Here is a 115,343-nt window from a genome sequence, read left to right on the forward strand (position 1 = left end):
CGACGGTGTCGCCGCTCGGCATCGGCGGTTTCGCGGCAGCGCGTGCGCTGTCGACCCGCAACGACGATCCGGCCAGCGCATCCCGTCCGTGGGACAAGGACCGCGACGGCTTCGTGCTGGGCGAGGGTGCCGGCGTGATGGTGCTCGAGGAGTACGAAGCGGCGAAGGCACGCGGTGCGAAGATCTACGCGGAAGTCTCGGGCTTCGGCATGACGGGGGACGCGTACCACATGACCGCGCCGAACATGGACGGCCCGCGCCGCTGCATGGTCGCGGCACTGCGCGACGCCGGCGTGAACGCGGACGAGGTCCAGTACCTGAACGCGCACGGCACGTCGACGCCGCTGGGCGACAAGAATGAGTCCGACGCGGTGAAGGCGGCCTTCGGCGAGCATGCGTACAAGATCGTCGTGAACTCGACGAAGTCGATGACGGGCCACCTGCTGGGCGGCGCGGGCGGCCTCGAATCGGTGTTCACGGTGCTGGCGCTGCACAACAACGTGTCGCCGCCGACCATCAACATCTTCAACCAGGACCCGGAGTGCGATCTCGATTACTGCGCGAACACCGCGCGTGACATGAAGATCGACGTCGCCGTGAAGAACAACTTCGGCTTCGGCGGTACCAACGGCACGCTGGTGTTCAAGCGCGTCTGACGCCGCAATCGCTTGACGAGTCCATTCGATGCTCCGGCCGGGCGTCCGCAGCGCTTTGCGTTGCGGGCCTCGGCCGTGTTGTATCTCGTGCTGGCCGTGTTTGTCGCGTCAGCTACCGCGTCGGCCTACCTGTTCTGGGCGCCGCGCGCGGGCGCTGCCGCCGGCGCAGGCGTGTCGGCCATGACGGCCGCGCTGCTGGCCGTGTGCGCTGCGCGGGCTTGTGCCCGCCGGCTGCCGGCCGAGTTGCAGATCGACGCATTCGGGGAAGTCGCGGCGTTTGGCCGCACCGGGCGCCTGCTGGCCCGCGGCCGCGTGACGGGTCATGCGCACTGGAGCAGCCTGTTGCTGGTGCTGTCGGTCGGGCAGGGTGCCCGGCGGGCCCGGCCGCTGCTGATTCCGGCCGATGCGCTCGACGCCGCATCGTTCAGCGCGCTTTCCGTGCTGGCGAGAACGGCGGGGCGGGCGTGACGGCGGCGCGGTTACCGACCGTAACCAGCGGCCGGCGCGGGAACGCTACAATATCGCTCCGCGTTGCATCCCTAGTTAACGGATTTGTCAGGTGAGTGAAAAAGAAATCGATCAGGCTCTGGTCGAGCGCGTACAGAAGGGCGACAAGGCAGCGTTCGAACTCCTGGTCTCCAAATACCACCGCAAGATCATTCGGCTGATCTCGCGCCTCGTGCGGGATCCCGCCGAGGTCGAGGATGTGGCCCAGGACGCGTTCATCAAGGCGTATCGTGCGCTGCCGCAATTCCGCGGCGAATCGGCGTTCTATACGTGGTTGTACCGAATTGCCGTCAACACGGCGAAGAACTACCTTGCGACGCAAGGCCGCCGGGCGCCGACCTCGACCGAGGCCGACGCGGAGGAAGCGGAAACTTTCTCCGACGCAGACCAACTAAGGGATATCAACACGCCTGAATCGATGTTGATGAGCAAGCAGATTGCCGAGACGGTCAACGCTGCAATGGCTCTGCTGCCCGAAGAACTGCGTCAGGCAATTACGCTGCGCGAGATCGAGGGCCTGAGCTACGAAGAGATCGCGGAAATGATGGGCTGTCCGATCGGGACGGTCCGGTCGCGGATCTTCCGTGCACGCGAGGCAATCGCTGCCAAATTGCGTCCGCTGCTCGATACGCCGGAAGGCAAGCGCTGGTAAGCGCGACAGGCGGAGCGACGCGGGTCGGGGTCTAGTTACGGATAGAGTCGTGAAGTCACGACGGGGTGTGCAAGATGGGGAGCATCATGGGGTCGGTCAATACGCAGTCGCAAGCGTGCTCGCGCGGCGAGCGCCTTTCCGCGCTGGTCGACGGCGAAATGTTCGATGGCCCGGACAACGGGCAGTTTCTGGCTGAGCTCAACCGCGCGGATCGCGCTGCGTGGGCCCATTACCACCTGATCGGCGATGCGCTGCGCTCGGACGAGCTCGCGCTGTCGCCTGCGCTGAGCGTTGCGTTCACCGCGCGCATGTCGGCTGCGCTCGAAAGCGAGCCGCACCTGCTTGCGCCGGCGGCCGCACCCGTCGCACGCAAGCTGCTGTCGCTGCGCCGGCGTGTCGTGCCCGCGTTCGCGATCGCTGCTGCGGCGGCCACGCTGACGTGGATCGTCGTCCCCCAAATGCAGACGGCCGGTGCTCCGGGCGCCGTCCAGGTCGCGTCGGCCGGTGCGCCGCAAGGCGGCAACCTGCAACGCGTGACGGTTGCGCAGGCATCGGCCCAGCCGGGCCTGCAGGACGTGAACATCATCCGCGATGCCAGCCTCGACCAATACCTCGAAGCGCACCAGCAATTCGCGCAGCAGCCCGTCGTCACGGGTTCGATGCCGCTGATCCGCGCTGCCGTGACCACCACGCCAGGCCAATAAACCCGATGCGGACATTGCAGTTGAATCACGCCATCTCCGGATGGAAGCGGCTGCCGGCCCTCCTGCTTTGTGCAGCCGCCCTGTTGTCCGTTCAATCCCTTCCTGCCAGCGCCCAGCAACCGGACGATCCCGTCGCGACCCGCAAGGGTGCCGCCGACTGGCTCGACCGCGTCCAGCAAGCGGCGCAGCAGCAGAGCTACGAAGGCACGTTCGTCTATCAGCGCGGTGGGTATGTGCAGTCATCGCGCATCGCGCACGTTGCGTCCCGCGACGGCGAGTTCGAGCGCATCGAGACGCTCGACGGAAAGCCGCGCAAGCTGCTGCGCCATAACGACGAGCTGTACACGTTCGTGCCCGAGCGCAAGCTGTGCGTCGTCGAGCGCCGTCAGACGCGCGACTCGTTCCCCGCGCTGCTCGGCGCGAGCGGTGAGCACGTGATGTCCGTCTACGACGCGAAGTTGCTCGGCAAGGATCGCGTGGCGGGGATCGACGCGCAGGTCGTCGAGCTCGTGCCGAAGGATGCGTACCGCTTCACGTACAAGCTGTGGGCCGACGCGCGCACGGGGTTGCTGCTGCGCTCGCAGACGCTCGATGCGAACGATCACGTGCTCGAGCAGATCGCGTTCTCGCAACTGCAGACGGGCGGCGCCAGCGGCGACAGGGCCGCGATCGCGGCCGGCATGCGCAACCTGAACGGCTGGACGATCGTACGCCCGCCGGTCGCGACGGTCGACATGGAAGCGCAGGGCTGGCAGCTCGCACCGAGCGTGGCCGGTTTCCAGAAGATTCGTGAAGTGCGCCGGCCGATGGCTGCGCGTGACGCGGGTGAGCCGCCGATCCCGGTCGATCAGGCCGTCTTCACCGACGGTCTCGCGACGATCTCGGTTTTCATCGAGCCGGCCGAAAAGAATATGCGCAAGGAAGGCGCGGGCAGCACCGGTGCAACGAACGTTCTCGTGAAGCGCCGCGGCGACTACTGGATCACCGTGCTCGGCGAAGTGCCGCCGGCTACGTTGCAGCAGTTCGCGTCTGCCATAGAATACAAGGCTTCCAAGTAACGCTACGGCTTCCGACATGATTAAATTCACGCTGCGCAAATGGCTCGCGGCGGCGGCGCTGTCTGCCTGCCTGCCGCTCGTGCCGCATACCGCATTCGCGGTGACGGCTCCCGCTGCCAGCCTGCCCGACTTCGCCGATCTGGTCGAAAAAGTCGGGCCGGCTGTCGTGAACATCCGGACCACCGCCAACGTGCCGACGAGCAGCGGCCCGCGCGGGATGCTCCCGCCGGGCTTCGACAACGGCGACATGTCGGAATTCTTCCGGCGCTTCTTCGGCATTCCGCTGCCGCAGGCGCCCGGCAACGGTAGCGGCAATGGCGGCGGCAATCCGAAGAACGCGCCGACGCCGGACAATCCGCCCGATACCGAACAGAATCGCGGTGTCGGCTCGGGTTTCATCGTGTCTGCCGACGGTTACGTAATGACCAATGCGCACGTCGTCGACGATGCGGACACCATCTACGTGACGCTGACCGACAAGCGCGAATTCAAGGCGAAGCTGATCGGTGTCGACGATCGTACCGACGTCGCGGTCGTCAAGATCCAGGCGTCGAACCTGCCGGTCGTCGCGATCGGCGATTCGACCAAGGTGCGCGTCGGCGAGTGGGTCGTCGCGATCGGTTCGCCGTTCGGCCTCGACAACACGGTGACCGCCGGCATCGTCAGCTCGAAGAGCCGCAATACGGGCGACTACCTGCCTTTCATCCAGACGGACGTCGCCGTGAACCCGGGCAACTCGGGCGGCCCGCTGATCAACATGCAGGGCGAGGTGATCGGGATCAACTCGCAGATCTACAGCCGTACCGGCGGCTTCATGGGCATCTCGTTCGCGATTCCGATCGACGAGGCGATGCGCGTGGCCGACCAGCTGAAGGCGACGGGCAAGGTCACGCGCGGCCGGATCGCGGTGGCGATCGGCGAGGTGACGAAGGACGTGGCCGACTCGATCGGGTTGCCGAAGGCCGAGGGCGCGCTCGTCAGCAGCGTCGAGCCGGGCGGCCCGGCCGATAAGGCCGGCATCCAGCCGGGCGACATCATCCTGAAGTTCAATGGCCGTTCGGTCGATACGGCGTCGGACCTGCCGCGCATGGTCGGCGACACGAAGCCCGGCACGAAGGCGACCGTCAGCGTATGGCGCAAGGGTCAGGCACGCGATCTGCCGATCACGATCGCGGAGACGCCGGCTGAAACGACGGCAAAGGCCGAGCAGCGCAAGAACGCGCCGCAGAAGCCGCGCCAGGCCAATTCGCTCGGTCTGACGGTCAGTGACCTGACGGCGGAGCAGATGAAGACGCTGAAGCTGAAGAACGGCGTGCAGGTCGACGGCGTCGACGGCCCGGCCGCCCGGGCGGGCCTGCAGCGCGGTGACATCGTGCTGCGCGTCGGCGACACCGACATCACGAACGCAAAGCAGTTCGCCGACGTGACCGCGCAGCTCGATCCGCAGAAGGCGGTCGCGGTGCTCGTTCGACGCGGCGACAACACGCAATTCGTGCCCGTGCGGCCGCGCCAGAAGTAACGCGCCGATGTTCACGCTCTACGGTCGCGGCTGGTGCCACCTGTGCGACGACATGCGCGCCGCGCTGGCGCCGGTGGCGGCCGAATTCGGTGTCGAGGTCGATTACATCGACATCGACACCGATGCGACACTTGTGGCCCGCTACGACGAGGATGTGCCCGTGCTGCTGCTGGACGGGGCGGAGGTGTGTCGCCACCGGTTCGACGACGCGCGGGTGCGCGACGTGCTGACGGCCCGGCGCCGAGCCTGACCTGCCGCTGGCGGGCGTCGCTTCGTACCGGACTTGACCCGGCGGGTGCCCCCGGCGGGACACCGCGCGGCCCGGCGTTGGAAATACCGCCCGGCTGAAGGCCTTTTCGGCTAAAATAAGCTGCTTTTTCACCGACTTACACAAGGCGTGCTCCGCAGTCGTCGAGCGCGCCTTTTTCGCTTGATCGGCACTGAATGGATCATATTCGCAATTTCTCGATCATCGCGCACATCGACCATGGCAAGTCGACGCTCGCGGATCGCATCATCCAGGTATGCGGCGGCCTCGCCGACCGTGAAATGGAAGCGCAGGTGCTCGATTCGATGGATATCGAGCGCGAGCGCGGCATCACGATCAAGGCGCAGACAGCCGCGCTGTCCTATCGCGCGCGCGACGGCAAGGTCTACAACCTGAACCTGATCGACACGCCGGGGCACGTCGACTTCTCGTACGAAGTCAGCCGTTCGCTGTCCGCGTGCGAAGGCGCGCTGCTGGTCGTCGATGCGAGCCAGGGCGTCGAGGCGCAGACGGTCGCAAACTGCTATACGGCGATCGAGCTCGGCGTCGAGGTCGTTCCCGTGCTGAACAAGATCGACCTGCCGGCCGCGAACCCCGAGAACGCGATCGAGGAGATCGAGGACGTGATCGGCATCGATGCGACCGACGCAACCCGTTGCAGCGCGAAGACGGGCCTCGGCGTCGAGGACGTGCTCGAAGCGCTGATCGCAAAGGTGCCGCCGCCGAAGGGCGACCCAGCCGCGCCGCTGCAGGCGCTCATCATCGATTCGTGGTTCGACAACTACGTCGGCGTCGTGATGCTGGTGCGCATCGTCAACGGCACGCTGCGCCCGAAGGACAAGATCAAGATGATGGCGACCGGCGCGCAGTATCCGGTCGAGCACGTCGGCGTGTTCACGCCGAAGTCGCGCAATCTCGATTCGCTGTCGGCGGGGCAGGTGGGCTTCATCATCGCGGGCATCAAGGAACTGACGGCCGCGAAGGTCGGCGATACCGTCACGCACGTGACCAAGGCCGCCACCGAGCCGCTGCCGGGCTTCAAGGAAGTGAAGCCGCAGGTGTTCGCGGGGCTGTATCCGGTCGAAGCGAACCAGTACGACGCGCTGCGCGAATCGCTCGAGAAGCTGAAGCTGAACGACGCATCGCTGCAGTACGAGCCGGAAGTGTCGCAGGCGCTCGGGTTCGGTTTCCGCTGCGGCTTCCTCGGGCTGCTGCACATGGAAATCGTGCAGGAGCGGCTCGAACGCGAGTTCGACATGGATCTCATCACGACCGCACCGACGGTCGTCTACGAGGTCGTGCAGAGCGACGGATCGACGATCATGGTCGAGAACCCGGCGAAGATGCCGGAGCCGGGCCGCATCGCCGAAGTCCGCGAGCCGATCGTCACCGTGAACCTGTACATGCCGCAGGATTACGTGGGCTCGGTGATCACGCTGTGCGAGCAGAAGCGCGGCTCGCAGATCAACATGCAGTATCACGGCCGCCAGGTGCAGCTCACGTACGAGATCCCGATGGCCGAGATCGTGCTCGACTTCTTCGATCGCCTGAAGTCGGTGTCGCGCGGCTATGCGTCGATGGACTACGAGTTCAAGGAATACCGTTCGTCGGACGTCGTGAAGGTCGACATGCTGATCAACGGCGACAAGGTCGATGCGCTGTCGATCATCGTGCACCGTTCGCAGTCGCAATATCGCGGCCGCGAAGTTGCGGCGAAGATGCGCGAGATCATCCCGCGCCAGATGTACGACGTGGCGATCCAGGCCGCGATCGGTGCGCACATCGTTGCGCGCGAGAACATCAAGGCGCTGCGCAAGAACGTGCTCGCGAAGTGCTACGGCGGCGACATCACGCGAAAGAAGAAGCTGCTCGAGAAGCAGAAGGAAGGCAAGAAGCGGATGAAGCAGGTGGGTTCGGTCGAGATCCCGCAGGAAGCGTTCCTTGCGATCTTGCGCGTCGAAGACAAATAACAGGACTGATCCTTTTATGAATTTTGCGCTGATTCTTTTTGTGCTCGTCATCTTGACGGGCGTAGCGTGGGTGCTGGACAAGCTGGTGTTCCTGCCGCGGCGACGCAAGGCGGCCGACTCGGCGATCGAGGAGTTCGATCGCCAGCAGTCGCGCATCGACAAGCGTTTCGCGGACGAAAATGCGGTGCAGACGCGTTCGAAGCTGCGCGACGAGAAGCTGCGCCAGCCGTGGTGGCTCGAGTACACGGCGAGCTTCTTCCCGGTGATCCTGGCGGTGTTCGTCGTGCGTTCGTTCGTCGTCGAGCCGTTCAAGATTCCGTCGGGCTCGATGGTGCCGACGCTGCTCGTTGGCGATTTCATCCTCGTCAACAAGTTCGAATACGGGCTGCGCCTGCCGGTCACGAACACGAAGATCACGCAGGGCAGCCCGCTGTCGCGCGGCGACGTCGTCGTGTTCCGCTATCCGAAGGACGAGTCGGTCGACTACATCAAGCGCGTGATCGGCCTGCCGGGCGATACCGTCGCGTACCAGGACAAGCAGCTCACGATCAACGGCCAGCCGGTGCCCGAAACGCCGCTACCCGATTTCTTCGACGACGAGCGCCAGAATTACGCGAAGCAGTTCGAGGAAACGATCGGCAACAAGAAGAACGCAATCCTCAACAACCCGGCCGTGCCGCCGTTCGTGATGGGCGCATACGACTATCCGTTTCGCGACAACTGCACGTACAACAGCCGCGGCGTGATCTGCAAGGTGCCGCCCGGTCACTACTTCATGATGGGCGACAACCGCGACAACAGTGCGGACAGCCGCTACTGGGGTTTCGTGCCGGACCAGAACATCGTCGGCCGCGCGTTCTTCATCTGGATGAACTTCAGCGACCTGAAGCGCATCGGTTCCTTCAACTGATCGCATTCGAATCACTCGCACTACGCGACGCACGGGCCGCGTCGCGTATTGCCGAACTACTTTAAGAACCGGCGGTAACACCGCCTCGTCACGCCTTTTCGCGTCCGGCCGTGCCGTTTCGGCCCGACCGGCGCCCGCGTTATACTCCTGCACATGCCCCTATCCCAGTTGGAAAGCCGGCTGCGCTACGAATTTCGCAATGCGGAATTGTTGCGCCAGGCTTTGACCCATCGTAGTCACAGTGCCACGCACAACGAACGGCTCGAGTTTCTCGGCGATTCCGTTCTGAATTGCGCGGTGGCTGCCCTTTTGTTCCAGCGTTTCAGCAAGCTGGACGAAGGCGATCTGTCGCGCGTACGCGCCAACCTCGTCAAGCAGCAGTCGCTATATGAAATCGCTCAGGCCCTGAATATCTCGGACGGGCTGCGGCTTGGCGAGGGCGAGCTGCGCAGCGGCGGGTTCCGCCGCCCGTCGATCCTCGCGGACGCGTTCGAAGCCATCATCGGGGCCGTGTTCCTCGATGGCGGCTTCGAAGCCGCCCAAGGGGTCATCAAGCGCCTCTATATCCCGATTCTCGACCACATCGATCCGCGCACGCTCGGCAAGGATGCGAAGACGCTGCTGCAGGAGTACCTGCAGGGGCACAAGATCGCACTGCCGACCTACACGGTGGTCGCGACGCATGGTGCGGCGCACAATCAGCAATTCGAAGTCGAATGCACGGTGCCGAAGCTCGACGTGAAGGTGTCGGGCTCCGGTGCGAGCCGGCGCGCGGCCGAGCAGGCCGCCGCGAAGAAGGCACTCGATGAGGTGATGGCGGCCGCACCGATGCTGGCCGCCAAGCCGAAGCGCTCGAAAAACGCGCGCGGGTCGAAGCATGTCGAACCGGAAATCGTGCCGGGCGTGAAGGGCGTGCAGGAAGCGCTCGACCTGCGCTCGCCGGAGCGGAAGGAGCGCGCGGCAGCGCGCGAGGCGAGGGCGGCCGGTGCGGCGCCCGCGGCAAGCGCTGCGACCGGTACCGAGCCGGCTGCGGCGCCGATGGCCGCGATTCGCGCGGCGCATGTCGACGCGGCCGCGGAGAAGGGCGAACGGGCGGCAAAGCCGGCGGCCGACAAGGTAGTCGACAAACCGGCCGAGCGAGCCGACAAGACCGCTGAGAAGCCCGCCGAAGCCGTGCCCGCTGCGCGCGCAGCCGACAAGCCGGCGGGGCAGGCAGCCGATCCGGCAGCGTCGTCCGCCGACAAGTCTTCTGCCGGTACCGACCCCGCTTCGCGTGCGGCCGCGCGCACGCGCGACGCCGCGGCACCGGATTCCGAGACGCCGCCGGGCGGCGCGAGCCTTGCCGCCGCGCAGGCGCGCGTGGCCGATGCCGACCACTGAATTGCCCATCGATCGTGCCGCGCGCCGCGCGGCCGTTTCCGAACCTGTCTCCCAAACGATATGAACACTCCCGCTCCTACCGGTTTCCGTTGCGGCATGATCGCGATCGTGGGCCGCCCGAACGTCGGCAAGTCGACGTTGATGAACGCACTCGTCGGCCAGAAGATCAGCATCACGTCGCGCAAGGCGCAGACGACCCGCCACCGCATCACCGGCATCAATACGTTCGACGACGCGCAATTCGTGTTCGTCGACACGCCGGGATTCCAGACCCGTCACAGCACCGCGCTGAACCGCTCGCTGAACCGCGCGGTCACGTCGACGCTCACGTCGGTCGACGTGATCCTGTTCGTGATCGAGGCCGGCCGCTTCGGGCCCGACGACCAGAAGGTGCTCGACCTGATCCCGCCCGGCATGCCGACGCTGCTGATCGCGAACAAGATCGACCGCGTGACCGACAAGGCGACGCTGTTTCCGTTCATGCAGCAGATGAGCACGCTGCGCGAATTCACCGAGCTCGTGCCGCTGTCGGCACAGCGCCCGGAAGACATCAAGCGCCTGCTGGACACGATCAAGCCGTACCTGCCGGAAGGCGAGCCGATCTACGGCGAGGACGAGCTGACCGACCGCAGCTCGCGTTTCCTCGCGGCCGAAATCCTGCGCGAGAAAGTGTTCCGCTGGACCGGTGACGAACTGCCTTACACGAGCACCGTGCTGATCGACAAGTTCGAAGAGGAAGGGCGCCTGAAGCGTATCTTCGCGACGATCCTCGTCGAGCGCGATTCGCACAAGGCGATGGTGATCGGCAAGAAGGGCGAGAAGCTCAAGCAGATCAGCACCGAGGCGCGGATGGACATGGAGAAGCTGTTCGACGGCCCCGTGTACCTCGAGACCTTCGTGAAGGTGAAGAGCGGCTGGGCCGACAACGAGGCGGGGCTGCGCGCCTATGGGTACGAATGACGCGCTGACGTCGACTGAAGACGCGGTGACGGCCGGCGCGAACGACGCGCCGCTGCCGGCGCCGCCTGAACCGCCGCGCAAGGCGCGGCGCGCGACGTCTCGCACGTCCGATTTCCGTGTCGCCGAGCAGCCGGCGTACGTGCTGCACAGTTACCCGTATCGGGAAACGAGCCTGATCATCGACGTGCTGACGCGTGATCATGGCCGGCTCGCGCTCGTCGCGAAGGGCGCGAAGCGCCCGCACTCCGCGCTGCGCGGCGTACTGCAGACCTTCCAGCCGCTGCTGCTGTCCTGGTCCGGCAAATCCGAAGTGCGCACGCTGACGGGCGCCGAGTGGGTCGGCGGGATGCTGCCGCTCGGCGGCGACGGTTTGCTGTGCGGTTTCTACGCGAACGAACTGCTCGTGAAATTCTGCGCGCGCGAAGATCCTCAGCCGCCGCTCTTCAATCATTACGTGCTGACCCTCACGCGCCTCGCGCACGGCGAGCCCGCGGTGCAGGTGCTGCGCTCGTTCGAGCGCGTGCTGCTGCGCGAGACCGGCTACGCGATGGCGCTGAACCGCACGGTCGCGCGCCGCGCGGTCGAGCCTGACCGTCGTTACGTGTTCGATCCCGAGCGCGGCGTGCGCAATGCGGACGATGAAGTCCCATCGCACTGGCCGGTCATTTCCGGGCAGACGTTGCTCGATATGGAGCAGGACGATTACCATCGAGCCCAGACGGTTGCGCAAAGCAAGACGCTGATGCGCTTCCTGCTGAACACTTATCTCGGCGGTACGCCGCTTGCCACGCGTCAGATCCTGATCGACCTGCAGAACCTATGAGCTTCTTCCTGACAACGCCCACCGCCATCGACCTCGGCGTGAACATCGACCACGTCGCGACGCTGCGCAATGCGCGCGGCACGACCTATCCCGATCCGATCCGCGCGGCGCTCGCCGCAGAAGAAGCGGGTGCGGATGCGATCACGCTGCACCTGCGCGAGGATCGCCGCCACATCGTCGATGCGGACGTGCGCAAGCTGCGCCCGCTGCTGAAGACGCGCATGAACCTCGAATGCGCGGTGACGGCCGAGATGCTCGATATCGCATGCGAAGTGCGCCCGCACGACGCGTGCCTCGTACCCGAGAAGCGCGAGGAACTGACGACCGAAGGCGGTCTCGATGTCGCCGGCCACTTCGAGGCCGTACGTGCGGCATGCAAGCAGCTTGCCGACGTGGGGGTGCGTGTATCGCTGTTCATCGACCCGGACGAGACGCAGATCCGTGCCGCGCACGAAGCGGGCGCGCCGGTGATCGAGCTGCATACGGGACGTTACGCCGAAGCGCACGACGAAGCCGACCAGCAGCGCGAATACGAGCGCATCGTCGCGGGCGTTCAGGCCGGCGCGCAACTCGGTCTGAAGGTCAATGCCGGGCACGGGCTGCACTACACGAACGTGCAGCAGATTGCCGCGATCGACGGCATCGTCGAACTGAACATCGGCCACGCGATCGTCGCGCACGCGATTTTCGCGGGCTGGGACAACGCGGTGCGCGAAATGAAGGCGATCATGGTCGCCGCACGCGTTGCCGCGCTGCATGGCGGCGCGCGTTGAAGATGACGTGCTGCCGCGCGTCGCGCGTCATGCCTGACCCGGCCCGGCCGGTTCGTATCGGCGGGTACTGACATGGCGATCTACGGCATCGGTACCGATATCGCCCAGGTGAGCCGCATCGCGGCCGTGCTCGAACGCACGGGCGGCCGGTTTGCCGAGAAGGTGCTGGGCCCCGACGAGCTGCGCGTGTTCCATGCGCGCCGTGCCCGCTCCGAGGCGCGCGGCATCGCGTTCCTCGCGACGCGCTTTTCCGCGAAGGAAGCGTTCTCGAAGGCGATTGGGCTCGGCATGCACTGGCCGATGACGTGGCGTGCGCTGCAGACCCTCAACCACCCGAGCGGCGAGCCGTACGTGGTCGCGTCGGGCGAGCTGGCCGACTGGCTTGCCGCCCGTGGCATCACGGCGCGCGTGACGGTCAGCGACGAACGCGACTACGCGGTGTCGTTCGTGGTTGCCGAGACGGACGCCGCGCCTGCACTTGTTTCCCGAACCTCCTCCTGACGGAATTCCCGATTCGATGAAAACGACTCCCGGCCCGGTCATGCTCGACGTCGTCGGCACGGCCCTGTCGCGCGACGATGCGCGGCGTCTCGCGCATCCGAATACCGGCGGCGTGATCCTGTTCGCGCGGCACTTCCAGAACCGTGCGCAACTGACCGCGCTGACCGATTCGATTCGCGCGGTGCGCGAAGACATCCTGATCGCCGTCGATCACGAAGGCGGGCGCGTGCAGCGTTTTCGCACCGACGGCTTCACGGTGCTGCCGGCGATGCGCCGCCTCGGCGAGCTGTGGGATCGCGACGTGCTGCTCGCGACGCAGGTCGCCACGGCCGTCGGCTACATTCTGGCCGCCGAGCTGCGTGCATGCGGAATCGACATGAGCTTCACGCCCGTGCTCGACCTCGACTACGGGCACTCGAAAGTGATCGGCGACCGCGCGTTTCATCGCGATCCGCGCGTCGTCACGCTGCTCGCGAAGAGCCTGAACCACGGGCTGTCGCTCGCCGGGATGGCGAACTGCGGCAAGCATTTCCCGGGGCACGGTTTCGCGGAGGCCGACTCGCACGTCGCGCTGCCGACCGACGACCGTACGCTCGACGTGATTCTCAAGCAGGACGTCGCACCGTACGACTGGCTCGGCCTGTCGCTGTCCGCGGTGATTCCCGCGCACGTGATCTACACGCAGGTCGACAAGCGGCCGGCCGGGTTCTCGCGCGTGTGGCTGCAGGACATCCTGCGCGGGCGGCTCGGCTTCACCGGCGCGATCTTCAGTGACGACCTGTCGATGGAAGCCGCGCGCGAAGGCGGCACGCTCACGCAGGCGGCCGACGCCGCGCTCGCGGCCGGTTGCGACATGGTGCTCGTCTGCAACCAGCCGGAGGCTGCTGAGGTCGTGCTGAACGGGCTGAAAGCACGGGCAACGGACGCGTCGGTGCGACGCATCAAGCGGATGCGCGCGCGTGGCAAGGCGCTCAAGTGGGAGAAGCTGATCGCGCAGCCCGAGTATCTGCAGGCGCAGGCGCTGTTGAGCAGCGCACTGGCCTGAGCGGGGAGGAGGCGGTTCGGTCTGCGCCGTTCCGGTCACGGAAACAACGAGCCGCGCAATCGCGCGGCTTTTTTATGGATTGCTGCCGGTACGAACCGAGCAGCCTCAGGAATCAAGCAGGTTGGCGAAGCGAGTCTGGATGCAACTAACGGTCAACGCCTGCCAGTGCCTTCGAGCATCGCCGCCTGCTCAGTTCACCTTCATCCGCTGCAGCTTGTTGTACAGCGTCTTCGGGCTGATGCCGAGCAGCGTTGCCGCTCGGTGGCGCGTGCCGCCGACTGCGTCGAGCGTCGCGCGGATCAGCAGATCCTCGACGTCGGACAGCGGTGTGCCGACCTTGATCTGCACGCTGCTGCCGTTCAGTGCGGCGCCGGCCGAGAAGCTCGGCTCGCCTGCGCGCAGCGTCTCGATGAAATCGCCCGACGCGTCGTACGCAAAGCGCACGCGCTCCTGCAGTTCGCGCACGTTGCCCGGCCATTCGTAGGACAGGCACTCGCGCACGAAACCAGGCGCCGCGCGCTTGTCGGTCGTGCTGCGGCCGGTTGCGCGCGCGTCGCGGTTCAGTTCGTCGATCTGTGCATCCGCGATCGCGAGTGCGTCGCCGTCGCGCTCGCGCAGCGGCGGCATCGTGATCGACGCCGCATCGAGGCGCAACCAGAGATCCTCGCGCAGCGTGCCGTTCGCGACCGCTTCGCGCGCCGGGCGCCGCGTGGTCGCGATCAGCCGGAAATCGCTCGTGATCGAGCTCGTACCGCCGATCCGCATGAAGTTCTGCGAATCAAGCGCATGCAGCAGCGCTTCCTGCAGCACGAGCGGCAGTGCGGTGATTTCGTCGAGGAACAGCGTGCCGCCGCCGGCCTGCTCGAACAGACCCGATTCGCGGCGCTCGGCACCGTCGAACGCGCCGCGCTCATGGCCGAACAGTACGCTGTCGAGCGATGCGCGATGCCGGCCGGCCTGTGCGATCGTCCGGCAGTCGAACGACACGAACGGCCCCTTGCGGCGCCGGCTCAGGTCGTGCAGCGTGCGCGCGGCCAGCTTCTTGCCGGTACCGGCTTCGCCCGCGAACAGGACGGCCGTTTCGGTGCGCGCGTTGTGCTCGATCATGTCGTACACGTGCTGCATCGCGTCGCTGCGGCCGACCAGCGCGCCGAAGCGGCCGAGATGGCGCAGCGAGGCGCGCAACGACTGCACTTCGTCGATCAGTTCGTACGGGCGCGGAATCCGCGCGAGCAGGCTGCGCAGGCGCGGAATGTTGATCGGCTTCAGCAGGTAGTCCCAGATACCGTGACGCAGGCCCTCGATGGCACTTTCGACCGTCGCATTGCCGGTCAGCACGATGACGGGCAGCGAGCCGTTCGGCTGTTGCTGCGGCAGGTGCTGGAGCAGGTCGAACCCGCTGCCGTCCGGCAGGTTCAGGTCGACGAGAACGACATCGGGAATCGAGCGGCCGAGCGCCGTGCGCGCTTCGGCGAGCGACGTGGCCGTGTCGACCGAGAAGCCGTCCGCGGCGAGCAGCGCGGTGAGGCCGGACAGACTGTTGGGATCGTCTTCGACAATCAGGGCGTGTGGCATGGTGGACGCGAGTCGAGTCAAGAGAGGCGGGCTGTCGGCCAACGGGGCCGCAGCCGCATGTCAGATTAAAAACTGATTTTATGCCCCGCTGAACGCGTAACGAGCATTATTTCTCCGGCGCTATAAAACAGTTACCGATGATACAAATTGAATATCTTTACCGGTGGATTTTGTGCTTTACATCAGCCTGACTTCCGTCCGGTTGTTGGCGCCGGACAAACAAAAAGCGCCCCGAAGGGCGCTTTGTTCGATGCGGTATCGCTCGCGATTACGCGCGGCTGCGGTATTCGTTCGTACGCGTATCGATTTCGATCTTGTCGCCGGTGTTGCAGAACAGCGGCACTTGCAGTTCGAAGCCCGTTGCGAGCTTGGCGTTCTTCAGCACCTTGCCCGACGACGTGTCGCCCTTGACGGCCGGCTCCGTGTAGGTGATCTCGCGAACGAGGACCGTCGGCAGTTCGACCGAGATTGCCTTTTCGTTGTAGAACACGACTTCGCAAGCCATGCCGTCTTCGAGGTAGTTCAGCGCTTCGCCCATCATTTCCGCTTCGACTTCGAACTGGTTGTAGTCGGCGTCCATGAACACGTACATCGGATCGGCGAAGTACGAGTACGTCACTTCCTTGCGGTCGAGCACGACGACGTCGAACTTGTCATCAGCCTTGTAGACCGCTTCCTGGCCTGCGTTCGTCAGCAGGTTCTTCATCTTCATCTTGACGACGGCGGAGTTACGGCCCGACTTGTTGTATTCGGCCTTGGCGATGACCCATGCGTCGCTGCCGATCTGCACGACGTTGCCTACGCGGAGTTCCTGTGCGGTTTTCATAAAAAAACTGTCCTGATCAAATCAAATAAATAGGTGCCTGAGCGTTGCGCAACGGGTGAGGCGCCAAGCTTACTTTTCCGGTGGACGCCAAAAGCGAGCGCTTGCCTGGTCAGCCGTCGGATAACCGCTTATTTTAACTGAGATTTTGCGTATTCCGCCAGCTTTCCGGCGAGATCGCCGACGGCCGCGAGCGCATCGGCCCAGCGGGCCGCGTTGGCGTCCAGTGCGGCGCGGTGCTGCCAGAAATCGGCCCAGTCGGGCGTGCCGACGCCGTTCCATGCGTGCCAGAATCGCTCGAGCGCCGCGCGCGGCGCGTCGGCGAGGTCGGCCGACAGGTGCGCGAGCGCGGCGTCGAGCTTCGGCAGGTGCACGTCGTCGGCCTGCGGGTAGATGTGCCACACGAACGGTTTGCGTGCCCACTGCGCGCGGACGAACGAATCCTCGCCGCGCACGAAATTGATGTCGGCCACCCACAGCAAGGGATCGTAGTCGGCCTGGGGGACGAACGCGAGCCCGTGAGCCGCCAGGTTACCGCTGCGCGCATGCGCGCCCGCGCCGAATGACTCGACCCCGAAAAAACGGGCGACGGCCGGCGACACGCGGCCGGCCGGCACGAGTGCGACGACCGGCGACGGGCCGTCGCGCCACTGCGCGAGCAGTGCATCGACGGCCGGATTCTCGTACGCGAACAGGCTGACGACCGTCGTGCCGGCGGCCGGCGGCGCGCCGCCGGTCGCGCGCTGCCACCAGGCGTCGCGTGCCGCCGCGTCGGTTTCGAAGGCCGTGCGGCGCGCATCGAGGTCGTGCTCCTTCAGGACGCCGCCGGTGCCTGCCGACAGGCCGGGGAAGAAAAACGTCTTCAGCAGCGGATAGCGCGGATGCGGCGACGGCCGCAGATGGAAATCGGCGACCCAGTCCTCGGCGCTCAGGTATTCGAGGTTGATCCACACGGGGCGACGCGCCCGGCGCGCCATCGCCGCGAGATACGCGCCGGGCAGCTCGCACGCGAATGCTTCGATCACGACGTCGGCGATCTCCAGCGCGTCGCCGGCTTCCGCATGCCAGTGCTCGATCACGATCGCATCGACCGTCTGCCGCCCCGCGTCGGGATCGACCCCGGGCAGCAGGCGCGCGAAGGTGCGCAGGTCGTCGACGAACAGGCGAACCTGCCAGCCGTGCTCGTGCGCGAGCTGGCGCGCGACGCGCCAGCAGACGCCGATGTCGCCGAAATTGTCGATTACCGTACAGAAGAGGTCGCAGGCGATCGGTTCGCCCGGCGCGAGCGGCGCGGCGGGCAGGGGGGCGGTGGTGCGGGGCATCGAAGCGGGCCGGTGAATGCTCTAAACTGGCGATTCTAATAGACCCGTTCCGCGTTACAAGGCGCCCGGATCACGCATGACATCCCCTGAAGCTTCCGATACCCCGTTCGAACCGAAGAAGATCCTTGCGCAGTTGCCGCACATGCCGGGCGTCTATCGCTATTACGACATGGCGGGGGCCGTGCTCTATGTCGGCAAGGCGCGCGACCTGAAGAAGCGCGTATCGAGCTATTTCACGAAGACGCAGCTGTCGCCGCGCATCGCGATGATGGTCACGCGCATCGCGCGTATCGAGACGACCGTCACGCGCTCGGAGGCCGAGGCGCTGCTGCTCGAGAACAACCTGATCAAGGCGCTCGCGCCGCGCTACAACATCCTGTTTCGCGACGACAAGTCGTATCCGTACCTGAAGCTCACCGCACACCGCTTTCCGCGGATGGCCTACTACCGCGGCTCGGTCGACAAGCAGAACCAGTATTTCGGGCCGTTCCCGAGCGCCTGGGCCGTGCGCGAGAGCATCCAGATCCTGCAGCGCGTGTTCCAGTTGCGCACCTGCGAGGATTCGGTCTTCAACAACCGCACGCGGCCGTGCCTGTTGCACCAGATCGGGCGCTGCACGGCGCCGTGCGTCGGCGCGATCTCCGACGAGGATTACGCGATCGACGTATCGAACGCCGCGCGTTTCCTGCTCGGCCGGCAGTCCGAAGTGATGAAGGAGCTCGAGCAGAAGATGCACGCGTTCGCGGCCGAACTGAAATTCGAGCAGGCGGCGGCCGTGCGCAACCAGATGAGCTCGCTCGCGACAGTGCTGCACCAGCAGGCGATCGAGGTCGGCAGCGACAGCGACGTCGACATCCTGGCTGTCGTCGCGCAGGGCGGGCGCGTGTGCGTGAACCTCGCGATGGTGCGCGGCGGCCGGCATCTCGGCGACAAGGCGTATTTCCCGACGCACGTCGAAAGCGCGCTGACGCTCGCCGAGGGCGGTCTCGGCGACGAGCCCGAGCTGGCGGAGGCGGACGATGCGGCCGCCTCCGCCATGCCCGACCTGCCCGACGAAGAAACCGGCCGCGCGCGCAGCGATGCGGCGGCGTCGGTCGAGGCCGAGGTGCTCGACGCGTTCATCGCGCAGCACTATCTCGGCAATCGCGTGCCGCCGGTGCTGGTCGTGAGCCATGCGCCCGCGAGCCGCGACCTGCTCGAGCTGCTGTCCGAGCAGGCCGGCCACAAGGTGTCGCTGGTGCGGCAGCCGCAGGGGCAGCGGCGTGCGTGGCTGTCGATGGCTGAACAGAATGCGCAGATCGCGCTCATGCGGTTGCTGTCCGAGCAGGGCTCGCAGCAGGCGCGCACGCGTGCGCTCGCGGAAACGCTCAGCTACGAATGCGACGATCTCGCGACGCTGCGGATCGAATGCTTCGACATCAGCCATACGATGGGCGAGGCGACGCAGGCGTCGTGCGTGGTCTACCACCATCACAAGATGCAGTCGGGCGAATACCGCCGCTACAACATCACCGGGATCACGCCGGGCGACGACTACGCGGCGATGCGGCAGGTGCTCACGCGCCGCTACGAGAAGATGGTCGAGCAGGCCGCGCAGGCGGCTGCCGCCGACGACGCGGCCGGCATCGACGGCGAGTCGACGCGCCAGGCCGAGGCGTCGAGCCTGCTGCCGAACATCGTGCTGATCGACGGCGGCAAGGGTCAGGTCGAAATCGCGCGCCAGGTATTCACCGAGCTCGGTCTCGACACGTCGATGCTGGTCGGCGTCGCGAAAGGCGAGGGGCGCAAGGTCGGCCTCGAGACGCTTGTGTTTGCGGACGGCCGCACGCCGCTCGAGCTCGGCAAGGAGAGCGCCGCGCTGATGCTCGTCGCGCAGATCCGCGACGAGGCGCACCGCTTCGCGATCACCGGCATGCGTGCAAAGCGGGCGAAGGCGCGCCAGACGTCGCGGCTCGAGGAACTCGAGGGCGTCGGCGCGAAGCGCCGGCAGCGGCTGCTCGCGCGATTCGGCGGGTTGCGCGGCGTGGTTGCCGCGAGCGTCGAGGAACTCGCGAGCGTCGAGGGCATCTCGCACGCGCTCGCCGAACAGATATACAAGCAGCTTCACTGACGCGGCCGTGCGGCCGGCTGCGTTGCCAGCGTTCTTGTGGCAGGCCGGTCGACACGGCACAATTGCGAATCCTTTACTGTCCCGCATGCCATGCCGTTCAATTTCCCGATTTTCCTGACGTGGGTACGGATCGTGCTGATTCCGCTCGTCGTCGGCGTGTTCTATCTGCCGGACACGGTGATGGGCGGCGCGCACCGCAATCTCGCGGCGGCGGCGATCTTCATACTCGCGGCACTGACCGACTGGTTCGACGGCTATCTCGCCCGCAAGTGGAACCAGACGTCGTCGTTCGGTGCATTTCTCGATCCGGTGGCGGACAAGCTGATGGTGACGGCCGCGCTGCTGATCCTCGTGCAGATTTCACGGGTCGACGCGGCGATCGCACTCGTGATCGTCGGCCGCGAGATCGCGATTTCGGCGCTGCGCGAGTGGATGGCACAGATCGGCGCGTCGAAGAGCGTCGCGGTGAACCAGCTCGGCAAGTTCAAGACCGCATGCCAGATGGTCGCGATTCCGATGCTGCTGTTCTATGGGCCGCTGCCGCTCGGCGTCGTGACGATCGACACGCGTGTGTGGGGCGAATGGCTGATGTATCTCGCCGCGGTGCTGACGATCTGGTCGATGCTGTACTACATGAAGCTTGCGTGGCCGCAAATTCGGGAGCGCGGCGGCGCGTGATGCGTCCGGTCGAGCAGGTTTTTGTAAAAAGGGCTGGAAAAGCCCTTGACACACGAATGTGCCTTCGACATAATCTCGCTTCTCCGCTGCACGACGAAGTAAGTGTGTGACGGGGAAGCAGCAGCGTAGTGATACGCGGGAGTAGCTCAGTTGGTAGAGCGCAACCTTGCCAAGGTTGAGGTCGCGAGTTCGAGACTCGTCTCCCGCTCCAGATTTTTTCTGGCAGCGTGTTGTACGGCAAAGCGCTGCAGATGCAGGACACATGCGGGAGTAGCTCAGTTGGTAGAGCGCAACCTTGCCAAGGTTGAGGTCGCGAGTTCGAGACTCGTCTCCCGCTCCAGATTTTTCTGGCAGCGTGTTGTGCGGCGAAGCGCTGCAGATGCAGGACAATGCGGGAGTAGCTCAGTTGGTAGAGCGCAACCTTGCCAAGGTTGAGGTCGCGAGTTCGAGACTCGTCTCCCGCTCCAAGTAATGGGGAAGCCACGCTTCCCTTTTTATTTGATGGACTTTCGGTCCTCGAATAAAAAATCTGTCGCTTGCCTCACGGCATCCGGACAGTCCGCTTTTGGCGCGATAGCAAAGCGGTTATGCAGCGGCCTGCAAAGCCGTTTAGGCCGGTTCGACTCCGGCTCGCGCCTCCAAGTAAGAAGAGAAAAAGCCCTGAGAAATCAGGGCTTTTCTTTTTTCCGTGACCCGTCTGCAACCCCATGCGTTTCAGCCAGACGCCGTCGCCAGCATCGAGGCGCCGCGGGTCGTAGCGGACATCCGACAGGCGGGGCAGGTCAAATTCCACGTTGGGCATGGCTCGCACTCCTTCAACATGACCGAAACGAATATCGCGTTTCGAATAACCGGTGGATCAGCCACCGGTTATCGGGCATTACCGACAAATCAGATACCAAATCGCCGTTGCCTCAGCCTGAATGTCGCGATGGCGTTTTCGAAATCCTCACGACTGAACGCCGGCCAGCATACGGGCGTGAAATAGAACTCGGAATATGCGCTTTGCCACAGCATGAAGTTGGAGAGCCGCTGTTCGCCGGAAGTCCGGATGATGAGATCGGGGTCGGGTTGCCCCGCCGTATAAAGGCGACTCGCGATCAGTTCGGGACTCAGGCCGGACAGCAATTGGTCGAGTGAACCTACGGCCGCGTGTTCGCTGATCAGCGCCCGGATCGCGTTCAGCAATTCGAGGCGGCCGCTGTACGCGACCGCGATGTAGACGTCGAGCCCCGGGACCTGCGCTGTGCTTCGCACGGCATCGTCGAGGCGTGCCGCGACGGTCGAAGGGCGTGTCGTCAGGTCGCCGATCACGCGCGGCCGCCAGCGGCCGCTACGGGCCAGTTCATCGAATACCTCGACGATCACGGTCGACAGGCCGACCCGTTCCTCTGCGTTGCATGGAAATGACGATTGCTCGTGCTATCGGCGCCGGCGGTCGAACGCGGCGATGCCGCTCAACCATCCACCGGCTGCGCCGGCGTTTCGAGCGTCAACTGATAGAACGCCGCGTCGAGCCACCGGCCGAACTTGAATCCCGCCTGCGTGATTGTGCCCGAGTGCACGAATCCGAGCTTCGTATGCAGTGCGATGCTTCCTGCATTGGCCGCATCGATGCAGCCGACCACCACGTGCACCTGCGCTTCGCGCGCGCGCCGGATCACTTCGCGCAGCAGCACCTCCCCAAGCCCGCGGCCGCGCTGGTCGCGATGCACGTACACGCTGTGTTCGACCGTGTACTTGAAGGCGGGAAACGCGCGGAACGTGCCCCAGCTCGCAAAGCCGAGCAGCGTGCCGGACGTGTCGACGGCGCCGATGACCGGGAAGCCGCCCGAGCGCTTCGCCGCGAACCACGCGACCATCGCTTCCGGCGGACGCGGCTTGTAGTCGTACAGCGCGGTCGAGGTCGCGATCGCGTCGTTCAGGATCTCGAGGATGGCCGGCGCATGCTCGGCCTCGCTGCAATCGATCAGGCGCACGTCGTCGCGCTGTTTCGGGGAATTCATACGGGCTCCAGTGGGCAGTAAGTAGGGCGCGCGCACGGCTGCTGCGATGACGCGCTCGTCAGAGGTTCCGCGCGCCGGCGGCGGCAGATGCATCGCAGATTGCGACGATATAGCGCGCGGTATGCGACGACGGATTGCTGAAAATCAGCGGCTGGTCGAGCCGCAGGGCCAGGCAGTCGCCTTCGTGAAGTTCGTGAAGCGCGTCGCCGAACGTGACGTCGACGCGGCCGCTGATGATCCACACCTGCTGATGCAGCGCGCTTTCGCGTCCGCCGCTGTCGTACGCGACGCGCGCACCGGGCGGGAAATCCACTTCGACGAGCTGGATCGGCGATGGCCAGCCGGCCGGGGAGAGGTTGCGGCGCACATAGCCGGACGCCGGATCTCGCCACTCGGCCTGCTGCGCGCGGCGTGCCAGCGGATGCGCGGGCGTGTCGTGCTGGTCGCCGCTGAACAGCCCGGCCAGCGATACGCCGAGCCCGGCCGCGAGCTTGTCGAGCACGACAGCCGTCGGGCTGGCCGATGCGCGTTCGATGAGCGAAATCATCGAACGGCTGACGCCGGAGCGCGCGGCCAGCGCATCGAGCGTGTAGCCTCGTACGGTGCGCAGGTCGCGTACGCGCCGCGCGATGCGTTCGTTGATGCCGGTGTCGTCGGTAACGGCGGTGACTGATTCTTTCATGGTGGATTCATTTTCCAGTAAATTGGAATTTGATGTCAACGACACTGACGGCGGCCGGCCAGTGGCTCGACGGGATCTGAATGGCTTGCCCGGCAGTCACGCGCAGCTTAATATACGAACTGACTACGTTTTGTTTAATTGGGGATATATGGGCATCATCAAGATTTCCGAGCACATGCACGAGCGGCTGCGCTCGACCAGCACGGCGCTGAGCCGCTCGATCAATGCGCAGGCCGAACACTGGCTGCGCGTCGGGATGCTGGCGGAACTCAATCCGGCGCTGTCCTACGGGGACATCTGTCGGATGCTGATCGAGGCCGAAGCACGGGGCGGTGAGACGGGGCTGGCGGAACCGGTCGAGCACGGCATCGAGCAGGTGGCGTAATGGCGAAGCGAGAAATCCCGATCCGCGGCGCCGCGGAAATCGCCAAGTCGCGCGAGGCCGCGAAGCTCGCATCGCAGGTGCTGACGATGATCACCGAGCACGTGAAGCCGGGCGTCTCCACCGACGACCTCGATGCACGCTGCCGCGAATACATCATCGACGTGCTCGGCGCGATTCCCGCGAACATCGGCTACCACGGTTATCCGAAGACGCTGTGCACGTCGGTCAACCACGTGGTGTGTCACGGCATTCCGACGTCGCGGCCGCTGCGCAACGGCGACATCGTGAACCTCGACATCGCGGTGATCAAGGACGGCTGGTTCGGCGATACGAGCCGCATGTATTTCGTCGGCGAACCGAACGAGCTCGCGCGGCGCCTCGTCGCGACGACCTATGAGGCGATGCACGCGGGCATTCGCGCGGTGCGTCCGGGCGCCACGCTTGGCGACGTCGGCTACGCGATCCAGCAGGTCGCGCATCGCGAAGGATTCAGCGTGGTTCGCGAGTATTGCGGGCACGGCATCGGCGATGTCTATCACGACGAGCCGCAGGTGCTTCACTACGGCCGCCCGGGCACCGGCGTGCCGCTGCGGCCGGGGATGATCTTCACGATCGAGCCGATGCTCAACGCGGGCAAGCGCGACACGCGCATGCTGGCGGACGGCTGGACGGTCGTCACGAAGGACCATTCGCTGTCGGCGCAATGGGAGCACATGGTCGTGGTGACCGAAACGGGTTTCGAGGTGCTGACCGAGGACGCGAAGCCGCAGGCGTTCCCGGCGCTGTCCGGCACGCACGCCGCCTGATACCTGCAATGCGCCGCGAAGGGCGGTGCGGCGGCACAGTGAGACGGGCCCCTTTGCGGGGCCCGTTTCGTTTTCGTTCTCGGTCGTGAGACGCGATTCACATGCGAACGTGGCGGCCGGTTGCCCGATGGATGAACGTGGCCTGGCCGCCGCTTAACCGCGCGCTTTCTGCCATGCGTGTTCGATGAACACGCGGCACAGCGCTTCCATCCCCTGGCGATCTTCTTCGTCGAAGCGCGCGGCGACCGGGCTGTCGACGTCCCACACGCCGATGAGCGTGCCGTCGGCGGCCACCAGCGGCACGACGATTTCCGATTCCGATGCCGCGTCGCACGCGATATGGCCGGGGAAGTCATGCACGTCGCGCACGACCTGCGTCTCGCGCGTCTGAGCGGCCGTGCCGCATACACCCTTGCCGAGCGCGATCCGCACACAGGCGGGCTTGCCCTGGAACGGCCCGACCACGAGCTCCGTCCCGTCGAAGAAGTAGAAACCGGCCCAGTTGAGACGGTCGAGCGAGTGGTAGACCAGCGCGGAGAAGTTGGCCGCGTTCGCGGTCAGGTCGCGTTCGGACTCGACGAGTGCGCGTGCCTGCTCGACGAGCGTCGCGTATTGAGCCGCCTTGGAGGCGTGGGGGGCGTTGGACAGCGTGAACATGGCGGGAAAGCGATCAGAGTTGTGGAATGCGCGATGCGCGTACCGCAGTTTACGGCACGCGCGCGCGGTTTGCAGCGCAACGTTGCACGTGACGCTGCGGGTTCAATCGGGTTCGAGTTCGGCAAACCGTTCCGCCAGAAAATCCAGCAGTGCGCGCACCGCGGGCAGCAACCCCCGGCGCGACGCGAACACGGCATGCACGATCTCGCGGCGCGGCGCCCAGTCGGGCAGCACGGTCACCAGCTCGCCGCGCGCGACCTCTTCGCGCACCATCATCGTCGGCAACTGCACGACGCCGACGCCCGCGGCGGCGGCCGCGCGCAGCGCGAGCATGCCGCCCGTGACGAAGCGCGGCTGGTGATGAATTTCCGCGTGAGCGCCGTCGGGCCCGCGCAGCCGCCACACGTGCGCGGACTGCGGGGCACCGTGATCGAGGCTGGGCAGCTGCGCGAGATCGGCGGGAACAGCCGGTGCGCCATGCTCACGCAGTAGCGCGGGGCTTGCGACGAGGCACTGGCCGCGCTCGGCCAGCACGCGCAGCGCGAGATCGCTGTCCTCGAGCGGCGGCGGGCGCACGCGGATCGCGACGTCGATCCCTTCGCCGACCACGTCGACGCGCCGGTTGGTCGCTTCCAGATGAATCTCGACGCGCGGGCACGCGACCATGAACGCGGCGATCATCGTGCCGACCAGCGAATCGAGCAGCACGATCGGGCAACTGACGCGCACGATGCCACGAGGCTCCTCGTGCAGCAGCGCGATCGCCTCGTCGGCGGCATCGGCCTCGACGAGCATCGCGCGGCAGTGCGCGTAATAGGTCTGGCCGACGTCGGTAACCGTGAAGCGGCGCGTCGAGCGCTGGATCAGCCGCATCCCGAGCCGCGCCTCGAGCAGCGCGATGCGGCGGCTCAGCTTCGATTTCGGCATGTCGAGCGCACGCCCGGCCGGTGCGAAGCCCCCGTGTTCGACGACCTGCACGAAGTAATAGAGATCGTTCAGATCCCGCGCTTTATCGTTCATGAAATGGAACGCTGAGTGCGATTTTGGCAGTCTACCGGATCGATCGTTCCACCACTATATTTCTACCCAGGATGCGAAACACGTGTTTCGCCGCAATTCGGAGAAGGCAATGAAGAAGATCCAGGGTGTGTACAGTGCGCCGCGCGGCCATTGGGTCGGCGACGGTTTCCCGGTGCGTTCGATGTTCAGCTACCAGTCTCACGGTGCGCACCTGAGCCCGTTCCTGCTGCTCGATTACGCCGGCCCGACCACGTTCGAGCCGGGTTCGGCCTCGGCGCCGCGCGGTGTCGGCCAGCATCCGCACCGCGGGTTCGAAACGGTGACGATCGTCTATGACGGCGAGGTCGCGCACCGCGACTCGACCGGCGCGGGCGGCGTGATCGGCCCGGGCGACGTGCAGTGGATGACGGCCGCGAGCGGGATCCTGCATGAGGAAATCCACTCGGAAGGGTTCACGCAGCGGGGCGGCCCGCTCGAGATGGTGCAGCTGTGGGTGAACCTGCCCGCTGCGGACAAGATGGGCGTGCCCGGCTACCAGACGCTGCTGAACGCCGACATCCCCGTGGTCGAACTGCCGGACGGCGCGGGGCGGGCGCGGATCATTGCGGGTGAACTCGACGGGCGGCGCGGCCCGGCTCGCACGCATACGCCGATCGACGTGTGGGACGTGCGGCTCGCGGCCGGCGGCCATGCGCGGTTCCCGGTCGCCGAAGGGCGCACGCTCGCGGTGGTCGTGCTGGGCGGTACCGTGCAGGTGAACGGCGAGACGGTCGCCCGCGAAGCGCAGTTCGTGCAACTTGGCCGCGACGGCAGCGATGTCGAGATCGAAGCGAACGGCGACGCGAAGCTGCTGATCCTGAGCGGCGAACCGATCGACGAACCCGTCGTCGGTTACGGGCCGTTCGTGATGAACTCGCAAGCGGAGATCCGTACCGCAATCGAGGACTTCAACAGCGGCCGCTTCGGCCGGATGCCGGCGTGACGGACAGGCCCCGCGCAATGCGGGGCTTTTTTTGCGAGCGGACAGCGGGTCGCGCAGCGCGTGCGCTTCGAGGCATAATCGGCGATTGCCGTGCGCCGGCCGGCGCGCCCGAATCAGGACCGACCATGAACGCATCCGCTGCATCCCCGAGCGCCGCCGATCTCGACTGGCGCTGGAAATCCTTTGACGCGCTGACGGCGCGCGAAGTCTATTCGATCCTCGAAGCACGCAGCGCGGTGTTCGTCGTCGAGCAGAACTGCGTGTATCGAGACATCGACGACGCGGACCAGGCCGCATGGCACCTTGCCGCCTTCGATCCGGCCGGTCGCCTGGCCGGCTATCTTCGTGTGCTGCTGCCCGATGCGCAGAATGCCAACGTCCGCATCGGCCGCGTGCTGACGACCGCCGCGTTCCGCGGCGCGGGCCTCGGCAACGGCCTGCTGTCGCGCGCGCTCGAGCATATCCGCGCGCAGTGGCCGGATACGCCGGTGAGCCTGCATGCGCAGGCCCACTTGCAGCGTTTTTACGGGGCATTCGGCTTCGCGCCGAGTTCGGACGTGCACGACGAGGACGGCATCCCGCACGTGTGGATGAGCCGCGCACGCGCGTAATGCGCGACGCGCCGCGCAGCGGTCAATGCGCGGCGTGCGCCACCGACGGCCGGTCCGCGCGCTGCGCGGCCCGTTCTTCGACCAGGCGGCCGCGCGCGGACAGCCGCAGCCAGTGCCGCAGCGCGATCAACGCACCGATCACGCTCATCATCGAGCCGGGAATCCACAGCAGCAGGCCACCGATCTGCTGATCGCGCAGCGGGCTCAGCCACGTGAACGCACGGCCGCAGATCGAATAGATCGGATACAGCTCGTGCGGCGTGAAGAAGATCAGCGCGCCGAGCGCGATCTGCGGCGGGATCGCCGCGACGACGATCAGGATCCGGCGGCCCGGCGACAACCGCGCGGGCGGCGCGGGACGCGGATCGACGACGAGCCACCAGAACAGCAGCCCGTCGATCACCATGCTCCAGTTCATCACGCGATAGAGACGCCAGTCGAGCATCGCGATGAAGTGGATCGGCGACAGCAGCCAGAAATAGATCAGCCCGACGAACAGCACGACCGCGACGACGGGATGGAACACCACGTCGAGCGTCGCGCGCACGGGCGCCCACGCGAGCGCGGGGCGCACGAAACGCTGCCGCCAGCGGAACGGGATGCCCGCTCGAATCGCCGCGCCCGGATAGGACAGCGCAATGAAGAACGGCCCGAGGTGGTGCAGTACCAGATGCTGCGCGCGATGCAGGAAGAACTCGTGCTCGAAGAAATAGTCGAGCCGCGTATGCAGCGCGACGTAGAGCGCCGTCAGCCCGAACCAGAACGAAAACTGCCGCAGCGGCGACACCTTCGCCTTCTTCACGCCGCGTGCGAACAGCACGGCGGCGATCAGCACCGCGATCACCACGGTGGGCGACGGTTCCCACGGATCGAGCCAGTACAGGAGGTTCATCGCGCGGGCATCACTTTGCCTGGGCCGGTGACTTCACGGCGAACGGCGCATCGACCGTTTCGCCGTCGGAGAACTTCAGGCGCAGGTGCACGGTGTCGCCCGGCTTGATCGCGTGCTTCGGCTCCTCGAGCATGAAGTGGTAGCCGCCCGGCGCGATGTCGACCTTGCCGCGCGCGGGGATCGTCAGCTTGTCGACCATTTCCATCTTCTGCGTCGAGCCGTTCGAGACGGTCTGGTGCAGCATCGCCATCCCGTAGTCGGGGCTGTCGACGTCGACGAGATCGACCGGCTTGTCGCTCGTGTTCACGAGCGTCACGTAGCCGCCGGCGGGCAGCTTGTTCGGCAGCCAGCGCACCCATGCGTTCTGCGCGGTGATCGCGCCGGCGGCATACGCGTGCGCGCCCGCGCACAGCGCGGCGAGGAGGGCGAGCGTCTTGAGGGTCGTTTTCGTTTTCATGTCGGGATGAATTCAGGTCGTGGAGGCGGTGTCGATGATCCGGCGCACATCGGCGGCGATGGCGTCGGGCGAGTCGCGATCGGTCGCAAGCAGGCGGGCGCGGCCGCTCGCGTCGAAGATGTAGACGGCCGAGCTGTGCGTGACTTCGTAGCCGCCGGACGGATCGCGCTTTTCCATCTGGTACGCGACGCGATAGCGCTTCGCGAGCGATTCGATCTGGCGGTCGGTGCCGGTCAGGCCGCGCGCATGCACGGCGTCGAATGCGGCGACATACGATTGCATGGCCTGCGGCGTGTCGCGCGCGGGGTCGACCGAGACGAACAGGATGCGCACGTTGTTGGCCTGCGGGCCGAGCTTCGCCAGCACTTCCATCAGCCGCGCCATCGTTTCGGGGCAGACATCGGGGCAGTGCGTGTAGCCGAAGTAGACGAACGTGACCTGGCCGTGGAACGCATCGGCGTCAACGGGGTGACCGTCACCGCCCGTCAGCGTGAACGACAGGTCGGGCAGGTGGCCGGTGACGTTGGTCAGGTTCCAGCGCGGCTCGTCGTGTGTGCACGCGGCGAGCGCCACGGCGGCGGCGAGGGCCGCGGCCGTGCGGATGAGGCGGGAGAAGCGCCGGTGCGGCGCAGTGCGGGCAGACGACATCCTGGGGCTCGATCGGACGGAATGGTGGCCGCCGGCGGCGCCATGCGTCGCGCGGCAGGCGGTTGCGACTGTAGCGCAATTCGCGCGCCTGCGTCCTTTCGAAACCCGTACGCGGCGGGCGAGCGGGGCAATATGTCGCAGTTGACGCGGGCGGCGGCGCGCTGCCCGCGAGGCACCGGTTTCGCCCATCTCGATACGCAGGCGCGGTAAGATGCGCACAATTCCATTCGCGCAGCGGCCGCCCGGGGCGTTTGCCGGCCGACCCTCACACTATCGAATCGATGCAATCCGTTCCGGCTTCCCTGTCCCTCACCGATACCGCGTTCTTCTTCGACTTCGACGGCACGCTCGTCGAACTGGCGCCCACGCCCGACAGCATTCATGTTCCGCCGTCGCTGCCGCCGCTGCTCGACGAGCTGCGGCGCCGCTCGCACGGCGCGGTCGCGATCGTGTCCGGGCGCGGTATCGACAACATCGACACGTTCCTGAAGATGCCCGACATGCCGATCGCCGGCCTGCACGGCGCAGAGCGCCGCGATGCGAACGGCGACACGCAGCGCATCGGCTTCAACGACGAACGTCTGCTGCGCATCGAGCGCGAGCTGGCGGCCGTCGTCGACCGTCATCCGGGCATGCTGCTCGAAATCAAGGGCGCGGCCGTCGCGCTGCACTACCGCAACGCGCCCGAGCGCGAGGCGGCTGCGCGCGCGGCCACCGAGCGCCTCGTCGCCGACTACGCCGACGCGTATGTGCTGCAGCCCGGCAAGATGGTGTTCGAGATCAAGCCGAAAGGCGTCGACAAGGGGCGCGCGCTCGCCGCGTTCCTCGACGAGCCGCCGTTTGCCGGCCGCGTGCCGGTGTTCGCGGGCGACGACCTGACCGACGAGAAGGGCTTCGCGGTGGTCAACGCCCGCGGCGGCCTGTCGATCAAGGTCGGCGCGGGTGAGACGTCCGCCCGCATGCGGCTCGATTCGGTCGACGCGCTGCATGACCAGATCGCGTGCTGGCTCGGTGCGGGGCAGCCGGACGCATGAGTCGCCTCATCATTGTTTCAAACCGCGTTGCGCCGATTTCGGAAGGCGAACCGGCGGCGGGCGGTCTCGCGATCGGCGTCTACGATGCGCTGAAGGAGACCGGCGGCATGTGGTTCGGATGGAGCGGCGAGGTCGTCGCGTCCGGCGCGCCGCAGATCCGCGTCGAGGAGCACGGGCCGGTCACGTTCGCGACCATCGGCCTGTCGCGGCGCGACTACGACCAGTATTACCGCGGCTTCTCGAACGCGACGCTGTGGCCCGCGTTTCACTACCGGGCCGACCTGATCCAGTACGACCGTCACGAGTTCGAAGGCTATGGCCGCGTGAACGTGTGGCTCGCCCAGCAGCTCGTGCCGCTGCTCCAGGACGACGATGTGATCTGGGTGCACGACTATCACCTGATCCCGTTCGCGCGCGCCCTGCGCGCGGCCGGCGTGAAGAACCGCATCGGCTTCTTCCTGCACATCCCGTTTCCGGCTGCGCAGGTGCTGGTCAACGTGCCGCCGCATCGCGATCTCGTCGAGTCGCTGTGCGCATTCGACCTGCTCGGCTTCCAGACCGAGCCCGACCTGCGCGCGTTTTGCGACTACGTTGAGTCGGAAGCAGACGGCGTGATCGAGCGCGATGGCCGCCTGGCGACGGTGCGCGCATTCGGCAGGACGCTGCGCGCGGCCGCCTATCCGATCGGCGTGCATCCCGACGAGATCGCGTCGCTCGCGCAGGCCGGCGAGCACGGCAAAGCAGTGCGCACGCTCGCGACCTCGCTGCGTGGTCGCAAGCTGATCATGAGCGTCGACCGGCTCGATTACTCGAAAGGGCTCGTCGAGCGCTTCCGCGCGTTCGAGAAGCTGCTCGAACACGAGCCGTCGCATCGCAATCGCGTGTCGTTCCTGCAGATTGCGCCGTCGACCCGCGCGGAGCTGCGCGCGTACCAGGACATCCGCCTGCAGCTTGAGGGGGAGTCGGGGCGCATCAACGGACGCTTCGCCGAGCTCGACTGGGCGCCGATCCTCTATATCCATCGCCAGTACGACCGCCAGCTGCTCGCTGCGCTGTACCGGCTCGCGCGGGTCGGCTATGTGACGCCGCTGCGCGACGGGATGAACCTCGTCGCGAAGGAATACGTGTCCGCGCAGAATCCGGAGGATCCGGGCGTGCTCGTGCTGTCGCGCTTCGCGGGCGCCGCACGCGAGTTGACGGGGGCGCTGATCGTCAATCCGATCGATATCGACGGGATGGCCGATGCGTTGTCGCAGGCGTTGACGATGCCGCTCGCCGAGCGGCGCGCGCGTTATACGGACATGATCGCGCAGCTTCGCGAGAACAACGTGTCGGTGTGGCGCGACAACTTCCTGCGCGATCTGCAGCACGCGTAACCGGCGGTTCATCGAGCAATGAAAAAGCCGCAGTGCGAGGCGCACTGCGGCTTTTTTGTCGACTGCGGGCCGGTACGTCAGGCCACGCGTTCGCCGGTCGGCGTGCTGCCGTCGGGAGCCGGGTGATGACGGCCGTGCTGTTTCGCGAGCAGGTCGCGGTACAGGCCCGGGCGGTTGCGCAGCACGTCGGGTGTGCCGTCGTCGATCACCTTGCCGTTGTTCATCACGATGATCCGGTCGAAGTTGCGCAGCGTCGACAGGCGGTGCGCGATCGCGATCACCGTGCGGCCGACCATCAGGCGGTCGAGCGCGCTCTGGATCGCTTCCTCGGATGCGCTGTCGAGCGCGGACGTCGCTTCGTCGAGCAGCAGGATCGGCGCATCTTTCAGGATCGCACGGGCGATCGCGATGCGCTGGCGCTGGCCGCCCGACAGCTTGACGCCGCGGTCGCCGACGATCGTGTCATAGCCTTCCGGCATCGCTTCGATGAACTCTGCGCAGCGCGCGTCGCGCGCGGCGGCGAGCACTTCGTCGCGGGTCGCTTCGGGGCGGCCGTACGCGATGTTGTCGTAGATCGTCCGGTGCAGCAGCGAGATGTCCTGCGGCACGAGCGCGATCGCGTGGCGCAGGCTGTCCTGCGTGATCGTCTTCACGTCCTGGCCGTCGACCAGCACGGCGCCGTCCTGCGTGTCGTAGAAGCGCTGCAGCAGCGCGAGCACGGTCGACTTGCCGGCGCCCGACTTGCCGATCAGGCCGACGCGCTGGCCCGGCTCGATATGGAGGTCGAAGTGGTCGAGGATCGCGCGGCGGTGCGGATACGCGAACGTCACGCGCTCGAAGTCGACGCGGCCACCCTTGGCCGACAGCGGCTGTGCGTCGGAGCGGTCCGGCATCCCGTGCGGCTCGAGCAGCGTCTTGACCGCTTCGGACAGGCGCGCGATGTGCTGCGTGACGTCGACGAGTGCGACCGCGAGATCGCGCGTGCCGTGAAGGATCGTGAAGCCGAGCGAGCTGACCAGCACGATGTCGCCCGACGTCGCGCGGCCCTGGTCCCACAGCCACAGCGCCCAGCCGAGCAGGCCGGCGGACAGCATCGCGGTGATCACGGCGTGCAGCAGGCGCAGCTTCTCGAGATAGAGCAGGCTCTGCTGGCGCGCATCCATCTCGGCCTTGACCGTCGCGCCGAAGCGTTTCTGTTCACGCAGCGTCATCCCGAACGCACGCACGAGCCCCATGTTGCCGATCACGTCGACGAGCTCGCCGTCGACCGCCGCCGCCTTCGCCGCGAACGCGTGGTGGCGCGCGGAGCCGCGACCGGCCAGCTTGAACAGCACGACGGAGAGCACCGCGGAGCAGCCGAGCAGGCCGGCCGCCATCATCGGATTGACGACGATGATCATCAGGATCGCGCCCATCACCGCGATGCACGGCGGCAGTACGTTCCACGCCATCGTGTTCTCCGACGTGTAGACGGCGTTCGACGTGGCCGTGATGCGGCTCGCGAGCGTGCCGGGCTGCTTTTCGGCGTAGTAGGTGGGCGAATGGCCGATCAGGTACTGGAACAGGTCGCGCCGCAGGTCGCCGGTGACCGCGACGAACGTGTGCGCGGCGAACCAGCCGCCGACGCGCCACAGCAGGTTGTCGGCGGCGATCAGCCCGACGAGCAGCGCGAATGCGCTCCACAGCGGGCCGGGGTGATGTCGCCCGGTCGCCAGCACGTCGATCAGGTGCTTGATCGCGTATTGCGAGCCGAGCGCGCAGCCGACGGCGGCCAGCACGCTGCAGAGCACGACCAGGTGGGCGACGGGGTGAAGGCGAATGTAGCGGAACAGGAACGCGATCGGCCGGTGCGCGTAGCTCGACAGCTTCGCGTTGTGGGCGTTGCGCTGGGCAGGGGTGAGAGATTCCAAAATATGCGTGCGGTGATTCGGTGATTGAGCGTGGCGGCTGGATCGCAGGCCGGCGTTCGCCCGGACTGAATAATCCGGCATTGTAAACAAGGCCGCGTGTCGCGCTGCGCGAATCTTGCCTTGGCCGGGGGCTCGCGATCGATTTTGAGATAAAATCCGGCATCCCGTCCTGCCTCATGTGCCGGAATCACGCTACCGGCAGTCACGGGGGCAAGGAATGCCAAAAGGGCCTTCCACTCTAGAACGGACACCCAAGTCCGCGGGTTGCAAAGTGTTGCACCTTTGTAACAAAGTAAAGTGTTTGAAATGTTGTGCGCCGTATCGGGATTAACCCTAGATAATCGGCTCCGGGTTCGATTCCAGGTTTTTTTACGAACCCCTGTCAACGGGTCTTCGTTTCAAACGTTCTATGCCTGTCGCGTCGCCGACGCTCCTTGAGCAGCGCGGGTTTGACGCCCCCGGCAGGCTGATTCGTCCGATCTTTGGACGAAATGCATCCAGCCCGGACCGCCGGCAGGTTGCCGACCCATACCTGGTTTTTAGCCGATTTTTTAGGAGTTACGCATGCGAATCGCCCAAATCGCTCCGTTGCACGAAGCGGTGCCCCCGAAACTGTACGGTGGTACCGAGCGAGTGGTGTCCTACCTCACCGAAGCACTTGTCGAGATGGGGCATGACGTCACGCTCTTCGCGAGCGGCGATTCGCAAACCTCCGCGAAGCTCGAAGCCTGCTGGCCGCAGGCGCTGCGCCTCGACCCGACGATCCGCGACGTGATGGCTCCGCACATGCTGCTCCTCGAGCAGGTGCGCCGTCGCGCGGAAGAGTTCGATGTCCTGCACTGCCACATCGACTACTACCCGTTCTCGCTGTTCTCGCGCCAGCCGGTCCCGCATCTGACGACGATGCACGGCCGTCTCGACCTGCCGGAACTGCAGCCGATCTTCAACGCATTCAGCGACGTGCCGGTCGTGTCGATTTCCGACAACCAGCGCATCCCGCTGCCGCAGGCGAACTGGCTGTCGACCGTCTATCACGGCCTGCCGGAAAACCTGCTGACGCCGATCCCGAACGTGAAGCCGAGCTACCTCGCGTTCCTGGGCCGCATCTCGCCGGAGAAGCGCGTCGACACGGCGATCCGCATCGCCGAGCAGGCCGGCCTGCCGATCAAGATCGCCGCGAAGCTCGACAAGGCTGACCGCGCGTACTACGAAGAGAAGATCAAGCCGCTGTTCGCGCTGCCGCACGTCGAGTACATCGGCGAAATCAGCGAGTCCGAAAAGACTGAATTCCTCGGCAACGCGCACGCGCTGCTGTTCCCGATCGACTGGCCGGAGCCCTTCGGCCTCGTGATGATCGAGGCGATGGCTTGCGGTACGCCGGTGATCGCGTTCAAGCGCGGCTCGGTGCCGGAAGTGATCGACAACGGCGTGTCGGGCTTCGTCGTCGAAGACGAGCTGTCGGCTGTTGCCGCACTCAAGCGCCTCGATGCGCTGCCGCGCGAGCAGGTCCGCGCCGCGTTCGAAGCCCGCTTCTCGTCGAAGGTGATGGCGCAGAATTACGTGAAGGGCTACGAGGAACTGCTGCGCCAGAAGCGTCGCACGGTGCTCCGCGAAGTCAACGCAAGCTGATTGCGGGCTGCCGCCGCGCTGCGGCGCGGCTTGCCTTCGACGCCCCGCCCGGGTTCCCGGCGGGGCGTTGTCACATCCGCGGCGCGGATCTGTTGTATTCTCGCCGCGCCCGACGCCGCGAACGGCCCCCGAAGCGACCCGCCATGGCATCCGGCCGTCTGTCCAGACGGTAATGTCCCTATAATGGCCGTGCCGTGAAATCCGGCCCCGCACGAATATCCAGAGGAGAGCAGTCTTGGCGAGAACGAAATCCACGCGCGCAGCGCCGGCCCCCGGCGCCGGTGTGATCTTCGCGTTGCGTGCGATCGGTCTCGTGCTGCTCGCGCGCTGGCTGTTCTCGATGTCCCAGATGGGTTATCGCTCGTCGCTGTCGGCGATGGTGTCGTCGCCCTGGGCATTCGTCTATCTTCTGCTGATCTTCCTGCTGCTCGCGCTGCCGGGCGCCGTCGCGCGCGCCGAACGGCCGTTTCATCCGCTGCCGCAGTGGCTGCGCCAGGCGCTGCGCGTCTTCGCGCTGATCGGTTTCCTGTTCGCGATCTGGTCGATCGGCATGTTCGTCTGGGTGGACGGCTGGCGCCTCGCGCTGCATGCGGTGACGGCGACCAACGGCTGGCTCGTTGCCGCACCGGCGCTTTATGCAGCGATCGTCTGGATCTGTCGCCCGCGGCCGCTGTGGCGGACCAACGTGGCCGCCCGCCGCTTCGCGGTCGGTCGTTATGCGATTTCGCTCGATGTGCTGACGCGCACCGCGATCGTGTGGATGGAAAGCCGCAAGGTCGGCCAGTACGATGCGCGCGAACTGTCGGTGCGCTGGCCCGGCCAGGCGGCGCCTGCGGCAGGCGAGGGGGCATCGGACGCGCAGCCGGCAGTCGTGCCGCCGCGCCGCGGCAGCCTCTTCAACCGACCGAAGGTCGAACTGCTGTGGGATTCGCCGGCGGCCGTCGGCCATAACCGGCAGATCGTCATGCGTGCGCCGCTCGCGACCGAAGGCGACCGCGTCGCGGTGCTCGCGCTCGACGCCGCGCTCAAACAGATCGTCTGACAAGTCCCGCGCACCGCATGCGGGCGACAAGGAGGCGTGATGATCGTCCGCTGGTTGCTGGCTGCCATTCACCTGAGCGCGTTCGGCGTCGCGTTTGCCGCGATCGCGGGGCGTAACCGCGCGTTGCGCCGGCTCATCGCGTCGGCGCAGGCGGCCGACTTGCCCGGTGTATTCAAGGCCGATGCCGCGTGGGGGCTGTCAGCGCTCGTGCTGATCGTGACGGGCCTGGTGCGCGCGTTCGGCGGTTTCGAGAAAGGCTCCGCGTACTACCTGCACGAACCGCTTTTTCACCTGAAGATGACCGCGCTCGTGCTGATCCTGCTGCTCGAGGTCGTGCCGATGCTCGGGCTGATCCGGTGGCGCGTCGCCGCGCGGCGGCAGCAGATGCCCGATCTCGGCCGTGCGCGCACCTATGTGCGGATCGGCCATTGGCAGGCGGTGCTGGTGATCGTCATCGTGTTCGCCGCGTCGGGGATGTCGCGGGGGATTGGGTTGGCCGGGTAGGTGCGACCCAGGCGAGGCCGGGCAGGCCAGCCATCGCTGCCACCACCTTCATCCCGATCCCGTTCTACCCACGCAGCGTTTTCCGCCCGATACCCGTCATCGACCCGGCCGCGGGCCGCATCGCTTCGCTCGGTTTCGGCTCGACCGGGCGATCCTGCCGCCCGGTCCGTCCCGTGCTCAGCGCACGAGGCAGGGGCGCTTGTTGTTGAAGGTCCACCCCGGAATCAGGTACTGCATCGCCGCCGCGTCGTCGCGGGCACCGAGCCCGTGCTGCTTGTACAGTTCGTGCGCGACCGCGACGGCATCCATGTCGATATCGATGCCGAGCCCCGGCCGCTTCGGCACCTCGACCAGCCCGTTCTCGATCTTCAGCGGTTCGCGCGTCAGCCGCTCGCCGTCCTGCCAGATCCAGTGCGTGTCGATCGCGGTGACCTGACCCGGCGCGGCGGCCGCGACGTGCGTGAACATCGCGAGCGACACGTCGAAGTGGTTGTTCGAATGCGAGCCCCACGTGAGGCCCCAGTCGCGGCACATCTGCGCGACGCGCACGGAACCCTGCATCGTCCAGAAGTGCGGATCGGCGAGCGGGATGTCGACGGCCTGCAACTGCACCGCGTGACCCATTTGCCGCCAGTCGGTCGCAATCATGTTGGTGGCCGTCGGCAGCCCCGTCGCGCGGCGGAATTCGGCCATCACCTCACGGCCCGAGTAGCCGTTCTCCGCGCCGCACGGATCTTCCGCGTAGGCGAGCACGTGATGCTGGTCGCGGCACAGCCGCACGGCCTCGTCGAGCGACCACGCGCCGTTTGGGTCGAGCGTCACGCGTGCGTCGGGGAAGCGCTCGGCGAGCGCCGTCACGGCCTCGATCTCGCTCGCGCCTTCGAATACACCGCCCTTCAGCTTGAAGTCGTTGAAGCCGTAGCGCGCATGCGCGGCCTCGGCGAGCCGCACGACGGCCTCGGGGGTCAGCGCGGCTTCGTCGCGCACGCGCGTCCAGTCGTCGGTCGCGCCGCTGCCGTCGCGGTAGGCGAGCGCGGTCTTCGTGCGGTCGCCGACGTAGAACAGGTAGCCGAGCATTTCGACACGCTCGCGTTGCTGGCCTTCGCCGAGCAGCGCGGCGACCGGCACGCCGAGATGCTGGCCGAGCAGGTCGAGCAGCGCGGCTTCGAGCGCGGTGACCGCGTGGATCGTCGTGCGCAGGTCGAAGGTCTGCAGCCCGCGGCCGCTCGCATCGCGGTCGGCGAAGGTGCGCCGCACGTCGTTGAGCACGGCGTGGTAATTGCCGACCGGCTGGCCGACGACGAGCGTGCGCGCATCGTCGAGCGTGCGGCGGATGCTTTCGCCGCCCGGTACTTCACCGACGCCGGTCCGGCCCGCGCTGTCCTTCAGGATCACGAGGTTGCGGGTGAAGAACGGGCCGTGTGCGCCGCTCAGGTTGAGCAGCATGCTGTCGTGACCGGCGACCGGAATCGCTTGCAGGTCGACGATGCGCGGCGTGTCGTGGGAGGGCGAGGCAGTGACGGCGTTCATGGGCGGCGATGGCGAAAGGGTGGGCAATGCCGTGCGGCAAAAGCTTTGCCGCGCGCGGCGGGAGGTGCGATCATTCGACAACCGACATGCGCGGCGCGCAAGCCCCGCAGGTCGACGCAACCCGGAACGGGGTAGGAGCGGCAACCGATCCAGCGGAGCGCAGAACGCGAGCGCCGGCTGATCGTAAAGCATGGGACCAGGCGGCGCTGGAATGCACGCTTGAGTCGACAGGAGATCCGTGTTTCGATCATCAGTCGTCAGATGACTTGTGACGAAGTATAATGAATCATCGGCTTTCGCTCAAACCCCGCGTAAACCCTCGGCTCACATCAAGATCATTCAAAAAGGAACCGGCCTCATGTCCGTGCCTACGCTTCCCGCCGCGCCGCGTCGTCGCGCACGCAGCCTCGCACAAGATGTCGTCGACGCGCTGACCGCGCAGATCGAAAACGGCACGCTGCGTCCCGGCGACAAGCTGCCGACCGAAACCGAAGTCATGGCGGCGCAGGGCGTGAGCCGGACGGTCGTGCGCGAGGCGATCTCGCGGATGCAGGCGAGCGGCCTCGTCGAGACGCGCCACGGCATCGGCAGCTTCGTGCTGGAGCCGTCGCGCCGCCAGACGCTCGGCATCGACCCGGCGACGATCACGACGCTGCGCGACGTGCTCGCGGTGCTGGAACTGCGCATCAGCCTCGAGAGCGAATGTGCGAGCCTTGCCGCGCAGCGCGCGAACGATACCGACCTGGCCGCGCTGCGGCGCGCGCTCGACGCGATCGCAACGGGGGCGGGCGGCGGCCGCGACACCGCACAGCTCGACTTTCAGTTCCACCTGCAGATCGCGCAGTCCACCGGCAACCGCTATTTCGTCGACATCATGACGCAGCTCGGCACGTCGATCATCCCGCGCACGCGCGTGAATTCGGCCCGCTTTGCGGGCGACGATCTCGAGCGCTACGTCGGCCGGCTGAACCACGAGCACGAGGACATCTACGAGGCGATCGCGCGCCACGATCCGGAGGCCGCACGCGCCGCGATGCGCACCCACCTCACCAACAGCCGCGAACGGCTGCGCCGCGCGCACGAGGCGGCCGAGGCCGAGCGCGACGCGCAGGCCGGCTGACGCGCCGGGCGGTGCGGCCGGCGTGGCCGCTTGCCCGCTCGAATCGCCTCAACGTCAGTCGTCATACGAGATCGATGTCCCTTCATCGATTGCCGGGGCCGGGCGGCGTTTCCGCCGCCGGCCGCCGGCACCGCCGATCAGCCTCCCTTCGTCGTGATCGTCTTCCACGCGCCGCTCTTCACCTGGTACAGCGTCGACATCCCGCTCTTCAGCGAGCCGTCGTTCGCGAACGAGATGCGGCCGGTGACGCCTTCGAAGTCGATCTTCTTCAGCGCCGGACGATAGACCTTCGGGTCGGTCGAGCCGGCCGCCTGCATGGCCTTGATCGCTGCCCACGCCGCGTCGTAGCCGAACTGCGCGTATGACAGCACGTCGACGCCGAAGCGCTTCTTGAAGCGTTGTTCGAAATCCTTTCCTTGCGGCAGCTCGTCGAGGGGCCGGCCGTATTCCCACGCCATCGCGCCTTCGGCGGCCGGGCCCGCGATCTTGATGAACTCGTTGTCCTTCACACCGCCGCCGCCGACGAACTGCGCGTTCAGCCCGAGCTGACGCATCTGCTTGATGAAGTTCGCGGCGAGTGAGTCGAGGCCGCCGAAGAAGATCAGGTCGGGGTTCCTGGCCTTCAGGCTCGTGATCTGCGCGCGGAAGTCGACCGCCTGGTTGCTGGTGAATTCGCGACCGACGATGTTCCCGCCGGCGGCCTTCACGGCCTTCTCGAACTCGTCGGCCTCGCCCTGGCCGAACGCGGTGCGGTCGTCGATGATCGCGATGCGCTTCGCCTTCGTCACGTCGACCGCGTACTTGCCCGCGTTGCCGGCGTTCTGGCCGTCGGTCGCGATCACCATGAACATGTTCGCGAGCCCGCGCGCGGTGAGCGTCGGGTTGGTGGCGGCCGGATCGATCACCGGAATGCCGGCCTTGTCGTAGACGACCGACGCCGGAATCGTCGTCCCCGAGTTGAAGTGGCCGACCACGACCGACACGTTCTGGTCGACGAGCGCCTGCGCGGCCTGCACGCCGATGCGCGGGTCGGCCTGGTCGTCCTGCACGACGAGGTCGAAGTGTGCGGACTTGCCGGCGATCTGCACCTTCTGCGCGGCGGCATCGTCGAGCGCAAGCTGCACGCCGTTTTGCAGGTCCTTGCCGTAACCGGCGTTCACGCCCGTGAGCGGCGCGGCGAACCCGACTTTCACGTCGGTCGTATCGGCGGCCTGGGCGGCCTGTTGCGAGAGGAGGGCAAGCGCGGATGCAATCGACACCGACAGCACGGAATGACGGAATTTCATGTTGTTCCTCTTGTTCGACACCTGCGAGTGAGTACCGCATGCGCTCGGGCGGGCCGGACGCGTGCGACGGGCGGGCGGTTCGACCGCTTCTCGGAATCGGGCGGGGAGGTCGGCATCGTGATCCTCGGAAGATTCTCCCGTCAGGCTTTGTGAGGCGCCCCGACTGCCTCGATATATAGGTCGCCGATATGCCCGGGTCTTGGCAATTTGCCGCGCATTCGGTGAGGATTTGCGCATAGCTTCCGCGCGTGCGGCGGCGGCCGGTATCGGGAGTTTCCCGTCGCGAACGGAGCGGGTGGAGAGGGGGAGTGAGGAGCAGGGAGGCGGCGCGGCCCGCCGGGGCCGCGCCGCGCACCGGACGCCGTCAGTCGGACAGGGCGTCCGATGCGGCTTCGGCATCGTCGTGCGATGCGTGCGTGCGGATCAGCGGATCGCTGGTGCTCGGGCGGCCCGTCTCGACGTGGCCCGCGAAGCGGCGCAGGAAGCCGAGCAGCCGGCCGTCGCTGACGGTCAGGTCGTACCAGCCGTGGCTGCCGCGCAGATCCCAGTAGTCGTCGATCTGCTGGCCCGGCGCGAGGTCGAACGTGCGCGCGCGGCCGTGGCCGTATGCGTTCGTGACCTTGAGCCGCACGGCCTGGTGGCCGCGGTTCATCAGGCGCAGCGTGATGTTGCCGTTCGCGACGTCGTAGCCGTAGATCACCTCGGGGTTCACGTTCGCGCTGCCGACACCGGTCGCGAACGGGCCGCGGAAATGGCAGTAGAAGCCGTTCGGGCCGTACACGTCGAGGTCGTACAGGCCGAGCGACGCGGCGGCGCTCCACGTGTCGTCGATCCGCTTGCCGGCTTCGACCGTATACGTCCACGGGCCGTCGAGACGGTTGCGCGACTGCACCTGGAACGCGGCGCCCGCCCGGCCCGTGTTCGCGAAGGTCAGCCGGAACAGGCCGTTCACCGATTCGACGCGGCCGTGCACGAACAACTCGTACGGCAGCGCGCGCGCCGGCCGCAGCCCGGCCTCCTGCTTCGGCAGCTTCTGCAGCACCGGCGGCACCGGGATGTAGTCGGGGTGGCGCAGGCGGTCGGGCGGCGCGTAGCCGCTCGTGTCCGGCAGTGTCGGCCAGCCGGCGTCGGCCGTCGCGAAATCGAACGCGGCGGTCAGGTCGCCGCACACCGTGCGACGCCACGGCGAGATGTTGCCGGCCTTGACCGGATACTGCGCACCGAAGCGCGCTTCGATGAATTGCAGCAGCGACGTGTGATCGAAGGTCTGCGAGCAGACCCAGCCGCCCTTCGTCCATGGCGACACGACGAGCATCGGCACGCGTGGCCCGAGCCCGTACGGGCCGGCCATGTGCGATGCATCACCGGGGAATACCTCGTTGGTCGTCGCGACCGTCGACAGTCCGTTGTCGCGCGACTGCGGCGCGAACGGCGGCTGCACGTGGTCGAAGAAGCCATCGTTTTCGTCGTACGTGATGAAAAGGGCGGTCTTGCTCCATACCTCCGGATTCGACACGAGCGCCTTCAGCACCTGCTCGATGTACCACGCGCCGTAGTTCGCCGGCCAGTTCGGATGCTCGGAATACGCTTCCGGCGCGCAGATCCACGACACCTGCGGCAGCGTGCCGTTCTTCACGTCCTGCTGCAGCACGTCGAACAGCGTGCCGCCCGCGCTGATGTTGGTGCCGGTGCGCGCCTTGTCGTACAGCGGCGTGCCGGGCAGCGCGTTGCGGTACTGGTTGAAGTAGAGCAGCGAGTTGTCGCCGTAGTTGCCGATGTATGGGTTCTGCGTCCAGCCCCACGACCCGGCGGCGTTCAGGCCGGTGCCGATGTCCTGGTAGATCTTCCACGAGACGCCGGCGTTCTCCAGCACTTCCGGATAGGTCGTCCAGCCGTAGCCCGCTTCCTCGTTGCCGAGCACCGGGCCGCCGCCCGTGCCGTCGTTGCCGACGTAGCCCGTCCACATGTAGTAGCGGTTCGGATCGGTCGAGCTCGGGATCGCGCAGTGGTACGCGTCGCAGATCGTGAACGCGTCGGCGAGCTGGTAGTGGAACGGAATGTCGTCACGCTTCAGGTACGCCATCGTCGTGGTGCCCTTGTTCGGCACCCACTGGTCGTAGCGGCCCTTGTTCCAGGCGGCATGCATGTCCTGCCAGCCGTGCGGCAGGTCCTGCAGGAACTGCAGGCCGAGCTTGTCCGCGCCCGGATGGAATGGCAGCAGCTCGGCCGGGCCGACCGGCTGGTGGAACACCGACTTGCCGTTCGCGAGGCGCAGCGGGCGCGGATCACCAAAGCCGCGGACACCGCGCATCGTGCCGAAGTAGTGGTCGAACGAGCGGTTCTCCTGCATCAGGATCACGATGTGTTCGATATCGCGGATGGTGCCGGTGCGGCGGTTCGCGGGAATCGCAAGCGCATCGCGAATCACGGGCGGAAACAGGTTCAGCGCGGCGGCGCCGGCGGTGCCGGCAGCGACGCGCAGGAAGTCACGACGGTTCGATCGGGTCATGGTCGTTATCGTGCGTTAAAGGGGAGCCGATTGGCGGGACCTGCTGGAAGGGCGCGCCTGGGTCGCAGGATGCGGCTGCGTCGAGTCGTGCCGCCGCGAGCATAGCGAGGAATCGGTGTCATTCATGTGAAGTCCGGAAACGTTTGCATCCGCATCGAAGCGATCTCGAGGCAGCGTCGGGACACCTGTCGCCGGCGGTCGTGGTGCGGCGGGGGGAGGCTGGAAAGCGGCGCGGGATGCGCGCCGATGAAGCGGAGGGCGACGCCCGCGCGTCAGGCGTCCGTGACCCACGCCCCGAACCATTCGCTCGGGCGCGCGATTTCGTCCTGCGCGGCGACCAGTTCGAGCTCGTAGCGGCGCGCATCGTAGGTGGCCTTCACGACCGCATGCACGGCCGCGAGCGTATGCTCGAACGCGGCGCGCACGGAGTCGCCGCGCAGCCGGCATGCGACGAAGATCGCGCTGGTCAGGTCGCCGACGCCGACCGGGTGGCGTGGAAACGCGTACAGCGGGCGCTGGCCGATCCATGCTTCCGTTTCGGTGACGGCGAGCATGTTGAAACGATCGGCCGGGCTGTTACGGTCGTGCAGGTGCTTGACGAGGATGATCTGCGGGCCGCGGCGGATCAGCGCGCGGCAGGCGTCGACGGCTTCGGCGACGGTTTCGATGCGCCGCCCGGCGAGCTTCTGCAGTTCGCTGTGGTTCGGCGACATGCCGTCCGCGAGCGCCGGCATCTCCTGGACGATGAATTCCTCGACGCCGGGCTCGGGCCGGATGCCGCCCGTCTGGCCCATCGCCGGATCGCAGAAGTACCACGCGTTCGGATTCATCGCCTTCACCGTGCGGACGATCTCGACGGCCGCACGCGCCTGCGGCGGCGAGCCGAGGAAGCCGGACAGCACGGCGTCGCAGCGCTTGAGTGCGCCAATTGCGGCGATGCCGTCGACGAGCTGCTCCATCTTCGCGGCATCGATCGCACTGCCGGCCCAGTGACCGTACTGCATGTGATTCGACAACTGGACGGTATTGAGCGGCCAGACGTTGACGCCGAGGCGCTGCATCGGGAACACGGCCGCACTGTTGCCGGCATGGCCGTAGATGACGTGCGACTGAATGCTGAGGACGTTTTTCATGGGAATCGCCTGCACGCGTTTCAGGGTCACGTCACACGATACCCGAGTTCGTCGCGCGCGCGGAAGTCGCGCGGCCCCGGAGTGTTGCGCGCCGTCGTCAGCGTGACCGCGTAGAATCGCGGGGCGCGAGGCGGCCTGGCTGCCCGCGAGCGTCTCCAATCACCGTGATCGCCATGCTTTCGATTCGCAAGATGTTGTTTGCCGTGCGCGCCGCCGTGCTCGGCATGGGTGTCGCCGCCGTGTGCGCCATGCCTGCCACGGCGGCCGCCGCATCGCCCGCCGGCAACGACGGGCCCGTGTATGGCCCGCGCCTGGAAGGGTTCACCTATCCGGCACCCGTGCATCTGTACACGTTCGTATCGCAGCGCGAAACCCTCGAGATGGCCTATCTCGACGTGCAGCCGGCACACCCGAACGGCCGCACCGTCGTGCTGCTGCACGGGAAGAACTTCTGCGCGGCGACCTGGGAGGACACGATCGGCGTGCTGAGCCGTGCCGGCTATCGCGTGATCGCGCCGGACCAGATCGGCTTCTGCAAGTCGTCGAAGCCCGATCGTTACCAGTACAGCTTCCAGCAACTGGCGCGCAACACGCACGCGCTGCTCGAATCGGTGGGGGTGAAGTCGGCGACGATCGTCGGCCACTCGACGGGCGGGATGCTCGCGATGCGCTACGCGCTGATGTATCCGAAGGCGACCGACCAGCTCGTGCTCGTGAACCCGATCGGCCTCGAGGACTGGAAGGCGCTCGGCGTGCCGCCGCTGCCGGTCGACTACTGGTATGCGCGCGAACTGAAGACCACGGCCGACGGCATCCGCCGCTACGAGCAGGGCACGTACTACGCGGGCAAGTGGTCGCCGTCGTACGAGCGCTGGGTGCAGATGCTGGCCGGGATGTACCGTGGCGCGGGTCGCGATGCGGTCGCGTGGAACTCCGCGCTGATCTACGACATGATCCTCACGCAGCCGGTGGTCTATGAACTCGGCGCGATCCGCGTGCCGACGCTGCTGATGATCGGCGACAAGGACACGACCGCGATTGGCAAGGATGTCTCGCCGCCTGACGTGCATGCGAAGCTCGGCCGCTACCCGGAACTCGCGAAGCGCACGCAGGCCGCGATCCCCGGCGCGCAGCTCGTCGAGTTCCCGGCGCTCGGGCACGCGCCGCAGATCCAGGACCCGGACGCTTTCCACAAGGCGCTGCTCGACGGGCTCGAGGCCGTGCACCCGCAGTGATGCGGGGCCGGCCGCGGGCGGCCCGGGCGCGCGCCGTCAGTGCGTTTCGCTCGCGAGTTCGTCGCGGATCTGCGCGGTCAATTCGAACGAGCGCAGCCGTGCCGCGTGATCGTAGATCTGTGCGGTGACGATCAGTTCGTCGGCCCCCGTTTGCGCGATGCGGTCGCGCAGCTTGTCGCGCACCGTGTCGCGCGAGCCGACCGCCGCGAACGACAGCGAATGCGCGACGGTCGCGAGTTCCAGCTCGTTGGCCTCGAGCACGTCGACCGGCGGCGGCAGCTTGCCCGGCGTGCCGCGCCGCAGATTGATGAACTGCTGCTGCAGCGACGTGAACAGGCGCCGTGCCTCGTCGTCGGTATCGGCGACGAACACGTTGACGCCGACCATCGCATGCGGCTTCGGCCATGCGGCCGACGGCCGGTACTGCGCACGATAGATCTCGAGCGCGCGCATCAGGTAATCCGGCGCGAAGTGCGACGCGAACGCGAACGGCAGCCCGAGCATCGCGGCGAGCTGGGCGCTGAACAGGCTCGAGCCGAGCAGCCACACGGGCACGTCGAGCCCTGCGCCGGGCACTGCGCGCACGCGCTGGCCGGGCACGGGCTCCGCGAAGTAGCGCTGCAGCTCGGCGACATCATCCGGAAACGAGTCGGCGCTGCCGATCAGGTCGCGGCGCAGCGCGCGCGACGTGGTCTGGTCGGTGCCGGGCGCGCGGCCGAGGCCGAGATCGATGCGTCCCGGATACAGCGACGCGAGCGTGCCGAACTGCTCGGCAATCACGAGCGGCGCGTGATTCGGCAGCATGATGCCACCCGACCCGACCCGGATCGTTTGCGTGGCGCCCGCGACGTGGCCGATCACGACGGCGGTTGCCGCGCTCGCGATGCCGGGCATGTTGTGATGCTCGGCGAGCCAGTAACGCTGGTAACCCCAACGTTCCGCATGCTGCGCGAGATCGACGGTGTTGCGAAATGCCTGGGAGGCGTCGGCGCCGGCCGGAATGGGGGCGAGGTCGAGTACGGAAAACGGAGTCATCGGTTGGCCTTCGAACGGGGGAGCGGGGTGATGCACTTACGCAACAAATGCCGAGGATTTTGCCAAAGGGCACCGGAACGTGCTGGGGGCGGCCCGATACCCATGCGCCTTTCAGGGATGCAGGGTCGACTTGGGTGGTCGTTGCAAAAATCAATCTAATCGCCGATTAATTACCAATCTTTACGGCGATTGGATGTGAATCCGCATCGACATACAAATTTGCACGAAACGTTTGATTTTCAATACTGCAATACGCCTGCAAACCGCTTACGTTAACGTGAACACGGGTGTGCCCAAATGGTTCGCCGACTGCGCAGCTTTGCCGGAATTGCACCAGTCCGTTTCTCGTAGTGCCGAGCGCGGGGTGCCGCGGGCTGCTAAAATCCGGCGCCTGCCCATGTTGTGCCGAAGGTAGCCATACGAGTCTTCCCGTATCCCGTCCGGGTGTCGCGCGGAGATGCGCCACGCGAAGCCGGGCATGGCCATACCCGAAGGATGGGTCGGGCCTCCCTCATATACAGACGCTGCTGGAACAAGGAGTCGGGTCGTGCCCGCGTTCGTCGTTGTCGGAATACCGAATCACGCTCAATCATGCTCAGGCGTTCTTCATGGCGTTAAGGTCGCCGGGAGGCGTCGCGCATGACGGCAACCGCAACGATGCTCGACTGGCTCCTGATCGTCTTCACGCTGGCCGCGGCCGGCTATGCGCTCGTCGCCGCGTTCGCACCGCGGCCGCGTACGCCGCGCACGGCCATGCGCGACGGCTTCGAGCCGGTCAGCGTGCTCAAGCCGCTGTGCGGCGCGGAGCCGCACCTGTACGAAAACCTCGCGACGTTCTGCGAGCAGCGCCATCCGCGTTATGAAGTGCTGTTCGGCGTCGCGTCGGCGGCCGATCCGGCCATTGCCGTGGTCGAACGGCTGCGCGCCGATTATCCCGAGTGCGACATCACGCTCGTGGTCGATGCGCGCGTGCACGGCAAGAACCTGAAGGTCGCCAACCTGATCAACCTTGCCGAGCGCGCGAAGTACGGCCGCATCGTGATAGCGGACAGCGACATCGCGGTGAAGCCCGACTATCTGGAGCGCGTGACGGCGCCGCTCGCCGACGTGTCGGTGGGGGTCGTCACGTGCCTGTATCATGCGCGCAGCGTCGGCGGGTTCTGGACGCGGATCGGCGCACAGTTCGTCGACGCCTGGTTCGCGCCGTCGGTCCGGATCACGCACCTTGGCCGCTCGAGCCGCTTCGGCTTCGGCGCGACGCTCGCGCTGACGCGCGACACGCTCGACAGGATCGGCGGCTTTCCCGCGCTGAAGGACGAACTGGCCGACGATTTCTGGCTGGCCGAGCTGCCGCGCCGCCTCGGGCGACGCACCGTGCTGTCGGAGGTCGAGGTCGCGACCGACGTGATCGAACCGTCGTTCGGGCCGCTGTGGCACCGCGAAACGCGCTGGCTGCGCACGATCCGTTCGCTGAACCCGGCCGGCTTCACGTTCCTGTTCATTACGTTTACCGTGCCGTGGCTCGCAATCGGCGCGGCGCTCGCGCTGCGCCTCGATGGAACCTTCGCCGGCTCGCTGGCGGGCTGGGCGGCCGTGGTGGGCGCGTTCGGGCGGCTCGTGCTGCACGCGCGCGGCGAGGACGGCTGGCTCGCGTTCTGGCGCGACCTGCCGCTCGTCGCGGTGCGCGACACGCTGCTCGCGCTCGAATGGCTCGCGGCCGCGTTCGGCACGCACGTCGTGTGGCGCGGCGCGCGGATGACGGTCGTCGGCGGCGAACGCGCGACGGCGGCAGTGGAAGCAGTGGACGGCCGCTAGGGCCGCTCCAACCGAACCCGGCCCGAGGGCCGAGACGCGCTGCGCGGCGAGGCCGCGCGGCGCGACATGACAGAGAGGCGGGCGCCGGTACGGCGGCCCGCGGTTTTTTGACTGAATCGTTGTGACGAATCGAACTATGCAGGCTACCGGAGCATTCATGAAAACGCTGTTCTTGCAGGCCCCTTCGTATGACGGCTTCGACGGCGGAGCCGGCTCGCGCTATCAGGCGAAGCGCGAAATCCGTTCCTTCTGGTATCCGACGTGGCTTGCCCAGCCGGCCGCGCTCGTGCCGGGCAGCCGCGTCGTCGACGCACCGGCCGACGGCCTGTCGGTCGAGGAAACGCTGAAGATCGCGAACGACTACGACCTCGTGATCATCCACACGAGCACGCCGTCGTTCCCGACCGACGCGATGTTCGCGCAGGATCTCAAGAAGATGAAGCCGTCGATGCTGGTCGGCATGGTGGGCGCGAAGGTGATGGTCGATCCGCACAACTCGCTCACGGCGAGCGAGGCAATCGACTTCGTGTGCCGCGAGGAATTCGACTACACCTGCAAGGAAATCGCCGAAGGCAAGCCGTTCCCCGAGATCAAGGGCTTGAGCTGGCGCGCGAAGGACGGCTCGATCGAGCACAACGAAGCGCGTCCGATCCTCGAGAACATGGACGAACTGCCGTTCGTCGCGCCCGTCTACAAGCGCGACCTGAAGATCGACAACTACTTCATCGGCTACCTCAACTATCCGTACGTATCGATCTATACGGGCCGCGGCTGCAAGTCGCGCTGCACGTTCTGCCTGTGGCCGCAGACGGTCAGCGGCCATCGCTATCGCACGCGTTCGGTCGAGAACGTGCTCGCGGAAGCGAAGTGGATCCGCGACAACATGCCGGAAGTGAAGGAACTGATGTTCGACGACGACACCTTCACCGACGACCTGCCGCGCGCTGAGGCCATCGCCATCGGCCTGGGCAAGCTCGGCATCACGTGGTCGTGCAACGCGAAGGCGAACGTGCCGTACAAGACGCTCAAGGTCATGAAGGAAAACGGCCTGCGCCTGCTGCTGGTCGGCTTCGAATCCGGCGACGACCAGATCCTCGTGAACATCAAGAAGGGCGTGCGCACCGATTTCGCGCGCCGCTTCAGCGCGGACTGCAAGAAGCTCGGCATCAAGATCCACGGCACCTTCATCCTCGGCCTGCCGGGCGAGACGCAGGAGACCATCAAGAAGACGATCGAGTACGCGAAGGAAATCAATCCGCACACGATCCAGGTGTCGCTCGCCGCGCCGTATCCGGGCACGACGCTCTACAAGCAGGCCGTGGAAAACGGCTGGATGGAAGAGAACAAGACCATCAACCTGGTGAGCAAGGAAGGCGTGCAGCTCGCGGCGATCGGCTATGCGCACCTGTCGCGCGACGAGATCTATCACCATCTCGAGCAGTTCTATCGCCAGTTCTACTTCCGTCCGTCGAAGATCTGGGAGATCGTCCGCGAGATGCTGACGAGCTGGGACATGATGAAGCGCCGCCTGCGCGAAGGCGTCGAGTTCTTCCGCTTCCTGCGCGCACACGAGGCCTGATTCGTGACGACGCAGCGGGCGGCGCGGGCGCTGATCTTCACCGCGGACGACTTCGGGCTGCACCCGCGCGTCAACGCGGCGGTCGAGCGCGCGCACCGCGACGGCGTGCTGAACGCCGCGAGCCTGATGGTCGGCGCGCCCGCCGCGCAGGATGCAATCGAACGCGCGCGGCGGCTGCCGTCGCTCGCGGTCGGCCTGCATCTCGTCCTCGCGGACGGACCGGCCACGCTGCCCGCGCATGAGATCGCCGCGCTCGTCGGCCCCGACGGGCGCTTCGACGATGCGATGGCGAAGGACGGCTGCCGCTTCTTCTTCCTGCCGCACGTGCGGGCGCAGCTGCGCCGCGAGATTCGCGCGCAGTTCGACGCGTTCGCGGCGAGCGGCCTGCCGCTCGACCACGTGAACGCGCACAAGCATTTCCACCTGCATCCGACCGTGCTGTCGATGATCATCGAGATCGGCCGCGACTACGGGCTGCGCGCGGTGCGGCTGCCGTACGAGACGAGCGCCCCCGCGCTGCTCAAGCCGTGGATCGCGCTCGTGCGCGCGCGGCTCGACCGCGCGGGGCTCGCACACAACGACTACGTGGTCGGGATCGAGCATACGGGCGCGATGGACGAGGCCGTGTTGCTCGACGCGCTGGCCAAGCTGCCGCCGGGCGTCGGCGAGATCTACTGCCATCCGGCCGAAGCCGGCGACGGCCCGATCACGCCGACGATGGCCGGCTACCGTCCGGTGGACGAACTCGACGCGCTGCTGTCGCCGCGCGTCGCGGCCGCGCTGAAGGCCGCAGGCGTCGCGACCGGCGGCTTTGCCGACGTGTTCGGTCAGCCCGCGGCACGGTGCGGCGCACAAGCGTCGCGTGCACCGGGGGCGCAGCCGTCATGACCAAGTGGATCAAATGGCTCGGCTGGCCGCTCGGTATCGGCATCCTGCTCGCGCTGGGGCTGCACGAAGGTATCGGCGACGTGTCGCAGATGCTCGCGCGCGCCGGTTACGCGCTGCTGTGGCTCGTGCCGTTCCATGCGCTGCCGCTGCTGCTCGATGCGTATGCGTGGCACTTGCTGCTCGACAAGCGCTCATCGCTGCCGTTCCTGTGGTGGATTGCCACGGTCCGCGAAGCGGTGAACCGGCTGCTGCCGGTGGTCGGGATCGGCGGCGAACTGGTCGGCATCCGGCTTGCGCGCTGGCAGGTGCCCGACGCGAGCCGTGTGACGGCATCGGTGATCGTCGAGGTGCTCGTGACGATCGTCGTCCAGTATGCGTTCGCGGCGCTCGGCCTCGTGCTGCTGCTTTCGACGACGGACAACATGGGCGGCGGCACGATCGGCCTCGCGCTGCTGCTCACGCTGCCGCTGCCGGTGCTCGGCGTCGTGCTGATGCGTCGCGGCGGCATCTTCCATGCGATCGAGCGTTTCGCGGGCCGCCTGCTCGGCGACTCGCACCGGCTGTTGCAGGGTGTCGACGGCAAGCGGCTCGATGCCGACATCGATGGGCTGATGTCGCGCACGGGCCTGCTGTTCAGCGCATTCTTCTGGCAACTGGCCGGCTACGTGCTCGGCGCGCTCGAGATCTACTGGGCGCTCGCGCTGCTCGGCCATCCGGTGTCGATCGGCGGCGCGATCGCGATCGAGGCGATGACGCAGGCCGTGCGTCATGCGGCGTTCATGGTGCCGGGCGGCCTCGGCGTGCAGGAGGCGACGGTCGTGCTGCTCGCGCAGATGTTCGGCGTCGACCGCGAGACGGCGCTGTCGCTCGCGCTGGTCAAGCGCGGCCGCGAGGTGCTGTTCGGCTGCCTGGCGCTCGGTTCGTGGCAACTCGCCGAACTCGTGCGCACGCGGCGTCGCATCAGTGCGCCGCCGGCCGTGCCGCGCGCGCCGCAAGCGACGAGCCGCGTGGCCGAGACCGAAACGATGCATTAACACGAGACGGGCCGCGCGCCCGTCTCGCGCTTTTGGCGTCGCGCGGGTATCCTTGGCGCGTGTTTTCTCGACGCGCATTTCTTCCGATGAATTTCCGTTTCCGGCTGCTTCCCGTCACGATGCTGGCCGCCGCGCTGGCGCTGACCGGCTGCGACGACAAGCAAGGCAACCTCGACGTGCAACGTATCAGGGACTTCTTCAACGCGATCAAGCCCGCGCCGCTGCTGCTGAAGGGGCTGAAGGTCGGCGAATCGACCGAGGCCGACGTGCGCGGCACGATGGGCAAGCCCGAGACCGAGCGTGACTTCACCGACGGCTCGAAGCGTCTCGAATACCCGCGCGGCCCGATGGGCAACCAGACGTGGTTCGTCGATCTCGATGCGAACGGCCGCTATACGGGCGCGACGCAGGTGCTGACCGCCGAGAATTTCGCGAAGGTGCGCCCGGGGATGAACGAGGACGAAGTGCGGCGCCTGCTCGGCAAGCCGGGCGACATCGCGCAGTATCCGCTCAAGCCCGAGACGGTCTGGAGCTGGCGCTGGCTCGAGGACGGCGTCAACACCGACGCATTCTTCAACGTCCATTTCGGTCCGGACGGGCTTGTCTATACGACTTCGCGCTCCGACATCCTGAAGGGGCGATAACCGCAGCCGCAGCCCGCTTCGGCGCTATATCGAAAAAGCGACCGGAAAATTGCAAAAAGTCCGCTTCCCTGCCCGTTATCCGGTTGTCAGGGAGCGGCTTTTTTCCTTTTGAAACAGGGTTGTAGGCCGGAGTTGTAAATGGTGGGGCGGATTGCTGCGACGCAGCAATCGCATGCAAGGTGATTTGAGACAATCAATTTCGCTTGCGACTATCCGCGTCAGCCCGGCGCGGGACAGGCATACGCGTCGGCATCCATTCCAACTCTGGAGACGCGCGTGTTCCTTTACGGCTTTGGTCCCGTCCTCTGGGCCGGCACCGTGCAGACCATCGAGCTGTCGGTGCTGTCGCTCGCCACTGCGGTGGCGCTGGGGCTGATCGGCGCGGTGGCGAAGCTGTCGCACAACCGGGTGCTGCGAGCGATCGCGACCGGTTATACGACGCTGATCCGCTCGGTGCCCGATCTCGTCCTGATGCTGCTGTTGTTCTACAGCATCCAGATCTGGCTGAACCAGTTCACCGACTTCGTCGGCTGGGACCAGATCGACATCGACCCGTTCGTGGCCGGCGTGCTGACGCTCGGCTTCATCTACGGTGCGTACTTCACCGAGACGTTCCGCGGCGCGTTCCTGTCGGTGCCGCGCGGCCAGCTCGAAGCCGGTGCGGCTTACGGGATGAGCGGCGCGCGCGTGTTCGCGCGGATCATGTTTCCGCAGATGATGCGCTTTGCATTGCCCGGGATCGGGAACAACTGGCAGGTGCTCGTGAAGGCCACCGCGCTGGTGTCGATCATCGGCCTGGCGGACGTCGTGAAGGCCGCGCAGGACGCCGGCAAGAGCACGTTCAACATGTTCTTCTTCATCCTCGTCGCGGCGCTGATCTATCTCGCGATCACGACCGTTTCCAACCTCGTGCTGATCCAGCTCGAGAAGCGATATTCCATGGGCGTGCGGCACGCAGAACTATGATCGAGATCCTTCAGGAATTCGGCCAGGCGTTCCTTTACTGGGACGGCCAGCGCCTCTCCGGCCTCGCGGTGACGCTGTGGCTGCTCGTCGCGTCGATTTCGCTCGGCTTCGTGTGCGCGGTGCCGCTCGCGGTTGCGCGCGTGTCGAGGAACAAGTGGGTGTCGACGCCGGTGCGGTTCTACACGTACGTATTCCGCGGCACGCCGCTCTACGTGCAGTTGCTGCTGCTGTACACGGGCATGTACAGCCTCGAGTTCGTGCGTTCGCATTCGCTGCTCGATGCGTTCTTCCGCAGCGGCTTCAACTGCGCGATTCTCGCGTTCGCGCTGAACACCTGTGCGTACACCACCGAGATCTTCGCGGGGGCGATCCGCGCGATTCCGCACGGCGAGGTCGAGGCCGCGCGCGCATACGGGATGTCGCCGTTCACGATGTACCGCCGCGTGATCCTGCCGTCGGCGCTGCGCCGCGCGCTGCCGCTGTACAGCAACGAAGTGATCCTGATGCTGCACGCGACGACCGTTGCGTTCACGGCGACCGTACCGGACATCCTGAAGGTCGCGCGCGACGCGAATTCCGCGACCTACATGGCGTTCCAGTCGTTCGGAATCGCCGCGCTGATCTATCTTGCGGTATCTTTCGCACTCGTCGCGGCGTTTCGCCGCGCGGAGCGCCACTGGCTTGCGTATCTCGCGGCCGCCCGTCATTGAATCACTTCGAGGAGAGCCAGTTGGCCGAGATCACTCAAACGAGCGCTGCCGCTTCCGTCAAGCTTGCCGCGATCGACATTCACAAGCGCTACGGTGACAACGAAGTGCTCAAGGGCGTATCGCTGAACGCGAAGGCCGGTGACGTCATCAGCATCATCGGCGCGAGCGGCTCGGGCAAGAGCACGTTCCTGCGCTGCATCAATTTTCTCGAACGGCCGAATGCGGGGCAGATCGTCGTCGACGGCGAGACCGTGCGCACGAAGACCGACCGCGCCGGGGCGCTCGAAGTCGCCGATCACAAGCAACTGCAGCGGATTCGCACGAAGCTCGCGATGGTGTTCCAGCACTTCAATCTGTGGGCGCACATGAACGTGCTCGAGAACGTGATGGAAGCGCCGGTGCACGTGCTCGGCATTTCGAAGAAGGAAGCCGAGGAGCGTGCACGCGCGTATCTCGAGAAAGTCGGCCTCGCGCCGCGCGTCGAGAAGCAGTATCCGTCGCACCTGTCGGGCGGTCAGCAGCAGCGCGTGGCGATTGCACGCGCGCTGGCGATGCATCCGGACGTGATGCTGTTCGACGAGCCGACGTCGGCGCTCGACCCGGAGCTGGTGGGCGAAGTGCTGAAGGTGATGCAGAAGCTCGCCGAGGAAGGCCGCACGATGATCGTCGTCACGCACGAGATGGGTTTCGCGCGCAACGTGTCGAATCACGTGATGTTCCTGCATCAGGGGCGGACCGAGGAAGAGGGCGATCCGAAGGAAGTGCTGGTACGCCCGCAGAGCGAGCGGCTCAAGCAGTTCCTGTCGGGCAGTCTCAAGTAACGCGACAGGGCAGGTTTCAACCGTGGTACCGGTGTCTCGTCCCGCAGGCGCCACCCGCACGACGCAGGTGGCGATCGTTGCATTGCCGCCCGTGTCGATGTCGGGCGTGGGTCCGATCGTCGATGCGTTGAACCTCGCGAACGAGATCGACGGGCGGCTGCTGTATCGCTGGCAGGTGTGTTCGTGGGACGGGCGGCCCGTGACGCTCGCGGGCGGCGCGCAATGGCATGCCGATGCGGCGTTCAACGATGCGATCGCGTGCGACTGGCTGATCGTCGTGTCCGAGCGGTTCCAGCAGTTCGCCGATTACCGGCTGTTTCTCGCGAGTCTCGCGCGGGTCGGGCAGCGCACGCCGGTCGTGACCGGCATTCATCATGGCGTGTGGTGGCTGGCGATGGCCGGGCAGCTTTCCGGGTATCGCGTGAGCGTGAACTGGGAAACGTATCAGCAGTTCGCCGAGCAGTTCGAGCGCTCGATCGTCACGCAGCAGATCTTCGAGATCGATCGGGATCGCGCGACGTGCGCGGGTGGGCAGGCTACCGTGGATTTCATGCTGGCCATGATTGGCCGGGAGCATGGGCCCGATCTGGGCGAGCGGATTGCCGATGCGCTGGGCGCCGGGACCTTGCGCAGTGGCGAGGAACGTCAGCGGATTCCTTTCGTGACCGCGCCCGGCGAGCGGCATCCGCGGTTGAACGATGCGTTGCTGCTCATGGAAGCCAATGTCGAGGATCCTCTGACGACCGATGAGATCGCCGAATTGGTCGGCGTTTCGCGCCGACAGTTAGAGCGGTTGTTTCGGCAGTATCTTGGGGCGATGCCCTCGAAGTATTACCTCAATCTTCGGTTGCTCAAGGCTCGGACCCAGTTGCAGCGCACGAGCAAATCGGTCGTTCAAGTCAGCCTCGCCTGTGGGTTTTCTTCTGCTGCGCATTTTTCCAATGCCTATCGGGAGAGGTTCGGTGTTACGCCTCGGGAAGATCGGCGAGCGTGGCTCGAAAAGCAAACCGGGGGGGAGCCTCGCGGGGGCGCGTTGGTTGAGCGGGAGGGGAAGGATTGATTCGTGGTTTCGTGGTTTGCTTGCGGTTTTCGTGAAGCACCTGTGATCGTATCGGTCTATTAGTGTCGCCCCTGCGCGGGGCGGCGGTTACTTTTCTTTGTCTTGCCAAAGAAAAGTAACCAAAAGAAAGGCGCTGTGAAAACGCATGACTTCCCGGTGCCATGGTCATCGGAGTGGCCCTCGCCTAAGTGTCCGCGCCAGTCAGGAAAACGGAGTGGTTCGAGCAATGGTTCTGACGCCACTCACCACCCAACAGAGCGGTATACCGCCCGCAAGCTCCATCCTCGCTTCGCTCGGTTGCAAGGTGCTTCAAGTCGCGTGGTTGGCACTCATGTGCTTCCGCCCGCGCAGCACGTCGGGTCCGATACTCTGACCAATCACGCCCCTCTGACGACCGGGCCGGTTGCCTGTTATCGCTGCTCAACGGCGCTATGAGGGCGAGTGTTTTCGTGTTGGTGAGTATGTCCCTCTTTTTCTGCAGCGAGAGGTGAGGACCGCGTACGTATCGGGTTTTGGGTGATATTCCGATTGTGCTGCTAGAGGGGGTGTGTACCTGTCGGCCGAGCGAAGCGAGGGCGGAGCTTGCGGGCGGTATACCGCTCTGTTGGGTGGTGAGTGGCGTCAGAACCATTGCTCGAACCACTCCGTTTTCCTGACTGGCGCGGACACTTAGGCGAGGGCCACTCCGATGACCATGGCACCGGGAAGTCATGCGTTTTCACAGCGCCTTTCTTTTGGTTACTTTTCTTTGGCAAGACAAAGAAAAGTAACCGCCGCCCCGCGCAGGGGCGACACTAATAGACCGATACGATCACAGGTGCTTCACGATCCCAGGTGCTTCACGCCAAACGGCAAGCAAACCACCCAAAACCCCCAAAAAAACGAGACACGAAAACACGAAGCCCCCCGCCGGGAGGGCAAAATAAAGCGAACTATCCGCTTCCGATAGAACCCGTCGCAATTCCGCAAGACGCTTGCGTCACCCTTACCTAAACTTGATCCTGTTGAACCCTCTTACGAAACCGAAAGGAACGACCATGACGACCTCGACCGTGACCCGCCAGACATTCGATGAAGTGATGGTGCCGGTATTTTCCCCCGCGCCGTTCGTGCCGGATCGCGCAGAGGGCTCCCGCGTGTGGGACACGGCCGGCCGCGAATACATCGATTTCGCGTGCGGTATCGCCGTGACGTCGCTCGGCCACGGCCACCCGGAACTGCTGAAAGTCCTGGACGAACAAAGCCGCAAGCTCTGGCACATCGGCAATGGCTACACGAACGAGCCGGTGCTGCGCCTCGCAAAGCGCCTCGAATCGCTGACCTTCGCCGACCGCGCATTCTTCGCGAACTCGGGCGCGGAAGCGAACGAAGCCGCACTGAAGCTCGCTCGCCGAGTCGCATTCGATCGCCACGGCGCCGATAAAGCCGAAATCATCTCGTTCGTGCAGTCGTTCCACGGCCGCACGTTCTTCACGGTCAGCGTCGGCGGCCAGCCGAAGTACTCGGAAGGCTTCGGCCCCGTGCCGGCCGGCATCACGCACCTCCCATACAACGACATCGAAGCCGCCAAGGCCGCGATCGGCCCGCAAACCTGCGCGGTGATCGTCGAGCCCGTGCAAGGCGAAGGTGGCGTGATCCCGGCCGATCCGGCCTTCCTGAAGGCGTTGCGCGAAGCCTGCGACGCCAACGACGCACTGCTGATCTTCGACGAAGTGCAAACGGGCGTCGGCCGCACGGGCCAGTTCTACGCTTACATGGATACCGGCGTCACGCCGGACATCCTGACGACCGCGAAGGCGCTCGGCAACGGCTTCCCGATCGGCGCGATGCTGACGACGAACGAACTGGCCGCGCACTTCAAGGTCGGCGTGCACGGCACGACGTACGGCGGCAACCCGCTCGCATCGGCAATCGCCGACAAGGTCGTTGAACTGATCGGCGACCCGGCACTGCTCGAAGGCGTGCGCGAACGCAGCGTGCGCCTGAAGGGCGCGCTCGAGCGCATCAACGCGCGCTTCGGTATCTTCAAGGACGTGCGCGGCAAGGGCCTGCTCGTCGGCGCGGAACTCACCGCCGCGTTCGACGGCCGCGCGAAGGACTTCGTCACCGCAGCAGCAGAGAACGGCCTGATCATGCTGATCGCCGGCCCGAACGTGCTGCGCTTCGTCCCGTCGCTGGTGATCCCGTTCGACCTGCTCGACGAAGGCATGAAGCGCTTCGAAAAGGCAGTCGAACAAGTGCTCGCCGCCCAGGAAGCCACCGCGCGCTGATCGGCGCACCCATCGCAGACAGGAACGACGATGCTATTTGTTCGCCCCGGCAAACTCACGGATCTCGATGCGCTCGCGCACATGGCGCGCACCGCGCAGCCGGTCCTGCACTCGCTGCCGCACGACCGCGCGGCGCTCGAGGCGCGCGTGGCGCTCTCCGAGGATTCGTTTCGCGCGGACGTCGACTTCGCCGGCGAGGAGTTCTACCTCTTCGTGCTCGAGGATTCGTCGACCGGCAAGCTGCTCGGCACGGCGAGCATCGTGGCCGCGGCCGGCTATTCGGAACCGTTCTACGCATTCCGAAACGACGCACTGATCCACGCGTCGCGCGAGCTGCACGTGAACCGCAAGATCCACGCGCTCACGATGTCGCACGAGCTGACCGGCAAGAGCCGGCTGGCGGGCTTCTACGTTGATCCGTCGCTGCGCGGCGACGCGGCCGCGCACCTGATCTCGCGTGCGCGGATGATGTACATCGCCGCGAACCGCCGCCGCTTCACGCCGGAAGTGTTCACGCTGCTGCTCGGCGTGAGCGACGGCAACGGCGCATCGCCGTTCTGGGAAGCGGTGGGCCGCAAGTTCTTCGGCCGCAACTTCACCGACGTCGACATCGCGTCGGGCGGCCGCAGTCGTACCTTCATCGCGGAAGTGATGCCGGCCTATCCGCTCTACGTGCCGCTGCTGCCGGAAGCCGCGCAGCGCGTGCTCGGCGAGCCGAACGAATCGGCGCTGCTCGCGTACGACATCCATCTCGAGGAAGGCTTCGAGCCCGACCGCTTCGTCGACATCTTCGACGCGGGCCCGGTGCTGACCGCGCAGGTCGATCGCACCGCGTGCGTGAAGCACGGCGCCGAGCGCATCGTGCGCGAGGCCGCGCACCAGCAGGGCGATGTCGCATACATGGTGTCGACGGGCAGCGGCGAATCGTTCCGCTGTGTGCTGGCCGACCTGCCGGGCGATGCGGGTGACGCGCCGCTGGCCGGCGACGTGCGCGCGGCGCTCGATGTGAAGGATGGCGATGTCGTGCGCTGCGTGCCGCTGCATCGTCGCGACGATGAAGATTTGAAGGGAGACGCAGCATGATCGTCGTTCGGGTCGTACAAACGGGCGACGTCGACGCGCTCGTGTCGCTCGCGAAGGAAACCGGGCCGGGCCTGACCACGTTCAAGCCCGACCGCGACGCGCTCGCCGCGCGCATCGAGCGCACGCGCCGCACGCTCGCGGGCGAGGCGGCGCCCGGCGAAGCCGGCTACTTCTTCGTGATGGAAGAATCGAAGACGGGCGACATTGCAGGCGTGTGCGGGATCGAATCGCAGGTCGGCCTCGAACAACCGTTCTACAACTACCGCGTGAGCACGGTCGTGCACGCGAGCCAGGAACTCGGCGTGTGGACGCGGATGTCCGCGCTGAACATCTCGCACGACCTGACGGGCTATGCGGAAGTGTGCTCGCTGTTCCTGAGCCCGCGTTATCGCACGGGCGGCGTGGGCGGCCTGCTGTCGCGCTCGCGCTTCATGTTCATCGCGCAGTTCCGCGAACGCTTTCCGGAGCGCATCTGCGCGGAATTGCGCGGCCACTTCGACGAAGACGGCACGTCGCCGTTCTGGCGCGCGGTCGGTTCGCACTTCTACCAGATCGATTTCAACGCGGCCGACTATCTCAGTTCGCACGGCCGCAAGTCGTTCCTCGCGGAACTGATGCCGCGCTACCCGGTGTACGTCGACCTGCTGCCGCAGGACGCGCAGGATGCGGTCGGTCTCACGCACCGCGACACGCTGCCGGCCCGCAAGATGCTCGAAGCGGAAGGGCTGCGCTACCAGAATCACGTCGACATCTTCGACGCGGGCCCCGTGCTCGAATGCCACGTCAACGACCTGCGCACGGTGCGCGAGAGCGTCGTCGTGCCGGTCGCGATCGGCGTGCCGGATGCAGGCGGCGACGCACCACGTTCGCTCGTGTCGAACACGTCGCTCACCGATTTCCGCGTCGGCGTCGCGCCGGGCGTGGTCGCGAACGGCTCGTTCGTGCTGTCGGCCGACGATGCCGTCGCGCTCGACGTGAAGGCCGGCGATCCGGTGCGCGTGCTGCCGCTCAAAGTCAAACAGGGATAAACGAATCATGACGGAACTCTTCATCGACGGCGCCTGGGTCGCAGGCTCGGGCCCCGTGTTCGCTTCGCGCAACCCGGGCACCGACGAGATCGCGTGGCAGGGCGCGAGCGCGTCGGCGGCCGACGTCGACCGCGCGGTCGCGAGCGCGCGCCGCGCATTCGCCGGCTGGTCGGCGCTCGACTTCGAATCGCGCTGCGCGATCGTCAAGCGATTCGCCGCGCTGCTCAACGAGCGCAAGGAAACGATCGCGACCGCGATCGGCCGCGAGACGGGCAAGCCGCTGTGGGAAGCGCGCACCGAAGTCGCGTCGATGGCCGCGAAGGTCGGCATCTCGATCCAGGCCTACCAGGAACGCACCGGCGAGAAGCGCCAGGACATGGCCGACGGCGTCGCGGTGCTGCGTCACCGCCCGCACGGCGTCGTCGCGGTGTTCGGCCCGTACAACTTCCCCGGTCACTTGCCGAACGGCCATATCGTGCCCGCGCTGATCGCCGGCAATGCGGTCGTGTTCAAGCCGTCGGAGCTCGCACCGGGCGTCGCGCGCGCGACGGTCGAAGTGTGGAAGGAAGCCGGCCTGCCGGACGGCGTGCTGAACCTCGTGCAGGGCGAGAAGGATACCGGCATCGCGCTCGCGAACCATCGGCAGATCGACGGGTTGTTCTTCACGGGCAGCTCGGACACCGGCACGCTGCTGCACAAGCAGTTCGGCGGCCGTCCGGAAATCGTGCTCGCGCTCGAGATGGGCGGCAACAACCCGCTCGTGATCGGCGAAGTCGAAGATATCGACGCGGCCGTGCATCACACGATCCAGTCGGCGTTCCTGTCGGCCGGCCAGCGCTGCACGTGCGCGCGCCGCATCTTCGTGCCGCAGGGCACGTTCGGCGATCGCTTCCTCGCGCGCTTCGCCGACGTCACGTCGAAGATCACGGCCGACGTGTTCGACGCCGATCCGCAGCCGTTCATGGGCGCGGTGATCTCGGCGCGTGCGGCGGCGAAGCTCGTCGACGCGCAGTCGCACCTGATCGAGCAGGGCGCGAAACCGATCATCGCGATGACGCAGCGCGATCCGCGCCTCGGCTTCGTGAACGCGGCGATCGTCGACGTGACGGGCGTCGCGAACCTGCCGGACGAGGAACACTTCGGCCCGCTCGCGCAGATCGTGCGCTACGCGACGTTCGACGATGCGATCGCGCGCGCGAACGACACGGCGTTCGGCCTGTCCGCCGGCCTGCTCGCCGACGACGCGCACGCGTGGGAACACTTCCGTCGCACGATTCGCGCCGGGATCGTCAACTGGAACCGGCCGACCAATGGTGCGTCGTCCGCGGCGCCGTTCGGCGGCACCGGCCGCTCGGGCAACCATCGCCCGAGCGCGTACTACGCGGCCGACTATTGCGCGTATCCGATGGCGTCGGTGGAAAGCACGCAACTGACCTTGCCCGCGAGCCTGTCGCCGGGCCTGCATTTCTGATCGAGGGAACGACGATGAACGCACAAGAAGCCAATTTCGACGGGCTCGTCGGCCCGACCCACAACTACGCCGGGCTGTCGTTCGGCAACGTGGCGTCGCTCAACAACGAAAAGTCGGCCGCGAACCCGAAGGCCGCGGCCAAGCAGGGGCTGCGCAAGATGAAGCAGCTCGCGGATCTCGGCTTCGCGCAAGGTGTGCTGCCGCCGCAGGAGCGGCCGTCGCTGCGCCTCTTGCGCGAGCTCGGCTTCTCGGGCAAGGACGCGGACGTGATCGCGAAGGCCGCGAAGCAGGCGCCCGAGCTGCTCGCCGCGGCGAGCTCGGCGTCGGCGATGTGGACCGCGAACGCGGCCACCGTCAGCCCGTCGGCCGATACGAGCGATGGCCGCGTGCACTTCACGCCGGCGAACCTGTGCAGCAAGCTGCATCGCGCGATCGAGCACGAAGCGACGCGCCGCACGCTGTCGACATTGTTCGCCGATCCCGCGCACTTCGCGGTGCATGAGGCGCTGACCGGCACGCCGGCACTCGGCGACGAAGGCGCGGCGAACCATACGCGCTTCTGCGCCGAATACGGCAAGCCGGGCATCGAGTTCTTCGTGTACGGTCGCGCGGAATATCGCCGCGGCCCCGAGCCGAAGCGCTTCCCGGCGCGCCAGACGTTCGAGGCGAGCCGTGCGGTCGCGCATCGCCACGGGCTCGCCGAAGAAGCGACGGTCTACGCTCAGCAGGATCCGGACGTGATCGACGCAGGTGTGTTCCACAACGACGTGATTTCGGTCGGCAACCGCGACACGCTGTTCACGCACGAGCGCGCGTTCGTCAACAAGCAGGCGATCTACGACACGCTGACCGCCGCGCTCGACGCGCGCGGCGCGCGCCTGAACGTGATCGAGGTGCCGGAGGCCGCCGTGAGCGTGAACGACGCGGTGACGTCGTATCTGTTCAACAGCCAGCTGCTGTCGCGCGCGGACGGCTCGCAGGTGCTCGTCGTGCCGCAGGAATGCCGCGAGAACGGGAACGTTGCGGCCTATCTCGACGAACTCGCGGCCGGCAACGGCCCGATTCGCGACGTGCTCGTGTTCGACCTGCGCGAGAGCATGAAGAACGGCGGTGGCCCGGCGTGCCTGCGCCTGCGCGTCGTGCTGAACGACGCGGAACGCGCGGCCGTCACGTCGAACGTGTGGATCAACGACACGCTGTTCGCGTCGCTCGATACCTGGATCGACCGGCACTATCGCGATCGCCTCGCACCGGAAGACCTCGCCGATCCGGCGCTGCTCGACGAATCGCGCACGGCGCTCGACGAGCTCACGCAGATCCTGCGCGTCGGTTCGCTGTATGACTTCCAGCGCTGATGCCCGTATGGCCGCCGCGCTGCTCGACGACTTCCTCGCGTTCACGCTGACCGGTGGCGCGCCGTCCGCAACGGACGGTACCTGTGCCGCCGGTGCCGTGCGCTGGCAATGGCTCGGCGACGGGCTGCTCGCGCTCGAACCGGTGGCGGCCGAGGCCGCCGGCACGGCGCGCGCGAGCGTGCTCGTGTCGGCCGGCGTGCACGGCGACGAGACGGCGCCGATCGAGCTGCTGTCGATGCTTGTGCGCGATCTCGCATCGGGGGCGCTGCCGCTCGCGTGCCGGCTGCTCGTCGTGCTCGGCAACGTGCCGGCGATGCGCGCCGGCGAACGCTATCTCGACGACGATCTGAACCGCCTGTTCAGCGGCCGTCACGCGCAGGTGCCCGCCAGCCGCGAAGCGCCGCGTGCCATGCAGCTCGAAGCCGCTGCCGCCGCGTTCTTCGCGGCCGCGCCGGCCGGCGCCGCGCGCTGGCACATCGACATGCACACGGCGATTCGCGCATCGGTGTTCGAGCAGTTCGCACTGCTGCCGCACACGGGCATGCCGCCGACGCGCACGATGTTCGAATGGCTCGGCGATGCGCAGATCGCGGCGGTGCTGCTGCATACCGCGAAGGGCAACACGTATTCGCATTTCACGGCCGAGCACTGCGGCGCGCTCGCGTGCACGCTGGAACTCGGCAAGGTGCGCCCGTTCGGCCAGAACGACCTGACGCGCTTCGCGCCGGCCGACCGCGCGGTACGCAAGCTCGTGTCGGGTGCTGATCGCGAGGCTGGCGCTCGGGGCGGCCCTCCATCGTTGCCGCGCGTCTTCACGGTGATCGACCAGATCACGAAGCAGAGCGACGCGCTCGAGCTGTTCGTGGCGGCCGACGTCGCGAACTTCACCGCGTTTGCTCGCGGCACGGTGCTCGCACAGGACGGCGACTACCGCTACACGGTGAAGCACGACGAGGAGCGCATCGTGTTCCCGAACCCGACGGTGAAGCCGGGTTTGCGCGCGGGCCTGCTCGTCATCGACACGACCCGCGAGACGGTCGCGACGCTCGTCTGACGGTAACCGATTGCGCGTGGCCGCGGCGACCCGCGGCCCGCGCATCGCCCTGCAACCGTTCCATTTTTGAGATGACGCCCGCACGCCGCACCCACGGCCCGCGCGTTGCGCTTGCGTATTTGCGACATCGTCTTGCCAGTTCGACGGGCCGCCCGGCTGACGTCGGCGCCCGCAGCGCAGCATCACGTGTCGGCGGCTGCTTTGCCATGCCGGGCCGCGCGGATTGGTACAATCGCGGCCTTGCGGCTGTTGCGCCGCATCACGGCGCGGCGGCAGCATTGCCGTGGTCATCCGACCCTGCAATGATGCATGCGCCCGTAGTTCCGGAACATTCGAGTATCGAGGAGAACACCTGATGAAGTTGGATTGGCGTAAAGTGGCCGCGCATGCGGTGGTGGCGGCATCGGCCGTGGCGGCAGGCAGCGCGATGGCAGCGGATCTGAAAGAGATCCGTTTCGGCGTCGAAGCCTCGTACGCGCCGTTCGAATACAAGACGCCCGACGGCAAGCTGACCGGCTTCGACATCGACATCGGCAACGCGGTGTGCGCGAAGCTGAAGACGAAGTGCGTGTGGGTCGAGAACGACTTCGACGGTCTGATCCCGGCGCTGCAGGCGCGCAAATTCGACGCGATCAACTCGGACATGACGATCACTGACCAGCGCAAGCACGCGATCGCGTTCACCGATGCGATCTACACGATCCCGAACCAGCTGATCGCGAAGCAGGGCAGCGGCCTGCTGCCGACCCCGCAATCGCTGAAGGGCAAGCGCGTCGGCGTGCTGCAGGGCACGATCCAGGAAGCGTATGCGAAGAAGAAGTGGGCGCCGGCAGGTGTCGAAGTCGTGCCGTACCAGACGCAGGATCTGGCCTACGCCGACCTGAAGTCGGGCCGTCTCGACGCGACGTTCCAGGACGCGGAAGCCGGTTCGAAGGGCTTCCTGACGAAGCCGCAAGGGCAGGGCTTCGCGTTCGCGGGCGGTACCGTGAGCGATGCCGAGATCCTCGGCTCGGGCGTCGGTTTCGGCCTGCGCAAGAACGACGCGGCGTTGAAGACCGCGCTCGATCAGGCGCTGAAGGAGCTGAAGGCCGACGGCACGATCGACAATCTCGCGAAGAAGTACTTCAGCGTGCCCGTGACGCTCAAGTAAGCGTTGTGTTCGATCGCACGATGCAAGCAAACCGGCCGCTGATGCGGCCGGTTTGTTTTTGGGAGGCGGGAATCGGCAGGAATAGGCGCGGCAGCGGCCGGCGGCCGCGTCAGGCCGGAAAGAACCGGCCCAGTTCGCGCGCGAGTTCGTTGAGCACGCTCATCTCCTGCTGCGTGATCTTGCGTGCAGGCTGCGCGCCGGCCCAGTCGCCGTACAGCAGCGCAACGGTCGTCGTGCCGACGCGCACGGGCAGCAGCACGAACGCGCGCGAGTCGCCGAATGCGTCGAGATACCACGCGGGCAGGCGCTTGCGCATCTTCGGCTCCTGCGCCTGCTCGATGAAGATGCCGACCGAGTTCGAGATCGCGAGATGAAACACGTCCGGCTCGAAGCGCTCGTCGAAGCGCAGCCGGTCGAGCGTCGTATCGACGCCGGGGCCGAAGCCGAGGCGTGCGGCGAAGATGCCGTCGTCGTGACGCACGAACATCACGGTGCGCGTGAACGCGAGGCCGGCCAGCAGGCTTTCCGATGCGAGCGCGAGCACCGGCGTCAGCACGTGCTCGGACGGCAGCGCACGCAGGTCCGCGAGGCCGGCTTCGAGGCATGCCTCGGGCTCGGCCTGTGCACGCGCGATCGCATCGGCGTTCGCGCGCAGTTCGACGATCTCGCGCATCACGGTGTCGCTCGCTTCCTCGCGCGCGAGCCGCTCGGCGATCTCGACGAGCGCGTCGGCTTCCATGTCGAGTTCCGCGCCATAGTGCTGCGCGAGCGCCGCGATGCGCGCGTCGCGCTGCGGGCTCGCGGGCATCACGAGCGCGCCCGCGACGTCGGTCGAGCAGCGGCTGATCGCGCGCAGCCAGCGCACGCGGGCGGCCGGGCTGTCATCGGTCGCATGGCCCGCATCGTGGTCGTGCTCTTCGTTGCCGAACGCGTCGGTGTGGACCACGTGGTCGTGGTCGGCCATCCCCGCGCGGATCACGTCGGGCAACCGCCAGCGCGCGGCCGCCTCGAGCCCGATCTCGTCGAAGCCGACGCCGAGCACATCGATGCAGGCGGCCGCTTCGTCGCCGTTCAGCTCGGCCGCGCGGCGGCGGATCCGGTCCCATTCGCTGTCGAGATAGCAGACCACGAGCAGCTTGCCGACTTGGCGCATCAGCGTGCAGACGACGGCTTCCTCGCCCGCGCGCAGTTCGGCGCGCTCGGTGAGCTTGCGCGCGACGCAGCCGGACAGCAGCGCGCGGTTCAGTTCGAGCTTCGCGTCGATGCGGCGCGGCGTACTGTGGTGGAAATGGTCGACGAGCTTGAGCCCGACGACCAGGTGGCCGACGGCGTCCATGCCGAGCACCATCAGTGCGCGGGTCACGGTGGTGATGTTGCCGCCGAACGCCATGTACATCGCGGAGTTCGCGAGCCGCAGCACTTTCTGCGTGAGCGCGAAGTCCGACAGCACGACGCGCACGAGCGCGGTGAAGTCGAGGTCGTCGTTCTTCATCGCGGCCATCGTCGCGCGCAGCGATTCCGACAGCAGCGGGAAATCGCCCCGTTCGTTCATCCGGGCCCACAGCTTGTCGAGCAATGCGGTGCGGGGCAAGTGTTCGGTGATTGACATACGGATCTGTCCGGTTCGCCGCGCGCGTCAGGCGGCGGCGTGCAGGTGCAGTTGCTGCGCCTCGAAACGCCGCGCGAGCTCCTCGGACGGCAGTGCCTGGCAGACGAGCCAGCCCTGGATATGGTTGCAGCCCATCTCCGTCAGCAATTCGCGCTGCGCCTCGGTCTCGACGCCTTCCGCGACGAGCTCGAGATCGAGCGTCTGCGCGAGGCCGACCACCGCCGACACGATCGCGCGGTCGTTGCGCGAGGTCAGCAGGTTCTCGACGAAACTGCGGTCGATCTTCAGCTTCGCGAGCGGGAAGCGTTGCAGATACGCGAGGCTTGAATAGCCGGTGCCGAAATCGTCGATCGCGAAGCGGATGCCGAGATCGGTCAGTTCCTCGAGCAGCCCCTTTGCCTGCGCGGGATCGTGCATCAACAGGCTTTCGGTGATCTCGAGCACGATGCGGCGCGGGTCGATGCCCGTCAGCGCGATCGCCTCGCGCACGCTCTGCGTGAAGCGCGGGTCGCGAAACTGCTGCGGCGACACGTTGACCGCCACGTACTGCAGCGCGAGCCCCTGGCGGTCCCAGGCGACGAGCTGCATGCACGCGGCCTTGAGCACCCAGTTGCCGAGATAGTTGATCAGGCCGATCGATTCGGCGAGCGGAATGAAGGTCGCCGGCGGCACGAGGCCATGCACCGGATGGCGCCAGCGGATCAGCGCCTCGACGCCGACCACCGCGCCCGACTGGCTGCGCGTGATCGGCTGGAAATGGAGTGAAAACTCGCCGTTGCGCACGCCGTCGTACAGGTCGGCTTCGAGCTTCAGCCGTTCGGCGTCGGCCGGATCGTCGACGGGCGCGTGGAATGCGAGCGCATTGCCGCCCGACGCCTTCGCCTGTGCGAGCGCGTGGTCGGCGCGGCGCAGCAGCGGGCTGTGGTGCTGCGCGCGATGGGGCGCCGAGCGCTCGTCAGGGTAGAGCGCGATGCCGATGCTCGCGGACAGGTGCACGGTCTGCCCCTGGTACACGTAGGGCTCGCGCACCGCGGCCTGCAGCCGGCGTGCGAGTGCGTCCGCCGCGTTGCTCGCCTGCGTGCGGTCCGGTGCGCCGAGCACGACCGCGAACTTGTCGCTCGCGACGCGCGCGAGCTGCTCGTTCGGCGTGACGAGCGCCTTCAGCCGCTGCGCGGTCTCGCGCAGCAGCGTGTCGCCCGCGTCGTAGCCGAGCGCACGGTTGATCCGCTGGTAGTCGTCGAGGTCGAGCAGCAGCAGCGCCGCACAGGTGCCGTCCCCGTCTGCGGTCTGCTGCGCGCGCATCAGTGCGGGCACGAGCGCGGACAGGTTGCCGAGCCCCGTCATCGGGTCGTGGTGCATTTCGTAAGTCAGGCGCGCCTCGAGCGCACGCCACGACGACACGTCGAACGCCGCGATCGCGAACCCGTCGACGCCGTGGTGGCGGCTCTTGAACGCGCGGATCTCGACGTCCAGCGGGTAGGTGAGCGACTTGACGATGCACATCGTCGCCTTCTCGACCTGGCCCGAACGCGCGGCGCGCGCAAGCAGGCCTTCGAGCGCCGCGGTATCCTGTTCGGCGATCAGGTCGCGCAGCGTCAGCGTGTGCAGGTAGTCGCGGTGGTAGCCGATGAAGCGCAGGCTCGCGTCGGATACGTACAGAAAGCGCAGTTCGCGGTCGACATGGGCGAGGAAATCCACCGTGCCGACCGTCTGTTCCAGCCAGTCGCGCACGGAGTCGTCGCGTCGCGGCGCGCCGGCGCGCGCGGGCATCAGCGCGCCGCCCGACCAGGCGAAGCGGCGCAGCGTATGCAAGGCGCTGCGCCAGGAGCCCTTGCGTGACGTCTGTTTCCTGTTGGCTTCCATGTTTCTCGCTGACGTGAAGGGCTGGAACCGGTTGTCCGGAAGGAATAACGGCAGACTGTGCGGAATCTTTAACGGACCGGCCGCGGATGGCATGGCCGCTGGACCGGATCGGTCACGCGGGTGTTCGACAGCCGAACGCCGGCGAGGTCTACTTTGAGGCTGACTTTATAAGAAATGAGGACGCAGATGAAGCGAAAACTGTTGCTGGGCGCCGCCGTGGCGGCGCTGGTGGCCGGCCATGCGCTGGTGGCGCAGGCGGAATTGAAGCCGGGTGCCGCGGCGCCCGATTTCACGACGCAGGCGTCGCTGGGCGGCAAGACTTACACGTACTCGCTCGCGGACGCGCTGAAGCAGGGGCCGGTCGTGCTGTATTTCTACCCGGCCGCGTTCACGAAGGGCTGCACGATCGAGGCGCACGCGTTCGCGGACGCAGTGGATCGCTACAAGGCTTACGGCGCGACCGTGATCGGCGTATCGGCCGACAAGATCGACACGCTGACGAAGTTCTCGGTGAGCGAGTGCCGGAGCAAGTTCCCGGTCGCGGCCGATCCGGACGCGAAGATCATCCGGGAATACGACGCGAAGCTGCCGGCGATCGACCGGGCGAACCGCGTGTCCTACGTGATTTCGCCGGAAGGGAAGATTCTCTACGAATACACGAGCATGTCGCCCGACAAGCACGTCGAGAACACGCTCGCCGCCGTGAAGGCGTGGGCCGACGCGCATCCGAAGCAGTAAGCGGGCGGCCCGCGCGCCCAAGCGGCCCGTCGTGCGGGCCGCCGGTGCGGATCCCCGCGCCGCCGCGCGGCGGCGCGGGCGAGGCCGCTAGGCGCGCAATGCCTGCTCGATCGGCACGCTGCCGCCGACGAAGCCGACGATCTTGCGCGAGATACCGAGCTTGATCGCCTCGATCGCGGCCCAGGCCACATCCTGGCGCGACACGGGCGGGGCGCCTTCGAACCACGCGTCGGTCAGCGCGATCTTGCCGACGCCCGGGCCGTCCGCGAGCGGGCCGGGGCGCAGGATCACGTAGTCGACGCCCGACGCGATCACGCGCTCGTCGCCTTCGCGCTTCATCTGCGAATAGTGGCGCAGCGCGTCTGGGCCGAGTTCGGGCCGGTACGCGGACAGCGAGCTGATCACCACGAGCTTCTGCGCGTTGTAAGCCAGCGCGTATTCGGCCGCGCGGGCGACCGCGTCGCGGTCGACCTGCTCCTCTTCGGCCGCGCCTTCCGATTCGGCCGAACCGGCCGCGTAGATCACGTGCGAGATGCCCTGGAATGCGTGCGAGAAATCGTTCGTCAGATCGGCCTCGACCACCCGCGCGCCCGCCAGCGCATAGCCGTGCCGGCGCACGAGCGCCGTGACCTCGAACTCCGGCTGCTTGAGCAGCAGATCCGCGCAGGCCTGGCCCGTTCTACCGGTCGCGCCAATCAGCAGTACCTTCGTCGTCATGAAACCGCTCCTTGCTCGATGCGTCATCCTTCCAGATAGGGACGGACGACCGATAACTCAAGTGTAATGTCGATTCGCCGCCGTGGCGGGTGTGTATTAAGGGGCGTACCGACCGCGCGTGCCCGCCGGGGGCTGCCCGACGCGGGCACACTCCGCTGCGGCGCGGCCGACACCGGCATTCCGGCCGCCATGCATTCACACCGATGCGGGAATGACGCGCCGACCAGCTATCATGTGCGCGATGCATTTTTCGCCGATACGTCATACAACGCATCGGCCCACCGGTTGGAGTACACATGGCATTACCCCTGGACAACGTCAGCATGGCCGTGTTCTGCGACTTCGAGAACGTCGCGCTCGGCGTGCGTGACGCGAAGTACGAGAAATTCGACATCCAGCCCGTGCTGGAGCGCTTGCTGCTGAAGGGCAGCATCGTCGTGAAGAAGGCCTATTGCGACTGGGATCGCTACAAGGGCTTCAAGGCATCGATGCACGAGGCGAGCTTCGAGCTGATCGAGATTCCGCACGTGCGCCAGTCGGGCAAGAATTCGGCCGACATCCGGCTCGTCGTGGACGCGCTCGACCTCTGCTACACGAAGTCGCACGTCGATACGTTCGTGATCATCAGCGGTGATTCGGATTTCTCGCCGCTCGTGTCGAAGCTGCGCGAGAACGCGAAGAAGGTGATCGGGGTCGGCGTGAAGAATTCGACGTCGGACCTGCTGGTCGCGAACTGCGACGAATTCATCTTCTACGACGATCTGGTGCGCGAGCAGCAGCGCGCGCTCGCGAAGCGCGAACAGCAGCGCACGGGCAGCAGCGGCGTGAAGCGGCCCGACGAGCCGTCGCGCAAGCACGAGATGGACGCGCGCAAGGCCCAGGCAATCGCGCTGGCGGTCGAGACGTTCGACGCGCTCGCGTCGGAGCGCGACGACGTCGGCAAGATCTGGGCGTCGGTGCTCAAGAGTGCGATCAAGCGCCGCAAGCCGGATTTCAACGAGTCGTACTACGGGTTCCGCGCGTTCGGCAACCTGCTCGAAGAAGCGCAGGCGCGCGGCCTGCTCGAAGTGGGGCGCGACGACAAGTCGGGCGCGTTCGTGTCGCGGGCCCGCCAGCAGGCGGCCGCGGAGCACGCTGCGCCGGCCGGTGACGGCGGCGCCCCGCACCACGGCACGCACCACGGGGCGCGCGCGGCGGAGCCGGCGCGGCCCGGGCGCGAGCCGCGACGTCGCGAGCAGCGGGCGGAGGCAGTCGTGCATGAACCCGCGCAGGTCGACGCGGAAGAGGCGGCGACGACCGACGTGGTCGAGGCGCTGGAAGTGGCCGAGGTGCACGGCGACGCGAAGGATGGCCGCAAGCGTGCACGCAAGAGCACGGCGAAGAAGACCGCCGCGAAGAAGGGCGCTGCCGCGAAGAGCGCCGGCCGCCAGGCGGCCGGGAAGCCGGACGACGCCGGGCATGGCGCGGCGAAGCACGAAGGCGACAAGCACGCGCATGGCAAGCAGGCGGACGATCCGCATCGCGACGTGGAGCAGCGCGACGAGCGGCACGTTGCGGTGATGCACGCCGAGCCGGTGGTCGGCGATCCCGGCGGCGAGGTCGCTGCCGCGCCGGCCGAGGCGCCCGCCGAAGCCAAACCGAAGAAACCGGCCCGCAAGGCGGCGGCGCCTCGCGCGCGGCGCCCGCGCAAGACAGCGGCAGCGGCCGAGTAATGGTCGGGTAACGGCCGAGCAAAGGCCGAGCAAAGGCCGCCGGCCTCGGGTGTCGTCCGCAACAGGCCGACACCCGGGCGGGCTCCGCACCCGCAATGGCGGCCGGCGCAATGCGGGCCCGCGGCCGAACTAGCCGTTCAGCCCATAAGGCTGCGTCATCACTTCGAGGAAGTGGCCGTCCGGATCGTCGAAGTACACGCCGCGGCCGCCGTTGTGGCGGTAGATGTCATCGGGTTGCCGCTTCGCCGGATCGGCCCAGTGCGGCAGCCCGCGCTCGCGAATCCGCGCGAGCACGCGATCGAAGCCTGCTTCGTCGAGCAGGAACGCGTAATGCTGCGACGCGATCTCTCCCGGCTGTTCATGAAAATCGAGCGACACGCCGTTGCCGAGCGGGACGACCAGCATCGCGCCGAACGGCGTCGGCGGCGGCAATTCCAGAAGCTCGGTGAGGAAGCGGCTCGACGCGCGCTTGTCGCGGCACCAGACGATCGTATGGTTGAGCTGGACGTTCATGGTGTGTCCCCGTGCAGGGCCCCGCGGTGGGCATGGACTCACGATAGCCGATCGTCGCAGCGGTTCAAGCGCGAAAAAACGGCCGCCCAACGGGCGGCCGCTTTCATCACTCCCCGGCGACCGCCGGCCCGCCCGGATTCGCGCGGCGGTTGCGCCGCTTCTCGGCCCACACGCGCAGCCGGTCCATGTACAGGTACACGACCGGCGTCGTATAGAGCGTCAGCACCTGCGACACGATCAGGCCGCCGGCGATCGCGATCCCGAGCGGCGCGCGCAGCTCGGCGCCGTCGCCGTTGCCGAACGCGAGCGGCAGCGCACCGAGCAGCGCCGCCATCGTCGTCATCATGATCGGGCGGAAGCGCAGCAGGCACGCCTCGTGGATCGCGTCGAACGACGACTTCCGGTTGTTGCGCGTCTGGTCGATCGCGAAGTCGACCATCATGATCGCGTTCTTCTTCACGATACCGATCAGCAGGATCACGCCGATCAGCGCGATGATGCTGAACTCGGTCTTGAACAGCAGCAGCGCGAGCAGCGCGCCGACGCCGGCCGACGGCAGCGTCGACAGGATCGTGATCGGGTGGATGTAGCTCTCGTACAGGATCCCGAGCACGATATAGACGGCCAGCAGCGCGGCGAGGATCAGGATCGGCTGGTTGTTCAGCGACTGCTGGAACGCCTGTGCGGTGCCCTGGAAGCTGCCGACGATCGTCGGCGGGACGCCGACCTGCGCCATCGTCTGGTAGATCACCTGCGTCGCCTGCGACAGCGACACGCCCGGCGGCAGGTTGAACGAGATCGTCGTCGCGACGAACAGCCCCTGGTGGTTGACCGACAGCGGCGTCGTGCTCGGCCCGAACGTCGCGATCGACGACAGCGGGATCATCGTCGACTTCGACGTCGACACGGACGCGCCCGACGACGCGCTCGACTTGCCGCTGGCCGCGATCGAGTTGAGTGCCTGGTTGCGCGCGGAATCGGACGCGATCGCCGCGGCGCTCTGCGTGCCCGTGCCGGCGCTCGACGTGCCGGCCGACGTCGCGACGTAGGTGCCGGCCGCCGCGTTGGTGGTCTGCGAGCCGTTCGCGCTGCCGCCCGACGTGCTGATCCACACCTGGTTCAGCATCTCGGGGCTCTGCCAGTATTTCGGCGCGACTTCCATCACCACGTGGTACTGGTTCAGCGGGTTGTAGATCGTCGAGACCTGGCGCTGCCCGAACGCGTCGTACAGCGTGTTGTCGATCTGCGCGGGCTTGATGCCGAACCGCGCGGCCGTCGCGCGGTCGATCGTCACCATCGCCTCGAGCCCGCCTTGCTGCTGGTCGGAGTTCACGTCGGTCAGCTCGGGGCGCTTTTGCAGCGCCTCGGTCAGGATCGGCCCCCACTTGTACAGGTCGGCGCTCGAATCGCCGAGCAGCGTGAACTGGTACTGCGCGTTGCTCTGCCGGCCGCCGACGCGGATGTCCTGCGCGGCCTGCAGGAACGTGCGCGCACCCGCGACGTCCGCCAGCGGCGGGCGCAACTGCTGAATCACCTGGTCGGCCGACAGCTTGCGTTCGGTGCGATCCTTCAGCGTGACGAACATGAAGCCGGAGTTGGTCTGCGTGCCGCCGGTGAAGCCCGCGACGCTCTTCACGTTCGGGTTCGCCTGCACGATCCGCATCATCTCGGAGAATTTCAGCTTCATCGCCTGGAACGACGTCGACTGGTCCGCCTGGATGCCGCCGATCATCAGCCCGGTGTCCTGCTGCGGGAAGAAGCCCTTCGGCACGACGATGTACAGGTAGACGTTCAGCCCGATCGTCGCGAACAGGGTCAGCAGGATCAGCAGCGGCCGGCGCAGCGCCCACGACAGCGAGCGTTCGTAGCCGCGCTGCATGCGGCTGAAACAGTGTTCCAGGAAGCGCCCGAAGCGGCCTTCGCTTTGCGGGTCGTGCGACTCGGGCAGCAGACGCGCGCACATCATCGGCGTGACCGTGAGCGACACCGCGAGCGATACGGCGATCGCGAGCGACAGCGTCAGCGCGAACTCGCGGAACAGCCGCCCGACGATGCCGCCCATCAGCAGGATCGGCAGGAACACCGCGACGAGCGAGATGCTCATCGACAGCACCGTGAAGCCAACCTCGCGCGCGCCGTCGAACGCAGCCTGCATGCGCGACTTGCCGTTCTCGATGTGCCGAGAGATGTTCTCGAGCACGACGATCGCATCGTCGACGACGAAGCCGGTCGCGACGATCAGCGCCATCAGCGACAGGTTGTCGATCGAGAAGCCGAGCAGGTACATCGCGCCGAACGTGCCGATGATCGAGATCGGTACCGCGACGCTCGGGATCAGCGTCGCGCGCCAGTTGCGCAGGAACAGGAACACGACCATCACGACGAGGCTGATCGCGATCAGCAGCGTATGCTCGGTGTCCTTCAGCGATGCGCGAATGGTGGTCGACCGGTCGAGCACGGGCGTGACCGTGATGTCGGCCGGCAGCGACGCGGTGAGCTGCGGCAGCGCGGCGCGCACGCGGTCGATCGTGTCGATGATGTTCGCGCCGGGCGAGCGGTAGAGGATCACGAGCACCGCGCGCTTGCCGTTCGACAGGCCGAGGTTGCGGAGATCCTCGACCGAATCGACGACGTCGGACAGGTCGGACAGCCGCACCGCCGCGCCGTTGCGGTACGCGACGACGAGGTCGCGGTATTGCGACGCCTCGGACGCCTGGTCGTTCGTATACAGCTGGTAGCGCTGCGGGCCGAACTCGATCGCGCCCTTCGGCGCGTTGGCGTTCGCGGACGCGAGCGCCGCGCGCACGTCCTCGAGGCCGATCCCGTAATGGAACAGCGCCTGCGGTTCGAGCTCGACGCGCACGGCCGGGTTCGCGGAGCCGCTCACCGAGACCTGGCCGATCCCGTCGATCTGCGACAGCGACTGCTGCAGCACCGTCGACGCGGCGTCGTACAGCTTCGCGGGCGAAGACGTTTCCGACGTCAGCGACACGATCATGATCGGCGAGTCGGCCGGGTTGACCTTGCGGTAGGTCGGGTTGCTCTTCAGCGATGCGGGCAGGTCGGCGCGTGCCGCGTTGATCGCGGCCTGCACGTCGCGCGCGGCGCCGTCGATGTCGCGGTTCAGGCCGAACTGCAGGATGATCCGGGCGTTGCCGACCGTGCTCGTCGACGTCATTTCGGACACGTCGGCGATCGAGCCGAGGTGCCGTTCGAGCGGGCTCGTCACGCTGGTCGCGACGGTCTCGGGGCTCGCGCCCGGCAGCGACGCCTGCACCGAGATGGTCGGGAAGTCGACCTGCGGCAGCGGCGACACCGGCAGCTTGATGAACGCGAACAGGCCCGCGAGCGCGATGCCGAGCGCGAGCAGCGTCGTCGCGACAGGGCGGGTGATGAAGGGACGCGACAGGTTCATCGCTTACGCATCCGTGCGCGTGTCGGCGCCGGGGCCGTGGCGTTCGAACCAGCCGCGCACGCGGCGCGCGAGCGAGTCGAAGCCGAGATAGATCACGGGCGTCGTGAACAGCGTCAGCACCTGCGACACGATCAGGCCGCCGGCGATCGCGATCCCGAGCGGCTGGCGCAGCTCGGAGCCCGCGCCGGAGCCGACGATCAGCGGCACCGCGCCGAGCAGCGCGGCGAGCGTCGTCATCAGGATCGGCCGGAAGCGCAGCAGGCACGCCTGGTAGATCGCCTCGCGCGGCGGCTTGCCTTCCACGCGTTCGGCCTCGAGCGCGAAGTCGATCATCATGATCGCGTTCTTCTTCACGATACCGATCAGCAGCACGATGCCGATGATCCCGATGATGTCGAGGTCGTGCCCGGTGATCATCAGCGCGAGCAGCGCGCCGACGCCGGCCGACGGCAGCGTCGACAGGATCGTGATCGGGTGGATGTAGCTCTCATACAGCACGCCGAGCACGATGTACATCGTGACGACAGCAGCGAGAATCAGGAACAGCTGGTTCGACAGCGACGCCTGGAACGCGAGCGCCGCGCCCTGGAAGCGCGTCTGGAACGACGCGGGCAGCCCGATGTCCTTCTCGGCGTCGTCGATCGCCTTGACCGCTTCGCCGAGCGATGCGCCTGCCGCCAGGTTGAACGAGATCGTGGTCGACGGGAATTGCGACAGGTGCGCGACCAGCAGCGGCGACGGCCGCTCATGGAACGACGCGATCGACGACAGCGGCACCTGGCCGCCGCCCGCCGACGGCAGGTAGATGTCGTTCAGCGATTGCGCGTAGTGCTGTTCCTTCGGCTCGGACTCGAGAATCACGCGGTACTGGTTCGACTGCGTGAAGATCGTCGATACGATGCGCTGGCCGAATGCGTCGTACAGCGCGTTGTCGACGGTCGCCGGCGTGATGCCGAAGCGCGCGGCGCTTGCGCGGTCGATCTCGATGTAGACGGACTGGCCGCTGCTCTGCAGGTCGGTCGCGACGTCGGCGAGCGACGGCTCCTGCTGCAGCCGCGCGACGAGCTTCGGCACCCAGGTCGCGAATTCGTCCGAATTCGGGCTCGTCAGCATGAACTGGTACTGCGTCGGGCTGACGGTCGAGTCGATCGTCAGGTCCTGCACCGACTGCATGAACAGCGAGATGCCGGTGGTGTTGGCGACGCGGTGCTGCAGGTCGCGGATGATCTGCGCAGCCGTCTCGGAGCGGTCGTCGCGCGCCTTCAGGTTGATCAGCATCCGGCCGCTGTTCAGCGTGATGTTGCTGCCGTCGACGCCGATGAACGACGTGAGGCTCTCGACGTTCGGATCCTTCAGGATCTCGGCCGCGAGCGCCTGCTGGCGTTCGGCCATCGCGCCGTACGAGATCGACTGCGGGGCCTGTGTGATCGCCTGGATCACGCCCGTATCCTGCGCGGGGAAGAAGCCCTTCGGCACGTAGACGTACAGCAGCCCGGTCAGCACGAGCGTCAGCACCGCGACGACGAGCGTCGAGCCCTGGCGGTTCAGCACCCATTCGAGCGCGACCCCGTAGCGCGCGATCACCCAGTCGATCGCCCGGTGCACGCGCGCCTCGAAGCGATGGCTCTCGGGCGGCGGCGAATGGCGCAGCAGCTTCGCGCACATCATCGGCACGAGCGTGAGCGACACGATCGCCGAGATCACGATCGTCACCGCGAGCGTGATCGCGAATTCGTGGAAGAGGCGCCCGACCACGTCGCCCATGAACAGCAGCGGGATCAGCACCGCGATCAGCGACACCGTCAGCGAGATGATCGTGAAGCCGATCTGCTTCGAGCCCTTCAGCGCGGCCTCGAGCCCGGTTTCGCCTTCCTCGACGTAGCGCGCGATGTTCTCGATCATCACGATCGCATCGTCGACCACGAAGCCGGTCGCGATGGTGAGCGCCATCAACGACAGGTTGTTCAGCGAGAAGCCGGCCATGTACATCACCGCGAGCGTGCCGATCAGCGACAGCGGCACCGACAGGCTCGGGATGATCGTCGCGTAGATGTTCGCGAGGAACAGGTACATCACGATCACGACCAGCGCGACCGCGAGCAGCAGCTCGAACTGCACGTCGCGCACGGCGGCGCGGATCATCGTCGTGCGGTCGGTGACGATCTGCACGTCGAGCGCGGCCGGCAGCGTTTCCTGCAGCTTCGGCAGCTGCGCCTTGATCGCGTCGACCGTCTGGATCACGTTCGCGCCCGGCTGGCGCTGCACGTTCAGGATGATCGCGGGCTCCTTGTTCACCCACGCGCCGAGCTTGGTGTTTTCCGAACCGGCGACGACCGTCGCGACGTCGGTGAGCATCACCGGGCGGCCGTTCTTGTACGCGACGACCGCGCTGTTGTACTGGTCGGCGCTCGTGAGCTGGTCGTTCGCGTTGATCGTGTACGCGCGCGTCGGACCGTCGAAATTGCCCTTCGGCGTGTTGACGTTCAGGTTCGAGATCGTCGTGCGCAGGTCGTCGAGGTTCATCCCGTACTGCGCGAGTGCGGTCGGGTTCGCCTGGATGCGCACGGCCGGGCGGTTGCCGCCCGACAGGCTGACGAGGCCCACGCCCGCGATCTGCGAAATCTTCATCGCAAGGCGTGTGTCGGCGAGATCCTGCACCTGCGTGAGCGGCAGCGTCTTCGACGTGACGGCGAGCGTGATCACCGGCGCGTCGGCCGGGTTGACCTTCGCGTAGATCGGCGGGGCAGGGAGGTCGGACGGCAGCAGGTTGCCGGCCGCGTTGATCGCGGCCTGCACTTCCTGTTCGGCGATGTCGAGCGGCAGGTCGAGCGAGAACTGCAGCGTGATCACGGACGAGCCGGCCGAGCTTTGCGACGACATCTGGTTCAGCGACGGCATCTGGCCGAACTGCCGTTCGAGCGGGGCGGTGACCGACGAGGTCATCACCTCCGGGCTCGCGCCCGGGTAGAAGGTCTGGACCTGGATCGTCGGGTAGTCGACTTCGGGCAGCGCCGCGAGCGGCAGGAAGCGCAGCGCGACGAGACCGGCCAGCATGATCGCCGCCATCAGGAGGGCGGTGCCGACCGGCCGGAGAATGAAGAGGCGGGATGGATTCATCGAGCGGCCCGAGCGTTACTGGGCCGCGGGGGCCGCTGCCTGCGACGCGCCGTGCTTGTGTCCGCCGCGATGGCCGCCGGCGCCCGATGCGCCCGACGCCGCGCCGGCGCCGCGCGCGCCCGACGCGCCTTTCGGCTTGTCGGCCGGGATCGAGATCTTCGAGCCTTCGCGCAGGCGGTCGGAGCCGTCGGTCACCACGCGCTCGCCGGGCGAGACGCCGCTGACGATGCTCGTGCGCTCGCCGTCGACGGGGCCGATCGTGACCTTGCGCACTGTCACCGTGTTGTCGGGTTTCACGACGTAGACGAACTGGCCGATCGAGCCGGTCAGCACCGCGGACGTCGGCGCGATCGTCGCGTTGCGCAGCACGTCGACGAGCAGGCGCGTGTTCACGAACTGATTCGGAAACAGCATGCCTTCCTTGTTGTCGAAGTTCGCGCGCAGCTTGACCGTGCCCGTGCTCGTGTCGATCTGGTTGTCGAGCGTCGCGAGCGAGCCCGTCTCGAGCGGCACCGTGTTGTTGCGGTTGTACGCGGTGACCGACAGCTTCTGGCCTGCGTTCACCTGCTTGAGGATCTGCGGCAGGTTGTCTTCCGACGTCGTGAAGATCACGCTCATCGGCTGCAGCTGCGTGATCACGACGATGCCGTTGCTGTCGCCCGGCGTCACGTAGTTGCCGGGGTCGACCTGGCGCAGGCCGACGCGGCCCGACACCGGCGCGGTGATGCGCGCATACGTGAGGTTCAGCTTTGCGGAATCGATCGCGGCCTGGTCGGTCTTCACCGCGCCTTCGTATTGCTTGACGAGTGACGCCTGCGTATCGACGGTCTGCGACGCGATCGAGTCCTGCGACAGCAGCGTCTGGTAGCGCTTCAGGTCGAGGCGGGCCGTCGCGAGCAGTGCCGCGTCGCGCGCATGCGTGCCTTCGGCGTTTTCGAGCGACACCTGGTACGGGCGCGGGTCGATCTGGGCGAGCACGTCGCCCTTCTTGACGATCTGCCCCTCCTGGAACGAGACCGACTGCAGGTAGCCCGACAACTGCGTCTTGACCGTCACGTTCGCGAGCGGCGTGACGGTGCCGAGCGCGGACAGCACGATCGGCATTTCGCCCTGCGTCACGGTCGCGACCTGCACGGGCTGCGGAATGTTCGCCATCGCGGCGGGGCCGCCACGGCCGCGGTGGCCGCCGGCACCACCGGCCGCGCTTGCGCCCGCGCCGCTCGCCGCCGTGCCGGCCGCCGGCGTGCGGTTCCACGGATGCCACCACAGCAGGCCGCCGATGACGACGACCGCGAGCGCCCCGGCCATCAGCGTGCGGCGCGGGCGCCGTGCGGCGGGGGACGCGGGGTCTTTCGAAGGAGGCGTGGGTTTTTGTTCGTTATCCATCGTGATCTGTCAGGAAGACGGCGCGGCGTGCCGGAAATCGGACTGCTGGGCTGCGCGTGGGCGAGCGGTGCCGGGAGGGGGCGCCCGGCTCGGTCCGGGCGCCCGCCGGCCTGCGCGGGAAAAGAGCGGTGCGCGCCGCGAGTGCGGCGCGACGATGGGCATGATCCTACGTCCCGTCCCCGTTACAGTCCAGTGGTCTATCTTTCATCGGGTTACGGTCGTTACAGAACGCGACAGGACGATGACGAAACGATTACACGCTGATGCGCCGGGCCGGTGCGCCGCCGATTTCGCGGGTGATTTTCGTGATGCACTCGTGCAGCGCGGGCACCACGTGTTCGTGCAGCCATTCGGGCGGGCACTGGTGCGACGCGCCACCGCAATTCACCGAATAGCGCTGGCCCGACGGGCCGACGAAACCGGCCGCGACGGCATTCAGGCCCTCGCGCCATTCGCCGATCGCGATCGCGTGGCCGTCGCGCATCGCGTCGTCCAGTGCGGGGTTCAGGCGGGCGGACACATGCGGCCAGTCGTCGCCTGCCGTGGTGCGCAGCGACTCGAGCAGCAGGCGGCGTTCGTCCTCCTCGAGTGCGGCGAGATACGCGCGGCCTACCGCGGTGCGCGCGATGTCCATCCGCGAGCCGATTTCGAGGCGCGTGACGAGCACGGCCGAGCGCGGCCGGATCACGTCGATCGCGACCATGTCGAGCCGGTCGCGCACCGCGAGGTGCACGGACAGCGACGTGCGTTCGGCCAGCTCGATCATGAACGGCCGCGAACGTGCGCGGATGTCGAAGTTGCGCAGGAAGCCGTGGCTCAGTTCGAGTACCGACGCAGTGAGCACGAAGCGCTCGCTGTCGGGCAACTGGAACAGGAAGCCGGCGCTGACGAGCGTCGCGGTGATGCGCGAGACGGTCGGCTTCGGGATGCCGGTCAGTTCGGTCAGCTCGCGGTTGCTGACGGGCGCATCGGCCGCCGCGATGCGACGCAGCACGGCAAGGCCGCGGGCGAGGGCGGTGATCTCGTCGGGCGAGGATTCACGGTCCCGCGACGCGGGAGGGGTTACAGTTGTCGACACGAGGGATTCTCTCTAATTCCGAAACTCGATTTCAATTTTGTTGGTATTGTAGGACTATTGTCAAAGGATGCATATTCCGAGGGTGAACCGTTCATTGGATGAAATTTTACGGGTTCACCCTTGGTTTATTAGGAAAACGCTCAAATGAGCGTTGCCAGAAAGTGCATGAACCGGTGCAAATACCGCTTGACTTGTCGGGCGGAAACGGAAAGAATGTCTCACGTTTTCGAAACATCGTTTCAAGAGTTTAACCGGCAACGATGTTTCGCGCAGTCTCTCAGGTTCTAGCACGGCCCTCGGAATGGCTAGAACTTTTTTAGCGCCACGGTCTCCGTGGCGCTTTTTTTTTGCCCGTCTTTCCGCGCGTCCGCCCGGACGCGTCAGGCCCGTATTATCCCCCGATCGTCGCAACCCCCTGTTTGAACGCAGGCGGAGCCTGTTTGCGTGCGCGCCTGGCGTGATTCGCATGCGCAAAAAAAAGCGCGATGCCCGCACTGGGCATCGCGCATCAAACGGCGTGGAGCGCCGACGAATGAACGGTGATGAAGAAAGGGCGGGCCCGGCCGGGAGGCAGGCCCGCCTCGCGTGGCCCGGTCAGGCCTTCGCGAGCTTGATGCCGGTCTGCTCGGCCGTCAGGTAGCCGACGCTGGCGCCGAAGCGGTCCTTGAAGTTCGCGCGCACGAGCGGATCGAGCGTCGGCTTGACCTTGTCGTGCAGCGGCGATTCCCAGTCGCCCGCGTGCTGGAAGTTACTCATGATGTAGGTCCAGCCGTTGATCTCGTCGACCGCGTGCAGGCCCGTCGATTCGGCGCCGGCCGGGCACGACAGCACGCGCACGAGCGACTTCGTGTCGACGTTGTAGGCCCACAGGAAGTTGTTCACGTGCATGCCCGAGTCTTCGCCGATGAAGAGCGTGCGCAGCTTTTCGGAGAACTTCAGGTTGTCCGGGTTCGCGATCTTGTCCGGGTTCGCGAGGTTGCCGAGCGCGTCGGCCGCGGCGAGATCCTCGCCGACGAGCGCGGCCGGCGCGCCCATGTCGACCGGTACCCATTCGCTGTCGATCGCGCTGCCCGTCGTGTCGCGCTGGCTGCCCTTCAGGTTCAGCGCGTAGACGGCGCCCGCGGCGATCTTCTTGTCGACCGCGACATCGCGCGACACCGCGTTGCCCTTGACCATCGACGTCTCGATCCGCGACATCGCCGTATAGACGATCTTGTCCTTCGCGTTCACGGTCGTGCCTTCGAGCTTCGTGAACGCCATGCTGCCGCCGAGCAGCGCCGCGTAGCGGTGCGTCTCGAGGAACGCGGCCGCCTTTTCCATCCCCGGCTTCACGCGCATCCAGTTGAACTTGCCGCCGAAGTGGATCTTCGTGTAGCTCGCATCGTTCGGGTCGGTGGTCGTCAGGTCCATGATGTCGGACGCCTTCAGCGTGTTCGCGAGCGCTTCGATCTCGCTGCTCGTCGCGTGGCCGATCCTGATCCACGTCAGCGTCGCGGTGCCCGCGCCGGCGGACGACGTCTGCGTCCACTTCGCGACGTACAGCGTGCCGGCCGACAGGTCGGCCGCCTTGTCGGCGACGAACATGAACAGGCCGCCGTTGGTTGCGTCGTCACCCATCATCACGGTGCGCTGGTCCGGCATCACCTGGATCAGCTCGTGCGAGATGCGGCCCAGGCAGTAGTGCTTCTTCACGGTGCCCGTGCCGTCCGGATTCACGGTGATCTCGGGCAGGTGGCCGTAGTGGTAGGGGTTCGCCTTCGTCTCGTCGCCGAACGTGTTCTTGCTGAACGCCTTGAACTGCGCGTCGGTCGCGGCCTTCGTCGCGTCCGGCTCGTACTCCTCGCTCGACAGGTGCGTGCCCCACGGCGACAGGCTCGCGCCGCACGTGATCCACAGGCCGTGTGCCTTCGACGTGTCGACGTTGTGGTACTTGACGACCTTCAGCGCGCCGGTGGCCGGATCCTGGTCGAGCGTGAGCACCGCGATCGGAGACGGCAGCTGGCCGTACTGCGATGCGCTCGCCTGGTCGCGCGTCGTGTATTCGAACTGCACGACGGCGAACACCGTGTTGCCCTTCACGCCGGGCACGTTCGCGTTCTTCAGCGTCAGCAGCGAGCTGCCGTCCGGGCAGTCGGAATAGAACTGGCGCTCCTTGCCGGCTACCGAGCGATCGATGATCGGCTGGTTGTTGATGTCGTAGTAGCCGCCCGCGAGCGTCGTGCCGCCCTTGCCGTCCGGCACCAGGTCGCCCGTCACGAAGAACGGCCGGTACGCGAGCTTGAAGTTGCGCGCCGAGCCGTCGGAGAACGACACCGACAGCGTCGAGCCGACCGTCGTCGTGGCCATCGCGGCCGCGTTGTCGAGCGTGGGGGCGGCCATCGCCGAGAACGTCGCCGACGTGTACGCGGCGGCGACCGGGGCCGGCGTCGACGCAGGATCGTCGCCGCCGCAACCCGTCAGCAGGGCCGGCAGCGCGAGGCCGGAAAGGGGAAGCATCGGCGCGCCGGCAAGGATCTTCAGGGCCTGGCGACGGGAAGCATTGGGCAACGCGGGCATGTGGAGTCCAGTTTCAGTTGTTGGAAGAATGGCCTTCGCGAAGCAGGCGGTCGGCAAGCTCGGCGAAGGCGAATTGAAAACTGGACGGAAGTGTACGGACGCTCGATGAAAGTTTTTTGAATTGAAATCGTAATGATGCGTCGGATATTCGTCAGGCGCTCAATCGCGCTCGGGCGTGGCCGAAATGCGGTGGATCGACAGGTCCGCGCCGTCGAACTCGGCTTCGCGGTCGAGGCGCAGCCCGACGGTCGCTTTCAGTGCGCCGTAGACGAGCGTGCCGCCCGCGGTGGCGATCACGATGCCGCCGAGCGTGCCGACGAGCTGCGACATGAACGACACGCCGCCGAGACCGCCGAGTGCGGGCAGGCCGAACACGCCGGCCGCGAGGCCGCCGAGCGCGCCGCACATCCCGTGCAGCGGCCACACGCCGAGCACGTCGTCGATGCGCCACTTGTTCTGCACGCAGGTGAACATCGCGACGAACAGCGCGCCGGCCGCCGCGCCCGTCACGAGCGCGCCGATCGGGTGCATCACGTCGGAGCCCGCGCACACCGCCACGAGGCCCGCGAGCGGCCCGTTGTACGTGAAGCCGGGGTCGTTGCGGCCGGCCATCCACGCGGCGAGCGTGCCGCCGACCATCGCCATCAGCGAGTTCACCGCGACGAGGCCGCTGATCTTGTCGAGCGTCTGTGCGCTCATCACGTTGAAGCCGAACCAGCCGACCGCGAGCACCCACGCGCCGAGCGCCAGGAACGGGATATTCGACGGCGGGTGCGCGGCGATCCGGCCGTCCTTCGCATAGCGGCCGTGGCGCGCGCCGAGCAGCAGCACGGCCGGCAGCGCGACCCAGCCGCCGAACGCGTGCACGACGACGGAGCCCGCGAAATCGTGGAACGGCGCACCGAACGCGTGCGTGAGCCAGGCCTGCACGCCGAAGCGTTCGTTCCATGCGATCCCTTCGAAGAACGGATAGATGAAGCCGACGATGATCAGCGTCGCGACGAGCTGCGGATTGAACTTCGCACGCTCGGCGATACCGCCGGACACGATTGCGGGGATCGCCGCCGCGAAGGTCAGCAGGAAGAAGAAGCGCACGAGCGCGTAGCCGCTGTGTTGCGACAGCGTGCCGATGTCGTCGAAGAACTCGACGCCGTACGCGATCGTGTAGCCGATGAAGAAATATGCGAGCGTCGACACCGAGAAGTCGACCAGGATCTTCACGAGCGCGTTGACCTGGTTCTTCTTGCGGACCGTGCCGAGTTCGAGAAATGCAAAACCCGCGTGCATCGCGAGCACCATGACGGCGCCGATCAACAGGAACAGTGTGTCGACGCCGGATTTCAGACCAACCATACCGTGGCTTCCTTGCGCAAAAAACGGGCAAGGAATGCAAGTATCGAGCCAACTTGGTGAACGTCCGCGTGGAGTTGGTGCCGAAACGCCGCGGGGTGCGGCATTCCGGTGAATCCGTGCACGGGAAGGGGGCGCGGCTGGCCCGAGCCCGGCGTGACGGCGAATGCACGCGTGTGGTGCGGCGCGTGCGGAACTGGTGCGCGTGATGTGGCGATTGGTGCGGCGATTGGTGCGGCGTGGTGCGCGACGGGGCGCCGCTGCGCACCGTTGCGGCGCGTCAGTGGCGCTGGAACAGCAGGGGCGGCCGGCGCAGCCGCAGCGCGCACGCCGACCAGTATGCGGCGACGGTTGTCAGCCCGAGCGCGGCAAACGCGAGCGCCGCGAAGCCCGCAAGCGACTGGCCGTCGGCGGTGGGGCCGAGGATACCTTCCGCGACGATCAGCGCGGCCGTCCAGAAACCGATCACGGCCTGCGTGAGCAGGCGCGCGGACGCGACGCGGCGCGGGCGCCCGGATTCGGCCAGGCGGCGCGCCGACGGCGGGCGCAGGCACAGGAACAGGGTGGCGGCGAGCACGGCGGCCAGGGCGATGAACCAGTCGACGAGGAAATCCATGAGAAAAAGGGGGCACGTCCAAAGCGGATTGAAGCGTGTCCACTTTAGTGTCCTCGCGCGTGCGATTGAATCAGACAAGTCCGAAATTGAAAGCCATTTTAAATAACGGAGCGCGATTGGCCCTGTTCCACAGGCGGTATCATCGACGTCGGTCCAACCACGAGGCCGCGCGACGCGCGGCCGGAGATTGCTGATGAACATGAAGACATCGCGCGCGCGTCGCGTGCCCGGATCCGTACTGACGGCCGTGGCTGCCGGTGCGCTGCTGTTGCTCGCGGGCTGCGAGAAGTCCGGTGCGCCGGTCACGCAACCCGATACGGCCGCGAGCGCGGCCGCCGATGCCGCGAACAATGCGGCCAAGGCGCTCGACCAGGTGGCGAGCACCGTCAACCAGCAGATCAACGCCGCGAAGGCCGGCATCGCGTCCGCGGCGTCGGCCGTGCCGCCGCTGTCCGCAAGCGGCCTCGCATCCGCCGCGCAGGCGCAGATCGACGCGGCCGCGTCCGCGGTCGTCGCGCATGCGGCTTCCGAGGCCGGCGCGAAGATCGCGGAAGCCGGCAAAAAGCTCCAGCAGTGGAGCCAGCAGAATGCGTCGGGCGCCAAGCCCGCGAGCGGCGAGTGACGCGGGCTTGCATGATCCGCGAAATGTAATTATAGTAGTTACACATGTCGCCGGCCGCGGGATGGGCCGGCGTCGTCAGGTGAGTCAGGAATGAATACCAGCAGCCGGTTTGCATTTGCCGTCCACGTGCTTGCTTTGCTGTCGATGCAGGAAGGTGTGCCGCTGTCGTCCGATATCATCGCGGGCAGCGTGAACACGAATCCGGCGCTGATCCGCCGGTTGCTGTCGATGCTGGCAGCCGCGGGGCTGACCACGTCGCAGCTCGGCGCGGGCGGCGGTGCGCTGCTGGCGCGCGAGCCCGGCGCGATCACGCTGCTCGACGTGTATCGCGCGGTCGACGAAGCGCAACTGTTCGCGCTGCACCGCGAGGCGCCGAACCCCGCGTGTCTCGTCGGACGGCATATCCAGGGCGCGCTGATCGGCTATATCGGCGACGCGCAGCGTGCGATGGAAGCCTCGCTCGCCACGCGTACGCTGGCGGACGTCACGGCCGACGTGCTGGATCTGGAGCAGCGCACGTAACATGCGGCGGGCGCCGGCGCGTAACCGGCGGCAGGCAGGGCAGGAAGCCGGACGGCGCGAGAGGCGCGACGACCGGCGCAACGGGGGGATTTGCCCCATTTTTTTTCGATCCTATATGTAATTAACGCAATTACATATTTTTCTTACTGGAGAATCGATATGACGCAACGTACCTTGAATATCGCACTGTTCGGCGCCACCGGCACGATTGGCTCGCGCATCGCCGCGGAAGCCGCACGACGGGGCCATCGCGTGACCGCGCTGTCGCGCAATCCCGGCGCGGCCGGCGACGGCATCACCGCGAAGGCGGCCGACCTGTTCGACGCGGCCAGCATCGCGGCGGCACTGCCGGGCCATGACGTCGTCGCGAGCGCGTATGGTCCGAAGCAGGACGATGCGGCGAAGGTTGTCGCGGCCGCGAAGGCGCTGGTCGCCGGTACGCGCCAGGCGGGGCTGAAGCGGCTCGTCTTGGTGGGCGGTGCCGGTTCGCTCGAAGTCGCACCCGGCAAGCAGCTCGTCGACAGCGAAGGTTTCCCTGAAGCGTACAAGGCGGTCGCACTCGCGCACCGCGACGCACTCGATTACCTGAAGACGGTCGGCGATCTCGACTGGACGTTCTTTGCGCCGGCCGCGCTGATCGCCCCGGGTGAACGCACGGGTGCGTTCCGCACGGGCGTCGGCAAGCTGATCGCGGACGCGCAAGGCAACAGCAAGATCTCGGCGGAAGACTACGCGATCGCGTTCGTCGACGCGCTCGAGCAAGACAGCTTCGTGCGCGAGATCGCGACGGTCGCGTATTGAGCGGCGCGCTGGCCAGTGGCGCGTGGGCGCCGGGCTGGCCGCGACGTGCAGGAACGCCAGGCGATTCCACCTTGACGGGCGGGATCGCCTGTTTCATTTGGCGCGTGCCGTGTGCCGGCGGATTCGCTCGCGGCGCGCGCGTACCGGATCGGTATTTATACCGGTCGACGCGGTGAGGTGGTTTTCATATTGTTCCCCGTTGTGCAAGATGAATAGAATAAATTTCTATCTACGAGGGACTGGAGAAATGGACGCCATCGATCGCAAGCTGCTCGAGCTGTTGCAGTCGGATGCCACGCTGCCGATCGCGGAACTGGCACAGCGCGTGAACCTGTCGCAGACGCCGTGCTGGAAGCGCGTGCAGCGGCTCAAGGAAACCGGCGCGATTCGCGCGCAGGTTGCACTGTGCGATCCGCGCAAGCTCGGGGTCGGCACGACCGTGTTCGTCGCGATCCGCACGAACCAGCACACCGAGGAATGGGCGCAGCGTTTCACGCAGGCCGTGCGCGACATGCCGGAAGTGGTCGAGGTATACCGGATGAGCGGCGAAACCGATTACCTGCTGCGCGTCGTGGTGGCCGGCATCGACGATTACGATCGCCTCTACAAGCAGCTGATTCGCGCGGTGCCGCTGTTTGACGTCAGCTCGTCGTTCGCGATGGAGCAGATCAAGTATTCGACCGCGCTGCCCGTGCGCGATCTTGCCGAGCCTGCGTGACGCGGCAATGAAACGCGGCAGTAAAACGCGGCAGTGAAACGACGCGGGCGCGCATCGTGCCCGCGGTTTCAGCGGCCGCGCGCCAGTGCGCGTGCGCGTTCGTCGGCCAGCGCGTCGCGGCGCACGAAATCCGCGACGAACGGGCTGGCCGGATGGTGATGCAGTGCGTACGGCGTATCCCATTGCGCGAGCCGGCCGTCGTTCATCACGCCGATCCGGTCGGCAATGGCAAATGCTTCGGCCTGGTTGTGCGTGACGAGGATCGCGGTGTGGCCCGTGCGTTTCAGGATGTCGCGCAGCTCGAACGCGAGCCGCTCGCGCGTATCGACGTCGAGATTCGAGAACGGCTCGTCGAGCAGCAGCAGCTCCGGCGACGGCGCGAGCGCACGTGCGAGTGCAACACGCTGTTGCTGGCCGCCCGACAGTTCGTGCGGATAGGCGTTGCCGGAATCGGCGAGGCCGACGAGTTCGAGCATCTCCGCGACACGCATGCGCCGTTCGGTCTTCGGCATTCGCCGCAGGCCGAATGCGACGTTGTCCGCCGCGCTCAGGTGCGGAAACAGCGCGTAATCCTGGAACATCATGCCGATGCGGCGCCGTTCGGGCGGCACGTCGAGCGACGGCGCCGCGACGGGTGCGCCGTCCAGCACGATGCGCCCCATGCGCACCGGTTCGAAGCCGGCGATCGCGCGCAGCACGGTGGTCTTGCCGCAGCCCGACGCGCCGAGCAGGCAGCCGATGTCGCCGCGCGGCAGCGCGAGGCTCAGCCCGTCGACCACGGTGCGGCGGCCGTGCGGCGTATCGTAGGCGAGGCAGAGGTCATCGAGTTCGAGCAGGTTCACGGTGTCAGGCTCCGATCTTGTGGCGGGTGCGAGCGAGCAGGATCACGGGCATGAGCCCGGCCAGCACGATCGCGAGCGCGGCGACCGCGCCTTCCTCGTAGGTGCCGCGTGCGGCTTCCGCATACAGCCAGGTCGCGAGCGTGTCGAAGTTCAGTGGGCGCAGCAGCAATGTCGCCGGCAATTCCTTCATCGCGTCGACGAACACCAGCAGCGCGCTCGTCGTGAGCGCGGGCCGCAGCAGCGGCAGGTGCACGCGGCGCAGCGTGCCGCCGGCCGTCTCGCCGAGCGAGCGCGCCGCGTGTTCGAGCGACGGCGGGATGCGCGCGAGGCCGGCTTCGATGCTGCCGGCCGGGATCGCGAGAAAGCGCACGGTATAGGCGATCACGAGCGCGGCCGCCGAACCCATCAGCAGCAGCCCGTCGCGGCCGAGTACCGCGCCGAACAGCCGGTCGGCCGCGGCGAACGGGATCAGCAGGCCGATCGCGAGCACGGTGCCCGGCACCGCATAGCCGAGGCTCGCGATTCTCGCGCACACGCGGGCCGGGCCTGCACGGGCGCTGTCACGTTGCGCGCGCGCGGCCCAGGCGACGACGAGCCCGCATGCGAGCGTCGCGGCGGTGGCGGCGGTGGCGATCGTCAACGTGTTCGCGAGCCCGGTCATCAGTTGTCCGGATACACCGCCGACCAGATGCAACCGCTTGCCCGTCTCGACCGCGAGGTACGCGGCGGGCGCGCCGAAGCCGAGCAGCACGGGCAGCCAGCCGAGCGCGGCGGCGCTGAATGCGGCCGTGCCCGTCAGGCGGCGCGGGGCGATCGGCCGCATGCGTCGGCCATGCGCATAGCGCTGGCGGCGGCGTCCGTAGCGTTCGAGCACGATCATGCCGACGACGATCGCGAGCATCGCGAGCGCGATCTGCGCGGCGCCGGCGAGGTCGGAGCGCGTGATCCATGTCGTGTAGACGGACACGGTCAGCGTCTGAACGCCGAGAAATTCCGACGCGCCGATATCGTTCAGCGTTTCGAGCAGCGCGAGGCTCACGCCGACCGCGATCGCGGGCCGCGCGAGCGGCACGACGACGCGCCAGAAGGTGGCGATGCGTCCCGCGCCGAGCGTGCGCGCGGCTTCGAGCAGGCTCGCGGACTGCGTGACGAACATCGCGCGCGTGCTCAGGTACACATAGGGATACAGCACGAAGCCGAGCACGAAGATCGCGCCCGGCAGCGAGCGCAGGTCGGGCAGGCGGAACTGGCGTGGGCTGTCGAAGCCGAGCAGCCAGCGGACCGCGCCCTGCACGGGGCCGATCGGGTGCAGCAGGTCGAGATACGCGAACGCGACGATGTAGGTGGGAACCGCGAGCGGCAGCAGCAGCGCCCACGTCAGTATCCGGCGGCCGGGAAAGTCGTACGCGGTGACGAGCCACGCGCAGCCCGTGCCGACGATCGACACGATCGCGCCGACGCCCGCGAGCAGCAGCAACGTATTGACGAGCGCCTGCGGCAGCACGAATTCGGCGAGATGCCGCCAGTGCGCGAGATCGGCGTCGAACGCGGCGGCCACGAGCACCGCGAGCGGCGCCGCCACTGCCGCCGCGATCGCCAGCGCCGCGATCAGCCACAGGCTGCCCGCGCGCGGCCTTGGGCGCGGCCGGCATGACTGGCCGCGCGCGCCGGCGGACGATGGGTCAGTTGTCAAAGCCGACCTTGTCGACGAGCTGGCTCGCCTGCTTGCGATGCTTCGCGATGTCCGTCAGCGGCAACGGATCGACCTTCAGCGTGCCGAAGCTCGCGATCACCGGGTCGAGCTTCACGTTCGCGCGCACCGGGTATTCGTAGTTCGCCTGCGCATACAGCGCCTGCGCTTCCGGCGACACGAGGTATTCGAGTAGCTTCACTGCGTTGGCCTTGTGCGGCGCGTGTTTCGCGACCGTCGCGCCGCTGATGTTCACGTGCGTGCCGCCGCTCTTCGCGTTCGCGAACGTCGGCCGCACGACCTTGATCGCGTCGCCCCATTTCCGCGCATCGCTACCGGGCTCGGCATTTTTCATGTGACCGACGTAGTACGCGTTCGCGAGGCCGACGTCGCAGATGCCGCCGAGGATGTCGCGTGCGACGTCGCGGTCGCCGCCCGTCGCCTTGCGCGCGAGGTTCGCCTTCACGCCGCGCAGCCACTTCTCGGTCGCCGCTTCGCCATCGTGCGCGATCATCGCGGCGACGAGCGCCGTGTTGTACGGATGCTGGCCCGAGCGGATGCAGACCTTGCCCCTCCATTTCGGATCGGCGAGATCCTCGTAGCGGAACGCGTCGACCTTCAGGTCCTTCTCGACGTACAGCACGCGGTCGCGCAGCGACAGCGCATACCAGTCGCCGTTCGCGCCGCGCAGGTTCGCGGGAATCGCGTCGTCGAGCGCCTTGGAGCGCACCGGCTGCGTGAGCCCGCCGTCGACGAGATCGAGCAGGTTGCCGACGTCGACCGTCATCAGCACGTCGGCCGGCGACTGCGCGCCTTCCGCCTTCACGCGCTCGATCAGGCCGTCCTTCACGAACACCGTGTTGACCTTGACGCCGCTCTGTTTCGTGAACGCGTCGATGAGCGGCTGGATCAGCTTCGGCTCGCGGGTGGTGTACAGGCTCACTTCCTCGGCCGCTTGGGCCAGCGGCGCGAATGCGGCCGCGGCAAGGGCGAGGGCGCCGGCGAGCGGCAGCAGGCGGGTGCGCGGATTCGACATGAAGACTCCGGTGGGGCAGGTGGACGAAGGGAGCGTTCCGGGGCGCGCCTGCCGCCCGAGCGATCCGGAACATTACAAAATGAAAGACTCCGGATTCTAGATCGAAATGGGAATGATTATCAAATGAAAGCTTGTGGCGGGCGACGGGAAAGGGCGGCGCGGGGATCGGAAACGGGACGTCGCGGCGGTGGCGCAAGCGCGTAGAATGCCCGCTTCGATGAATTTGACCGGAGTCGCCCCGACCATGAACGATCAGCGCAAGAAGAACCCTGTCCGCAACGTGAGCATCCTGATCGTCGTGGCCGTGCTGCTCGTGATCGGGACGATCCTGTACAACGCGATTTCGCAGAAGCACGCGTACGACGAGGCCCATCCGGCCGAGGCCGCGAGCGCGGCTTCGCACTGACGTGCCGATGCGCGGCCGGCGGGCCGCGCACGCAGGGGGCATGTGAAGGGGACGAGTGCCCGGCTGTGGGCGCGGTAGATCTCGCGCGGAGCCGGGAGAGAAGCGGGCGCCGGAACCGGCGCGCCGCGTGTGCAGGTCAGTCGTGCGTCAACGTGACGCAGGTGCGAACTTCGGGCGGATCCGTGCGTAGAACACGACCGCGAGCAGCGCGAGCCAGGCCGCGCCGACATACAGCGCGACGCGCGTGTCCTCGAACCAGCCGAGCATCACGATCACGAAGCCCATGAACGCGATCGTCAGTGCCGGTGCGACCGGCCACAGCGGCACCTTGAACTTCAGCGCCGCGACGTCGGCGCTCGACAGCCGGCGGCGCATCGCGACCTGCGACAGCAGGATCATCAGCCACACCCACACGGTGGCGAACGTCGCGATCGCCGCGACCATCAGGAATACGTCCTTCGGCATCAGGTAGTTGAGCAGCACGCCGACGAGCAGCGCGACCGCCATCACGAGTACCGTGACCCACGGCACGCCGTGCCGCGACGTCGTCATCAGCACGCGCGGCGCCTGGCCCTGGCGCGCCATCCCGAACATCATCCGGCCCGCGCCGAAGATGTCGCTGTTGATCGCGGAGATCGCCGCGCTGATCACCACCAGGTTGAGGATCGTCGCGGCCGACTTCACGCCGAGCGCCGAGAAGATCTGCACGAACGGGCTGCCGTCGCCGCCGACACCCGTCCACGGGCTGATCGACATCAGGACGACCATCGTCAGCACGTAGAACAGCAGGATGCGCGCCGGCACCGCGTTGATCGCGCGCGGAATCACGCGCTCCGGATCCTTTGCCTCGCCGGCGCTCATGCCGATCACCTCGATCCCGCCGTACGCGAAGATCACGACCGACAGCGACGCGATCAGCCCGCCGACGCCGTTCGGCAGGAAGCCGCCATGGTTCCACAGGTTCGCGAACGTCGGCACGTCGGCCGAGTGGCCGAAGTGCATGCCGGTCAACAGGATCGCGACGCTGCCGCCGATCATCGCGACGATCGCGCCGACCTTGATGATCGACAGCCAGAACTCGAGTTCGCCGAACACCTTCACGTGGCACAGGTTCAGCCCGCAGATGATAGCGACAACGCCCAGCACCCAGATCCATTGGGGGACATCCGGAAACCAGAAACCCATGTAGATGCCGAACGCGGTGATGTCGGCGATCGCGACGATCACCATTTCGAGCGTGTAGGTCCAGCCGGTGACGAATCCGGCGAACGGGCCGAGGTTCTCGGTCGCGTAGTGGCCGAAGGAGCCGGCGACGGGTTCGCGCACGGCCATCTCGCCGAGCGCGCGCATCACCATGTAGACGGCCGCGCCGCCCAGGATGTACGCCAGGATCACGGCCGGGCCCGCGAGCTGGATCGCGGACGCCGATCCGTAGAACAGGCCCGTGCCGATCGCCGAACCCAGCGCGAGAAAGCGGATGTGCCGCGCGCTCAGGTGGCGCTGCAAGTTTTTCATCGTGTCTCCGATATCGTTATGCGACGGACCGGGCGAGCGGGGCCGGTCCGATTGGCTCAAGTTGTCTATACAACTTGAATGTGAACGAATGATAACAAGCCGGGCCCGGTGACCGGAATCGGGTATTCCCTGACTGGCGCGGCGGACACAATAGGGGGCGCGGCGGTCTCGCTTCGAGGGCGCGGGCCGCGTGGAACGGGCGGGTCATGCTTCGGGGGTCGCTGAATCGGGGAGCGCCGGGAGCCGATCCGCGGCATGCGCGGGCCGGCCACCGGCGGGGTAAAGGCGCGCTCAGGCGGGCAGGCGGATCACGCTCGCATCCTTGCGGATCAGCAGCGACGACGCGAGCATCTGCTTGCACTGGTGCGCGAGCACCTTCAGGTCGTGCGTGAGCTCGGCGCCCACCGCGTCGGATTTCTCCGCGGACACGACCATCGCATCGAGGTCGCGCGTGATCTGCTTCGACGCGTCGAGCTGATCGGCGGGCGGCGGCTCGCCGGCCTCGGCTTTCTCGAGATTGTCGAGCACCGCGGCCAGGCCGCGATGCAGCGCGTCGTCGTGGAGGATGCTGCCGTCGGCCGCGCAGGCCGTACGGATCAGCGGCGCGGCGGCCGTGATCTGCGCGCCGAGCACGTGCGTCTGCACGAGCAGGTCGTTCAGTTCGGGCACGAAGCGCTGGTGCGCCTTCGGCTCGATCATCATCCGCTGGAACGCCTGCCCGAGATTCGCGAACGCGATGTGCACGTCCTTGCGCGCGAGGCGGTAGCGGTAGTCGTCGTCGAGCGTCGTGGCCGGCGTCTCGATGGCGGCGGCGACGACCGGCACAACGGCCGCGCCGTCGGCGGCCGGCACCGGCGGCGGCGACATGCCGCGCCCGGCGCGCCACACAGCCTCGAAATACTTGCGGGTGGCGGTGAGCATGTCGGCGACCTGCTTGCCCATCAACCGGTATTCCCAGTACGGGAACAGCCGGCTCGCGGCGATCGCGATCATGCAGCCGACCACCGTGTCGATCGCGCGCTCGCCGATGATCCGCATGCTGCCCGGCGCGAGCAGGTGGAACATCAGCAGCACGTACGATGACGTGAACACGACGCTCGCCGCGTAGTTGAACAGCAGCAGGCTGTAGCTCATCACCATCGACCCGAACATGATCGCGATCAGCAGGTGCGGCTCCTTCACCGTGTAGATCAGCGCGATGCTCGCCGCGCAGCCGATCAGCGTGCCGATGATCCGCTGCGCGTTGCGCTGCTTGGTGAGCGAGTAGCCGGGCTTCAGGATGATGATGGTCGTCATCACGATCCAGTACGCATTCGTGAGCGGCAGCAGCCGGCCGAGCCAGAACCCGACCGCCACCGCGATCGTCACGCGCAGCGCGTGGCGGAAGCTCGGCGAGCGCATGTTCAGGTTCGAGAAGATCAGCAGCGGCGACATCCGGCGGCGCTGCAGGAAGCGCGTGAGCGCCTTGTCGATCTTCAATTCGGTTTGCTGCGGATCGGCGTGGCCCGACAGGTTGCGGCGCATCCGGTCGATCAGGCGCGTCGCGCTCCAGATCCGCCGGAACGTGGCGAGCACGGCCGCATACGCTTCCGCGTTGGTGGCCGGGAAGTTCTTCTTGCGCATCAGCTCGATCTCGTACTCGATCGCGCGCAGCTCGGCCTTCACGCTGATCCGCGAATGCGGCGCGCGGTTCTCGAGCACCGCGAGGCCGATCTCCTCGAGATCGGCGGCCGCCTTGCGGATCAGGTCGCGGTAGAAAATGATCAGATCGGACCCGCCGAACGTATTGCGCACCAGCGGGTAGTCGGTGTGCGCGCCGACGAACAGCTCGTGCAGGTCGACGCTGTTGATGAACAGGTTGTACATCGTCGTGCGGCCGGGATCGAGCTTGCCGCGACGCAGCTTCGGCAGGTTGCGCAGCACGATGTCGCGCGCGGTTTCCTGCGTCTCGACCGCGGTGATCTGCTTCGCGACGAGATTGCGGTAGCACTCGTCGAGATCGGCATCGAGATCGTAGAACTGGGCGCGCGCGAGCAGGTAGTCGGCGCACGCGAACAGGCTCTCGGCGAGCGCCTGCTGCTCGATCCGGCGCGCCTGCCATTGCGACACGAGCGTGGCCCAGTACGTGTACCAGAGGCCGCCCGCGAGAATCCAGCCGGCGTTGATGAACGCCTGCAGCGGCGTGAACTTCTCTTCGAGCGTCATCACCATCATGAACAGCGTCGCGAAGCTGATCTGCGGCCAGCGGTTGCCGTAGACGACGATCAGCGACAGCACGAAGGTGAGCGGCACGATGGTGAGCCACAGCACGAAGATGTTCGGTGTCGCGAGGCCGGTTGCGAGCGCGGCCAGAAAACCGATCACGCTGCAGGCGAGCATTTCGTTGTGCTTGTACTTGAGCGGGCCCGGCATGTCGACGACGCATGCGCCGAGCGCACCCGTCGAGATCGTGAAGCCGAGTTCCCGGTTGTGAAACACGATCAGGCACAGCACGGCCGGCAGCGAGACGCCGACCGCGATCCGCAGGCCGCCGAAGAAGTACTGGCTGTAAAAAAACTTTCTGATTTCGACCGAATAGCGCATCGATGGGCTGAATGGCAGACGAAGACGCCCGGGGGCGGCATCTTGACTGGCGACGAGTCTATCGTATTTCGCGGTCCGCAAAACCTGGCCGTCCGGCCGATGCTCGCGGCGGCGGACCATTTGCTATCCTTCGGGAACCTGTTCGCCCGGTTCGGCCGGCGCGAGAATCCGACGCCCCGCCTCATGCTCCATCTGTTCTATTCGAATCGTCACGAAACGCTGGCCGACGCGCTGCTCGAGGATCTGGCCGCGTTCCCGGCCCGCAACGGCCCGTGGGCCCCGCAGCAGGTCATCGTCCCGAGCGCGGCGCTGCGCCGCCGTCTCGAGCTCGACATCGCCGCGCGTAACGGCGTGTGCGCGAACGTCGAGTTCACGTATCTCGCGCAATGGCTGTGGGCGCAGATCGGCCGCGTGATGGAGGTCCCCAAGCGTTCGCCGTTCGCGCCCGACCGCCTCGTGTGGCGCTGCTACCGGCTGTTCGCGCAGGCGTCCGACGGGGCGCCGTGGCTCGCGTCGCCGCGGCTGGCCGCGTATCTGTCCGCGTCCGACGATGCGATGCGCTACGAGCTTGCACACCGCGTCGCGGCCGTGCTCGATCATTACCTGACCTATCGCCCCGAATGGCTGGCCGCGTGGCAGGCCGGCGAGTCCGTGCTCGCGGGCGACGCCGCGCCGCGCGGGATCAGCGACGCCGCGCGCGACGACGAGCGCTGGCAGGCCGCGCTGTGGCGCGCGCTGCTGGCCGAGCTGAGCGACAGCGGCACGCCGCCGGCGCACCGTTTCCTCGTCGAGGCGCGCCATCTCGATCCTGGAACCCTTGCGCGTGCGGACTGGCCGGAATCGGTCGCCGTGTTCGCGCTGCCGACGATGCCGCCGCTGCATGTCGCGTTGCTGCGCGAGCTGTCGCGCTGGATCGACGTGCGCGTCTATGCGCTGAACCCGTGTCGCGAGTTCTGGTTCGACATCGTGACCGCCGCGCATGCCGAGGCGCTCGATGCGGCCGGGCGGCTCGACTACCAGGAAGTCGGCCATCCGCTGCTCGCCGAATGGGGCAGGCAGACCCAGGCGCAACTGCACATGCTGCACGAGCTGACTGAAAGCGCCGCGTCGGGCGACGCGTCGCGGTTCGTCGAGAATCCCGAGCCGACGTGGCTCGCGCGCGTGCAGAACGCGATTCTCGAATTGCGGCCGGAGGCCGAAACCGGCGACACGCCGGCCGAGCGCGGGATCGAGGTGCACGTGTGCCACAGCCTCGCGCGTCAGCTCGAGGTGCTGCACGACCGGCTGCTCGCGTGGTTCGACGCCGATGCGAGCCTGCAGCCGTCCGACGTGCTCGTCGCGGTGGCCGATCTCGCGGCGGCCGGGCCGCTGATCGACGCCGTGTTCGGCACGGCTGGCACCGGCGGTGCCCGTGTGCCTTACCGGATCACCGGCCTGCCGCCGTCGCAGGCGAACCCGGTCGCGCGCGTGCTGCTCGACTGGCTCGCGTTGCCGGAGCGGCAGGTCGGTGCGCCCGAACTGGTCGAATGGCTGCGCGTCGACGCGGTGGCGGCGCGCTACGGCATCGATGCGGCGGCGCTGGAGACGGTGCAGACCTGGCTCGCAGCCGCCGGCGCGCGGCGCGGGCTGTCGCCGCGCGCGAGCGACGACGCGGCCGTGCCGGCGCCGCGCCATACGTTCTCCGATGCGCTCGCGCGGCTCTTTCTCGGTTATGCGATGCCGGAGGGCGCGGCGCCGGTCGGCGCGTGGCTGCCGATCGAGGCGGCCACCGGCAGCGAGGCCGAACTGCTCGGCCGGCTCGCGCGCTTCACCGACGATCTCGACGGCTTCGCGCGGCGGCTGGCCGAATCGCATACGCCGCAAGGCTGGAGCGAGCTGTTCGCCGATACGCTCGCGCGTTTCTTCGATTCGGGCGCCGCGTATGCGGACGCGCTCGCGGGCGTGCGCGACGCGCTCGACGCGATGCTGGCCGCGATGACGGAGGGTGCGCCCGACGTCGCGCTGCCGGCAGCCGTCGTCCGGGCCGGGCTGGCCGCCGCGCTCGACGATCCGGCGCGCGGCGGCGTGCCGTGGGGCGGCGTCACGTTCTCGTCGCTGACGAGCCTGCGCGGCCTGCCGTATCGCGTGGTCTGCCTGCTCGGGATGGACGATGGCGTGCTGCCGAGTCTTGCGCGCGCCGACGAATTCGACCTGATGGCCGTGTTGCCGAAGCTCGGTGACCGCCAGCGCCGCGACGACGAGCGCAACCTGTTTCTCGACCTGCTGCTCGCCGCGCGCGACCGGTTGATGATTGCCTACACGGGGCGCAGCATTCGCGACAACGCGCCGCTGCCGCCCGCGGCACTCGTCGACGAGCTGCTCGATCATCTCGCGCTCGTCACGGCCGGGCCGGACGCGCCGCCGGACGCGGTCGAGGCCGCGCGGCGCGCATTCGTCGTCGAGCATCCGCTGCAACCGTTCGCGGCCGCGTATTTCCAGCCCGGCAGCGCACTCGTTTCCTACGATGCCGAGCGTGCGGCGCTCGCGACGCTGCTGGCCGCCGAGGCGTCGGGGGACGGCCCGCGCGAGCTGCCGTTCTTCGCGCAGCCGCTGCCGGCCGAGCCGGTCGAGCCGGTCGCATTCAGCGAGTTCGAACGCTTCTGGCGGCATCCCGCGCGTGCGCTGCTGCGCGCGCGGCTCGGCATCGTGCTTGCCGACGCACAGGCCGAACTGCTCGACACCGAGCCATTCGCGCTCGACTTCACCGGGAGCGATGCGCTCGCCGAGCGCGTGCTGCCGCTGCTGATCGAGTCCGACGAGGGCCGCGTGCACGATCACGCGCTGCGCATTGCGGACGCGAGCCCCGAACTGCCGGGCGGCGCGACGGGCGCCGTGTGGCGCGATCAGGCGCTTGGTTCGATGACGCAGCTCGCGTCGAACGTGCGCCGCGCGCTGGCCGACGGGATGGAGCGGCGGCCGTTCTCGCTCGCCGTCATGCCCGTCTGGCCCGACACGGAACAGGCGCTGTTTGGCGCCGACGACGCGCTGCTGTCGGGCGACGCGGTGAGCGCGCCGCTCGAACTGCACGGCACGCTGAACCGGCTGACGCCGGCCGGGCAGATCATCTACCGCTACGCGCGGCCGAGTGCGCGCGACTACCTGTCGGCGTGGCTCGCGCATCTCGTCTACTGTGCGGTGGATCCCGGTGGCCCGCGCCGCACGCTGTGGTTCGGTAGCGGCGGTGCATTCGAGCTGACGCCCGTCGCGGCGCCGCTCGAGCGGCTCGCGCCGCTGGCCGCGCTGTTTCGCGCGGGGCGGCGCATGCCATTGCGGTTTTTCCCGCGCAGCGCGTGGGCGAGGGTGTCCGACGGCGAGGCGAAGGCCGCGAGCGTCTGGATCAATGAACGGGTCGTGAGCGAGGCCGACGATCCGGCCATCGCGATCGCGTGGCGCGGTGCGCATGCATCGCTCGACGAGCCGTTCGGCACGCTCGCGCGGCTCGTGTTCGATCCGCTCGTCGAGCATCTGAAGGAGGTCGCATGAGTGCCGGGGCGCAGCCGCAACAGGCGAGCGAACTCGACGTGTTCGCGTGCCCGCTCGACGGCGTCAACCAGATCGAGGCATCGGCCGGCACCGGCAAGACCTGGAACATCTGCGCACTTTATGTGCGCCTGTTGCTGGAAAAGGATCTCGGTGCGGACGAAATCCTCGTCGTGACCTTCACGAAAGCGGCGACTGCCGAGCTGCACGAGCGGATTCGCGGCCGGCTCGCGCAGCTTGCGCATGCGCTCGACACGGGTGACGACGGCGGCGATCCGTTCATCGCGCGCCTGCTCGAAACCACGCTCGGCGAAAGCGGCGCGCTCGATCCCGAGACGGCTGCGAAGCGGATCCGGCGCGCGCTGCGCGCGTTCGACCAGGCCGCGATCCATACGATTCACGCGTTCTGCCAGCGCGCGCTGCAGGAAGCGCCATTCGCGGCGGCGATGCCGTTCGCGTTCGACATGGAGGCCGACGACGCGTCGCTGCGCTTCGAACTCGCAGCGGATTTCTGGCGCACGCGCGTCGAACCGGCGGCCGCGCGCTGGCCGGGCTTTGCGACCTGGCTCGTCGAATCGGGCGCGGGCCCGGCCGCGCTCGATGCCCAGCTTGCGCGCCGGCTGAAGAAGCCGCTTGCCGCGCTGCGCTGGGACGGCGTGAGCGAGCCGGACGAAGCGGCCGAGGCGGCGGCTGCCGCATGCTTCGCCGAGGCCGAGCGGATGTGGGCGGCCGATTGCGAAGCGATCGATGCGTTGCTGCGCACCGCGCAGCCCGTGCTCAACCAGCGCTCGCACAAACCCGAAGCGGTTGCCGATGCGCTTGCCGCATGGGCCGCGCATTTCGCGCAGGGCGACGCGACGGCCGCGCTGCCGAAGGCCGCACTGAAGCTCACGCGCACTGCGTTGGTGAAGGCGACGAAAAAAGGCGGCGCGACGCCTGAACACGCGTTCTTCGACGTGGCCGATGCGCTCGAAGCGGCCGTGGCGGCGGCCGAGGCCGCGCAGCGCGCGCGCTGGCTCGCGCTGATCGCCGAATGGCTCGACATGGCGCCGGGCGAGCTGGCCGAGCGCAAGCGCACGCGGCGCGTCGTCTCGTTCGACGATCTGCTCGCGAACCTGTACCACGCGCTGCATGCGCATCCGTGGCTCGCGCAGACGCTGCGCGCGCGCTATCCGGCCGCGCTGATCGACGAGTTCCAGGATACCGACCCGCTGCAGTTCGCGATCTTCGACCGGATCTTCGCGCCGGGCGGGCCGCTCTTTCTCGTCGGCGATCCGAAGCAGGCGATCTACAGTTTCCGCGCGGCCGATCTGCATACCTATCTTGCCGCGCGTGCACGGGCGAGCGCGTGCTACACACTCGCGGTCAACCAGCGTTCTACGCCCGCGATCGTCGATGCGTGCAACCGCTTCTTCATGTCGAATCCGCGCGCGTTCGTGCTCGACGGGCTCGATTACTACGCGGTGCGCGCGGGCACGCGCGTGCGCGTGCCGTTCGTCGACGCGACCGATCCGGGCCCGGCCGGCGACTTTCGGGTCTGGGCGTTGCCGGGCGGCGAAGGCACGTTGCTCAAGCGAGAAGCGCAGGCGCAGGCCGCGCAGGCCTGTGCCGCCGAGATTGCGCGGCTGATGCGCGGCGCGCGCGAAGGGCGCGTGCGGCTCGGCGATACGCCGCTGTCGCCGGGCGATATCGCAGTGCTCGTGCAGACGCACCGGCAAGGCAGTCTCGTGAAGCGCGTGCTGGCCACGTGGGGCATCGGCAGCGTCGAACTGGCGCAGGCCTCGGTGTTCTCGACCGGCGACGCCGAGCAGCTCGAGCGCGTGCTGGCGGCGATCGATGCCCCGGGCGACCTGCGGCGCTTGCGTGCGGCGCTCGCATCCGACTGGTTCGGCCTCGATGCCGGTGCGCTGTGGCGGATGGAGCAGGGCGACGGCGACGCGCAACGTGAAGCATCGGCGGCGGATAGTGCCGACGCGATGAGCTGGGTCGAGCGCTTCTCGCGGTATCGGCTGTTGTGGCGCGAACGCGGCTTTGCGGTGATGTGGCGCACGTTTGCGCGCGAGCTGCGGGTTGCCGAGCGCCTGATGGCCGGCGCGGACGGCGAGCGTCGCGTGACCGACATCAACCATCTGGCCGAACTGACGCAGGCGCGCGCGTCCGCGCAACCGGGCATCGCGCCGACGCTGCGCTGGCTCGCCGCGCAACGGCTCGGCGGCGGCGGCGAGGAAGCGCAGCTGCGTCTCGAATCCGATCGCAACCTCGTGCAGATCGTCACCGTGCACAAGTCGAAAGGCCTCGAATACGCGATCGTATTCTGTCCGTTCCTGAACGACGGCGGGTTGCGCGAGCCGCCCGCGTCGGCGCTGCCGGATGCGCGCGAATATCACGACGATGCGGGCGACGCGGTACTGCATTACGGATGCGACGATGAGGCGGCCGCGCATGCGGCGCGGCAGGCGTTGCGCGAGCAGGCCGCGGAGCGCGCGCGGCTCGTCTACGTGGCGCTCACGCGGGCGGTCTATCGTTGCTACGTCGTCGCCGGGCCGTACCTGTCGTCGCGCTCGACGCGCGAAGCGCGGCGCAGCGTGCTCAACTGGCTCGTTGCCGGCGCAGGCCAGTCGTTTGACGCATGGCTCGACGAGCCGCCCGACGAAGCCGCGCTCGATACGGCGTGGCAGGCACTCGCGGGTGGCCCCGTGAGCGTTGCGCCGCTGCCGGCGCCGGCGCGACCCGAGCGTCTCGCGGCCGGGCACGACGCGTCGCAGACGCTCGCGGCGCGCCACACGACGCGCATGCTGCGCGATGCGTGGCGGATGGCGAGCTTCAGTTCGCTGACCGCGTCGATGGCGCGCGAGGAAGCGGGCGTCGCGGCGGTGCCTGATGACGAACTGCGGCCCGATCACGATGCGCTTGCCGCGGTGGCGCCGGACGGCGAGTGGCCGTGGGTCGATACGGTCGCAGCCGAGCCGCCGGACGACGACATCCTCATGTTCCCGCGCGGCGCGGCGGCCGGCGAGTGCCTGCACCGCCTGTTCGAGCTCAGCCGATTCACTGAGCCAGAGTCGTGGCCCAGGGCCGCGCTCGGCGCGCTGCACGACCGGCCGGTCGAAGCCGACCCCGAACTCGCGACACGCCTGCCGACGATGATGGTGCAACTGGTCGACGATGTCGTGCGCACCGAGCTCGTGCCGGGCATGCGGCTCGCCGATCTCGATCCGGCGAAGCGGCTCGACGAAATGGGTTTCCTGTTCCCGGCGCCGTCGCTCGACCTGATGGCGCTGCGCCGCCTGCTGGTCGCGCACGGCTACCCGGACGTAGCACTGGAGGCGGGCATGCTCGCCGGTTTCATCAAGGGTTTCATCGACATGATCGTCGAACACGACGGCCGCTTCTGGATCGTCGACTGGAAGTCGAACCATCTCGGCACGACGCCGGACGCCTACGGCCCGCGCGCGCTCGATGTCGCGATGGCCGATCACGCGTATCACCTGCAGGCGCTGCTCTACACGGTCGCACTGCATCGCTACCTGCGCGGGCGGTTGTCCGACTACGACTACGACACGCATATCGCGGGCTACCTGTACCTGTTCGTGCGTGGTGTGCGGCCCGACTGGCGCAGCGACGGCGAGCCGGCCGGTGTGCATGCGCGGCGGCCCGAGCGCGCGCTCGTCGACGCACTCGACCGGATGATGGAAGGGGGCCGCGCATGAACATGAATGCGCAGGACGACACGCTCGAATTTACCGGCGGCCTCGTCGCGCGGCTGCCCGAACCCGCCGATTTCGGCATTGCGCTCGCGGAAGGCTTCGCGCGCCGTATCGGCGATCTCTCTCGCCGCGCCGGCGCGCCGGCTGCGGCCGCCCGCTGGGCGGCGCGCGCTGCGTTCGCGACGAGTCGTGCGACCGCAGGCGGCCACGTGTGCGTTGCGCTCGGCGCGCTCGCGCAGCGCTATGAAGCGCCGCTCGACGAAATCCGCGCGGCGCTTGCCGCGAGCGGCGTGGTCGCGTTCGGCACGCTCGCACGCGGCGACGAGCGGCCGCTGATCGTCGACCGCCACGACCACCTGTACCTGTCGCGCTATTTCGACTACGAGCGGCGGCTTGCCGATGCGCTCGTCGCACAGGCCGGTGTGGCCGCGCCGGACGAAGGTCTCGCGCCCGACCGGTTGCGCGACAGCCTTGCGCGTTACTTCGGGCCGGCAACCGGCGAAGTCGACTGGCAGCGCGTCGCGGCGATCGTCGCGCTGACGGGCCGCGTGACGATCGTCAGCGGCGGCCCGGGCACGGGCAAGACGACGACCGTCGTCGGCGTGCTGGCCTGTCTGCTCGACGCGCATCCGCGGCTGCGCGTCGCGCTGGCCGCACCGACCGGCAAGGCCGCGCAGCGGATGCAGGAAGCGCTGCATGCGCGGGCCGGCGATCTGCCGCCCGAACTCGCGGCGCGCCTGCCGGATACGTCGTACACGCTGCATCGGCTGCTGGGCGGCGGCGGGGCGGCCGGGTTCCGGCATCATCGCGACAATCCGCTGCCTTACGACCTGATCGTCGTCGACGAGGCGTCGATGATCGACGTCGCGCTCGCCGCGCATCTGCTCGATGCGCTCGCGCCGGGTGCACGGCTCGTGCTGCTCGGTGACAAGGACCAACTGGCCGCGGTCGAGGCGGGCGCCGTGTTCGCGGAGTTGAGCGCGCGGCCGGCGTTTACCGCCGCCGCGCGCACACGCATCGCGCAGGCGCTCGGCATCGACGAGGCGGCATTCGTCGCGGCGTTGCCGGTGCAGGACGAAGTCGCGACCGCAGCCGTTCCCGCTGCGCATCCGGTTTCCTCCGCAGCTCGGGCCTCGGCACCGCCATCGGCGTCTGCTGCTGCCGCGACGCGCAAACCGGCACCGCGACGGAAAGTCGATGAGCGACAGGCTTCGCTCTTCGACGACGAACCGCAGGATAACGAAGTGTCGACGACCAGCGTCGCGCAGCCGCCGGCCGCCGATCCGATGCTGACCGAAGCCGGTGAGGCCGACGAGGCAGGCGACGCACCGGCTTGGATCGAGGTCGGTGAACTCGCGTGGCTCGACGCCGTCGAGCTGCCGCCGTTCGACGCGGGCGACGTGGCGCTTGCGTCGATCCTGCCGGGCGAACCCGCCGCCGTGCCTGCCACGCCCGCACCCGCACCCGCACCCGCACCCGCACCCGCACCCGCACCCGCACCCGCACCCGCACCCGCACCGCTCGCCGACTGCGTGGTCTGGCTCGAACGCAATTACCGCTTCGGTCTCGATTCGCCGATCGGGCGGCTGTCGCTCGCGATCCGCAGCGGCGACGTGCAGGCCGCGCTCGACGCGTTGCCGGCCGACGATTCGGCCGCCGCGTCGTTCCACGACGATGCGGGCGAGTCGCTCGCGTCGTCGACGGTCGAGCGGCTCGCGCGGCGCTTCGGTGCGTATCTCGACGCGTTGCGTGACACGCTGGCCGCGCCTGTGCCCGATCCGTTGCCGCTGTTCGACGCGCTCAACCGGTTCCGGATTCTGTGCGCGACCCGCAGCGGATTGCGCGGCGCGGAGCACGTCAATGCGCTCGTGGCCGCGCACGTGCGCCACGCGGCGCGCGTGCCGCTCGCGGTCGGCGCGCACTGGTTCACGGGGCGCCCGATCATGGTGACGCGCAACGACTATGCGCTCGGGCTGTTCAACGGCGATATCGGTATTGCGCTGCCCGACGCGCACGGCGTGCTGCGCGTCTGGTTCAGGCGAGCGGACGGCACCGCGCGCGCGGTGTCGCCGGCCGCGCTGCCGCCGCACGAAACGGCGTTCGCGCTGACGGTCCACAAATCGCAGGGTTCGGAATTCGACGAAGCCGCGCTCGTGCTGCCGGCGTCGTTCGGCCGCGTGCTCACGCGCGAACTCGTCTATACGGCCGTCACGCGTGCCCGCACGCGCGTCCAGGTGATCGGGCCGCGGCGCGTGCTGGCGCAGGCGGTTGCAACGCGCACGCAGCGCGATTCGGGGCTCGCGGCGCGCGTCGACGAGGCGCTCGCGCGGCGCCGCATGGAGGCTTCGCGATGATGATCCGCTATACGCTCGATCCAGCCGAAGTCGAATGGACGGCCGTGCGCGCGCAGGGCGCGGGCGGGCAGAACGTGAACAAGGTGTCGAGCGCGATCCACCTGCGCTTCGATATCCGCGCGTCGTCGTTGCCGCCCGCCATCAAGGAGCGGCTCCTCGCGCTGTCCGACCAGCGCATCACGCGCGATGGCATCGTCGTGATCAAGTCGCAGGAATATCGCACCCAGGAGAAGAATCGCGAGGCTGCGCTGGCGCGACTCGATGCGTTGATCAGCGGCGTCGCGTTCACGCCGCGCGCACGGGTCGCCACGCGGCCGACGCGCGCGTCGAAGGAGCGGCGGCTCGAGCACAAGTCGCGCCGCAGCGTGGTGAAGTCGGGGAGAGGGAAGGTGATCGACTGACGAATGGATGGGGGCGAACAACTGGCGCGAGCGTCGATTGCCCACCGTCGCGCCGGTTAGCGCATCACGGTCCCGGCGCTGTCGAGCACGAAGTCGACGCAGAACACGACGAGCCGGCTCTGCGCGCGGATCGCGACGGCGGCCGTATAGCAGTCGCGACCTTCCGTCAGCGAGAAGTGCGGGCCCATCAGCGCGACGCGCCCGGGCGCGGCGATCGCGCGCTGGAAATACGGGCGCCGCGACCAGTTGCTGTGGGTTTCCGGGAACAGCGGTGCGAGGCGGGCGACGCCCGCCTGGCCGTCGTCGGCGCGCGCGCCGATCGACGGCAGGAACTGCTCGCCGGTTTCGTCGGTGACGAACACGCGGCGCGCGGCCGGCACCGCGAACACGCGCTGCGCGGCGTCCTGCAGGTTGCCGCTCGCGGAAAACGCGGCCGCGCCGGTCAGCACGAGCCGTTCGATCGCGTCGAAGCCCGGCTGCTCGGCGATGACCGGCGCGTGCCGGCGGGCAATGAAGCGCTGCCACGCGGCGTCGAGCATCGCGGGTGCTGCTGCGCTCGCGTGTGCGATCGATGCGTCGGGCTGGCCGAACTGGAAACCCTGCACGAAATCGATGTCGGCTTCCATCAGCGCCTGCAGCGAGTCGTCGCTCTCGACCCCCTCGGCGAGCACCATCGCACCGGCCTGATGCAGCATCGACACGAGGTGATGCATGATGCGGCGATCTTCGGCCGAACTGGTCGAACGTTCGACGAGCGAGCGATCGAGCTTGACGATGTCGGGTCGCGCGCGCCATACGCGGTCGAAATTCGAGAATCCCGTGCCGAAATCGTCGATCGCGATCAGGAAGTCGCGATGCTGGATCATGTCGATCGTGCGGGCGAGCGCGGCTTCGTCGCGCGCGGGCTGTTCGACGACTTCCAGCACGATGCGGTTCGGCGGCAGCGAGAAATGCCGGCACAGCGCCTCGACGAATTCGCGCTGCACGAGGCCCGAGTCGAGCACGCGCGGCGTGACGTTCAGGAACAGCCAGCCGTCGCCGATGCCCTGCGCGACGAAGTTGGCCGTGTGCAGGCAGCGCGCGAGCCGGTCGAGCAGCAGCGCATCGGCGTCGGCGCGCGTCTTGTCGAACAGTGCAGCGGGGGAGATCAGCGCGCCGTTCGAATCGACGACGCGCAGCAGCGCCTCGTAACCGACGACTCGCTTGTGCGTGATCGACAGCACGGGCTGGAACACGCTGCGCAATGTCGTGGTGCGATAGGTGGCGATCCAGCCGCCGGGCGTCGGCGTGAGGCGTTCGAGCAGGGAGTCGAGCGAGAGGTCGCGGGCGGGCTTCATGTCAACGGTGCCCGGGGTCGAGCGGCGGAGCGGCAGCGCGTCGCCACGCTGAAGCAGGCGCATGCGCCGGCGGACGCGAAAGGACGTGGGTCATCGAGACCGCCTTCTGCGGGTAAGTGTTCGAAGTGTAACGGGAACGGGGCCGCTCGCGTATCAGGGAAACTCCACACGCACGCGGGAATGCAGCCGCGGCCCGTGCCGCGCGCCGGCGCGCCGCGAGGCGGAGGGGGCCGCCGCCGCACATGTCAATCCGGCGGCATGCCATGGCGTGCGCGGCGAAGCGGGAAATCCCGGCGGCCGGCACGGTGGCGGGCGAATGTCGCCGTCAGAGGAATGCCGGCCGCGCGGCAGCGCCATCCGCGGCGCGGCGGCGGACAGTTGGCGCGGCCGTCAGGCATCACGGCCCGGCCGGCGGCGGGGCGGCGCGTGCGCCCGAATGAAGCGTCAGGTCGCTTCGCCGCTGCGCGGCCGGATCCCGGGAATTCGCTTGATCACGCCGGTCGCGAGCGCGGTGCCGACGAGCACGATCGCGCAGCCTTCGATCATCACGACCGTCACGTGTTCGCCGAGGAACAGCGCGCCCCACAGCAGGCCGAACACGGGGATCACGAACGTCACGGTGATCGCACGGGCGGGGCCGATGTGCGCGATCAGGTAGAAATAGATGAAATACGCGATGCCGGTGCAGGCGACACCGAGGGCGAGCACCGAGCCCCATGCGTGCGCGCTGACCGGCGCGGCCGGCCAGGTGGCGATCGCGAACGGCAGCAGCAGGAGGGTCGAGCCGATCATGCTGCCGGTCGCGTTGACGAGCGGATCGACGCCGGTCAACTTGCGCTTCGTGTAATTGGCCGCGATGCCGTACAGCAGTGTCGCGCCGAGGGCGGCTGCGGCGGCGAGCGCGGTCGCCGCGGCGCCCGTTTCGCCGTGCGCATTCGCGATCTGGTTCCACACGAGCGTGAGCACGCCGGCGAAACCGATGACGAGGCCGAGCGCGCGCGGCCGCGACAGCTTGTCCTTCAGCCACAGGTAGGCCACGAGCGCGCCCCAGAGCGGCGTCGTCGCGTTGATCACCGATGTCACGCCGGCCGACAGCGTCAGTTCGGCGAATGCGAACAGGCAGAACGGAATGCCCGAGTTCAGCGCGCCGACGACGAACAACGGCCACGCATGACGGCGCAGCCGGGCGCCGAGATCGGCAGGCTTGAAGCGCGTCAGCGCGAAGCCCGCGAGAAACAGCGCGCCGATGCCCACCCGCAACGCCATCAGCGGCGCGACGCCGAGATCGACGACGCCGATCCGGATAAACAGGAACGACGCACCCCACAGGGCAGCGAGGACGGTCAGCAGAAGGGCGTTCTTGGCGGACATCGATCGTGAAGGGCAGGGATGGGATGCGGAGAATCTTACACCCCGCTACCACGCCGTCGTTTCACGTTTCGATGAAACGGCAAGAAACGGTAAAAAACGGGAGTATCGCCGGTGGCCGGCGCGGGCCGCCGCCTGCCGGCGGTCGTGCCCGATCAGTGATGGCGCCAGCCGCCGCGTCCGCCGAAGCCGAAATTGAGCGAGAGCGCCGGTCCCCAATAGCCGCCCCATGCAGGTGCATAGGCAGGCGCCGGATAGTAATAGGCGGGGCCCGGATCGACGTAGACGGGGGCCGGCTGCACCGGCGCAGCCGTGTAATAGCCGCCGGGATAATAGCCGTACGGGTAGTAGCAGCCGGCGAGCGTCACGCAGGCGAGCGCCGCGGCGACGAGGGTCCTGTTCATGATGTTTCTCCGGCGGAGCCGGCAATCGGCAGATGCTTAAGCTTAGGTCGCGCGCCGATGACACGGTGTGCAAAACGGTAACGGATCATTTCCGCGCGGGCGGCCTGTTACGTTGCGGCGCCGCATGCGAAAACGGCGCTTCCGCACCGCGAAAACGCCGTCTGGCTGACCGTCGCGGCGCGCTGCGCCGCTTACTTGCCGACCTGGTTACCGATGATGCCGCCGGCCGCTGCGCCGCCCAGCGTCGACAGCGCGCTGCCGCCGATCGCCGCGCCGGCGACGCCGCCGACACCCGCACCGATTGCCGTGTCGCGCTGGCGTCTCGTCATCGAGTCACAGGCCGACAGGCTGGCCACGGTCGCGACGAGCAGCGCGCATACCCCAATACGCCGTATCGAATTCATGATCGTTGTCCTTGCGGTTGTGAACGGAGGACACGCGACCGACCGGCGGCCGCGCATGAATCCAATCTACGCGCCGTCCCCCGGCGCTGCTGTAAGGACTTGTTAAGGCTCGCGCGGTTTCGTAATGAATTGTTTCCGGTGGTTTTCCCATGCGCCGGCAGGCACGCAACATGCGCAAAAAAGCCCGCTCGAAAGCGGGCTTCGTGCATGGCGAGGTGATCCGGCGGGGAGCGCCGGATCGCGCATGCGCTTACTGGCGGTGATAGATTTCGGCGCCGGTCTTGACGAACTCGACCGCCTTCACTTCCATCCCCTTCTTCAGCGCTTCGGATTCCGACACGCCCTGCTGCGCCGCGAATTCGCGCACGTCCTGCGTGATCTTCATCGAGCAGAAGTGCGGGCCGCACATCGAGCAGAAATGCGCGACCTTTGCGGAATCCTTCGGCAGCGTTTCGTCGTGGAACTCACGCGCCTTGTCCGGATCGAGACCGATGTTGAACTGGTCTTCCCAGCGGAACTCGAAGCGCGCCTTCGACAGCGCGTTGTCGCGCACCTGCGCGCCCGGGTGGCCCTTGGCCAGATCGGCCGCGTGCGCGGCGAGCTTGTACGTGATGATGCCTTCCTTCACGTCGTCCTTGTTCGGCAGGCCAAGGTGCTCCTTCGGCGTCACGTAGCACAGCATCGCGGTGCCGAACCAGCCGATCATCGCGGCGCCGATGCCGGACGTGATGTGGTCGTAGCCCGGTGCGATGTCGGTGGTCAGCGGCCCGAGCGTGTAGAACGGCGCTTCCTTGCACCAGTCGAGCTGGAGATCCATGTTCTCCTTGATCAACTGCATCGGCACGTGGCCGGGGCCTTCGATCATCACCTGCACGTCGTGCTTCCACGCGATCTGCGTGAGTTCGCCGAGCGTCTTCAACTCGCCGAGCTGCGCTTCGTCGTTCGCGTCGTAGATCGAGCCGGGGCGCAGGCCGTCACCGAGCGAGAAGCTCACGTCGTACGCCTTCATGATCTCGCAGATCTCTTCGAAGTGTTCGTACAGGAAGCTTTCCTTGTGATGCGCGAGGCACCACTTCGCCATGATCGAGCCGCCGCGCGACACGATGCCGGTCATCCGGTTCGCGGTGAGCGGCACGTACTGCAGGCGCACGCCCGCGTGGATCGTGAAATAGTCGACGCCTTGCTCGGCCTGTTCGATCAGCGTGTCGCGGAAGATTTCCCAGGTGAGGTCCTCGGCCTTGCCGTTGACCTTTTCCAGTGCCTGGTAGATCGGCACCGTGCCGATCGGCACCGGGCTGTTGCGGATGATCCACTCGCGCGTTTCGTGGATGTGCTTGCCGGTCGACAGGTCCATCACCGTGTCGCCGCCCCAGCGGATCGCCCACGTCATCTTGTCGACTTCCTCGCCGATCGACGACGTGACAGCCGAGTTGCCGATGTTCGCGTTGATCTTCACGAGGAAGTTACGGCCGATGATCATCGGCTCGGATTCCGGGTGGTTGATGTTCGCGGGGATGATCGCGCGGCCGCACGCCACTTCCGAGCGCACGAATTCCGGCGTGATCTCGGCCGGCGCGTTCGCGCCGAACGCCGCCGCGCCGAACGCCTGGCCCGGGTGCTGGCGGCCCATCATCGCGGCGAGCTTCGCGCCGTTCGGGGCGCTTGCCTTCAGGCTCTCGAGGTACTCGGCGCGGCGCTGGTTCTCGCGGATCGCGATGAATTCCATTTCCGGCGTGATGATGCCCTGGCGCGCATAGTGCATCTGCGTGACGTTCTTGCCGGCCCGTGCGCGGCGCGGGTTGCGGTGCAGGCCCGGGAAACGCAGGTCGGCGGTGGCCGGGTCGGCCGCGCGCTCGAGGCCGTACCGGCTCGACAGGCCGCCGAGCACTTCGGTGTCGCCGCGTGCCTCGATCCAGCCCTGGCGCAGCGCGGCGAGGCCCGCGCGGATGTCGATCTTCGCGTCCGGATCGGTGTAGGGGCCCGACGTGTCGTACACGTAGATCGGCGGATTCTTTTCGCCGCCGAAGCCGGTCGGCGTGTCGGCCTGCGTGATTTCACGCATCGGCACGCGGATGTCGGGCTGCGAGCCGGTTACATAAACCTTGCGGGAATTCGGCAGCGGGGCGACGGCCGCGGCATCGACGTGAGCGTCGGCGGACAGAAACTTCGGATTGGCGTTCATGCAATCTCCTGTGCGAGCGCCGGACAGGCGCTTCGGCGCTTGCCCGGAGCCCTTGAAGTATGTGGGGCTCGAGCTAAGCAGGAGACGAGGCTTGGTGAGGCGGCGGATTTCGTCAGAAGGATGGCGTTGAAATCCGTACGCTTCCCTGCGCTGGCATTATCCAGATCAGGTTCAAAGGGTATTTCTCACCCGCAATGCCGGTTGTTTGACCGGGCGCATTGCAGGACCCCCGCGTTAGCAGCGCACAAGATACACTGGCTTGGCGGCGGTTTCAACCGGGAGAGGATCGGCTAGCCCGGCGCGGCCGCAGCATGGCGGGCGTTGCGATGGCCCGTCGAAATGGCAGCGCGCGTCGCCGCCGCATGGCCCTGCGGCTCGGCCGGCAGTGGTGAAGCGGTGCAACATGACGCGCTTTCGCACAAACAAAAAAAATTTTCGCAGCGGCTGTCATTTCCCGCGACGTCGTCCGTCTATTCGGCTCCTTAAACCCATGTTGTGGAGAGATGTCATGAAAAAAGTACTGATTGCCGCTTGCGTCGCCGCTTTCGCCACGATCGCCACGGGCGCGTATGCCCAGAACGATGCGATGTCGCAGCCCGGCTCGTCGATGTCGAAGGACGCGATGGGCCACGACGCGATGGCCAAGGATGCAATGGGCCATGATGCGATGAAGAAGGACGGCATGAAGAAGCATGCGATGAAGAAAGACGCGATGAAGAAGGACGCGATGTCGCACGACGAGATGGGCAAGTCGTCGGGCGACAAGATGGCGCCGTCGAACTGACGGAGGCCGGCGCGGCGCGGCCGGCGCGTGCGTCGCACGGCGGCCGCCCGCATTGCGCTTCGTCGACCCATTCCGGGAGACTTCATCATGCAAACCGTTCCTGCCACCGGCCGCGCGGCCGCCACGCCGCCCGCGCGCCCGATCCATCCGCTGTGGGTGCGCGCGAGCCACTGGCTCAACGCGCTCGCGGCGATCCTGATGGTGCTGTCCGGCTGGCGCATCTACGACGCGTCGCCGATCTATCCGCCGTTCGTGTTTCCGCATGGCATCACGCTGGGCGGTTGGCTCGGCGGCGCGCTGCAATGGCATTTCGCGGCGATGTGGCTGCTGGTCGGCAACGGGCTGTTCTACCTCGCGATGTCGATCGCGACGGGGCGCCTCGCGCGCAAGATGCTGCCCGTCACGCCGGCGTCGATCTGGCGCGACATCCGTGCCGCGCTGGGCGGGCGGCTGTCGCACGCCGACCTGAGCGTCTACAACGCGGTGCAGCGTGCCGCCTACCTGACCGCGATCGTCGATCTCGTCGTGCTGGTGCTGTCGGGGCTCACGATCTGGAAATCCGTGCAATTCCCGCTGCTGCGCGAATTGTTCGGCGGCTATGACAACGCGCGTGTCGTGCACTTCTGGGCGATGTCGCTGCTTGTCGCATTCATTGTCGTTCACGTCGCGATGGCGCTGCTGGTGCCGCGCTCGCTGCTCGCGATGCTGCGTGGGCGCTGACCCGTCAACTACGGGTGAAGGAAATCATCATGTCGGAATCCGAATACAAGCGCGACGATTCGCGCTGGACGCTCGACCGGAAGTCGCTCGAACTCGACGTGCGCCGCGAGCTCGAGATGCCGTCGCGGCGGCTGTTCAACCGGCGCGTGCTGACGCTCGGCGGCCTGACGATGCTGACCGGCTGCACGCTGCAGGACGATGCGTCGGTCAACACGTTCCTCGAGAAGGTGTCGCGCATGAACGACCGCGTGCAGGCGTGGCTGTTCAATGGCGAGCGACTCGCGCCGACCTACACCGAAGCCGACATCACGCGACCGTTCCCGTTCAACGCGTACTACGGGATCGACGACGTGCCGCACGTCGATGCGTCGACGTATCGACTCGTGCTGTCCGGCCGCGTGACGGGCAAGCGCGTGTGGACGCTCGACGAACTGTATGCGCTGCCGCACGCGGAACAGATCACGCGGCACATCTGCGTGGAAGGGTGGAGCGCGATCGGCCGCTGGGGCGGCACGCCGTTCGGCGCGTTTCTCGCACGCGCCGGTGCCGATACGCACGCGAAGTACGTCGGCTTCAAATGCGCGGACGATTACTACGAGAGCATCGACATGCCGACCGCGCTGCATCCGCAGACGCTGCTCGCGTTCGACTACGACGGCCAGCGGCTGCCGCCGGAATTCGGCTTCCCGATGAAGCTCAGGATGCCGACCAAGCTCGGTTACAAGAACCCGAAGCACATCATGGAGATCTTCGTGACCGATACGTTTCCGGGCGGCTACTGGGTCGACCAGGGCTACAACTGGTTCGGCGGATCGTAGGCGGCGCTGCGCCCCGCGTCAGAACGTCTCCCAGTCGGCCGGCCCGGACGCGCCTGCCGCCGCCAGCGCCGGCCGGGCTGCCGCGCGAGGCGGGGCGGGGCGCTGTGTCCTGTGCGCGGCGGCGGAGGCCGCCGCCGGGATCGTGCCGGCGGCGCCGGCTTCACCCGTTTCACTGGACAGCCTGAACACGGAGATCGCGCGCTTCTGCTCCGCGGCCTGCTGCTCGAGCGACTGCGCCGCCGCGGACGCTTCTTCGACGAGCGCCGCGTTCTGCTGCGTGACTTCGTCC

The 115,343-nt window shown here is 67.2% G+C and carries 97 protein-coding genes, 4 tRNA genes and 1 riboswitch (2 of these 102 running past the window's edge); of the genes, 62 read left to right on the forward strand and 39 right to left on the reverse strand.

Annotation, left to right across the window (positions count from 1 at the left end):
- From fabF to nagZ, 15 genes are all read left to right on the forward strand, one after another.
- Window positions 1-656: the 3' portion of a beta-ketoacyl-ACP synthase II gene (gene fabF / locus ACPTTC_RS05860; RefSeq protein ID WP_175951719.1), read on the forward strand. 577 nt of this gene lie to the left of the window's left edge; the window shows 656 of its 1,233 coding nt (coding positions 578-1,233); the start codon falls outside the window, past its left edge; its stop codon occupies window positions 654-656.
- Window positions 657-668: 12 nt separating this feature from the next.
- Window positions 669-1,124, forward strand: a complete 456-nt coding sequence (locus tag ACPTTC_RS05865; RefSeq protein ID WP_226195679.1) for a hypothetical protein — start codon at window positions 669-671, stop codon at window positions 1,122-1,124.
- 91 nt (window positions 1,125-1,215) lie between these two features.
- Entirely contained in the window at window positions 1,216-1,815 is a 600-nt protein-coding gene (rpoE, locus tag ACPTTC_RS05870) for an RNA polymerase sigma factor RpoE (protein ID WP_006490873.1), read from the forward strand.
- Between the two features lie 86 nt (window positions 1,816-1,901).
- Window positions 1,902-2,519, forward strand: a complete 618-nt coding sequence (locus tag ACPTTC_RS05875) for a sigma-E factor negative regulatory protein (RefSeq protein ID WP_175951721.1) — start codon at window positions 1,902-1,904, stop codon at window positions 2,517-2,519.
- Between the two features lie 5 nt (window positions 2,520-2,524).
- Window positions 2,525-3,577 carry a MucB/RseB C-terminal domain-containing protein gene (locus ACPTTC_RS05880; protein WP_423391825.1) on the forward strand — a complete coding sequence of 351 codons (1,053 nt, stop codon included), beginning with the start codon at window positions 2,525-2,527 and terminating at the stop codon, window positions 3,575-3,577.
- 16 nt (window positions 3,578-3,593) lie between these two features.
- On the forward strand, window positions 3,594-5,096 hold the full coding sequence (locus ACPTTC_RS05885) for a DegQ family serine endoprotease (protein WP_226195681.1): 1,503 nt from the start codon (window positions 3,594-3,596) through the stop codon (window positions 5,094-5,096).
- A gap of 7 nt (window positions 5,097-5,103) precedes the next feature.
- The gene (locus ACPTTC_RS05890) at window positions 5,104-5,346 is read left to right on the forward strand and encodes a glutaredoxin family protein (RefSeq protein WP_423391826.1); all 243 of its coding nucleotides are present in this window, start codon (window positions 5,104-5,106) and stop codon (window positions 5,344-5,346) included.
- A 194-nt stretch (window positions 5,347-5,540) separates the two neighbouring features.
- Entirely contained in the window at window positions 5,541-7,334 is a 1,794-nt protein-coding gene (gene lepA / locus ACPTTC_RS05895; RefSeq protein ID WP_175967240.1) for a translation elongation factor 4, read from the forward strand.
- Window positions 7,335-7,350: 16 nt separating this feature from the next.
- The gene (gene lepB / locus ACPTTC_RS05900) at window positions 7,351-8,244 is read left to right on the forward strand and encodes a signal peptidase I (protein ID WP_174392455.1); all 894 of its coding nucleotides are present in this window, start codon (window positions 7,351-7,353) and stop codon (window positions 8,242-8,244) included.
- A 153-nt stretch (window positions 8,245-8,397) separates the two neighbouring features.
- On the forward strand, window positions 8,398-9,624 hold the full coding sequence (rnc, locus tag ACPTTC_RS05905) for a ribonuclease III (protein ID WP_423391827.1): 1,227 nt from the start codon (window positions 8,398-8,400) through the stop codon (window positions 9,622-9,624).
- Window positions 9,625-9,684: 60 nt separating this feature from the next.
- Window positions 9,685-10,584, forward strand: a complete 900-nt coding sequence (gene era / locus ACPTTC_RS05910; RefSeq protein ID WP_069256156.1) for a GTPase Era — start codon at window positions 9,685-9,687, stop codon at window positions 10,582-10,584.
- On the forward strand, window positions 10,571-11,407 hold the full coding sequence (recO, locus tag ACPTTC_RS05915; protein ID WP_011351416.1) for a DNA repair protein RecO: 837 nt from the start codon (window positions 10,571-10,573) through the stop codon (window positions 11,405-11,407). The genes era and recO overlap by 14 nt, the downstream gene beginning before the upstream one ends.
- The gene (gene pdxJ / locus ACPTTC_RS05920) at window positions 11,404-12,180 is read left to right on the forward strand and encodes a pyridoxine 5'-phosphate synthase (RefSeq protein WP_423391828.1); all 777 of its coding nucleotides are present in this window, start codon (window positions 11,404-11,406) and stop codon (window positions 12,178-12,180) included. Before recO ends, pdxJ begins: the two co-directional genes overlap by 4 nt.
- 72 nt (window positions 12,181-12,252) lie before the next feature.
- Window positions 12,253-12,681 carry a holo-ACP synthase gene (gene acpS / locus ACPTTC_RS05925; protein ID WP_423391829.1) on the forward strand — a complete coding sequence of 143 codons (429 nt, stop codon included), beginning with the start codon at window positions 12,253-12,255 and terminating at the stop codon, window positions 12,679-12,681.
- Window positions 12,682-12,697: 16 nt separating this feature from the next.
- A complete protein-coding gene (nagZ, locus tag ACPTTC_RS05930) occupies window positions 12,698-13,726 on the forward strand; it encodes a beta-N-acetylhexosaminidase (protein ID WP_423391830.1) in 1,029 nt (342 codons plus the stop codon).
- Window positions 13,727-13,915: 189 nt separating this feature from the next.
- On the opposite strand, the gene ACPTTC_RS05935 is transcribed toward nagZ, so the two are convergent.
- The 3 genes from ACPTTC_RS05935 to earP all read right to left on the reverse strand — a co-directional run bounded on the left by ACPTTC_RS05935 (window position 13,916) and on the right by earP (window position 17,446).
- On the reverse strand, window positions 13,916-15,301 hold the full coding sequence (locus ACPTTC_RS05935) for a sigma-54-dependent transcriptional regulator (protein ID WP_423391831.1): 1,386 nt from the start codon (window positions 15,299-15,301) through the stop codon (window positions 13,916-13,918).
- 268 nt (window positions 15,302-15,569) lie between these two features.
- Window positions 15,570-16,127: an elongation factor P gene (efp, locus tag ACPTTC_RS05940; protein WP_011351421.1), complete on the reverse strand. Its 558-nt coding sequence runs from the start codon at window positions 16,125-16,127 to the stop codon at window positions 15,570-15,572.
- 128 nt (window positions 16,128-16,255) lie between these two features.
- Window positions 16,256-17,446 carry an elongation factor P maturation arginine rhamnosyltransferase EarP gene (gene earP, locus ACPTTC_RS05945; RefSeq protein WP_423391832.1) on the reverse strand — a complete coding sequence of 397 codons (1,191 nt, stop codon included), beginning with the start codon at window positions 17,444-17,446 and terminating at the stop codon, window positions 16,256-16,258.
- 76 nt (window positions 17,447-17,522) lie between these two features.
- Between earP and uvrC the strand changes: the two genes are divergently transcribed.
- The 6 genes from uvrC to ACPTTC_RS05975 all read left to right on the forward strand — a co-directional run bounded on the left by uvrC (window position 17,523) and on the right by ACPTTC_RS05975 (window position 20,875).
- The gene (gene uvrC, locus ACPTTC_RS05950) at window positions 17,523-19,556 is read left to right on the forward strand and encodes an excinuclease ABC subunit UvrC (protein WP_423391833.1); all 2,034 of its coding nucleotides are present in this window, start codon (window positions 17,523-17,525) and stop codon (window positions 19,554-19,556) included.
- Between the two features lie 90 nt (window positions 19,557-19,646).
- A complete protein-coding gene (pgsA, locus tag ACPTTC_RS05955) occupies window positions 19,647-20,234 on the forward strand; it encodes a CDP-diacylglycerol--glycerol-3-phosphate 3-phosphatidyltransferase (RefSeq protein ID WP_034186518.1) in 588 nt (195 codons plus the stop codon).
- Between the two features lie 135 nt (window positions 20,235-20,369).
- Window positions 20,370-20,445: transfer RNA gene (locus tag ACPTTC_RS05960), tRNA-Gly, on the forward strand.
- Between the two features lie 53 nt (window positions 20,446-20,498).
- Window positions 20,499-20,574 (forward strand) — tRNA-Gly (locus ACPTTC_RS05965).
- Window positions 20,575-20,625: 51 nt separating this feature from the next.
- Window positions 20,626-20,701 (forward strand) — tRNA-Gly (locus tag ACPTTC_RS05970).
- 100 nt (window positions 20,702-20,801) lie between these two features.
- Window positions 20,802-20,875 (forward strand) — tRNA-Cys (locus ACPTTC_RS05975).
- Window positions 20,876-21,125: 250 nt separating this feature from the next.
- Here ACPTTC_RS05975 and uppS read toward each other — a convergent pair.
- The 3 genes from uppS to ACPTTC_RS05990 all read right to left on the reverse strand — a co-directional run bounded on the left by uppS (window position 21,126) and on the right by ACPTTC_RS05990 (window position 22,922).
- On the reverse strand, window positions 21,126-21,602 hold the full coding sequence (gene uppS / locus ACPTTC_RS05980; RefSeq protein WP_423391834.1) for a polyprenyl diphosphate synthase: 477 nt from the start codon (window positions 21,600-21,602) through the stop codon (window positions 21,126-21,128).
- An 89-nt stretch (window positions 21,603-21,691) separates the two neighbouring features.
- Window positions 21,692-22,240 (reverse strand): GNAT family N-acetyltransferase, encoded by a 549-nt coding sequence (locus ACPTTC_RS05985; protein WP_423391835.1) that lies wholly within the window; start codon window positions 22,238-22,240, stop codon window positions 21,692-21,694.
- A 58-nt stretch (window positions 22,241-22,298) separates the two neighbouring features.
- A complete protein-coding gene (locus ACPTTC_RS05990) occupies window positions 22,299-22,922 on the reverse strand; it encodes a helix-turn-helix domain-containing protein (protein WP_423391836.1) in 624 nt (207 codons plus the stop codon).
- Between the two features lie 148 nt (window positions 22,923-23,070).
- Here ACPTTC_RS05990 and ACPTTC_RS05995 point away from each other — a divergent pair, with 148 nt between their 5' ends.
- Window positions 23,071-23,307 carry a ParD-like family protein gene (locus ACPTTC_RS05995; protein ID WP_175951834.1) on the forward strand — a complete coding sequence of 79 codons (237 nt, stop codon included), beginning with the start codon at window positions 23,071-23,073 and terminating at the stop codon, window positions 23,305-23,307.
- The gene (map, locus tag ACPTTC_RS06000; RefSeq protein ID WP_423391837.1) at window positions 23,307-24,113 is read left to right on the forward strand and encodes a type I methionyl aminopeptidase; all 807 of its coding nucleotides are present in this window, start codon (window positions 23,307-23,309) and stop codon (window positions 24,111-24,113) included. Before ACPTTC_RS05995 ends, map begins: the two co-directional genes overlap by 1 nt.
- A gap of 153 nt (window positions 24,114-24,266) precedes the next feature.
- Here map and ACPTTC_RS06005 read toward each other — a convergent pair whose 3' ends face one another.
- Together ACPTTC_RS06005 and ACPTTC_RS06010 are read right to left on the reverse strand one after the other, a co-directional pair.
- The gene (locus ACPTTC_RS06005) at window positions 24,267-24,770 is read right to left on the reverse strand and encodes a GAF domain-containing protein (RefSeq protein ID WP_423391838.1); all 504 of its coding nucleotides are present in this window, start codon (window positions 24,768-24,770) and stop codon (window positions 24,267-24,269) included.
- A 102-nt stretch (window positions 24,771-24,872) separates the two neighbouring features.
- On the reverse strand, window positions 24,873-25,790 hold the full coding sequence (locus ACPTTC_RS06010) for a LysR family transcriptional regulator (RefSeq protein WP_423391839.1): 918 nt from the start codon (window positions 25,788-25,790) through the stop codon (window positions 24,873-24,875).
- Window positions 25,791-25,899: 109 nt separating this feature from the next.
- Between ACPTTC_RS06010 and ACPTTC_RS06015 the strand changes: the two genes are divergently transcribed.
- Window positions 25,900-26,772 carry a pirin family protein gene (locus tag ACPTTC_RS06015; protein ID WP_423391840.1) on the forward strand — a complete coding sequence of 291 codons (873 nt, stop codon included), beginning with the start codon at window positions 25,900-25,902 and terminating at the stop codon, window positions 26,770-26,772.
- Window positions 26,773-26,897: 125 nt separating this feature from the next.
- Window positions 26,898-27,383, forward strand: coding sequence for a GNAT family N-acetyltransferase (locus tag ACPTTC_RS06020; protein ID WP_423391841.1), 486 nt, complete (start codon window positions 26,898-26,900; stop codon window positions 27,381-27,383).
- 22 nt (window positions 27,384-27,405) lie between these two features.
- Here ACPTTC_RS06020 and ACPTTC_RS06025 read toward each other — a convergent pair whose 3' ends face one another.
- Genes ACPTTC_RS06025 through ACPTTC_RS06035 form a run of 3 tightly spaced genes read right to left on the reverse strand, consistent with a single transcriptional unit; the run spans window position 27,406 to window position 29,380 of the window.
- Window positions 27,406-28,275, reverse strand: coding sequence for a cytochrome c oxidase assembly protein (locus ACPTTC_RS06025; protein ID WP_423391842.1), 870 nt, complete (start codon window positions 28,273-28,275; stop codon window positions 27,406-27,408).
- A gap of 10 nt (window positions 28,276-28,285) precedes the next feature.
- The gene (locus ACPTTC_RS06030; protein ID WP_011351435.1) at window positions 28,286-28,732 is read right to left on the reverse strand and encodes a copper chaperone PCu(A)C; all 447 of its coding nucleotides are present in this window, start codon (window positions 28,730-28,732) and stop codon (window positions 28,286-28,288) included.
- Between the two features lie 12 nt (window positions 28,733-28,744).
- Window positions 28,745-29,380, reverse strand: a complete 636-nt coding sequence (locus ACPTTC_RS06035; protein WP_423391843.1) for an SCO family protein — start codon at window positions 29,378-29,380, stop codon at window positions 28,745-28,747.
- A 281-nt stretch (window positions 29,381-29,661) separates the two neighbouring features.
- Between ACPTTC_RS06035 and otsB the strand changes: the two genes are divergently transcribed.
- Complete coding sequence (gene otsB / locus ACPTTC_RS06040) at window positions 29,662-30,414, forward strand: trehalose-phosphatase (RefSeq protein WP_423391844.1); 753 nt, start codon at window positions 29,662-29,664, stop codon at window positions 30,412-30,414.
- Window positions 30,411-31,790 carry an alpha,alpha-trehalose-phosphate synthase (UDP-forming) gene (gene otsA, locus ACPTTC_RS06045; RefSeq protein WP_423391845.1) on the forward strand — a complete coding sequence of 460 codons (1,380 nt, stop codon included), beginning with the start codon at window positions 30,411-30,413 and terminating at the stop codon, window positions 31,788-31,790. Before otsB ends, otsA begins: the two co-directional genes overlap by 4 nt.
- A 77-nt stretch (window positions 31,791-31,867) precedes the next feature.
- Here the strand turns inward: otsA and ACPTTC_RS06050 are convergent, their stop codons facing one another.
- Window positions 31,868-33,700, reverse strand: coding sequence for an ABC transporter ATP-binding protein (locus ACPTTC_RS06050; protein ID WP_226195705.1), 1,833 nt, complete (start codon window positions 33,698-33,700; stop codon window positions 31,868-31,870).
- A gap of 564 nt (window positions 33,701-34,264) precedes the next feature.
- On the opposite strand from ACPTTC_RS06050, the gene ACPTTC_RS06055 reads away from it, so the two are divergent.
- The 3 genes from ACPTTC_RS06055 (at window position 34,265) to ACPTTC_RS06065 (ending at window position 36,875) form a co-directional block, all read left to right on the forward strand.
- Window positions 34,265-35,329, forward strand: a complete 1,065-nt coding sequence (locus tag ACPTTC_RS06055) for a glycosyltransferase family 4 protein (protein ID WP_175951753.1) — start codon at window positions 34,265-34,267, stop codon at window positions 35,327-35,329.
- A gap of 235 nt (window positions 35,330-35,564) precedes the next feature.
- Window positions 35,565-36,371, forward strand: a complete 807-nt coding sequence (locus ACPTTC_RS06060; protein WP_423391846.1) for a hypothetical protein — start codon at window positions 35,565-35,567, stop codon at window positions 36,369-36,371.
- Between the two features lie 39 nt (window positions 36,372-36,410).
- Window positions 36,411-36,875: a DUF2214 family protein gene (locus ACPTTC_RS06065; RefSeq protein WP_423391847.1), complete on the forward strand. Its 465-nt coding sequence runs from the start codon at window positions 36,411-36,413 to the stop codon at window positions 36,873-36,875.
- A 177-nt stretch (window positions 36,876-37,052) separates the two neighbouring features.
- Here ACPTTC_RS06065 and gudD read toward each other — a convergent pair whose 3' ends face one another.
- Window positions 37,053-38,405, reverse strand: a complete 1,353-nt coding sequence (gene gudD, locus ACPTTC_RS06070; protein WP_423391848.1) for a glucarate dehydratase — start codon at window positions 38,403-38,405, stop codon at window positions 37,053-37,055.
- Window positions 38,406-38,763: 358 nt separating this feature from the next.
- On the opposite strand from gudD, the gene ACPTTC_RS06075 reads away from it, so the two are divergent.
- Window positions 38,764-39,525, forward strand: coding sequence for a FadR/GntR family transcriptional regulator (locus ACPTTC_RS06075; RefSeq protein ID WP_423391849.1), 762 nt, complete (start codon window positions 38,764-38,766; stop codon window positions 39,523-39,525).
- A gap of 137 nt (window positions 39,526-39,662) precedes the next feature.
- Here the strand turns inward: ACPTTC_RS06075 and ACPTTC_RS06080 are convergent, their stop codons facing one another.
- The 3 genes from ACPTTC_RS06080 to pdxY form a co-directional block, all read right to left on the reverse strand.
- Complete coding sequence (locus ACPTTC_RS06080) at window positions 39,663-40,811, reverse strand: branched-chain amino acid ABC transporter substrate-binding protein (protein WP_423391850.1); 1,149 nt, start codon at window positions 40,809-40,811, stop codon at window positions 39,663-39,665.
- A 364-nt stretch (window positions 40,812-41,175) separates the two neighbouring features.
- Window positions 41,176-43,320 carry a phosphocholine-specific phospholipase C gene (locus tag ACPTTC_RS06085; protein WP_423391851.1) on the reverse strand — a complete coding sequence of 715 codons (2,145 nt, stop codon included), beginning with the start codon at window positions 43,318-43,320 and terminating at the stop codon, window positions 41,176-41,178.
- Window positions 43,321-43,592: 272 nt separating this feature from the next.
- Complete coding sequence (pdxY, locus tag ACPTTC_RS06090; protein ID WP_423391852.1) at window positions 43,593-44,453, reverse strand: pyridoxal kinase PdxY; 861 nt, start codon at window positions 44,451-44,453, stop codon at window positions 43,593-43,595.
- 173 nt (window positions 44,454-44,626) lie between these two features.
- On the opposite strand from pdxY, the gene ACPTTC_RS06095 reads away from it, so the two are divergent.
- Window positions 44,627-45,688 (forward strand): alpha/beta fold hydrolase, encoded by a 1,062-nt coding sequence (locus ACPTTC_RS06095; RefSeq protein WP_423391853.1) that lies wholly within the window; start codon window positions 44,627-44,629, stop codon window positions 45,686-45,688.
- Between the two features lie 36 nt (window positions 45,689-45,724).
- Here the strand turns inward: ACPTTC_RS06095 and ACPTTC_RS06100 are convergent, their stop codons facing one another.
- Window positions 45,725-46,723, reverse strand: a complete 999-nt coding sequence (locus ACPTTC_RS06100) for an LLM class flavin-dependent oxidoreductase (protein WP_423391854.1) — start codon at window positions 46,721-46,723, stop codon at window positions 45,725-45,727.
- Window positions 46,724-47,362: 639 nt separating this feature from the next.
- On the opposite strand from ACPTTC_RS06100, the gene hpnI reads away from it, so the two are divergent.
- The 16 genes from hpnI (at window position 47,363) to ACPTTC_RS06180 (ending at window position 65,651) form a co-directional block, all read left to right on the forward strand.
- Window positions 47,363-48,538, forward strand: a complete 1,176-nt coding sequence (gene hpnI, locus ACPTTC_RS06105; protein ID WP_423391855.1) for a bacteriohopanetetrol glucosamine biosynthesis glycosyltransferase HpnI — start codon at window positions 47,363-47,365, stop codon at window positions 48,536-48,538.
- 136 nt (window positions 48,539-48,674) lie between these two features.
- Entirely contained in the window at window positions 48,675-50,117 is a 1,443-nt protein-coding gene (gene hpnJ / locus ACPTTC_RS06110) for a hopanoid biosynthesis associated radical SAM protein HpnJ (RefSeq protein WP_306426902.1), read from the forward strand.
- A 3-nt stretch (window positions 50,118-50,120) separates the two neighbouring features.
- Window positions 50,121-51,005, forward strand: coding sequence for a hopanoid biosynthesis-associated protein HpnK (hpnK, locus tag ACPTTC_RS06115; protein WP_423391856.1), 885 nt, complete (start codon window positions 50,121-50,123; stop codon window positions 51,003-51,005).
- Window positions 51,002-52,039: an HpnL family protein gene (locus ACPTTC_RS06120; RefSeq protein ID WP_423391857.1), complete on the forward strand. Its 1,038-nt coding sequence runs from the start codon at window positions 51,002-51,004 to the stop codon at window positions 52,037-52,039. Before hpnK ends, ACPTTC_RS06120 begins: the two co-directional genes overlap by 4 nt.
- A gap of 86 nt (window positions 52,040-52,125) precedes the next feature.
- The gene (locus ACPTTC_RS06125; protein WP_043182057.1) at window positions 52,126-52,683 is read left to right on the forward strand and encodes a lipoprotein; all 558 of its coding nucleotides are present in this window, start codon (window positions 52,126-52,128) and stop codon (window positions 52,681-52,683) included.
- Between the two features lie 276 nt (window positions 52,684-52,959).
- Entirely contained in the window at window positions 52,960-53,649 is a 690-nt protein-coding gene (locus tag ACPTTC_RS06130; protein ID WP_043182060.1) for an ABC transporter permease, read from the forward strand.
- Window positions 53,646-54,359 (forward strand): ABC transporter permease, encoded by a 714-nt coding sequence (locus ACPTTC_RS06135; protein WP_043182061.1) that lies wholly within the window; start codon window positions 53,646-53,648, stop codon window positions 54,357-54,359. The genes ACPTTC_RS06130 and ACPTTC_RS06135 overlap by 4 nt, the downstream gene beginning before the upstream one ends.
- Window positions 54,360-54,379: 20 nt before the next feature.
- On the forward strand, window positions 54,380-55,180 hold the full coding sequence (locus ACPTTC_RS06140) for an ABC transporter ATP-binding protein (RefSeq protein ID WP_175951767.1): 801 nt from the start codon (window positions 54,380-54,382) through the stop codon (window positions 55,178-55,180).
- A gap of 22 nt (window positions 55,181-55,202) precedes the next feature.
- On the forward strand, window positions 55,203-56,240 hold the full coding sequence (locus tag ACPTTC_RS06145; protein ID WP_423391858.1) for a GlxA family transcriptional regulator: 1,038 nt from the start codon (window positions 55,203-55,205) through the stop codon (window positions 56,238-56,240).
- Window positions 56,241-57,277: 1,037 nt separating this feature from the next.
- Window positions 57,278-58,510, forward strand: coding sequence for an aspartate aminotransferase family protein (locus ACPTTC_RS06150; protein ID WP_423391859.1), 1,233 nt, complete (start codon window positions 57,278-57,280; stop codon window positions 58,508-58,510).
- A 30-nt stretch (window positions 58,511-58,540) separates the two neighbouring features.
- The gene (gene aruF, locus ACPTTC_RS06155) at window positions 58,541-59,593 is read left to right on the forward strand and encodes an arginine/ornithine succinyltransferase subunit alpha (RefSeq protein WP_423391860.1); all 1,053 of its coding nucleotides are present in this window, start codon (window positions 58,541-58,543) and stop codon (window positions 59,591-59,593) included.
- Window positions 59,590-60,621: an arginine N-succinyltransferase gene (gene astA / locus ACPTTC_RS06160; protein ID WP_175967359.1), complete on the forward strand. Its 1,032-nt coding sequence runs from the start codon at window positions 59,590-59,592 to the stop codon at window positions 60,619-60,621. The genes aruF and astA overlap by 4 nt, the downstream gene beginning before the upstream one ends.
- Before the next feature lie 7 nt (window positions 60,622-60,628).
- Window positions 60,629-62,092: a succinylglutamate-semialdehyde dehydrogenase gene (gene astD, locus ACPTTC_RS06165; protein WP_423391861.1), complete on the forward strand. Its 1,464-nt coding sequence runs from the start codon at window positions 60,629-60,631 to the stop codon at window positions 62,090-62,092.
- 14 nt (window positions 62,093-62,106) lie between these two features.
- Complete coding sequence (gene astB, locus ACPTTC_RS06170) at window positions 62,107-63,447, forward strand: N-succinylarginine dihydrolase (protein WP_226197866.1); 1,341 nt, start codon at window positions 62,107-62,109, stop codon at window positions 63,445-63,447.
- The gene (astE, locus tag ACPTTC_RS06175) at window positions 63,431-64,501 is read left to right on the forward strand and encodes a succinylglutamate desuccinylase (RefSeq protein ID WP_423391862.1); all 1,071 of its coding nucleotides are present in this window, start codon (window positions 63,431-63,433) and stop codon (window positions 64,499-64,501) included. The genes astB and astE overlap by 17 nt, the downstream gene beginning before the upstream one ends.
- Before the next feature lie 355 nt (window positions 64,502-64,856).
- Window positions 64,857-65,651 (forward strand): ABC transporter substrate-binding protein, encoded by a 795-nt coding sequence (locus tag ACPTTC_RS06180; RefSeq protein ID WP_043182082.1) that lies wholly within the window; start codon window positions 64,857-64,859, stop codon window positions 65,649-65,651.
- Window positions 65,652-65,760: 109 nt separating this feature from the next.
- Here the strand turns inward: ACPTTC_RS06180 and ACPTTC_RS06185 are convergent, their stop codons facing one another.
- Together ACPTTC_RS06185 and cdpA are read right to left on the reverse strand one after the other, a co-directional pair.
- Window positions 65,761-67,260, reverse strand: coding sequence for an HDOD domain-containing protein (locus ACPTTC_RS06185; protein ID WP_423391863.1), 1,500 nt, complete (start codon window positions 67,258-67,260; stop codon window positions 65,761-65,763).
- A gap of 27 nt (window positions 67,261-67,287) precedes the next feature.
- Window positions 67,288-69,030, reverse strand: coding sequence for a cyclic di-GMP phosphodiesterase CdpA (gene cdpA, locus ACPTTC_RS06190; RefSeq protein ID WP_226198146.1), 1,743 nt, complete (start codon window positions 69,028-69,030; stop codon window positions 67,288-67,290).
- Window positions 69,031-69,309: 279 nt separating this feature from the next.
- Between cdpA and ACPTTC_RS06195 the strand changes: the two genes are divergently transcribed.
- The gene (locus tag ACPTTC_RS06195; protein ID WP_175951777.1) at window positions 69,310-69,861 is read left to right on the forward strand and encodes a peroxiredoxin; all 552 of its coding nucleotides are present in this window, start codon (window positions 69,310-69,312) and stop codon (window positions 69,859-69,861) included.
- An 87-nt stretch (window positions 69,862-69,948) separates the two neighbouring features.
- On the opposite strand, the gene ACPTTC_RS06200 is transcribed toward ACPTTC_RS06195, so the two are convergent.
- Complete coding sequence (locus ACPTTC_RS06200) at window positions 69,949-70,578, reverse strand: NAD(P)H-binding protein (RefSeq protein WP_175967375.1); 630 nt, start codon at window positions 70,576-70,578, stop codon at window positions 69,949-69,951.
- A gap of 296 nt (window positions 70,579-70,874) precedes the next feature.
- Here ACPTTC_RS06200 and ACPTTC_RS06205 point away from each other — a divergent pair, with 296 nt between their 5' ends.
- The gene (locus tag ACPTTC_RS06205) at window positions 70,875-72,290 is read left to right on the forward strand and encodes an NYN domain-containing protein (RefSeq protein ID WP_423391864.1); all 1,416 of its coding nucleotides are present in this window, start codon (window positions 70,875-70,877) and stop codon (window positions 72,288-72,290) included.
- Between the two features lie 129 nt (window positions 72,291-72,419).
- Here ACPTTC_RS06205 and ACPTTC_RS06210 read toward each other — a convergent pair whose 3' ends face one another.
- The 8 genes from ACPTTC_RS06210 to ACPTTC_RS06245 form a co-directional block, all read right to left on the reverse strand.
- Window positions 72,420-72,803, reverse strand: a complete 384-nt coding sequence (locus ACPTTC_RS06210) for a VOC family protein (RefSeq protein WP_175951780.1) — start codon at window positions 72,801-72,803, stop codon at window positions 72,420-72,422.
- A gap of 106 nt (window positions 72,804-72,909) precedes the next feature.
- The gene (locus ACPTTC_RS06215) at window positions 72,910-76,218 is read right to left on the reverse strand and encodes an efflux RND transporter permease subunit (RefSeq protein WP_423391865.1); all 3,309 of its coding nucleotides are present in this window, start codon (window positions 76,216-76,218) and stop codon (window positions 72,910-72,912) included.
- 3 nt (window positions 76,219-76,221) lie between these two features.
- On the reverse strand, window positions 76,222-79,335 hold the full coding sequence (locus tag ACPTTC_RS06220; protein ID WP_423391866.1) for an MdtB/MuxB family multidrug efflux RND transporter permease subunit: 3,114 nt from the start codon (window positions 79,333-79,335) through the stop codon (window positions 76,222-76,224).
- Window positions 79,336-79,350: 15 nt separating this feature from the next.
- The gene (locus ACPTTC_RS06225) at window positions 79,351-80,721 is read right to left on the reverse strand and encodes an MdtA/MuxA family multidrug efflux RND transporter periplasmic adaptor subunit (RefSeq protein WP_423391867.1); all 1,371 of its coding nucleotides are present in this window, start codon (window positions 80,719-80,721) and stop codon (window positions 79,351-79,353) included.
- A gap of 253 nt (window positions 80,722-80,974) precedes the next feature.
- A complete protein-coding gene (locus ACPTTC_RS06230) occupies window positions 80,975-81,799 on the reverse strand; it encodes an IclR family transcriptional regulator (RefSeq protein WP_423391868.1) in 825 nt (274 codons plus the stop codon).
- 594 nt (window positions 81,800-82,393) lie between these two features.
- On the reverse strand, window positions 82,394-84,355 hold the full coding sequence (locus ACPTTC_RS06235; RefSeq protein WP_423391869.1) for a PhoX family protein: 1,962 nt from the start codon (window positions 84,353-84,355) through the stop codon (window positions 82,394-82,396).
- Window positions 84,356-84,514: 159 nt separating this feature from the next.
- On the reverse strand, window positions 84,515-85,708 hold the full coding sequence (locus tag ACPTTC_RS06240; protein WP_423391870.1) for an ammonium transporter: 1,194 nt from the start codon (window positions 85,706-85,708) through the stop codon (window positions 84,515-84,517).
- Between the two features lie 277 nt (window positions 85,709-85,985).
- The gene (locus ACPTTC_RS06245) at window positions 85,986-86,321 is read right to left on the reverse strand and encodes a hypothetical protein (protein ID WP_423391871.1); all 336 of its coding nucleotides are present in this window, start codon (window positions 86,319-86,321) and stop codon (window positions 85,986-85,988) included.
- 193 nt (window positions 86,322-86,514) lie between these two features.
- Here ACPTTC_RS06245 and ACPTTC_RS06250 point away from each other — a divergent pair, with 193 nt between their 5' ends.
- The 4 genes from ACPTTC_RS06250 (at window position 86,515) to ACPTTC_RS06265 (ending at window position 88,984) form a co-directional block, all read left to right on the forward strand.
- Complete coding sequence (locus tag ACPTTC_RS06250; RefSeq protein ID WP_226197878.1) at window positions 86,515-86,943, forward strand: hypothetical protein; 429 nt, start codon at window positions 86,515-86,517, stop codon at window positions 86,941-86,943.
- Between the two features lie 90 nt (window positions 86,944-87,033).
- Entirely contained in the window at window positions 87,034-87,465 is a 432-nt protein-coding gene (locus ACPTTC_RS06255) for an Rrf2 family transcriptional regulator (protein ID WP_175951788.1), read from the forward strand.
- A gap of 159 nt (window positions 87,466-87,624) precedes the next feature.
- Window positions 87,625-88,266, forward strand: a complete 642-nt coding sequence (locus ACPTTC_RS06260) for an NAD(P)-dependent oxidoreductase (RefSeq protein WP_423391872.1) — start codon at window positions 87,625-87,627, stop codon at window positions 88,264-88,266.
- Window positions 88,267-88,513: 247 nt separating this feature from the next.
- Window positions 88,514-88,984, forward strand: coding sequence for an Lrp/AsnC family transcriptional regulator (locus ACPTTC_RS06265; protein WP_175967401.1), 471 nt, complete (start codon window positions 88,514-88,516; stop codon window positions 88,982-88,984).
- A gap of 68 nt (window positions 88,985-89,052) precedes the next feature.
- Here ACPTTC_RS06265 and ACPTTC_RS06270 read toward each other — a convergent pair whose 3' ends face one another.
- The 3 genes from ACPTTC_RS06270 to ACPTTC_RS06280 are packed head-to-tail and all read right to left on the reverse strand — an operon-like array spanning window position 89,053 to window position 92,552.
- On the reverse strand, window positions 89,053-89,826 hold the full coding sequence (locus ACPTTC_RS06270; RefSeq protein WP_226197880.1) for an ABC transporter ATP-binding protein: 774 nt from the start codon (window positions 89,824-89,826) through the stop codon (window positions 89,053-89,055).
- Window positions 89,827-89,830: 4 nt separating this feature from the next.
- Window positions 89,831-91,519: an ABC transporter permease gene (locus ACPTTC_RS06275; protein WP_423391873.1), complete on the reverse strand. Its 1,689-nt coding sequence runs from the start codon at window positions 91,517-91,519 to the stop codon at window positions 89,831-89,833.
- Window positions 91,509-92,552, reverse strand: a complete 1,044-nt coding sequence (locus ACPTTC_RS06280) for a Fe(3+) ABC transporter substrate-binding protein (RefSeq protein WP_423391874.1) — start codon at window positions 92,550-92,552, stop codon at window positions 91,509-91,511. The genes ACPTTC_RS06275 and ACPTTC_RS06280 overlap by 11 nt, the downstream gene beginning before the upstream one ends.
- Window positions 92,553-92,796: 244 nt before the next feature.
- On the opposite strand from ACPTTC_RS06280, the gene ACPTTC_RS06285 reads away from it, so the two are divergent.
- On the forward strand, window positions 92,797-92,958 hold the full coding sequence (locus ACPTTC_RS06285; protein ID WP_006476417.1) for a hypothetical protein: 162 nt from the start codon (window positions 92,797-92,799) through the stop codon (window positions 92,956-92,958).
- A 147-nt stretch (window positions 92,959-93,105) separates the two neighbouring features.
- On the opposite strand, the gene ACPTTC_RS06290 is transcribed toward ACPTTC_RS06285, so the two are convergent.
- A complete protein-coding gene (locus tag ACPTTC_RS06290) occupies window positions 93,106-94,473 on the reverse strand; it encodes an amino acid permease (protein WP_423391875.1) in 1,368 nt (455 codons plus the stop codon).
- Window positions 94,474-94,764: 291 nt separating this feature from the next.
- The gene (locus ACPTTC_RS06295; protein WP_423391876.1) at window positions 94,765-97,056 is read right to left on the reverse strand and encodes an FUSC family protein; all 2,292 of its coding nucleotides are present in this window, start codon (window positions 97,054-97,056) and stop codon (window positions 94,765-94,767) included.
- Between the two features lie 183 nt (window positions 97,057-97,239).
- On the opposite strand from ACPTTC_RS06295, the gene recC reads away from it, so the two are divergent.
- Genes recC through arfB form a run of 4 tightly spaced genes read left to right on the forward strand, consistent with a single transcriptional unit; the run spans window position 97,240 to window position 107,037 of the window.
- Complete coding sequence (recC, locus tag ACPTTC_RS06300; RefSeq protein ID WP_423391877.1) at window positions 97,240-100,578, forward strand: exodeoxyribonuclease V subunit gamma; 3,339 nt, start codon at window positions 97,240-97,242, stop codon at window positions 100,576-100,578.
- Window positions 100,575-104,285, forward strand: coding sequence for an exodeoxyribonuclease V subunit beta (recB, locus tag ACPTTC_RS06305; protein WP_423391878.1), 3,711 nt, complete (start codon window positions 100,575-100,577; stop codon window positions 104,283-104,285). The genes recC and recB overlap by 4 nt, the downstream gene beginning before the upstream one ends.
- Before the next feature lie 2 nt (window positions 104,286-104,287).
- On the forward strand, window positions 104,288-106,636 hold the full coding sequence (locus ACPTTC_RS06310) for an AAA family ATPase (RefSeq protein WP_423393320.1): 2,349 nt from the start codon (window positions 104,288-104,290) through the stop codon (window positions 106,634-106,636).
- Window positions 106,633-107,037, forward strand: a complete 405-nt coding sequence (gene arfB / locus ACPTTC_RS06315; RefSeq protein WP_175951798.1) for an alternative ribosome rescue aminoacyl-tRNA hydrolase ArfB — start codon at window positions 106,633-106,635, stop codon at window positions 107,035-107,037. The genes ACPTTC_RS06310 and arfB overlap by 4 nt, the downstream gene beginning before the upstream one ends.
- Window positions 107,038-107,093: 56 nt before the next feature.
- Here the strand turns inward: arfB and ACPTTC_RS06320 are convergent, their stop codons facing one another.
- The 5 genes from ACPTTC_RS06320 to thiC form a co-directional block, all read right to left on the reverse strand.
- Window positions 107,094-108,374 (reverse strand): sensor domain-containing phosphodiesterase, encoded by a 1,281-nt coding sequence (locus ACPTTC_RS06320; protein ID WP_175967419.1) that lies wholly within the window; start codon window positions 108,372-108,374, stop codon window positions 107,094-107,096.
- Window positions 108,375-108,818: 444 nt separating this feature from the next.
- Window positions 108,819-109,745: a DMT family transporter gene (locus ACPTTC_RS06325; protein ID WP_423391879.1), complete on the reverse strand. Its 927-nt coding sequence runs from the start codon at window positions 109,743-109,745 to the stop codon at window positions 108,819-108,821.
- Window positions 109,746-109,897: 152 nt separating this feature from the next.
- Window positions 109,898-110,146: a hypothetical protein gene (locus ACPTTC_RS06330; RefSeq protein WP_043182136.1), complete on the reverse strand. Its 249-nt coding sequence runs from the start codon at window positions 110,144-110,146 to the stop codon at window positions 109,898-109,900.
- Window positions 110,147-110,337: 191 nt separating this feature from the next.
- On the reverse strand, window positions 110,338-110,550 hold the full coding sequence (locus tag ACPTTC_RS06335; RefSeq protein WP_043182137.1) for a glycine zipper 2TM domain-containing protein: 213 nt from the start codon (window positions 110,548-110,550) through the stop codon (window positions 110,338-110,340).
- A 250-nt stretch (window positions 110,551-110,800) separates the two neighbouring features.
- A complete protein-coding gene (gene thiC, locus ACPTTC_RS06340) occupies window positions 110,801-112,732 on the reverse strand; it encodes a phosphomethylpyrimidine synthase ThiC (protein WP_423391880.1) in 1,932 nt (643 codons plus the stop codon).
- Window positions 112,733-112,856: 124 nt separating this feature from the next.
- A riboswitch (TPP riboswitch) is annotated at window positions 112,857-112,973 on the reverse strand.
- Between the two features lie 267 nt (window positions 112,974-113,240).
- On the opposite strand from thiC, the gene ACPTTC_RS06345 reads away from it, so the two are divergent.
- The 3 genes from ACPTTC_RS06345 to ACPTTC_RS06355 all read left to right on the forward strand — a co-directional run bounded on the left by ACPTTC_RS06345 (window position 113,241) and on the right by ACPTTC_RS06355 (window position 115,054).
- Window positions 113,241-113,516 (forward strand): pentapeptide MXKDX repeat protein, encoded by a 276-nt coding sequence (locus ACPTTC_RS06345; RefSeq protein WP_175032886.1) that lies wholly within the window; start codon window positions 113,241-113,243, stop codon window positions 113,514-113,516.
- Window positions 113,517-113,603: 87 nt separating this feature from the next.
- Window positions 113,604-114,236, forward strand: a complete 633-nt coding sequence (locus ACPTTC_RS06350; protein ID WP_175967427.1) for a cytochrome b/b6 domain-containing protein — start codon at window positions 113,604-113,606, stop codon at window positions 114,234-114,236.
- Window positions 114,237-114,265: 29 nt separating this feature from the next.
- Window positions 114,266-115,054, forward strand: a complete 789-nt coding sequence (locus ACPTTC_RS06355; RefSeq protein ID WP_423391881.1) for a molybdopterin-dependent oxidoreductase — start codon at window positions 114,266-114,268, stop codon at window positions 115,052-115,054.
- Window positions 115,055-115,072: 18 nt separating this feature from the next.
- On the opposite strand, the gene ACPTTC_RS06360 is transcribed toward ACPTTC_RS06355, so the two are convergent.
- Window positions 115,073-115,343 carry the 3' end of a methyl-accepting chemotaxis protein gene (locus ACPTTC_RS06360; protein ID WP_423391882.1) on the reverse strand. Its footprint extends 1,427 nt past the window's final position, so only the last 271 of its 1,698 coding nucleotides appear in the window; its start codon lies beyond the right edge, outside the window; the stop codon is at window positions 115,073-115,075.

The sequence above is a fragment of the Burkholderia mycopellens genome, from assembly GCF_964265025.1.
Lineage (GTDB): Bacteria > Pseudomonadota > Gammaproteobacteria > Burkholderiales > Burkholderiaceae > Burkholderia.

Coding starts and splice junctions, on each gene's coding strand:
- ACPTTC_RS06185 (WP_423391863.1), bottom strand. CDS start 67,260: ATGTCAATCACCGAACACTTGCCCCGCACCGCATTGCTCGACAAGCTG.
- recO (WP_011351416.1), top strand. CDS start 10,571: ATGGGTACGAATGACGCGCTGACGTCGACTGAAGACGCGGTGACGGCC.
- ACPTTC_RS06055 (WP_175951753.1), top strand. CDS start 34,265: ATGCGAATCGCCCAAATCGCTCCGTTGCACGAAGCGGTGCCCCCGAAA.
- ACPTTC_RS05875 (WP_175951721.1), top strand. CDS start 1,902: ATGGGGTCGGTCAATACGCAGTCGCAAGCGTGCTCGCGCGGCGAGCGC.
- astA (WP_175967359.1), top strand. CDS start 59,590: ATGATCGTCGTTCGGGTCGTACAAACGGGCGACGTCGACGCGCTCGTG.
- ACPTTC_RS06350 (WP_175967427.1), top strand. CDS start 113,604: ATGCAAACCGTTCCTGCCACCGGCCGCGCGGCCGCCACGCCGCCCGCG.
- ACPTTC_RS06285 (WP_006476417.1), top strand. CDS start 92,797: ATGAACGATCAGCGCAAGAAGAACCCTGTCCGCAACGTGAGCATCCTG.
- otsA (WP_423391845.1), top strand. CDS start 30,411: ATGAGTCGCCTCATCATTGTTTCAAACCGCGTTGCGCCGATTTCGGAA.
- ACPTTC_RS06125 (WP_043182057.1), top strand. CDS start 52,126: ATGAATTTCCGTTTCCGGCTGCTTCCCGTCACGATGCTGGCCGCCGCG.
- lepA (WP_175967240.1), top strand. CDS start 5,541: ATGGATCATATTCGCAATTTCTCGATCATCGCGCACATCGACCATGGC.
- ACPTTC_RS06025 (WP_423391842.1), bottom strand. CDS start 28,275: ATGAACCTCCTGTACTGGCTCGATCCGTGGGAACCGTCGCCCACCGTG.
- ACPTTC_RS06075 (WP_423391849.1), top strand. CDS start 38,764: ATGTCCGTGCCTACGCTTCCCGCCGCGCCGCGTCGTCGCGCACGCAGC.
- ACPTTC_RS06225 (WP_423391867.1), bottom strand. CDS start 80,721: ATGGATAACGAACAAAAACCCACGCCTCCTTCGAAAGACCCCGCGTCC.
- earP (WP_423391832.1), bottom strand. CDS start 17,446: ATGCCCCGCACCACCGCCCCCCTGCCCGCCGCGCCGCTCGCGCCGGGC.
- ACPTTC_RS06330 (WP_043182136.1), bottom strand. CDS start 110,146: ATGAACAGGACCCTCGTCGCCGCGGCGCTCGCCTGCGTGACGCTCGCC.
- ACPTTC_RS06335 (WP_043182137.1), bottom strand. CDS start 110,550: ATGAATTCGATACGGCGTATTGGGGTATGCGCGCTGCTCGTCGCGACC.
- ACPTTC_RS06290 (WP_423391875.1), bottom strand. CDS start 94,473: ATGAAAAACTTGCAGCGCCACCTGAGCGCGCGGCACATCCGCTTTCTC.
- ACPTTC_RS06295 (WP_423391876.1), bottom strand. CDS start 97,056: ATGCGCTATTCGGTCGAAATCAGAAAGTTTTTTTACAGCCAGTACTTC.
- map (WP_423391837.1), top strand. CDS start 23,307: ATGGCGAAGCGAGAAATCCCGATCCGCGGCGCCGCGGAAATCGCCAAG.
- ACPTTC_RS06280 (WP_423391874.1), bottom strand. CDS start 92,552: ATGTCGAATCCGCGCACCCGCCTGCTGCCGCTCGCCGGCGCCCTCGCC.
- otsB (WP_423391844.1), top strand. CDS start 29,662: ATGCAATCCGTTCCGGCTTCCCTGTCCCTCACCGATACCGCGTTCTTC.
- ACPTTC_RS06030 (WP_011351435.1), bottom strand. CDS start 28,732: ATGAAAACGAAAACGACCCTCAAGACGCTCGCCCTCCTCGCCGCGCTG.
- ACPTTC_RS06100 (WP_423391854.1), bottom strand. CDS start 46,723: ATGACTCCGTTTTCCGTACTCGACCTCGCCCCCATTCCGGCCGGCGCC.
- ACPTTC_RS06205 (WP_423391864.1), top strand. CDS start 70,875: ATGGCATTACCCCTGGACAACGTCAGCATGGCCGTGTTCTGCGACTTC.
- ACPTTC_RS05995 (WP_175951834.1), top strand. CDS start 23,071: ATGGGCATCATCAAGATTTCCGAGCACATGCACGAGCGGCTGCGCTCG.
- ACPTTC_RS05890 (WP_423391826.1), top strand. CDS start 5,104: ATGTTCACGCTCTACGGTCGCGGCTGGTGCCACCTGTGCGACGACATG.
- nagZ (WP_423391830.1), top strand. CDS start 12,698: ATGAAAACGACTCCCGGCCCGGTCATGCTCGACGTCGTCGGCACGGCC.
- ACPTTC_RS05880 (WP_423391825.1), top strand. CDS start 2,525: ATGCGGACATTGCAGTTGAATCACGCCATCTCCGGATGGAAGCGGCTG.
- ACPTTC_RS06320 (WP_175967419.1), bottom strand. CDS start 108,374: ATGAAGCCCGCCCGCGACCTCTCGCTCGACTCCCTGCTCGAACGCCTC.
- hpnI (WP_423391855.1), top strand. CDS start 47,363: ATGACGGCAACCGCAACGATGCTCGACTGGCTCCTGATCGTCTTCACG.
- ACPTTC_RS06215 (WP_423391865.1), bottom strand. CDS start 76,218: ATGAACCTGTCGCGTCCCTTCATCACCCGCCCTGTCGCGACGACGCTG.
- ACPTTC_RS06180 (WP_043182082.1), top strand. CDS start 64,857: ATGAAGTTGGATTGGCGTAAAGTGGCCGCGCATGCGGTGGTGGCGGCA.
- ACPTTC_RS06255 (WP_175951788.1), top strand. CDS start 87,034: ATGAATACCAGCAGCCGGTTTGCATTTGCCGTCCACGTGCTTGCTTTG.
- ACPTTC_RS06135 (WP_043182061.1), top strand. CDS start 53,646: ATGATCGAGATCCTTCAGGAATTCGGCCAGGCGTTCCTTTACTGGGAC.
- ACPTTC_RS06120 (WP_423391857.1), top strand. CDS start 51,002: ATGACCAAGTGGATCAAATGGCTCGGCTGGCCGCTCGGTATCGGCATC.
- ACPTTC_RS06035 (WP_423391843.1), bottom strand. CDS start 29,380: ATGTCGTCTGCCCGCACTGCGCCGCACCGGCGCTTCTCCCGCCTCATC.
- rnc (WP_423391827.1), top strand. CDS start 8,398: ATGCCCCTATCCCAGTTGGAAAGCCGGCTGCGCTACGAATTTCGCAAT.
- ACPTTC_RS06020 (WP_423391841.1), top strand. CDS start 26,898: ATGAACGCATCCGCTGCATCCCCGAGCGCCGCCGATCTCGACTGGCGC.
- ACPTTC_RS06150 (WP_423391859.1), top strand. CDS start 57,278: ATGACGACCTCGACCGTGACCCGCCAGACATTCGATGAAGTGATGGTG.
- aruF (WP_423391860.1), top strand. CDS start 58,541: ATGCTATTTGTTCGCCCCGGCAAACTCACGGATCTCGATGCGCTCGCG.
- ACPTTC_RS06250 (WP_226197878.1), top strand. CDS start 86,515: ATGAACATGAAGACATCGCGCGCGCGTCGCGTGCCCGGATCCGTACTG.
- ACPTTC_RS06345 (WP_175032886.1), top strand. CDS start 113,241: ATGAAAAAAGTACTGATTGCCGCTTGCGTCGCCGCTTTCGCCACGATC.
- ACPTTC_RS06235 (WP_423391869.1), bottom strand. CDS start 84,355: ATGCCCGCGTTGCCCAATGCTTCCCGTCGCCAGGCCCTGAAGATCCTT.
- recB (WP_423391878.1), top strand. CDS start 100,575: ATGAGTGCCGGGGCGCAGCCGCAACAGGCGAGCGAACTCGACGTGTTC.
- ACPTTC_RS06245 (WP_423391871.1), bottom strand. CDS start 86,321: ATGGATTTCCTCGTCGACTGGTTCATCGCCCTGGCCGCCGTGCTCGCC.
- ACPTTC_RS05935 (WP_423391831.1), bottom strand. CDS start 15,301: ATGCCACACGCCCTGATTGTCGAAGACGATCCCAACAGTCTGTCCGGC.
- ACPTTC_RS06355 (WP_423391881.1), top strand. CDS start 114,266: ATGTCGGAATCCGAATACAAGCGCGACGATTCGCGCTGGACGCTCGAC.
- ACPTTC_RS05990 (WP_423391836.1), bottom strand. CDS start 22,922: ATGAAAGAATCAGTCACCGCCGTTACCGACGACACCGGCATCAACGAA.
- ACPTTC_RS06005 (WP_423391838.1), bottom strand. CDS start 24,770: ATGTTCACGCTGTCCAACGCCCCCCACGCCTCCAAGGCGGCTCAATAC.
- ACPTTC_RS06015 (WP_423391840.1), top strand. CDS start 25,900: ATGAAGAAGATCCAGGGTGTGTACAGTGCGCCGCGCGGCCATTGGGTC.
- pdxY (WP_423391852.1), bottom strand. CDS start 44,453: ATGAAAAACGTCCTCAGCATTCAGTCGCACGTCATCTACGGCCATGCC.
- ACPTTC_RS06065 (WP_423391847.1), top strand. CDS start 36,411: ATGATCGTCCGCTGGTTGCTGGCTGCCATTCACCTGAGCGCGTTCGGC.
- ACPTTC_RS05985 (WP_423391835.1), bottom strand. CDS start 22,240: ATGAATTCCCCGAAACAGCGCGACGACGTGCGCCTGATCGATTGCAGC.
- ACPTTC_RS06240 (WP_423391870.1), bottom strand. CDS start 85,708: ATGGTTGGTCTGAAATCCGGCGTCGACACACTGTTCCTGTTGATCGGC.
- pgsA (WP_034186518.1), top strand. CDS start 19,647: ATGCCGTTCAATTTCCCGATTTTCCTGACGTGGGTACGGATCGTGCTG.
- ACPTTC_RS06325 (WP_423391879.1), bottom strand. CDS start 109,745: ATGTCCGCCAAGAACGCCCTTCTGCTGACCGTCCTCGCTGCCCTGTGG.
- hpnJ (WP_306426902.1), top strand. CDS start 48,675: ATGCAGGCTACCGGAGCATTCATGAAAACGCTGTTCTTGCAGGCCCCT.
- astB (WP_226197866.1), top strand. CDS start 62,107: ATGAACGCACAAGAAGCCAATTTCGACGGGCTCGTCGGCCCGACCCAC.
- ACPTTC_RS06220 (WP_423391866.1), bottom strand. CDS start 79,335: ATGAATCCATCCCGCCTCTTCATTCTCCGGCCGGTCGGCACCGCCCTC.
- ACPTTC_RS06080 (WP_423391850.1), bottom strand. CDS start 40,811: ATGAAATTCCGTCATTCCGTGCTGTCGGTGTCGATTGCATCCGCGCTT.
- astE (WP_423391862.1), top strand. CDS start 63,431: ATGACTTCCAGCGCTGATGCCCGTATGGCCGCCGCGCTGCTCGACGAC.
- gudD (WP_423391848.1), bottom strand. CDS start 38,405: ATGAACGCCGTCACTGCCTCGCCCTCCCACGACACGCCGCGCATCGTC.
- astD (WP_423391861.1), top strand. CDS start 60,629: ATGACGGAACTCTTCATCGACGGCGCCTGGGTCGCAGGCTCGGGCCCC.
- acpS (WP_423391829.1), top strand. CDS start 12,253: ATGGCGATCTACGGCATCGGTACCGATATCGCCCAGGTGAGCCGCATC.
- cdpA (WP_226198146.1), bottom strand. CDS start 69,030: ATGCCCGCGCGCGCCGGCGCGCCGCGACGCGACGACTCCGTGCGCGAC.
- era (WP_069256156.1), top strand. CDS start 9,685: ATGAACACTCCCGCTCCTACCGGTTTCCGTTGCGGCATGATCGCGATC.
- recC (WP_423391877.1), top strand. CDS start 97,240: ATGCTCCATCTGTTCTATTCGAATCGTCACGAAACGCTGGCCGACGCG.
- ACPTTC_RS06210 (WP_175951780.1), bottom strand. CDS start 72,803: ATGAACGTCCAGCTCAACCATACGATCGTCTGGTGCCGCGACAAGCGC.
- ACPTTC_RS06310 (WP_423393320.1), top strand. CDS start 104,288: ATGAATGCGCAGGACGACACGCTCGAATTTACCGGCGGCCTCGTCGCG.
- pdxJ (WP_423391828.1), top strand. CDS start 11,404: ATGAGCTTCTTCCTGACAACGCCCACCGCCATCGACCTCGGCGTGAAC.
- ACPTTC_RS06260 (WP_423391872.1), top strand. CDS start 87,625: ATGACGCAACGTACCTTGAATATCGCACTGTTCGGCGCCACCGGCACG.
- ACPTTC_RS06095 (WP_423391853.1), top strand. CDS start 44,627: ATGCTTTCGATTCGCAAGATGTTGTTTGCCGTGCGCGCCGCCGTGCTC.
- ACPTTC_RS06195 (WP_175951777.1), top strand. CDS start 69,310: ATGAAGCGAAAACTGTTGCTGGGCGCCGCCGTGGCGGCGCTGGTGGCC.
- ACPTTC_RS06200 (WP_175967375.1), bottom strand. CDS start 70,578: ATGACGACGAAGGTACTGCTGATTGGCGCGACCGGTAGAACGGGCCAG.
- ACPTTC_RS06010 (WP_423391839.1), bottom strand. CDS start 25,790: ATGAACGATAAAGCGCGGGATCTGAACGATCTCTATTACTTCGTGCAG.
- efp (WP_011351421.1), bottom strand. CDS start 16,127: ATGAAAACCGCACAGGAACTCCGCGTAGGCAACGTCGTGCAGATCGGC.
- ACPTTC_RS06265 (WP_175967401.1), top strand. CDS start 88,514: ATGGACGCCATCGATCGCAAGCTGCTCGAGCTGTTGCAGTCGGATGCC.
- lepB (WP_174392455.1), top strand. CDS start 7,351: ATGAATTTTGCGCTGATTCTTTTTGTGCTCGTCATCTTGACGGGCGTA.
- arfB (WP_175951798.1), top strand. CDS start 106,633: ATGATGATCCGCTATACGCTCGATCCAGCCGAAGTCGAATGGACGGCC.
- ACPTTC_RS05885 (WP_226195681.1), top strand. CDS start 3,594: ATGATTAAATTCACGCTGCGCAAATGGCTCGCGGCGGCGGCGCTGTCT.
- thiC (WP_423391880.1), bottom strand. CDS start 112,732: ATGAACGCCAATCCGAAGTTTCTGTCCGCCGACGCTCACGTCGATGCC.
- ACPTTC_RS06085 (WP_423391851.1), bottom strand. CDS start 43,320: ATGACCCGATCGAACCGTCGTGACTTCCTGCGCGTCGCTGCCGGCACC.
- uvrC (WP_423391833.1), top strand. CDS start 17,523: ATGACATCCCCTGAAGCTTCCGATACCCCGTTCGAACCGAAGAAGATC.